This is a genomic window from Pseudomonas sp. NPDC096917, assembly GCF_044762555.1.
Lineage (GTDB): Bacteria > Pseudomonadota > Gammaproteobacteria > Pseudomonadales > Pseudomonadaceae > Aquipseudomonas.
This window is the reverse complement of the sequence record NZ_JBIWEO010000001.1, coordinates 56,116-170,479: the sequence shown is the minus strand read 5'-3', so window position 1 is coordinate 170,479 and position 114,364 is coordinate 56,116. Positions and strand designations below refer to the sequence as shown.

106 protein-coding genes, 2 tRNA genes, 1 other RNA gene and 2 pseudogenes (2 of these 111 running past the window's edge) are annotated in these 114,364 nt (G+C 57.4%); 65 read left to right on the top strand and 46 right to left on the bottom strand.

Features of this window, described 5'->3' with window-relative positions:
* The 3 genes in view from secB to ACIQYF_RS00825 are tightly spaced (at most 41 nt apart) and all read right to left on the bottom strand, a layout consistent with a single transcriptional unit that may run on beyond the window.
* Positions 1-232, bottom strand: partial view of a protein-export chaperone SecB gene (gene secB, locus ACIQYF_RS00835; protein WP_402855457.1) — the 5' end (the start) only. The gene continues 254 nt to the left of window position 1, outside the view; the window shows 232 of its 486 coding nt (coding positions 1-232); its start codon is at positions 230-232; the stop codon falls past the left edge of the window.
* A 41-nt stretch (positions 233-273) separates the two neighbouring features.
* Positions 274-528, bottom strand: a complete 255-nt coding sequence (gene grxC / locus ACIQYF_RS00830; RefSeq protein WP_402855454.1) for a glutaredoxin 3 — start codon at positions 526-528, stop codon at positions 274-276.
* A 2-nt stretch (positions 529-530) separates the two neighbouring features.
* Complete coding sequence (locus ACIQYF_RS00825; RefSeq protein ID WP_402855451.1) at positions 531-944, bottom strand: rhodanese-like domain-containing protein; 414 nt, start codon at positions 942-944, stop codon at positions 531-533.
* 148 nt (positions 945-1,092) lie between these two features.
* Here ACIQYF_RS00825 and gpmI point away from each other — a divergent pair, with 148 nt between their 5' ends.
* From gpmI to ACIQYF_RS00805, 4 genes are all read left to right on the top strand, one after another.
* Positions 1,093-2,628: a 2,3-bisphosphoglycerate-independent phosphoglycerate mutase gene (gpmI, locus tag ACIQYF_RS00820; RefSeq protein WP_402855449.1), complete on the top strand. Its 1,536-nt coding sequence runs from the start codon at positions 1,093-1,095 to the stop codon at positions 2,626-2,628.
* A gap of 211 nt (positions 2,629-2,839) precedes the next feature.
* Positions 2,840-4,126: a murein hydrolase activator EnvC family protein gene (locus ACIQYF_RS00815; protein ID WP_402855446.1), complete on the top strand. Its 1,287-nt coding sequence runs from the start codon at positions 2,840-2,842 to the stop codon at positions 4,124-4,126.
* A gap of 35 nt (positions 4,127-4,161) precedes the next feature.
* The gene (locus tag ACIQYF_RS00810) at positions 4,162-5,475 is read left to right on the top strand and encodes a S41 family peptidase (RefSeq protein WP_402855443.1); all 1,314 of its coding nucleotides are present in this window, start codon (positions 4,162-4,164) and stop codon (positions 5,473-5,475) included.
* A 1-nt stretch (position 5,476) separates the two neighbouring features.
* Positions 5,477-6,259 (top strand): divergent polysaccharide deacetylase family protein, encoded by a 783-nt coding sequence (locus tag ACIQYF_RS00805; RefSeq protein WP_402855440.1) that lies wholly within the window; start codon positions 5,477-5,479, stop codon positions 6,257-6,259.
* Between the two features lie 72 nt (positions 6,260-6,331).
* On the opposite strand, the gene ACIQYF_RS00800 is transcribed toward ACIQYF_RS00805, so the two are convergent.
* The 7 genes from ACIQYF_RS00800 to ACIQYF_RS00770 all read right to left on the bottom strand — a co-directional run bounded on the left by ACIQYF_RS00800 (position 6,332) and on the right by ACIQYF_RS00770 (position 12,249).
* Positions 6,332-7,087 (bottom strand): substrate-binding periplasmic protein, encoded by a 756-nt coding sequence (locus ACIQYF_RS00800; RefSeq protein ID WP_402855437.1) that lies wholly within the window; start codon positions 7,085-7,087, stop codon positions 6,332-6,334.
* A gap of 136 nt (positions 7,088-7,223) precedes the next feature.
* The gene (gene hisF / locus ACIQYF_RS00795) at positions 7,224-7,994 is read right to left on the bottom strand and encodes an imidazole glycerol phosphate synthase subunit HisF (protein ID WP_153378139.1); all 771 of its coding nucleotides are present in this window, start codon (positions 7,992-7,994) and stop codon (positions 7,224-7,226) included.
* Between the two features lie 10 nt (positions 7,995-8,004).
* On the bottom strand, positions 8,005-8,742 hold the full coding sequence (hisA, locus tag ACIQYF_RS00790) for a 1-(5-phosphoribosyl)-5-[(5-phosphoribosylamino)methylideneamino]imidazole-4-carboxamide isomerase (protein WP_402855433.1): 738 nt from the start codon (positions 8,740-8,742) through the stop codon (positions 8,005-8,007).
* A 110-nt stretch (positions 8,743-8,852) separates the two neighbouring features.
* Positions 8,853-9,110: a DUF2164 domain-containing protein gene (locus tag ACIQYF_RS00785; protein ID WP_402855430.1), complete on the bottom strand. Its 258-nt coding sequence runs from the start codon at positions 9,108-9,110 to the stop codon at positions 8,853-8,855.
* Positions 9,110-9,748 (bottom strand): imidazole glycerol phosphate synthase subunit HisH, encoded by a 639-nt coding sequence (gene hisH, locus ACIQYF_RS00780; RefSeq protein ID WP_402855427.1) that lies wholly within the window; start codon positions 9,746-9,748, stop codon positions 9,110-9,112. The genes ACIQYF_RS00785 and hisH overlap by 1 nt, the downstream gene beginning before the upstream one ends.
* On the bottom strand, positions 9,748-10,341 hold the full coding sequence (gene hisB, locus ACIQYF_RS00775) for an imidazoleglycerol-phosphate dehydratase HisB (RefSeq protein WP_047272898.1): 594 nt from the start codon (positions 10,339-10,341) through the stop codon (positions 9,748-9,750). Before hisB ends, hisH begins: the two co-directional genes overlap by 1 nt.
* 246 nt (positions 10,342-10,587) lie before the next feature.
* Entirely contained in the window at positions 10,588-12,249 is a 1,662-nt protein-coding gene (locus ACIQYF_RS00770; protein ID WP_402855423.1) for an OFA family MFS transporter, read from the bottom strand.
* Between the two features lie 294 nt (positions 12,250-12,543).
* Here ACIQYF_RS00770 and ACIQYF_RS00765 point away from each other — a divergent pair, with 294 nt between their 5' ends.
* The 6 genes from ACIQYF_RS00765 (at position 12,544) to ACIQYF_RS00740 (ending at position 17,829) form a co-directional block, all read left to right on the top strand.
* A complete protein-coding gene (locus ACIQYF_RS00765) occupies positions 12,544-14,760 on the top strand; it encodes an AsmA family protein (protein ID WP_402855420.1) in 2,217 nt (738 codons plus the stop codon).
* Complete coding sequence (gene mutY / locus ACIQYF_RS00760) at positions 14,757-15,824, top strand: A/G-specific adenine glycosylase (RefSeq protein WP_402855417.1); 1,068 nt, start codon at positions 14,757-14,759, stop codon at positions 15,822-15,824. Before ACIQYF_RS00765 ends, mutY begins: the two co-directional genes overlap by 4 nt.
* Positions 15,821-16,093, top strand: a complete 273-nt coding sequence (locus ACIQYF_RS00755) for an oxidative damage protection protein (protein ID WP_322235999.1) — start codon at positions 15,821-15,823, stop codon at positions 16,091-16,093. The genes mutY and ACIQYF_RS00755 overlap by 4 nt, the downstream gene beginning before the upstream one ends.
* 104 nt (positions 16,094-16,197) lie before the next feature.
* A tRNA-Phe gene (locus ACIQYF_RS00750) sits at positions 16,198-16,273 on the top strand.
* A gap of 165 nt (positions 16,274-16,438) precedes the next feature.
* On the top strand, positions 16,439-16,909 hold the full coding sequence (locus tag ACIQYF_RS00745; protein ID WP_402855412.1) for a hypothetical protein: 471 nt from the start codon (positions 16,439-16,441) through the stop codon (positions 16,907-16,909).
* Complete coding sequence (locus ACIQYF_RS00740) at positions 16,906-17,829, top strand: alpha/beta fold hydrolase (protein ID WP_402856163.1); 924 nt, start codon at positions 16,906-16,908, stop codon at positions 17,827-17,829. The genes ACIQYF_RS00745 and ACIQYF_RS00740 overlap by 4 nt, the downstream gene beginning before the upstream one ends.
* Positions 17,830-17,925: 96 nt before the next feature.
* Here ACIQYF_RS00740 and ACIQYF_RS00735 read toward each other — a convergent pair whose 3' ends face one another.
* Positions 17,926-18,171 carry a DUF1272 domain-containing protein gene (locus ACIQYF_RS00735; RefSeq protein ID WP_402855409.1) on the bottom strand — a complete coding sequence of 82 codons (246 nt, stop codon included), beginning with the start codon at positions 18,169-18,171 and terminating at the stop codon, positions 17,926-17,928.
* A gap of 171 nt (positions 18,172-18,342) precedes the next feature.
* On the opposite strand from ACIQYF_RS00735, the gene ACIQYF_RS00730 reads away from it, so the two are divergent.
* Together ACIQYF_RS00730 and ACIQYF_RS00725 are read left to right on the top strand one after the other, a co-directional pair.
* Positions 18,343-18,948, top strand: coding sequence for a biliverdin-producing heme oxygenase (locus ACIQYF_RS00730; RefSeq protein WP_402855407.1), 606 nt, complete (start codon positions 18,343-18,345; stop codon positions 18,946-18,948).
* The gene (locus ACIQYF_RS00725) at positions 18,945-21,182 is read left to right on the top strand and encodes an ATP-binding protein (RefSeq protein ID WP_402855404.1); all 2,238 of its coding nucleotides are present in this window, start codon (positions 18,945-18,947) and stop codon (positions 21,180-21,182) included. Before ACIQYF_RS00730 ends, ACIQYF_RS00725 begins: the two co-directional genes overlap by 4 nt.
* 91 nt (positions 21,183-21,273) lie before the next feature.
* Here the strand turns inward: ACIQYF_RS00725 and gabP are convergent, their stop codons facing one another.
* The gene (gabP, locus tag ACIQYF_RS00720; RefSeq protein ID WP_402855401.1) at positions 21,274-22,665 is read right to left on the bottom strand and encodes a GABA permease; all 1,392 of its coding nucleotides are present in this window, start codon (positions 22,663-22,665) and stop codon (positions 21,274-21,276) included.
* Positions 22,666-23,214: 549 nt separating this feature from the next.
* Between gabP and ACIQYF_RS00715 the strand changes: the two genes are divergently transcribed.
* Genes ACIQYF_RS00715 through ACIQYF_RS00695 form a run of 5 tightly spaced genes read left to right on the top strand, consistent with a single transcriptional unit; the run spans position 23,215 to position 27,395 of the window.
* Positions 23,215-23,988, top strand: a complete 774-nt coding sequence (locus ACIQYF_RS00715; protein WP_402855399.1) for an ABC transporter ATP-binding protein — start codon at positions 23,215-23,217, stop codon at positions 23,986-23,988.
* Positions 23,989-24,001: 13 nt separating this feature from the next.
* A complete protein-coding gene (locus tag ACIQYF_RS00710; protein ID WP_402855396.1) occupies positions 24,002-24,751 on the top strand; it encodes a transporter substrate-binding domain-containing protein in 750 nt (249 codons plus the stop codon).
* 58 nt (positions 24,752-24,809) lie between these two features.
* Complete coding sequence (locus tag ACIQYF_RS00705; protein WP_402855393.1) at positions 24,810-25,502, top strand: ABC transporter permease; 693 nt, start codon at positions 24,810-24,812, stop codon at positions 25,500-25,502.
* On the top strand, positions 25,502-26,191 hold the full coding sequence (locus tag ACIQYF_RS00700) for an ABC transporter permease (protein WP_402855390.1): 690 nt from the start codon (positions 25,502-25,504) through the stop codon (positions 26,189-26,191). Before ACIQYF_RS00705 ends, ACIQYF_RS00700 begins: the two co-directional genes overlap by 1 nt.
* A complete protein-coding gene (locus ACIQYF_RS00695; protein ID WP_402855387.1) occupies positions 26,172-27,395 on the top strand; it encodes a methyltransferase in 1,224 nt (407 codons plus the stop codon). Before ACIQYF_RS00700 ends, ACIQYF_RS00695 begins: the two co-directional genes overlap by 20 nt.
* An 8-nt stretch (positions 27,396-27,403) precedes the next feature.
* On the opposite strand, the gene uraH is transcribed toward ACIQYF_RS00695, so the two are convergent.
* The gene (uraH, locus tag ACIQYF_RS00690) at positions 27,404-27,814 is read right to left on the bottom strand and encodes a hydroxyisourate hydrolase (RefSeq protein ID WP_402855384.1); all 411 of its coding nucleotides are present in this window, start codon (positions 27,812-27,814) and stop codon (positions 27,404-27,406) included.
* Positions 27,815-27,830: 16 nt separating this feature from the next.
* Positions 27,831-28,313, bottom strand: coding sequence for a heme-binding protein (locus tag ACIQYF_RS00685; RefSeq protein ID WP_402855382.1), 483 nt, complete (start codon positions 28,311-28,313; stop codon positions 27,831-27,833).
* A 135-nt stretch (positions 28,314-28,448) separates the two neighbouring features.
* Between ACIQYF_RS00685 and ACIQYF_RS00680 the strand changes: the two genes are divergently transcribed.
* Positions 28,449-29,123, top strand: a complete 675-nt coding sequence (locus tag ACIQYF_RS00680; RefSeq protein WP_402855380.1) for a heavy metal response regulator transcription factor — start codon at positions 28,449-28,451, stop codon at positions 29,121-29,123.
* Entirely contained in the window at positions 29,116-30,486 is a 1,371-nt protein-coding gene (locus ACIQYF_RS00675) for a heavy metal sensor histidine kinase (RefSeq protein WP_402855377.1), read from the top strand. Before ACIQYF_RS00680 ends, ACIQYF_RS00675 begins: the two co-directional genes overlap by 8 nt.
* Before the next feature lie 13 nt (positions 30,487-30,499).
* On the opposite strand, the gene ACIQYF_RS00670 is transcribed toward ACIQYF_RS00675, so the two are convergent.
* The 6 genes from ACIQYF_RS00670 to ACIQYF_RS00645 all read right to left on the bottom strand — a co-directional run bounded on the left by ACIQYF_RS00670 (position 30,500) and on the right by ACIQYF_RS00645 (position 38,514).
* Complete coding sequence (locus ACIQYF_RS00670; RefSeq protein WP_402855374.1) at positions 30,500-31,573, bottom strand: PAS domain-containing protein; 1,074 nt, start codon at positions 31,571-31,573, stop codon at positions 30,500-30,502.
* 85 nt (positions 31,574-31,658) lie between these two features.
* The gene (locus ACIQYF_RS00665; protein ID WP_402855371.1) at positions 31,659-32,627 is read right to left on the bottom strand and encodes a PDR/VanB family oxidoreductase; all 969 of its coding nucleotides are present in this window, start codon (positions 32,625-32,627) and stop codon (positions 31,659-31,661) included.
* A 69-nt stretch (positions 32,628-32,696) separates the two neighbouring features.
* Complete coding sequence (locus ACIQYF_RS00660) at positions 32,697-34,145, bottom strand: NAD-dependent succinate-semialdehyde dehydrogenase (RefSeq protein ID WP_402855369.1); 1,449 nt, start codon at positions 34,143-34,145, stop codon at positions 32,697-32,699.
* Between the two features lie 58 nt (positions 34,146-34,203).
* A complete protein-coding gene (locus tag ACIQYF_RS00655; protein WP_402855367.1) occupies positions 34,204-35,325 on the bottom strand; it encodes an aromatic ring-hydroxylating dioxygenase subunit alpha in 1,122 nt (373 codons plus the stop codon).
* A 174-nt stretch (positions 35,326-35,499) separates the two neighbouring features.
* The gene (locus ACIQYF_RS00650) at positions 35,500-37,131 is read right to left on the bottom strand and encodes a BCCT family transporter (protein ID WP_402855364.1); all 1,632 of its coding nucleotides are present in this window, start codon (positions 37,129-37,131) and stop codon (positions 35,500-35,502) included.
* Positions 37,132-37,431: 300 nt separating this feature from the next.
* The gene (locus ACIQYF_RS00645; protein ID WP_402855361.1) at positions 37,432-38,514 is read right to left on the bottom strand and encodes a tartrate dehydrogenase; all 1,083 of its coding nucleotides are present in this window, start codon (positions 38,512-38,514) and stop codon (positions 37,432-37,434) included.
* Positions 38,515-38,590: 76 nt separating this feature from the next.
* Between ACIQYF_RS00645 and ACIQYF_RS00640 the strand changes: the two genes are divergently transcribed.
* From ACIQYF_RS00640 to ACIQYF_RS00620, 5 genes are all read left to right on the top strand, one after another.
* A complete protein-coding gene (locus ACIQYF_RS00640; RefSeq protein WP_402855358.1) occupies positions 38,591-39,526 on the top strand; it encodes a LysR substrate-binding domain-containing protein in 936 nt (311 codons plus the stop codon).
* Between the two features lie 73 nt (positions 39,527-39,599).
* Positions 39,600-39,675, top strand: a tRNA-Thr gene (locus ACIQYF_RS00635).
* A gap of 172 nt (positions 39,676-39,847) precedes the next feature.
* The gene (locus tag ACIQYF_RS00630) at positions 39,848-41,170 is read left to right on the top strand and encodes a tyrosine-type recombinase/integrase (RefSeq protein ID WP_402855355.1); all 1,323 of its coding nucleotides are present in this window, start codon (positions 39,848-39,850) and stop codon (positions 41,168-41,170) included.
* Between the two features lie 911 nt (positions 41,171-42,081).
* The gene (locus ACIQYF_RS00625; protein ID WP_402855352.1) at positions 42,082-43,062 is read left to right on the top strand and encodes an integrase domain-containing protein; all 981 of its coding nucleotides are present in this window, start codon (positions 42,082-42,084) and stop codon (positions 43,060-43,062) included.
* Positions 43,059-43,331 (top strand): hypothetical protein, encoded by a 273-nt coding sequence (locus ACIQYF_RS00620; protein WP_402855349.1) that lies wholly within the window; start codon positions 43,059-43,061, stop codon positions 43,329-43,331. Before ACIQYF_RS00625 ends, ACIQYF_RS00620 begins: the two co-directional genes overlap by 4 nt.
* A 134-nt stretch (positions 43,332-43,465) precedes the next feature.
* Here ACIQYF_RS00620 and ACIQYF_RS00615 read toward each other — a convergent pair whose 3' ends face one another.
* The 8 genes from ACIQYF_RS00615 to ACIQYF_RS00580 all read right to left on the bottom strand — a co-directional run bounded on the left by ACIQYF_RS00615 (position 43,466) and on the right by ACIQYF_RS00580 (position 52,469).
* Positions 43,466-43,780, bottom strand: a complete 315-nt coding sequence (locus tag ACIQYF_RS00615) for a hypothetical protein (RefSeq protein ID WP_402855346.1) — start codon at positions 43,778-43,780, stop codon at positions 43,466-43,468.
* A 322-nt stretch (positions 43,781-44,102) separates the two neighbouring features.
* The gene (locus tag ACIQYF_RS00610) at positions 44,103-44,477 is read right to left on the bottom strand and encodes a DUF6527 family protein (RefSeq protein WP_402856160.1); all 375 of its coding nucleotides are present in this window, start codon (positions 44,475-44,477) and stop codon (positions 44,103-44,105) included.
* Positions 44,478-44,554: 77 nt separating this feature from the next.
* On the bottom strand, positions 44,555-45,724 hold the full coding sequence (locus ACIQYF_RS00605) for a ThiF family adenylyltransferase (protein WP_402855343.1): 1,170 nt from the start codon (positions 45,722-45,724) through the stop codon (positions 44,555-44,557).
* Positions 45,699-46,454, bottom strand: coding sequence for a multiubiquitin domain-containing protein (locus tag ACIQYF_RS00600; RefSeq protein ID WP_402855340.1), 756 nt, complete (start codon positions 46,452-46,454; stop codon positions 45,699-45,701). Before ACIQYF_RS00600 ends, ACIQYF_RS00605 begins: the two co-directional genes overlap by 26 nt.
* Before the next feature lie 84 nt (positions 46,455-46,538).
* Positions 46,539-49,940: a UvrD-helicase domain-containing protein gene (locus ACIQYF_RS00595; RefSeq protein ID WP_402855337.1), complete on the bottom strand. Its 3,402-nt coding sequence runs from the start codon at positions 49,938-49,940 to the stop codon at positions 46,539-46,541.
* A gap of 1 nt (position 49,941) precedes the next feature.
* Entirely contained in the window at positions 49,942-50,520 is a 579-nt protein-coding gene (locus ACIQYF_RS00590) for a hypothetical protein (RefSeq protein ID WP_402855334.1), read from the bottom strand.
* Entirely contained in the window at positions 50,520-51,302 is a 783-nt protein-coding gene (locus ACIQYF_RS00585) for a DNA-binding response regulator (protein ID WP_402855331.1), read from the bottom strand. The genes ACIQYF_RS00590 and ACIQYF_RS00585 overlap by 1 nt, the downstream gene beginning before the upstream one ends.
* A gap of 501 nt (positions 51,303-51,803) precedes the next feature.
* Positions 51,804-52,469 carry a GntR family transcriptional regulator gene (locus ACIQYF_RS00580; RefSeq protein ID WP_402855328.1) on the bottom strand — a complete coding sequence of 222 codons (666 nt, stop codon included), beginning with the start codon at positions 52,467-52,469 and terminating at the stop codon, positions 51,804-51,806.
* A gap of 255 nt (positions 52,470-52,724) precedes the next feature.
* Here ACIQYF_RS00580 and ACIQYF_RS00575 point away from each other — a divergent pair, with 255 nt between their 5' ends.
* From ACIQYF_RS00575 to ACIQYF_RS00540, 8 genes and pseudogenes are all read left to right on the top strand, one after another.
* On the top strand, positions 52,725-53,957 hold the full coding sequence (locus ACIQYF_RS00575; protein WP_402855325.1) for an NRAMP family divalent metal transporter: 1,233 nt from the start codon (positions 52,725-52,727) through the stop codon (positions 53,955-53,957).
* 27 nt (positions 53,958-53,984) lie between these two features.
* Positions 53,985-54,755 carry a LamB/YcsF family protein gene (locus tag ACIQYF_RS00570; protein ID WP_402855322.1) on the top strand — a complete coding sequence of 257 codons (771 nt, stop codon included), beginning with the start codon at positions 53,985-53,987 and terminating at the stop codon, positions 54,753-54,755.
* Positions 54,752-55,558 carry a putative hydro-lyase gene (locus tag ACIQYF_RS00565; protein WP_402855319.1) on the top strand — a complete coding sequence of 269 codons (807 nt, stop codon included), beginning with the start codon at positions 54,752-54,754 and terminating at the stop codon, positions 55,556-55,558. The genes ACIQYF_RS00570 and ACIQYF_RS00565 overlap by 4 nt, the downstream gene beginning before the upstream one ends.
* Before the next feature lie 9 nt (positions 55,559-55,567).
* On the top strand, positions 55,568-57,187 hold the full coding sequence (locus ACIQYF_RS00560; RefSeq protein WP_402855316.1) for a 5-oxoprolinase/urea amidolyase family protein: 1,620 nt from the start codon (positions 55,568-55,570) through the stop codon (positions 57,185-57,187).
* Positions 57,184-58,923, top strand: coding sequence for a biotin carboxylase N-terminal domain-containing protein (locus tag ACIQYF_RS00555; protein ID WP_402855313.1), 1,740 nt, complete (start codon positions 57,184-57,186; stop codon positions 58,921-58,923). Before ACIQYF_RS00560 ends, ACIQYF_RS00555 begins: the two co-directional genes overlap by 4 nt.
* A gap of 152 nt (positions 58,924-59,075) precedes the next feature.
* Positions 59,076-60,317, top strand: coding sequence for an OprD family porin (locus ACIQYF_RS00550; RefSeq protein ID WP_402855310.1), 1,242 nt, complete (start codon positions 59,076-59,078; stop codon positions 60,315-60,317).
* 184 nt (positions 60,318-60,501) lie between these two features.
* Positions 60,502-60,684, top strand: a pseudogene (locus tag ACIQYF_RS00545) (colicin E3/pyocin S6 family cytotoxin); the annotation flags it as partial.
* Between the two features lie 8 nt (positions 60,685-60,692).
* Positions 60,693-60,932: a pyocin S6 family toxin immunity protein gene (locus tag ACIQYF_RS00540; protein ID WP_402855307.1), complete on the top strand. Its 240-nt coding sequence runs from the start codon at positions 60,693-60,695 to the stop codon at positions 60,930-60,932.
* 102 nt (positions 60,933-61,034) lie between these two features.
* On the opposite strand, the pseudogene ACIQYF_RS00535 reads toward ACIQYF_RS00540, so the two are convergent.
* Positions 61,035-61,443: pseudogene (locus tag ACIQYF_RS00535) on the bottom strand (type II toxin-antitoxin system HicB family antitoxin).
* A 231-nt stretch (positions 61,444-61,674) separates the two neighbouring features.
* On the opposite strand from ACIQYF_RS00535, the gene ACIQYF_RS00530 reads away from it, so the two are divergent.
* From ACIQYF_RS00530 to dsdC, 3 genes are all read left to right on the top strand, one after another.
* Entirely contained in the window at positions 61,675-63,015 is a 1,341-nt protein-coding gene (locus ACIQYF_RS00530; protein ID WP_402855304.1) for a gluconate:H+ symporter, read from the top strand.
* Between the two features lie 43 nt (positions 63,016-63,058).
* A complete protein-coding gene (gene dsdA, locus ACIQYF_RS00525) occupies positions 63,059-64,411 on the top strand; it encodes a D-serine ammonia-lyase (protein WP_402855301.1) in 1,353 nt (450 codons plus the stop codon).
* Positions 64,412-64,484: 73 nt separating this feature from the next.
* Positions 64,485-65,429, top strand: a complete 945-nt coding sequence (gene dsdC, locus ACIQYF_RS00520) for a DNA-binding transcriptional regulator DsdC (RefSeq protein ID WP_402855298.1) — start codon at positions 64,485-64,487, stop codon at positions 65,427-65,429.
* 108 nt (positions 65,430-65,537) lie between these two features.
* On the opposite strand, the gene ACIQYF_RS00515 is transcribed toward dsdC, so the two are convergent.
* Entirely contained in the window at positions 65,538-66,821 is a 1,284-nt protein-coding gene (locus tag ACIQYF_RS00515) for an OprD family porin (RefSeq protein ID WP_402855295.1), read from the bottom strand.
* 395 nt (positions 66,822-67,216) lie between these two features.
* The gene (aguA, locus tag ACIQYF_RS00510) at positions 67,217-68,323 is read right to left on the bottom strand and encodes an agmatine deiminase (protein ID WP_402855292.1); all 1,107 of its coding nucleotides are present in this window, start codon (positions 68,321-68,323) and stop codon (positions 67,217-67,219) included.
* Between the two features lie 310 nt (positions 68,324-68,633).
* On the opposite strand from aguA, the gene rfbB reads away from it, so the two are divergent.
* The 10 genes from rfbB (at position 68,634) to ACIQYF_RS00460 (ending at position 81,607) form a co-directional block, all read left to right on the top strand.
* Positions 68,634-69,716, top strand: coding sequence for a dTDP-glucose 4,6-dehydratase (rfbB, locus tag ACIQYF_RS00505; protein ID WP_402855289.1), 1,083 nt, complete (start codon positions 68,634-68,636; stop codon positions 69,714-69,716).
* A gap of 17 nt (positions 69,717-69,733) precedes the next feature.
* A complete protein-coding gene (rfbD, locus tag ACIQYF_RS00500) occupies positions 69,734-70,603 on the top strand; it encodes a dTDP-4-dehydrorhamnose reductase (protein WP_402856157.1) in 870 nt (289 codons plus the stop codon).
* Positions 70,604-70,889: 286 nt separating this feature from the next.
* Positions 70,890-74,234: a toxin VasX gene (locus ACIQYF_RS00495; RefSeq protein ID WP_402855286.1), complete on the top strand. Its 3,345-nt coding sequence runs from the start codon at positions 70,890-70,892 to the stop codon at positions 74,232-74,234.
* Positions 74,231-75,178, top strand: a complete 948-nt coding sequence (locus tag ACIQYF_RS00490) for a hypothetical protein (RefSeq protein ID WP_402855283.1) — start codon at positions 74,231-74,233, stop codon at positions 75,176-75,178. The genes ACIQYF_RS00495 and ACIQYF_RS00490 overlap by 4 nt, the downstream gene beginning before the upstream one ends.
* Positions 75,168-75,743 carry a hypothetical protein gene (locus ACIQYF_RS00485; RefSeq protein WP_402855280.1) on the top strand — a complete coding sequence of 192 codons (576 nt, stop codon included), beginning with the start codon at positions 75,168-75,170 and terminating at the stop codon, positions 75,741-75,743. The genes ACIQYF_RS00490 and ACIQYF_RS00485 overlap by 11 nt, the downstream gene beginning before the upstream one ends.
* Positions 75,740-76,675, top strand: a complete 936-nt coding sequence (locus ACIQYF_RS00480; RefSeq protein ID WP_402855277.1) for a hypothetical protein — start codon at positions 75,740-75,742, stop codon at positions 76,673-76,675. The genes ACIQYF_RS00485 and ACIQYF_RS00480 overlap by 4 nt, the downstream gene beginning before the upstream one ends.
* Before the next feature lie 114 nt (positions 76,676-76,789).
* Positions 76,790-77,725 (top strand): hypothetical protein, encoded by a 936-nt coding sequence (locus ACIQYF_RS00475; protein ID WP_402855274.1) that lies wholly within the window; start codon positions 76,790-76,792, stop codon positions 77,723-77,725.
* Between the two features lie 201 nt (positions 77,726-77,926).
* A complete protein-coding gene (locus ACIQYF_RS00470; RefSeq protein WP_402855271.1) occupies positions 77,927-79,741 on the top strand; it encodes an ATP-binding protein in 1,815 nt (604 codons plus the stop codon).
* Positions 79,738-81,132 (top strand): sigma-54-dependent transcriptional regulator, encoded by a 1,395-nt coding sequence (locus tag ACIQYF_RS00465; RefSeq protein WP_402855268.1) that lies wholly within the window; start codon positions 79,738-79,740, stop codon positions 81,130-81,132. The genes ACIQYF_RS00470 and ACIQYF_RS00465 overlap by 4 nt, the downstream gene beginning before the upstream one ends.
* 19 nt (positions 81,133-81,151) lie before the next feature.
* Positions 81,152-81,607 (top strand): thioesterase domain-containing protein, encoded by a 456-nt coding sequence (locus tag ACIQYF_RS00460; protein WP_402855265.1) that lies wholly within the window; start codon positions 81,152-81,154, stop codon positions 81,605-81,607.
* 83 nt (positions 81,608-81,690) lie between these two features.
* Here ACIQYF_RS00460 and cysQ read toward each other — a convergent pair whose 3' ends face one another.
* Both cysQ and nudE read right to left on the bottom strand, forming a co-directional pair.
* On the bottom strand, positions 81,691-82,515 hold the full coding sequence (cysQ, locus tag ACIQYF_RS00455) for a 3'(2'),5'-bisphosphate nucleotidase CysQ (RefSeq protein ID WP_402855262.1): 825 nt from the start codon (positions 82,513-82,515) through the stop codon (positions 81,691-81,693).
* Entirely contained in the window at positions 82,512-83,078 is a 567-nt protein-coding gene (gene nudE / locus ACIQYF_RS00450; RefSeq protein ID WP_402855259.1) for an ADP compounds hydrolase NudE, read from the bottom strand. The genes cysQ and nudE overlap by 4 nt, the downstream gene beginning before the upstream one ends.
* A gap of 88 nt (positions 83,079-83,166) precedes the next feature.
* Here nudE and yrfG point away from each other — a divergent pair, with 88 nt between their 5' ends.
* Complete coding sequence (gene yrfG / locus ACIQYF_RS00445) at positions 83,167-83,829, top strand: GMP/IMP nucleotidase (protein ID WP_402855256.1); 663 nt, start codon at positions 83,167-83,169, stop codon at positions 83,827-83,829.
* A gap of 119 nt (positions 83,830-83,948) precedes the next feature.
* Here the strand turns inward: yrfG and lysM are convergent, their stop codons facing one another.
* A complete protein-coding gene (gene lysM, locus ACIQYF_RS00440) occupies positions 83,949-84,389 on the bottom strand; it encodes a peptidoglycan-binding protein LysM (protein ID WP_402855253.1) in 441 nt (146 codons plus the stop codon).
* Between the two features lie 65 nt (positions 84,390-84,454).
* On the opposite strand from lysM, the gene ACIQYF_RS00435 reads away from it, so the two are divergent.
* From ACIQYF_RS00435 to ACIQYF_RS00415, 5 genes are all read left to right on the top strand, one after another.
* Complete coding sequence (locus ACIQYF_RS00435) at positions 84,455-85,342, top strand: LysR family transcriptional regulator (protein WP_402855250.1); 888 nt, start codon at positions 84,455-84,457, stop codon at positions 85,340-85,342.
* A 94-nt stretch (positions 85,343-85,436) separates the two neighbouring features.
* The gene (gene fdhD, locus ACIQYF_RS00430; RefSeq protein ID WP_402855247.1) at positions 85,437-86,276 is read left to right on the top strand and encodes a formate dehydrogenase accessory sulfurtransferase FdhD; all 840 of its coding nucleotides are present in this window, start codon (positions 85,437-85,439) and stop codon (positions 86,274-86,276) included.
* On the top strand, positions 86,273-88,621 hold the full coding sequence (locus ACIQYF_RS00425) for an FdhF/YdeP family oxidoreductase (RefSeq protein ID WP_402855244.1): 2,349 nt from the start codon (positions 86,273-86,275) through the stop codon (positions 88,619-88,621). Before fdhD ends, ACIQYF_RS00425 begins: the two co-directional genes overlap by 4 nt.
* A 247-nt stretch (positions 88,622-88,868) precedes the next feature.
* On the top strand, positions 88,869-89,342 hold the full coding sequence (locus tag ACIQYF_RS00420) for a glycine zipper domain-containing protein (RefSeq protein ID WP_402855241.1): 474 nt from the start codon (positions 88,869-88,871) through the stop codon (positions 89,340-89,342).
* A gap of 249 nt (positions 89,343-89,591) precedes the next feature.
* A complete protein-coding gene (locus ACIQYF_RS00415; protein ID WP_402855239.1) occupies positions 89,592-90,518 on the top strand; it encodes a hypothetical protein in 927 nt (308 codons plus the stop codon).
* Positions 90,519-90,665: 147 nt separating this feature from the next.
* On the opposite strand, the gene ACIQYF_RS00410 is transcribed toward ACIQYF_RS00415, so the two are convergent.
* Positions 90,666-91,130 (bottom strand): Lrp/AsnC family transcriptional regulator, encoded by a 465-nt coding sequence (locus tag ACIQYF_RS00410; RefSeq protein ID WP_402855236.1) that lies wholly within the window; start codon positions 91,128-91,130, stop codon positions 90,666-90,668.
* 240 nt (positions 91,131-91,370) lie between these two features.
* Here ACIQYF_RS00410 and ACIQYF_RS00405 point away from each other — a divergent pair, with 240 nt between their 5' ends.
* The 6 genes from ACIQYF_RS00405 to ACIQYF_RS00380 all read left to right on the top strand — a co-directional run bounded on the left by ACIQYF_RS00405 (position 91,371) and on the right by ACIQYF_RS00380 (position 96,722).
* Positions 91,371-91,625, top strand: coding sequence for a hypothetical protein (locus tag ACIQYF_RS00405; RefSeq protein ID WP_402855233.1), 255 nt, complete (start codon positions 91,371-91,373; stop codon positions 91,623-91,625).
* A 115-nt stretch (positions 91,626-91,740) separates the two neighbouring features.
* Complete coding sequence (locus ACIQYF_RS00400; RefSeq protein ID WP_402855230.1) at positions 91,741-93,507, top strand: GspE/PulE family protein; 1,767 nt, start codon at positions 91,741-91,743, stop codon at positions 93,505-93,507.
* 101 nt (positions 93,508-93,608) lie between these two features.
* Positions 93,609-94,529: an SPFH domain-containing protein gene (locus tag ACIQYF_RS00395; RefSeq protein ID WP_019408394.1), complete on the top strand. Its 921-nt coding sequence runs from the start codon at positions 93,609-93,611 to the stop codon at positions 94,527-94,529.
* A gap of 3 nt (positions 94,530-94,532) precedes the next feature.
* Positions 94,533-94,982 carry an NfeD family protein gene (locus ACIQYF_RS00390; RefSeq protein WP_402855227.1) on the top strand — a complete coding sequence of 150 codons (450 nt, stop codon included), beginning with the start codon at positions 94,533-94,535 and terminating at the stop codon, positions 94,980-94,982.
* 65 nt (positions 94,983-95,047) lie between these two features.
* Positions 95,048-95,362: a DUF2388 domain-containing protein gene (locus ACIQYF_RS00385; protein WP_402855224.1), complete on the top strand. Its 315-nt coding sequence runs from the start codon at positions 95,048-95,050 to the stop codon at positions 95,360-95,362.
* 217 nt (positions 95,363-95,579) lie between these two features.
* Complete coding sequence (locus ACIQYF_RS00380) at positions 95,580-96,722, top strand: DegT/DnrJ/EryC1/StrS family aminotransferase (RefSeq protein ID WP_402855222.1); 1,143 nt, start codon at positions 95,580-95,582, stop codon at positions 96,720-96,722.
* A gap of 108 nt (positions 96,723-96,830) precedes the next feature.
* Here ACIQYF_RS00380 and gcvH read toward each other — a convergent pair whose 3' ends face one another.
* The 8 genes from gcvH to ACIQYF_RS00340 form a co-directional block, all read right to left on the bottom strand.
* Positions 96,831-97,214, bottom strand: a complete 384-nt coding sequence (gene gcvH / locus ACIQYF_RS00375; protein WP_402855219.1) for a glycine cleavage system protein GcvH — start codon at positions 97,212-97,214, stop codon at positions 96,831-96,833.
* Positions 97,215-97,275: 61 nt separating this feature from the next.
* Positions 97,276-98,358 (bottom strand): glycine cleavage system aminomethyltransferase GcvT, encoded by a 1,083-nt coding sequence (gene gcvT, locus ACIQYF_RS00370; RefSeq protein ID WP_402855216.1) that lies wholly within the window; start codon positions 98,356-98,358, stop codon positions 97,276-97,278.
* A gap of 156 nt (positions 98,359-98,514) precedes the next feature.
* Positions 98,515-100,131 (bottom strand): ABC transporter permease, encoded by a 1,617-nt coding sequence (locus ACIQYF_RS00365; RefSeq protein WP_402855213.1) that lies wholly within the window; start codon positions 100,129-100,131, stop codon positions 98,515-98,517.
* 162 nt (positions 100,132-100,293) lie between these two features.
* A complete protein-coding gene (locus tag ACIQYF_RS00360; RefSeq protein ID WP_402855210.1) occupies positions 100,294-101,295 on the bottom strand; it encodes an extracellular solute-binding protein in 1,002 nt (333 codons plus the stop codon).
* Positions 101,296-101,446: 151 nt separating this feature from the next.
* Positions 101,447-102,664 carry a 2-octaprenyl-3-methyl-6-methoxy-1,4-benzoquinol hydroxylase gene (locus tag ACIQYF_RS00355; protein ID WP_402856154.1) on the bottom strand — a complete coding sequence of 406 codons (1,218 nt, stop codon included), beginning with the start codon at positions 102,662-102,664 and terminating at the stop codon, positions 101,447-101,449.
* 87 nt (positions 102,665-102,751) lie between these two features.
* Positions 102,752-103,939, bottom strand: a complete 1,188-nt coding sequence (ubiH, locus tag ACIQYF_RS00350; RefSeq protein ID WP_402855208.1) for a 2-octaprenyl-6-methoxyphenyl hydroxylase — start codon at positions 103,937-103,939, stop codon at positions 102,752-102,754.
* Complete coding sequence (gene pepP, locus ACIQYF_RS00345) at positions 103,936-105,270, bottom strand: Xaa-Pro aminopeptidase (RefSeq protein WP_402855205.1); 1,335 nt, start codon at positions 105,268-105,270, stop codon at positions 103,936-103,938. The genes ubiH and pepP overlap by 4 nt, the downstream gene beginning before the upstream one ends.
* 29 nt (positions 105,271-105,299) lie before the next feature.
* The gene (locus ACIQYF_RS00340) at positions 105,300-105,863 is read right to left on the bottom strand and encodes a YecA family protein (RefSeq protein ID WP_402855202.1); all 564 of its coding nucleotides are present in this window, start codon (positions 105,861-105,863) and stop codon (positions 105,300-105,302) included.
* A 134-nt stretch (positions 105,864-105,997) separates the two neighbouring features.
* Between ACIQYF_RS00340 and ACIQYF_RS00335 the strand changes: the two genes are divergently transcribed.
* The 4 genes from ACIQYF_RS00335 (at position 105,998) to ACIQYF_RS00320 (ending at position 107,428) form a co-directional block, all read left to right on the top strand.
* Positions 105,998-106,207: a TIGR02449 family protein gene (locus ACIQYF_RS00335; RefSeq protein WP_019408406.1), complete on the top strand. Its 210-nt coding sequence runs from the start codon at positions 105,998-106,000 to the stop codon at positions 106,205-106,207.
* Positions 106,204-106,521: a cell division protein ZapA gene (locus tag ACIQYF_RS00330; RefSeq protein ID WP_402855197.1), complete on the top strand. Its 318-nt coding sequence runs from the start codon at positions 106,204-106,206 to the stop codon at positions 106,519-106,521. Before ACIQYF_RS00335 ends, ACIQYF_RS00330 begins: the two co-directional genes overlap by 4 nt.
* A 31-nt stretch (positions 106,522-106,552) precedes the next feature.
* Positions 106,553-106,730, top strand: a non-coding RNA gene (gene ssrS / locus ACIQYF_RS00325) — 6S RNA.
* A gap of 92 nt (positions 106,731-106,822) precedes the next feature.
* The gene (locus ACIQYF_RS00320; protein ID WP_402855194.1) at positions 106,823-107,428 is read left to right on the top strand and encodes a 5-formyltetrahydrofolate cyclo-ligase; all 606 of its coding nucleotides are present in this window, start codon (positions 106,823-106,825) and stop codon (positions 107,426-107,428) included.
* 45 nt (positions 107,429-107,473) lie between these two features.
* On the opposite strand, the gene ACIQYF_RS00315 is transcribed toward ACIQYF_RS00320, so the two are convergent.
* Positions 107,474-107,623: a hypothetical protein gene (locus ACIQYF_RS00315; RefSeq protein ID WP_322236117.1), complete on the bottom strand. Its 150-nt coding sequence runs from the start codon at positions 107,621-107,623 to the stop codon at positions 107,474-107,476.
* Between the two features lie 197 nt (positions 107,624-107,820).
* On the opposite strand from ACIQYF_RS00315, the gene ACIQYF_RS00310 reads away from it, so the two are divergent.
* The 4 genes from ACIQYF_RS00310 to ACIQYF_RS00295 all read left to right on the top strand — a co-directional run bounded on the left by ACIQYF_RS00310 (position 107,821) and on the right by ACIQYF_RS00295 (position 113,286).
* A complete protein-coding gene (locus ACIQYF_RS00310) occupies positions 107,821-108,270 on the top strand; it encodes an EVE domain-containing protein (RefSeq protein WP_402855190.1) in 450 nt (149 codons plus the stop codon).
* Between the two features lie 209 nt (positions 108,271-108,479).
* The gene (locus ACIQYF_RS00305; RefSeq protein WP_402855187.1) at positions 108,480-109,445 is read left to right on the top strand and encodes an HlyD family secretion protein; all 966 of its coding nucleotides are present in this window, start codon (positions 108,480-108,482) and stop codon (positions 109,443-109,445) included.
* Entirely contained in the window at positions 109,442-112,168 is a 2,727-nt protein-coding gene (gene rbbA, locus ACIQYF_RS00300; RefSeq protein ID WP_402855184.1) for a ribosome-associated ATPase/putative transporter RbbA, read from the top strand. Before ACIQYF_RS00305 ends, rbbA begins: the two co-directional genes overlap by 4 nt.
* Complete coding sequence (locus tag ACIQYF_RS00295; protein ID WP_402855182.1) at positions 112,168-113,286, top strand: ABC transporter permease; 1,119 nt, start codon at positions 112,168-112,170, stop codon at positions 113,284-113,286. Before rbbA ends, ACIQYF_RS00295 begins: the two co-directional genes overlap by 1 nt.
* A gap of 52 nt (positions 113,287-113,338) precedes the next feature.
* On the opposite strand, the gene ACIQYF_RS00290 is transcribed toward ACIQYF_RS00295, so the two are convergent.
* Together ACIQYF_RS00290 and ACIQYF_RS00285 are read right to left on the bottom strand one after the other, a co-directional pair.
* Entirely contained in the window at positions 113,339-113,743 is a 405-nt protein-coding gene (locus tag ACIQYF_RS00290; RefSeq protein WP_402855179.1) for a flagellar basal body-associated protein FliL, read from the bottom strand.
* 101 nt (positions 113,744-113,844) lie between these two features.
* A protein-coding gene (locus ACIQYF_RS00285) for a gamma-glutamylcyclotransferase (RefSeq protein WP_402855176.1) crosses the window boundary here: on the bottom strand, positions 113,845-114,364 show its 3' portion. Its footprint extends 137 nt past the window's final position; only the last 520 of its 657 coding nucleotides appear in the window; its start codon lies off the right edge, out of view; its stop codon occupies positions 113,845-113,847.

Sequence of the window (114,364 nt, the reverse complement as noted above, 5' to 3'; positions counted from 1 at the left end):
CCGCGTTTTTAACCGTCACAGACAAGGTCAGCACCACTTCATGGAAGTCGCCTTCCAGTGGTTTTTGACGGGTGTTCAGGTCCAGAGCAACACTCGGCTCCCACTGCTGACGGAAGATGGCCGGGCTTTTCGGCGCTTCAAACGACAGGTCGCGTACGTAGATACGCTGCAGGGAGAATTGTGGAGCAGTGTCATCATCGCTAACGGCAGCGGTGTTCTGTTGGTCAGTCATCACAGATCCTTGTTAATCATGGGGCTTTTAGAGAATGAGAGTCAGACGTTCAGAAGCGCATCCAATTTACCTGCGCGCTCCAGAGCAAACAGGTCATCGCATCCACCGACATGCTTATCGCCGATCCAGATCTGCGGAACCGAAGTACGCCCAGCTTTCTGGGCCATCTGGGCACGCACCTGTGGCTTGCCGTCGACCTTGATTTCTTCGAAGGCAACGCCCTTTTTCTCAAGCAGAGCCTTGGCTCGCATGCAGTAAGGGCAGTAGTCGCTGGAGTAAACGATGACCTTGGGCATAGTTACTTCACCACTGGCAGGTTGTCTGCGCGCCAGGTGGCGATACCACCCGACAGCTTGGCTGCGTTGAAGCCGGCTTTGAGCAGCTCACGCGCGTGAGTACCGGAGTGCTGGCCAGCAGCATCGACCAGAATAATGGTCTTGGCCTTGTGCTTCTCCAGCTCGGCAATGCGCGCCATCAGTTTGTCTTGCGGGATGTTCAAGGCACCCACGATGTGGCCGGCAGCAAAGTCTTTGGCCGGGCGAATATCAATCACCACACCTTCGTCGCGATTGACCAGGCCGGTCAGTTCGCCGGTGCTGATGCTACGACCGCCTCGGCTCACCTCATGGGCGATCAACAACGCCAACAGGATGACAAACGCGCCAACAAGCAGATAGTGAGAAGTGGCAAATGCAATCAGGTGATCAACCATCAGAAGGTTCCAGGGCGGTAAAATGTGGGCCAGTATACACAGCCACCTTGGTCGGCCAAACCCCGCCCGGCGGTGACGTCACATGAAGTTCGCTTTAAACTGCGCGTCTTCTTAATACCTTCTATTAAACCAGCCACGAGTGGGATCTATGACTACCACGCCTAAACCTTTGGTCCTGATCATCCTGGATGGCTTCGGTCACAGTGAAAGCCACGAATACAACGCCGTTTATTCGGCCAAGAAACCGGTGCTCGATCGTCTCACCGCGAGCATGCCGAACGGCCTGATCTCAGGTTCGGGTATGGATGTCGGGCTGCCGGACGGCCAAATGGGCAATTCCGAGGTCGGCCACATGAACCTGGGCGCCGGCCGCGTGGTGTATCAGGATTTCACCCGCGTCACCAAGTCGATCCGTGATGGCGAGTTCTTCGAGAACCCGACCCTTTGCGCCGCTGTCGACAAAGCTGTCGGCGCGGGCAAGGCCGTGCACATCATGGGCCTACTGTCTGATGGCGGCGTTCACAGCCACCAGGACCATTTGATCGCCATGGCTGAGCTGGCGTTTAAACGCGGCGCTGAAAAAATCTACCTGCACGCCTTCCTAGATGGTCGCGACACACCGCCAAAAAGTGCCGCCTCGTCGATTGAATTGCTCGACGAAGCCTTTAAAGACCTCGGTAAAGGCCGGATCGCCAGCCTGATCGGCCGTTATTTCGCCATGGACCGCGACAACCGCTGGGACCGCGTAGCCCAAGCCTACAACCTGATCGTCGATGGCAAAGGCGAGTTCAACGCCGCCACCGCTCAGGAAGGCCTGGAAGCCGCTTATGCGCGTGGCGAAAGCGACGAATTCGTCAAAGCCACCACCCTCGGTGAGCCCGTGAAGGTTGAAGACGGCGACGCTGTAGTCTTCATGAACTTCCGCGCCGACCGTGCCCGCGAACTGACCCGCGTTTTTGTGGAAGATGACTTCAACGCATTCGAACGCGCTCGCCAGCCAAAACTGGCCGGTTTCGTGATGCTGACCCAATACGCCGCCAGCATCCCGGCCCCAAGCGCATTCGCGCCCGGCAGCCTGGAAAACGTGCTCGGCGATTACCTGGCTAAAAACGGCAAAACCCAGCTGCGTATTGCCGAAACCGAAAAGTACGCCCACGTGACGTTCTTCTTCTCGGGCGGCCGCGAAGAACCGTTCCCGGGTGAAGAGCGCATTTTGGTGCCGTCACCGAAGGTCGCCACTTACGACCTGCAGCCGGAAATGAGCGCTCCCGAAGTCACCGACAAAATCGTCGATGCCATTGAGCACCAGCGTTACGACGTGATCGTGGTCAACTACGCCAACGGCGACATGGTCGGCCACAGCGGCGTGTTCGACGCCGCCGTTAAAGCGGTGGAATGTCTGGACCTGTGCGTAGGGCGTATCGTTGAAGCCCTGGACAAGGTCGGCGGCGAAGCCCTGATCACAGCTGACCACGGCAACGTTGAGCAGATGGAAGACGAGTCCACAGGCCAAGCGCACACCGCCCACACCTGCGAACCCGTACCGTTCATCTATGTCGGCAAGCGCCCGCTCAAGGTCCGCGAAGGCGGTGTGTTGGCTGACGTTGCACCGACTATGCTCAAGCTGCTGGGCCTGCCACAGCCTCAAGAGATGACCGGCAAGACCCTCCTGGTCGACGCGTAAGGCTGGTATAGCCGCTGCCGCCGGCTGCGATGGGGCGCTTAGCGGCCCTGCTTTATTGAAGGGCCTTTGGCCCTTATCGCAGCCGGCGCCAGCGGCTACACAGTTCTGAGCGCAGCGGATCCACAGCCACAATTTCACCTTCATCCATTTCTTATAGGCAACGATGGCGGGCATACTAGGCCGTCTCGTTCCCCCAGGTGTCGCCCGCCCCATGCTCCGCGCCCTTATAGCCCTAGCCCTCACATGCCTGCTGCAACCGGCGTTTGCCGACGAGCGCGCGCAAACTCAACAACAGCTGGACGCCACGCGTCAGGACATCAGTGAGCTGAAGAAGCTCCTCGGTAAGCTCCAGGAAGAAAAAACCGGCGTCCAAAAAGACCTGCGCAGCACCGAAACTGAAATCGGCAAGCTGGAAAAACAGGTGGAGGACCTGCAAAAAGAACTAAAAAAGAGTGAAGGCGAGCTGCTGCGCCTAGATAGCGAGAAGAAAAAACTCCACAGCGCAAAAATTGAACAACAGCGTCTGATCGCCATTCAGGCCCGTGCCGCGTATCAGGGCGGCCGCCAGGAATACCTCAAGCTGTTACTCAATCAGCAAAACCCCGAGAAGTTCGCCCGAACCCTCACCTATTACGATTACCTCAGCAAAGCCCGCCTGACCCAGCTCAAGGGGTTTAACGAAACCCTGCGCCAATTGGCCAACGTGGAAGCTGATATCAATCTGCAACAAGCGCAACTGCTGACACAAAAAAGCAGCCTGGACGCCCAGCGCGCCGAGCTCGACAAAGTACGCGCCCAACGCCAGCAAGTGCTGGCCAAACTCAACAACGACGTCAAAGACCGCGATCAGAAACTCCAAGCGCGCGAGCAAGATCAGGCAGATCTGGCTAAAGTCCTCAAGACGATTGAAGAAACCCTCGCCCGTCAGGCCCGCGAAGCCGAAGAGGCACGGCAAAAAGCGCTGATCGCACAGCAAGAAGCCGAGAAAAAACGCCAGCGCGAGGCTGAGTCGGTTGCCACCGACGCCCCGCGCAAACCGGTTAAATCAACACCGGGTGCCTTGGTTTCAAGTGCGGGCGTCTCTTATGGCGGACCTTTTTCTCAGGCGCGAGGCAAACTTCCTTGGCCTGTTGATGGTCGATTGCTTGCGCGCTTCGGAGAAAGCCGTGGCGACGATGCCCGTACCAAGTGGGACGGGGTGATGATCAGCGCCAATGCGGGCACCCAGGTGCACGCGGTGCATGGAGGTCGCGTGGTGTTTGCCGACTGGCTGCGCGGCGCAGGCCAACTGGTCATTCTGGACCACGGTAATGGTTACTTAAGCTTGTATGGCCACAACCAGACGTTGCTGAAGGCCGCCGGAGACGTTGTTAAAGCTGGCGATGTGATTTCCACCGTGGGCAACAGCGGTGGGCAAGCCACACCAGCGCTGTATTTTGCTATTCGTCAGCAGGGCCGCCCCAGCGACCCTGCACAATGGTGTCGCACTCAAGGATGAGTCCATCACCTTTAATACGTAGGAGTTCGTTCAACATGCCGCACTTGTCCCGCCTCAACTCGCTGGCCCTGACGATCGCTCTGGTGATTGGCTCGCCACTGGCACTGGCTGCCCAGCCAGTCGCTCAGCCTGCGGCCGCCGTCAGCACCAAGGCTCCGCTGCCGCTGGAAGAGCTGCGTACATTTGCCGAGGTCATGGACCGCATCAAGGCGGCGTATGTTGAACCCGTAGACGACAAGACCCTGCTGGAGAACGCCATCAAAGGCATGCTCAGCAACCTTGACCCGCACTCAGCGTATCTGGGGCCAGAAGATTTCGCAGAACTGCAAGAAAGCACCAGCGGTGAATTCGGCGGGCTGGGCATCGAAGTCGGCTCTGAAGACGGCAATATCAAAATTGTCTCGCCCATCGACGACACCCCGGCCAGCAAGGCCGGGATTCAGGCGGGCGACTTCATCGTCAAGATCAATGGTCAGCCCACGCGTGGCCTGAGCATGACCGAAGCGGTGGACAAGATGCGCGGCAAGATCGGGCAGAAAATCACCCTGACCCTGGTGCGCAATGGTGGCGCACCGTTCGACGTGACCCTGACCCGCGCCAACATTCAGGTTAAAAGCGTCAAAGCCCAACTGCTTGAAGACGGCTACGGCTACATCCGCATTACCCAGTTCCAGGTCAAGACGGGGGAGGAAGTCGCCGCGGCGCTGGCCAAGTTGCGTAAGGAGAACGGCAACAAGAAGCTCAAGGGCATCATCCTTGACCTGCGTAACAACCCTGGCGGCGTGCTGCAATCGGCCGTTGAAGTGGTTGACCACTTCATCACCAAAGGCCTGATTGTCTACACCAAAGGCCGCATCGCCAACTCCGAACTGCGTTTCTCGGCCACCGGCAAAGACCTCAGCGAAGGTGTGCCGCTGGTGGTATTGATCAACGGCGGCAGCGCCTCGGCTTCGGAGATCGTCGCCGGTGCTCTGCAAGATCAAAAACGTGGCGTGGTGATGGGCACCACCAGCTTCGGCAAAGGCTCGGTGCAAACCGTGCTGCCGCTGAACAACGATCGTGCGCTGAAAATCACCACTGCGCTGTACTTCACCCCCAACGGGCGCTCAATTCAGGCTCAGGGCATCGTGCCGGACATCGAAGTAAACCGCGCCAAGATCACCCGCGAGCAAGACACCGAGTACTACAAAGAGGCCGACCTGCAAGGTCACCTCGGCAACGGCAACGGTGGTGCAGACAAACCTAGCGGTTCCGACCCGAAAGCCAAGGCCATGCCGCAAGACGATGACTACCAATTGAGCCAGGCCCTGAGCCTGCTTAAAGGTCTGAGCATCACTCGCGGCAATTAAAGTGCGTTTCTGGTCTGTCATCGCCCTGCTCTGTTGCCTGTCCGGTGCCGCTCATGCGGCACCGGCAAGCAACACAGACGTTCCCCGCAAGGCATATCTAAGCCTGATCATCGACGATCTGGGGCAAAACCTGCCGCGTGATCGGCGCGTGCTCGCCTTCCCCGGCCCCGTCACTACCGCCGTCATGCCAGACACCCCACACGCTGCCGAATTTGCCCGCGAAGCGCACAAGGCCGGCAAAATCGTGATCCTGCACATGCCAATGGACCCCGCTACCGGGCCATTTGCCTGGCACCCCGACTTGCCCCTTGAAGAGCTGGCCAAACGCCTGGATGCCGCATTCAAGGCTGTGCCCTACACCAGTGGTATCAACAACCATGAAGGCAGCCGCATGACTGCCCAGCCGCAGGCAATGGCCTGGTTGATGGGCGAGTTGCAACAGCGGCACAAATTCTTCGTCGACAGCCGAACCAGCGCGAACACGGTCGCGGCGGCCCAGGCGCAAAAAATAGGTCTGGCCAGTGTTTCGCGGGACGTATTCCTCGATAACGTACGCACCGAAGAAGCCATCACCCAGCAGCTCAACATCGCGATCAAACACGCGCGCAGCCACGGCTCGGTGGTCATGATCGGCCATCCTTACCCGCAAACTCTCGCCGTTTTGGAGCGCGAGCTGCCCAAACTCAAGGCGCAGGGCGTCGACTGGATTGATATCAAGCAGATGATCGGCGTACGCAGCAACCAGGCGATGGATGCGCATGGCACGAATGGGGTTTATCGCTGAATGACCTCTGTTGGAGCGAGCTTTTAAGATCAAAAGATCGCGCGCAAGCTCGCTCCTACAAAGGTATGCGGTTTAGAGGTAGCGGGCGCGGATTTTGTCCAGCTCGCCTTCGGCCTTGAGCTGATCCAGCGCGGCCTGCAATTTGCTGACCACGGCGTCAGGCACTTGCTTGTTCAACGCCAGAAACAGCTCAGCCTGATTAAAACGCAGCACCGTCTTGAACCCTGAAATACCCACCTGCCGGGCCAAGAACTGCCCCGCCGGATCACCCGTGGCCCACAGGTCGATCTGACCGGCCTGCAGCTTCCTGGCGTTGTCCTGGTCACGTAACACAATGACCGGCGCATACCCCTGCTTCTCCAGGAACATGGCGATCACATCATCCTTATAAGCACCTATTCGATAGGGCCGCGCTTGCTCAAGCGATGTCAGCTCAATGGGGCTATTGGTCCGCGCCAGCAGCACCCAGTCGTCCGGGCCAAGCGGGCCGACCCACTTGAACAGATCTTCACGCTCAGGCACCCGCGCAGTCACAAACACCCCGTAGTCGGGGTTATCCAGCGCCAGGTTGTAGATACGCTGCCAAGGGAAGCGCAAGGTCATGCTGTAGTCGACGCCTGCGCGCTTGAACGTTTCACGCAGAATATCGACGGCAATGCCTTCGAGGTTCTGGTTCTGCGCAAAGTTCTTACCGTTTTTGGCCATGTTGTAAGGCGGGAAATTTTCAGTCAGCAGCACCAGCGATGGCCGCTCGGCCGGGACCGCAAACACGCTGCTCACCAGCAACATCGTGCAACTGGCAAGCAAGAGACAAAGACGCTTAAACATAATGTTTACCCAAATCCATGGTGTGCAAAGAGTGCCGTGGGCTTGCCATGCTGTCCAGTAGCCTTTGGACGTATGGCCGGGTTGGGTCAAACGATAAAGCATCAGCGCCCATTGCGGGCGCTGAAAGGCCAGGCTATTAGCGCACCACAATCCCGCGCTCAGCCATGTAAGCCTTGGCTTGTGGCACGGTGTATTCGCCAAAGTGGAAAATACTCGCCGCCAGCACCGCGCTGGCGTGGCCTTCGAGGATGCCATCAGCCAAATGCTGAAGGTTGCCCACCCCCCCCGAAGCGATCACCGGAATGCCCAGCGCATCGCTGATCGCACGGGTCACGCCCAGGTCGAAGCCGCTTTTCATGCCATCCTGATCCATGCTGGTCAGCAAGATCTCGCCGGCGCCCAGGCCTTCCATCTTCATGGCCCACTCAACGGCGTCGAGTCCGGTTGGCTTGCGCCCGCCGTGGGTGAAGATTTCCCAGCGCGGGGTTTCGCCCGGCAACGAGACCTTTTTGGCATCAATCGCGACCACGATGCACTGCGAGCCGAAATGCTGCGCCGCCTCGCCGACAAACTCCGGGTTAAACACCGCAGCGGTGTTGATCGACACCTTGTCGGCGCCCGCATTAAGCAGGTTTCGGATGTCTTGAATGCACCGCACGCCGCCGCCCACGGTCAGCGGGATAAACACCTGACTGGCCATGCGCTCGACGGTATGCAGCGTGGTGTCGCGGCCATCGACGCTGGCGGTAATGTCGAGAAAGGTGATCTCGTCAGCACCTTGCTCGTCATAGCGACGGGCGATTTCTACCGGGTCGCCCGCGTCGCGGATGTTCTCGAACTTGACGCCCTTCACGACCCGGCCGTTATCCACGTCCAGGCAAGGGATGATGCGTTTGGCCAGCGCCATGCGGTTCTCCTCAGGCCTTGTAGCTGTCGCAGAAGGCCTGAGCCTCAGCCACATCCAGCGTGCCCTCATAAATCGCGCGGCCAGTGATTGCGCCCACGATGCCCGGCGCCTTGGCGTCCAGCAGGGCTTTGATATCGCCCAGGTTATGAATACCGCCCGACGCGATGACCGGAATACGGGTGGCCGCTGCCAATGCTGCGGTGAACTCCACGTTGCAGCCCTGCATCATGCCGTCTTTGGCGATGTCGGTATAAACGATGGCCGAGACGCCGTCCGCTTCAAAACGCTTAGCCAGATCAATGACTTGCACGGTGCTGACTTCAGCCCAGCCGTCAGTGGCCACGAAACCATCCTGTGCGTCCATGCCGACAATGATTTTGCCGGGGAAGGCACGGCACGCTTGTGCCACGAACTCTGGGTTTTTCACCGCTTTGGTGCCCAGAATCACGTAGCTCACACCCGCCTTGACGTAGTGTTCGATGGTTTCCAGCGAGCGGATCCCGCCACCAATCTGGATCGGCAAATGCGGGTAACGCTTGGCAATGGCCGTGACCACGTCGCCATTGACCGGCTGGCCTTCAAAGGCGCCGTTCAGGTCAACCAGGTGCAGACGACGGCAACCGCCTTCTACCCATTTGGCAGCCATGCTCACCGGGTCATCGGAGAACACCGTGGAATCTTCCATACGGCCCTGGCGCAGACGTACACAGGCACCGTCTTTAAGATCGATAGCGGGAATAATCAGCATGCTTTTTCCTTCGTCAAAAGAGCGGCACGTTCTAGCTTCAAGCGGCAAGTTAACAGCGTGATCGCAATCCGTTTTTTCTTGTCGCTCGAAGCTTGAAACTTGCCGCTGACCTAATTCTTTTCAAGCGCCCACACATCGCTTTCGATGCTTTCGAACCTCTCTTTGAGGTGCGCCTGCACATCGAAAATCGCGCGATTGTAGTAATGCGGCGCGATTTCGCGGGTGAACAGCTCAAGGATTTCAGCCGCTTCGAACGAACCCAGGTCCAAGTCGAAACGGTCTTGCATAAAGCGTTTGATCTTGCTGTTGGCCTCGTTCTCTTGCTCGGGGGTGAGCGTGAGAATCGGCGGCTTTTTACGGGGCGCCATTACCAGCGCCCGTCCCAGGCCACGAAGTTTTCCAGCAACTGCAAGCCGTGGGTATGGCTCTTCTCGGGGTGAAACTGCACCGCGAAACGCGATCCTTCGGCCAGTGCGGCGGCGAAGTCGACGCCGTAATGCCCGCCACCCACCACTTGGCGGGGGTTGCCCGCCGCGATGTAGTAGCTGTGCACAAAGTAGAAGCGGGCCAAATCAGGGATGCTGTGCCACAGCGGGTGATCGACCTTCTGTTGCACTTCGTTCCAGCCCATGTGCGGCACTTTCAGATGCTCGCCGGCTTCATGCAGGTCTTTGCCGAAGAACTTCACCTGGCCCGGGAACAGACCGATGCAATCAACGCCGCCGTTCTCTTCGCTGCTGTCGAGCAAGGCTTGCATGCCGACGCAGATCCCGAGAAACGGGCGATCCTGGCTGACTTCACGCACCAGCGAGTCAAAACCCAAACGACGGATCTCAGCCATGCAATCGCGAATCGCGCCAACCCCTGGAAACACCACGCGGTCAGCTTCGCGAATCACGTTAGCGTCACTGGTGATCAGCACCCGACCGGCACCGACGTGTTCGAGCGCCTTGGCCACCGAGTGCAAGTTACCCATGCCGTAGTCGATAACCGCCACTGTCTGCATCAGAGCACGCCCTTGGTCGATGGCATTTGCCCTGCCATGCGCTCATCGAGCGTAATCGCCATGCGCAGCGCGCGGCCAAAAGCCTTGAACACGGTTTCGATCTGGTGGTGAGTATTGGTGCCACGCAGGTTGTCGATGTGCAGCGTCACGTTGGCGTGGTTCACGAAGCCCTGAAAGAACTCCTGAAACAGGTCAACGTCAAAGCCGCCGACGGTAGCGCGGGTATACGGAATGTGCATTTGCAGGCCTGGACGGCCGGAGAAATCGATCACGACACGCGACAACGCTTCATCCAGCGGGACATAAGCGTGCCCGTAGCGGGTCATGCCTTTTTTATCGCCGACCGCTTGGCTGAAGGCTTTACCGAGGGTAATCCCCACGTCCTCGACGGTATGGTGATCGTCGATATGCAGGTCGCCTTTGCACTCGATGTCCAGGTCGATCAGCCCGTGCCGGGCGATCTGGTCGAGCATGTGCTCAAGAAAAGGCACACCGATATCAAATCGGGCCTTACCGGTACCATCCAAGTTGATCGAGGCTTTGATCTGGGTTTCCAGAGTATCGCGCTCGACTGACGCCTTACGTTCGGCCATCACCAGCTCCGCAAAATCATTGGGCGAAAAAGGTGGCCATTATAGGCACGGGTCAGGCAAACAGAAACATTAAGGGTGATGTGACTGACAGAGTGAATGCAGCGATAGTCATGTAGTCGCTGCCAGAAGGCTGCAATAAGGGTCAAAGGTCCTGACCGCCACCACGAAAATACGACCCCTTCGGGCTCGATCGCAGCCTTTGCCAGCGACTACAAGGGCACCGCAACAAGCGCGGTGCCCTTTGGATCAATGAAACAACACCGCCGTTTTCTGCACCGTCACCCAAACGCCCCACAACAGGGGAATGCCCACTGCCAGCCAGGCGGCAATAACCAACGGCATACTGCCCGGCGCGGCGCTCCACTCCAGCGAAGTCGTGGCATCGGCGCCTTTGTCATGCCCCAGCGCCTGCTCGGCCGCGAGCTGAGCATCGGTCATGAAGTATTTGTCGGCCACCGGACGCACCAGCAAGTTGCACAGGAAGCCCAGCACCAGCAGGCCCGCCAGGATGTACAACGTGATGTCGTAGGCCGCCGCCCGTGGAACGCCGATGCTCAACTGATATTCACGCAGATAGTTGACCAGCACCGGGCCCAACACGCCCGCCGCCGCCCACGCGGTCAATAGACGGCCATGAATGGCCCCGACCATTTGCGTACCGAACAAGTCCGCCAGATAAGCCGGCACCGTGGCAAAACCGCCGCCGTACATCGACAAGATGATGCAAAACGCCGCCACAAACAGTGACACGTTGCCCAAATGGCCCAGGTTAGGAATCATCGCGTATAACGCAAAACCCAGCGCAAAGAACACAAAGTAGGTGTTTTTACGCCCCAGATAGTCGGAGAACGACGCCCAGAAGAACCGCCCGCCGATGTTGAACAAGCTCAACAAGCCCGTGAAGCCTGCGGCAATCGCGGCGATTTGCGCCAGTTGCGCGGCATCCAACTGACTGAACGTCAGGCCGTTACCCAACAACTTACCCGCGAACACTTCCTGCAACAGCGGCGAAGCCATGCCCAAAATGCCGATACCGGCGGAAACGTTCAGGCACAGCACCAGCCACACCAGGGCAAACTGCGGCGTTTTCCAGGCCACACTCACGTGCACATGGCGCTGAGTGATCATCGCGTTAGCCGTTTTTTTCGCAGGGGCGGTCCAGCCCTCTGGCTTCCAGCCAGTCGGCGGCACGCGGTACGACAAAGCCCCACCGATCATGAACACGAAGTAAATCGCCGCCATCGCCACAAAGCTTTGCCACACGCCCACGCCATCCGGCCCGGCAAAATGGTTCATCAGCGCCGCAGCCAACGGCGCGCCCACCATGGCCCCGCCACCGAAGCCCATGATCGCCATGCCCGTGGCCATGCCGCGTTTGTCCGGGAACCATTTGATCAGCGTCGACACCGGCGAGATGTAACCCAAGCCCAGGCCGATCCCGCCAATCACCCCTGAGCCCAGCCACATCAGCCAGATCTGGTGGGTATAAATGCCCAGAGCCGAGATCAGCAAACCGCCGCACCAGCACAGTGCCGATACCACACCGGCCTTGCGTGGCCCCGCATGCTCAAGCCAGCCGCCCCACACGGCCGCCGAGCAACCCAGGAAAATGAAGAACAGGGTGTAGATCCAGCCGAGCATCGAAATCGGCCAGTCGCATTGCGACGAGAACACTTGCGCGATAAAACTCATGTCGGGTGCACAGGCAACCGGTGCGGTCACACCCACTGCCTTGGACAATGGCAGCCAGAACACGGAAAAACCGTAGGCCATGCCGATACACAAGTGAATGGCCAACGCCGCTGGCGGAACCAGCCAACGGTTGAAGCCGGATTTAGCGATGATGCGCTCTTTGGACAAGAACGCAGGCTGTGAGGCAAGGCTGCCCGCAGCGGTGCTGTTTGTCATGATTGTCTCCCCCCATGGATGAAGTGTTTTTCCAGACACGCTAAACCCCCGACTTTGACGCTTTGCAGCGCGAGTCATTTTGTTGGGCTCAGTTCATGGCGCGAAAATGCGCGGCTGAAGGTGTGGAAAACAGACGAAGATTACCATTTCAGCGTAGGTCAAAGCCCCAACTGATGCGTTGATAAATAACCAAACTGATCCGGCACGATCCACCGCCCAGTCGGTTGGCGCGTGGGGCTATACTCTGCGGCTAAATTTCAAACTCCCATCACACAGACTTACAAGGACTCGCCCATGAAAGCGTTCGGCAAAATCCTGGGTCTGGTGCTTCTCGGATTGTTGCTGATCATCGTGGCGCTGGGCTTTGCCCTGAGCCATCTGTTCGACCCCAACGATTACAAAAACGAGATCCGCCAGATAGCCCGTGACAAAGCTCACATTGAGCTGACTCTCAATGGCGACATCGGCTGGAGCCTCTTCCCCTGGCTCGGCCTGGAGCTGCACGACGCCAGTGTGGCGACCCTTGCAACCCCGACCCAACCTTTTGCCGACCTGCAAATGCTGGGCCTGTCTGTGCGCGTACTGCCGCTGCTGCGCAAAGAAATACAAATGAGCGATGTGCGGGTCGAAGGCCTGAACCTGCGCCTGACCCGCAACAAAGATGGGCGCGGCAATTGGGAAGACATTGGCAAACCTGCGCCCGCCGCAGTTGGCACCGAAACCGCGGCGCCCGACAGCACCCAGCCTGCGCCTGTCACGCCAGAAACCGCCAGCCAACCGCTCAAACTCGATATCGACAGCCTGACCGTGAACAATGCCCGCGTTGAATACAACGACGAGCAAAGCGGCCAGCAGCTCAGTGCCGAGAGCATCCAGATGAGCACCGGCCCCATTCACGAGGCCACCAGCACCCCGGTCAAACTGACGGCTTTCCTGGGCACCAACAAACCCGTGATGCGGGTCAAGACTGAACTCGCCGGCAAGCTGCGCTTTGACCGCGTGCTTAAGCGCTATCAATTCGAAGACATGAAGGTGGTGGGCGAAGCTTCTGGCGAGCCGCTGCAAGGCAAAACCGTGAACTTCTCCGCTTCCGGCCAGCTTTTGGTTGATCTTGCTGCGAACGTCGCAGAATGGAGCAGCTTGAAGATTTCGGCCAACCAACTGCGCGCCATTGGCGAACTCAAGGCCAACAGCCTGGACACCACCCCACAGGTCAGCGGTGGCCTGTCGATTGCCCAGCTTGACCTGGCCAAGTTCCTCGACAGCGTTGGCCAGCCCTTGCCTGCCATGGCGCCGGGCAGCCTGAGCAAATTCGAATTGGTCACCCGCCTGTCCGGCACGCCCACCAGCGTGAGCTTTGACGACCTGAAGTTGAATGTCGATGACAGCACCTTCACCGGGCACATCGCCGTTGAAGACTTCGCCAAACAAGCCCTGCGTATTCAGCTCAAAGGCGACACGTTCGACGCTGATCGCTACCTGCCACCCAAATCGGCGCAAGCCAACGGCGCCGCCGCTCGCCAGGCCGAAGTGCAAGGCAGCGAAGCCAGCGCGCTGACTGCATCAGGCGACAGCCCGCTGCCAGAAGCCCCGACCAAAAGCGGCTGGAGCACGGCCAACATCATCCCCGTGGCTCGCCTCAAAACCCTGGACCTGAATGCTGACATCAGCTTTGGCCAACTGACCCTCAGCAAGCTGCCGATCCAGAATGCAGCGCTTAAAGCCAACAGCAAAGACGGCGTGCTGACCCTCGAAAACCTGAGCGGCGGCCTCTACAAAGGCACTTTCGCAACCAACGGCAGCTTGGACGTACAACCCATCCAGCCGCTGGTAAAACTGCAAACCCGCATCACCAATGTTCCCGTGGAAAAGATCCTACAGAGCCAGGGCCAAAAACCACCCGTGACCGGCCTGCTGACCCTCAACAGCAACGTGACCGGCAGCGGCAACAGTCAGAGCGCCTTGATTCAAAGCCTCAATGGCACCGCCAGTTTTGCGCTCAACAACGGCGTGCTGCTCAATGCCAACATTGAACAGCAACTGTGCAAGGGCATCTCCATTCTTAACCGCAAAACCCTGAGCGGCGCCCCGCTGGCCAAAGACACCCCGTTCAAGGAGCTCAAGGGCAGCCTGGTGTTCCGTCATGGCGTGGCCAGCAATCCGGACCTGATCGTGCGTATTCCCGGCCTGAGCGTAAAAGGCAACGGCGACATCGACCTGCGCGTGCTGGGCATGGATTACCGCATCGGCATCACCCTGGAAGGCGACACCAACCCGATCCCCGACCCGGCGTGCCAGGTGGGCAAAAACTTTGTCGGCCTCGAACTCCCATTGCTCTGCCGTGGCCCGCTGGAACTGGGCGCCAAGGCGTGCCGTCTGGACAAGGACGGCCTGGGCAGAGTCGCCGCCAAAGCAGCGGGCAACAAACTGAGCGAGAAACTTGAAGAGAAACTCGGCGACAAAGTCAGTCCAGAACTCAAAAACGCGCTCAAAGGGCTGTTCAACCGATGAGAGATGAGCAATTCGCAAGCGCCGTGCTGGACTGGTATGACCATCACGGCCGCCATGATTTGCCCTGGCAACAGGGCATCACTCCCTACCGGGTGTGGGTCTCGGAAATCATGTTGCAACAGACGCAAGTCAGCACCGTGCTCAACTATTTCGACCGGTTCATGGCTTCTCTGCCCACCGTCCAGGCGCTGGCTGAGGCCCCCGAAGACGAAGTGCTGCACCTGTGGACAGGGCTGGGCTACTACACCCGCGCCCGCAACTTGCAGAAAACCGCGAAAATCGTCGTCGAGCAATACGGCGGCGAATTCCCGCGTGACGTCGAAAAACTGGTCGAGCTGCCTGGCATTGGCCTATCCACTGCCGGTGCGATTGCCAGCCTGAGCATGGGCCTGCGTGCGCCGATCCTCGACGGCAACGTCAAACGGGTGCTGGCACGCTATACCGCGCAAGAGGGCTACCCCGGCGAACCCAAAATCGCCAAACAGCTGTGGGCCACCGCAGAACGCTTCACGCCCCATGACCGGGTCAACGCCTACACCCAGGCAATGATGGACATGGGCGCCACGCTCTGCACCCGCAGCAAACCCAGCTGCCTGCTGTGCCCGCTGCAAACCAGCTGCGAAGCACACATGCTCGGCCTGGAAACGCGCTACCCGATCCCCAAGCCGCGCAAGACCATCCCGCAAAAGCGCACGCTGATGCCAATGCTGGCCAATGCCGAGGGTGCAATTTTGCTGTACCGCCGCCCCTCGACCGGTTTGTGGGGCGGACTGTGGAGCCTGCCCGAGCTGGACGACCTCAACGACATCGAGCACCTGGCGCTGCAACACGCGCTGACCCTGGGCGCACAGCATGAACTGCCCGGCCTGACACACACCTTCAGCCACTTCCAACTGGCCATCGAACCCTGGCTGATCCACGTCAAGGCGTCGGGTCATCACGTGGCCGAGGCCGATTGGCTCTGGTATAACCTCGCCACCCCGCCGCGCCTGGGCCTTGCTGCCCCGGTCAAGAAGCTGCTCAAACGAGCCGCCGACCTATTACACGCAGGAGAGACCTCATGACCCGTACCGTTATGTGCCGCAAGTACAAAGAAGAACTGCCCGCCCTTGAGCGCGCTCCATTCCCGGGCACCAAAGGTCAGGACATTTTTGACCACGTCTCGGCAAAAGCCTGGGCTGACTGGCAAAAACACCAGACATTGCTGATCAACGAAAAGCGCTTGAACATGATGAACGCCGAAGATCGAAAATATTTGCAGGGCGAGATGGATAAGTTCTTCAGCGGCGAAGAATACGCCCAAGCAGAAGGCTACGTTCCGCCGAGCGAATAAACCCCGGTTTTAAAGGGTTTGACCCGTAAGCGACGGTAATAATTAAAATTTTTTGAAAAAAGTGTTTGACGGGTCATCGAAAAAAGCTTCTAATGCGCCCCGTTGCCCAGATAGCTCAGTCGGTAGAGCAGGGGATTGAAAATCCCCGTGTCGGCGGTTCGATTCCGTCTCTGGGCACCACATTCAGTTTTGAGGTGGTGTCAACACCACCTCAAAGCACACAAAAAACCCGCCTAGTGCGGGTTTTTTGTTGGGCGCGATTTATACCCGGCGGCGCCACCTCTCTTGGCGATTGCAAAGAGATGGGGTTCAATCCTCTCTTCAGCCTGCAAAGGACACACGTTCATGTCATCGCCCAAAAAACAGCAAAAGAATGCGCAGCGGGCCAAGTCCAAAGCCAAGCAGAATCGTGCTGGCAAACCGGCCAAAGCATCGGCCGCGACCTTGATCGACAACCCGTTCGATGACGTCAAAATCGACCTCAGCACCTTTAACTTTCAGGACATACTCGACAACGGCTTTGACCCGGCCGATTACGACGACTTGTTCCAGGTCATGAAAGCCGCCGAAGCCATCAACCTGCAAACGATGTGCACGGTGTTCCTGCAATACCCGGTGCTGGAGCTGGTGATCTCAGAAGAGGAAGAAGAGCCAGCCACTGACTTCTTGATGGGTCTGTTGATCGAATACCGCATCGCCATCCATGGCGACGACGAAGACAGCGCCGTGGCCTGGATAGAAACGCCGGCCTTCCAGAAAGCCTACGTCGAAGCCTCCCGCGTGTTGCAAGAGCGCAATACACGGAGCGGGCACTGACCGCAGCCCTGACTCAACCCGTCAGCCGGGCATTCACTGAGCCCGCTGCTGACGGTTATGTGTTGGGCGGGTTTGAATGGCGCCACCCTGATCACGATCCAACCCGCGCCGTGGTCATCATCAACGCGGCCACCTCCGTGCGCTGCACCTACTACTCGCGCTTTGCCGATTACCTGTTCAGCCATGGGCTGGACGTGATGCTGTTCGACTACCGAGGCATCGGCGCCTCACGTACCGGCTCGCTGCGCGGCTTTGACGCCTCATGGTCGGATTGGGGCGCACTCGACTTTGAAGCCCTGCTCAAGCGCGCACAGCGCCACTGCCCCGGCCAGCCGATTGATGTGGTCGGCCACAGCTTTGGCGGCTGCGCAGCAGGGCTGGCAGCGTCGGGGCCGGTGATTCGTCACGTGGTGACCGTAGGCGCGCAATTTGCCCACTGGCGCGACTACGCCTGCGCCCAGCGCTGGCACATGCTCGCCAAATGGCACGGCGTGATGCCACTGCTGACGCGCGTGTGCGGCTACTTTCCAGGCAAACGCCTGGGTTGGCTCGAAGACACCCCGGCAGGCGTGGTCAAAGACTGGTGCAACCTGAGCACACGCTATGAGCGCCTCCCTAGCGCACGCAAGTTGGCCGCCCTGCCCTTTTCATCCATCACCGCCAAAACTCTCGCTATCAGCCTTAGCGACGATCCTTTCGGCACCGTGGCGGCCATCGAGCGCTTGCTGAGTTACTTCAGCGCCAGCCCGCGTACGCATTTGCGCATAACCCCCCAGGAAATCGACGAAGAAGCCATCGGTCATTTCGCGTTTTTCCATAGCCGTTTTGAAAGCACCTTGTGGCCGATTGCTTTGCAATGGTTGCGACACGGGGAATTGGCGGCGGGTATGCCAGGGCGCGTGATCAGCCGCCAGCCCTGAAAAATACGCGTGTGTGGGGGCTGGCGAAGGAGTCCATCAGGATCACCTGGCGATCAAGCAAGAAACCTCACTTAAGCGAAAACGGCCCATTGATCTTCAGCGGGTCGCGCACCCTTGGGGGTTGTGCACCCGCGTGCTGGACGGTGGGTTCTTCGCCAGTTTGTTCGCAGGTCGACGCGGGCGCGGCAGTAATTCGCCACCGCAGTTAGGGCACAGTCCGCCTAGTTTCTGCTCTACGCAAGTCGCGCAAAAGGTGCACTCAAATGAGCAAATCCGCGCCTGAGCGGACTCTGGCGGCAGTTCGCAATCACAACATTCGCAATTGGGGCGTAATTCGAGCATGAGCACCTCATCGTCATCAGAAAAACTTTCCTCTTTGCATTTAAGACGCTTCCTGCAAAAAGCCAACCGCTAATTACCCATGGCAAATTAATTGCACTTTTTCGATCCTGTGAATTCAGATGCTTATGAGCGCTGACTCAAAAGCGCACACAGAGAGCCCTGTAACATTGCATGCCACATGAACTTAATAACCCTTGCGCCCCTTCGGTTCTTGCCGAGCTGCGTGCGGGTACTCATTCCCTGCATGTTGCCCTTGAGAAACGTCTGCCATTTTTCTCGGACCGCCTTGATCTGCCGCTCTACAGGCGCCTGCTGGCAGCTTATTTCGGGTTCTATCAGGCGATAGAGCACTCACTGCAATGCAGTGCTTGGGTCCCGCCAGGCTTTGATCTTCACGCTCGGCTCAAGACCCCCGCACTGGAGCAAGACCTGCAGGCCCTAAACATCAATCCTCAGACGCTCGCGCTGTGCCCATCGCTGCCGGCATTGCACAGCCAAGCCAGCGTACTCGGGGTTTTATATGTACTGGAAGGCGCCACCCTGGGTGGCAATGTCTTGCGTAAACAGGTGGCTGAACACCTCGCGCTGGATGCCCACAACGGATGCGCCTTTCTTTACGTTTATGGCGAAGCCACCGGCCGCAACTGGAAGTCATTTCTGGACTTTCTAAACGCAGTGCCGCTGGACGCCCAGGCACGCACTCAAGCGGTTGAAGCTGCCTGTTCCACGTTTAGCTGTTTCGAGCAGTGGCTCGAACGCCAGGAGGTGCTGTTATGAATCCACTCGACACCCAAGCATTCGAAACCTTGTTGGCCAATTGTGCCGACGAGCCGATTCGCTTTCCGGGCGCCATTCAGCCCCATGGACTGCTGCTGACCTTGTCTGAACCGGACCTGCGCATCCAGCAAATCAGCGCCAACGTAGAAACACTGTTCGGTCTGTCGCCTGCCGCCTTACTCAATCAGCCATTGTCGATGTTGACTGGCCCGCAAGCCGAAGCCGTCGTGCAGCTGGCCGCGGATTTTGTCGAGCACGTCGATGCGCCGCCTTTAGAGCTGAGCCTGCAAGGCATTGACTACGAAGGGTTGCTGCACAGAGACAAAGGCATTTTGATTCTGGAGCTTGAGTTAAAACCCGATGACGCTGAACGGATGGGCACGATGGCCAAGGTGCGCAACCTGAGCCGCGTTTTACAACGCCTGCAAGCCGCCAAAACACTGCCCGCACTGTACGACATCTGCGTCGCCGAGATTCAGGCGCTGACCGGTTACGACCGGGTCTTGATCTATCGTTTTCAAGAAGAGGGCCACGGTCAGGTCATCGCTGAGGCATCGGCGCCGTCGATGGAGCTGTTCAACGGGATGTTCTTCCCGGCCTCTGACATTCCGGAGCAGGCGCGCGAGCTGTATCGCACGCACTGGTTGCGCATCATCCCCAATGCTGACTATCTGCCGGTTGAACTGGTGCCCACCCTGCGCCCCGACACGCAGCAACCGCTGGACCTCAGCGCAGCAACGTTACGCAGCGTGTCGCCAATTCACTGCCAGTACATGAAAAACATGGGCGTGTTGTCGTCCATGAGTATTTCGTTGATGGATGGCGAGCGGCTGTGGGGGCTGATCAGTTGCGGTCATCGCACCCCGCTGCACGTGTCGCACGAGTTGCGCATGGCCTGCCAAACCATCGGCCAAGTGCTTTCACTGCAGATCAGTGCCTTGCAAACCCTGGAAATCAACCGCCAGCGCGAAGCCAAAGTGGACGCCTTGGTGCGCCTGAACGGCGCCATGGTGCAGAGCCCGGAAAACGTGTTTGACGGCCTGGCGCAAGAACACAAGCTGTTGATGGAACTGACCCAGGCCAGTGGCGTGGCTATTCTCGAAGGCAACGTGTTGCACCGGTATGGCCAATGCCCGCAACCTGATCAGATTCGCGACCTGTACCAATGGCTCAAACACGACCACGCTGCGGTGTTTTCCACCCACAGCTTGTCGACGCTGTATGCGCCAGCGGCCGTGTACAAAGACATTGCCAGCGGTCTGTTGGCCATGAGCCTGCCCAAGCCTGTGGATAACGCTGTGCTGTGGTTTCGTACCGAGGTCAAAGCAAGCATCCCCTGGAGCGGCGACCCGAAAAAACCGATCACCCTGGAGCCGAGCGCTAAAGGCTTGCGCTTGAGTCCACGCACGTCGTTCGAGTTATGGAAGGTCGAAATGGACGGCATCTCCAATCAATGGAGCCACGGCGATCTCTTTGCGGCCAACGATCTGCGACGTTCGGCGCTGGAAAATGACCTGGCGCGTCAGGTTTATCGCGAGCAGCAAGCGGTGCGCGCTCGGGACGAACTGGTGGCGGTGGTGTCCCACGACTTGCGCAACCCCATGACGATCATCTCGATGCTCTGCGGGATGATGCAAAAAACCTTCAGCAGTGACGGCTCGCATGCCTCAAGGCGCATCACCACGGCCATCGACACCATGCAACAGGCCAGCAGCCGCATGAATATTCTGCTGGAAGACTTGCTCGACACCTCCAAGATCGAAGCGGGCCGCTACACGATCTCTGCGCAATCGCTGGACGTGACGCAGATCTTTGAAGAGGCGCTGTCATTACTCACGCCCCTCGCGACCGAAAAGTCGGTTGAGCTGAGCTTCCACACCGAACCCGACCTGCGCATCAACGCCGACCCGGAGCGACTGTTTCAAGTGCTGTCCAACCTGATCAGCAATGCAATCAAGTTCACCCCGGCGGACGGCAAAATCGTGGTGGCTGCCATGCCCCATGGCAGTGACATTGTGTTTAGCGTGCGTGACTCCGGAAAAGGGATTCCCGCAGAGCAATTACCCCACATCTTCGAGCGCTACTGGACGGCAAAAGAAGGCAACGCCTCTGGCACGGGCCTTGGGCTGTATATCTCGCAAGGCATCATCAAGGCCCATGGCGGCCAGATGCTAGCCGAGAGTACCCCGGGCGAAGGCAGTGAGTTCCGTTTTACCGTACCCAGAGTCGAGTAAGGGTGCCGTGATCCATGCCGACAAAAAAGGCCGCCCTCTCGAGAGAGGGCGGCCTTTAGGTTGGACTCAACATTGAGGGGCCTTCCTGGCCTCAGTTAAGTACCGTTGCCCCCGCGTTCTCGATACGACGACGACGGGCCACCAATAGGCCCGCCGCCACCACCAGAATGCTCAACAAACCAGTGGCCATGATTTCAGCCTGATGCTGTGGCTGGAACAGCATGATGGTCAAAATAGCCACGATAAACACGATCACAGCCCACGTCAGACCTGGGAACAACCACATTTTGAATTCGATTTTCTCGCCTGTGGCCACGCGTTTTTTACGCATACGCAGTTGCGAAACAGCGATCACTAGGTACACCAACAGGGCGATGGCGCCGGAGCTGGCGAGCAGGAATTCGAACACAGCGGCAGGTGCCACGTAGTTGGCGAACACGGCCACAAAAGCTGCGCCCGTAGACATCATCACCGCCCAGTAAGGCGTGCCGCTGGCGTTTGTGCGCTTGGCAGCCGCCGGTGCGTCACCGCGCTTGCTCAGGGAGAAGAGCATCCGCGAGGCGGTGTAGAGCGCCGAGTTCAGGCAGCTGGTCACCGCGATCAAGACCACGATGTCGACGATCAGTTTGGCATTCGGGATGCCCATGCTGACGAGCGCGGTCTGGTAAGAACCGACTTGCGCCAGACCCGCGTCGTTCCAAGGCACCAGCGCCACAACGATGAAGATCGACACTAGATAGAACAAGCCAATGCGCCAGATCACCGAGTTGGTGGCCTTGGTGATTTGCTTGCTTGGGTCTTTGGATTCCGCCGCCGCGATGGTGACGATTTCAGTGCCCATAAACGAGAACATGGTAGTCAGCATGGCGGCCAGTACGGCGCCCATGCCATTGGGCATAAAGCCGATGGTGTCGACCAGATGCGAGACGCCACTGACTTGACTGGTTGGCAGCACGCCGAAGATGGCCAGCGCACCCAGAACAATAAAGCCCACAATCGCCAGCACCTTGACCAGGGCGAACCAGAACTCAAACTCGCCGTAGTTCTTGACGCTGAACAGGTTGGTCACGGTCAGTAACAAGGTGATGACCAGGGTAAATACCCAAATCGCAGTACCCGGAAACCAAGCATGCAGGATGGTGCCGGCAGCGACGGCTTCGAGCGGGATGACCAATACCCAGAACCACCAGTACAGCCAGCCGATGGTAAAACCGGCCCAATGCCCGATGGCACGGTCGGCATAAGTGGAGAATGAACCGGTGTCCGGCGAGGCGACGGCCATTTCGGCCAGCATGCGCATCACCAGCACCACTAACGTGCCAGCTGCGGCGTAGGCCAGCAGCACAGCGGGGCCCGCCTGGGCAATCGCGTGCCCTGAGCCGACAAACAAGCCGGCACCGATGACGCCGGCGATTGACAACATGGTCACATGTCGCGGCTTAAGCCCTTGCTCCAGACCGTTAGAGGTTTGTGTATTGCTCATTGGGACTACCTTTGCAATGAAAGCCATTCCGAGCGCCGCGCTTGATTACCCTCTCGTAAAAAGTAACCAACGGGGCGTTTAGAATTATTTACGCAATAAATGAGCCAAAATGTGACACACGCACGGTTTACGCGGGCTGCAACGCATCAAGGCTCGATTGGCAACCTATTGAGAGTAATGGCTTTTTGCCAATTTGTTACCGTAACACTCAGTTACAGGATGTCACGCGCACCAAAAAAAACCAAAAATTCCCATATAGCCCAAAACCAGTGCACATGTTTGACCTTTAGTAGGTTCGTGCTTCCAACACCGGGCTAAAACTGGCACCATCGCGACCTTTTTTACGCGACACCTGTCTGGCCGCACGGCAAAACACAGGGTCGGTTGTTGTCGGCGCGACAGTCAGCTGTAGCGATGCGACAAACGACCACTCTTCTGCCTTTGCGCCTATGGGGCGGCTGGTTGCCTTGGCGACCCTATGCTAGCTTGGCCATCGCCAGGAAGGCCCCCCAATAGCAGGATCGCACCCGAACACAATGAGGACCGCACATGGCTTTGGCCACGCCCGCGCTTGAAATCCGCAACTTGCATAAACGCTACGGAGAGCTTGAGGTGCTAAAAGGTATCTCGCTGACCGCACGCGACGGCGACGTGATCTCGATCCTGGGCTCCTCCGGTTCCGGCAAGTCCACTCTGCTGCGTTGTATCAACCTGTTGGAAAATCCGCACGATGGCCAGATCCTGGTCGCCGGAGAAGAGCTCAAGCTCAAGAAAGCCAAAAATGGCGAACTGGTTGCCGCCGATGGCAAACAGATCAACCGCATGCGCAGCGAACTGGGTTTTGTGTTTCAAAACTTTAACCTGTGGCCGCACATGACCATCCTCGACAACGTGATCGAGGCACCGCGACGCGTGCTGGGTCAGAGCAAGGCCGAGGCCATCGAAGTGGCCGAAGCGCTGCTGGCCAAGGTAGGCATCGCTGACAAGCGTCATGCCTACCCTTCTGAATTGTCTGGCGGCCAGCAACAACGCGCCGCAATCGCTCGCACCTTGGCCATGCAACCGAAGGTCATCCTGTTTGATGAACCCACATCAGCGCTTGACCCAGAAATGGTCCAGGAAGTACTAAGTGTGATCCGCGCGCTCGCCGAAGAAGGTCGCACTATGCTACTGGTCACCCACGAAATGGGCTTTGCCCGTCAGGTGTCCACTGAAGTCGTGTTTTTGCACCAAGGCCTGATCGAAGAGCAAGGATCGCCTGAACAGGTTTTCGATAACCCGGTTTCAGCGCGCTGCAAACAATTCATGTCCAGCAATCGCTAACGGAGCAATACGAATGCAGAACTATAAAAAACTTCTCCTGGCTGCTGCCGCCACCTTGGTGTTCAGTGCTAATGCCTTGGCTGTTGAAAAACTGAAAATGGGTATCGAAGCGGCCTACCCGCCGTTTAACGGCAAAGACGCCAGCGGTGCCGTTGTAGGCTTCGACAAAGACATCGGCGACGCGCTGTGCGCCAAGATGAAAGTTGAATGCGTGGTCGCTGTTTCAGACTGGGACGGCATCATCCCTGCGCTTAACGCCAATAAATCCGACTTTATTATTTCCTCGTTGTCGGTGACTGATGAGCGCAAGCAAGCGGTCGACTTTACTGATCGTTATTACTCGAACATGCAGCAATTCATTGCCCCGAAAAACGTCGATTTCAAATATGACAAAGCCTCGTTGAAAGGCAAAACCATCGGTACGCAGCGCGCCACCCAAGCCGCAACTTGGCTGGAAGAAACCTATGGCGATGACATCACCGTCAATTTGTATGACACCCAAGAAAACGCCTATCTGGAACTGACCTCGGGTCGTGTCGATGCAATCCTTGCCGATAAGTACGCCAACTATGAGTGGCTGAAAAGCAAAGAAGGCCAAGACTACGAGTTTAAAGGTGAGCCCGTTCAAAAAGACGAAGTGGCCATCGCTGTGCGCAAAGGCGATCCTCTGCGCACCAAGCTGAACCTCGCCCTCAAGGAAATCATTGAGGACGGCACGTACAAGAAGATCAACGACAAGTATTTCCCGTTCAGCATCTACTGACCTGCCTGACCGGTGCTGCCTTGCGCAGCGCCGGTCCCTAGCAAAGCCTGCCTAACCCATGACTATCGACTTATACGGATTCGGCCCGCTGCTGGCTGCTGGCGCGCTGATGACCGTCAAACTGGCACTCAGTGCGCTGTGCCTGGGCCTGGTGCTCGGGTTGCTCGGTGCACTGGCCAAAACATCGCCTTACAAGCCACTCAAATGGCTCGGTGGCGCTTATTCAACGTTGGTTCGCGGCGTGCCGGAACTGCTCTGGGTGTTGCTGATTTACTTCGGTAGCGTCAATGCGGTACGTGGCCTCGGCGAACTGATCGGCATGCCCGAACTCACTCTCAGCGCCTTCGCTGCCGGTGTTATCGCTTTGGGCCTGTGCTTTGGCGCGTATGCGACCGAAGTGTTTCGTGGCGCCATTGTGGCCATTCCTAAAGGCCACCGCGAAGCGGGCATGGCACTGGGACTGTCCAAGCCGCGGATTTTCACCAAGCTGGTGCTGCCACAAATGTGGCGTATCGCGCTGCCCGGTCTGGGCAACCTGTTCATGATTTTGATGAAAGACACCGCGCTGGTCTCGGTGATCGGCCTGGAAGAAATCATGCGCCAAGCGCAAAACGCGGTGACCTTCACCAAACAACCCTTCACCTTCTACATGGTGGCGGCCGTGATGTACCTGGGCCTGACCATTTTGGCCATGGGCACTCTGTACGTGCTTGAAAAACGCGCAGCGCGCGGCTTCGCGAGGAGAACGTAATGGTGTGGGAGCTTTTCCTCAAGTGGCTGCCCAAGCTGATCCAGGGTGCCACCCTGACACTGGAGCTGACCGCCCTTTCCGTCATCGCCGGTTTGATTCTGGCGATTCCGCTGGGCATCGCCCGCTCCTCAAAGCTGTGGTACGTCCGCTCGCTGCCTTACGGGTACATCTTTTTCTTTCGTGGCACACCGCTGCTGATTCAGCTCTTTTTGGTCTATTACGGCCTGGGGCAGTTTGAGGTGGTACGCGAAAGCGTCTTGTGGCCATACCTGCGCAGCCCGTTCTGGTGTGCGGTGCTGACCATGACCCTGCACACCGCCGCTTATATCGCAGAAATTCTGCGGGGCGCCATTCAGGCCATTCCACCGGGTGAAATCGAAGCCGCGCGTGCCCTGGGCATGTCACGTTTCAAAACCCTGGTGCACATCATGCTGCCGCGTGCTGCGCGCATCGGCCTGCCTGCGTACAGCAACGAAGTGATCCTGATGCTCAAGGCCAGCTCCCTGGCGAGTACCGTGACCTTGCTGGAACTGACCGGCATGACCCGTACCATCATTGCCCGCAACTACCAGACGGTGGATATGTTCTTGATCGCCGGGGTGATCTACCTGGTCATGTCGTTTGTACTGATTCAGGGTTTTAAGCTGCTGGAGCGCTGGTTGCGCGTCGATGCCTGCCAAGGTCGTTAAGCCTCGGGGCGAGCCATTGCTCGCCCGCTTTGAGGCGTTGGACACGTTCTTGCGTGAGCACCAGCACCTGTGGCGCCCACGGCCCTTCACCCAACTGAAGATGCCGTGGGAAGCCCAACACCCCGAGCTCTCTGAGTGGTTGCGCCAGCGTTCGTTGCAAGACGCTGAAGACAGCCACAACCAGCCCCACGCTTTGGACGCACCTGCGCCCTTTCCAGAACTGGCGGCCACCTCGTTTGCCCTCTGCGCCATTGACCGTTTACCCGTCCACGCCTTGTCGCCAGCCGCACCGCGCTTGCAGGTGGATGTGCCCGGCCGCAAATGGCAGCAAATCGAAGCCTTTGCCCAGAGCCTGAGCTTTAAACAGGCGCCCACTCACTGGCTGGACTGGTGTTCGGGCAAAGGCCACTTGGGGCGACGCCTGCTCAATGCCGAGCAACAACTGACGTGTCTTGAATACGACCCCGCATTGATCGAGGCAGGCCAGGCGCTGAGTCAACGTCATTCGTTGAACGCCCGGCATGTGCAGCAAGACGTGCTCGCTGCCGACGCCCCGTTGCAAGTGCAACCCGGCATGACCCCGGTGGCTTTACATGCGTGTGGTGACTTGCACGTGCGCTTGCTGCAACTGGCCAGCGCAGCAGGCTGTGCACAACTGGCGATCTCGCCGTGCTGCTACAACCGTATCGGCAGCGCGCAGTATCAGCCGTTATCCACAGCAGCCAAAGCGTCACCGTTGCAGTTGTCGCGCGAAGACCTGAGCCTGCCGATGAGCGAAACCGTGACCGCGGGCAGCCGCGTACGGCGCCAGCGCGATGAGTCAATGGCGCGGCGCTTGGGGTTTGATGGGCTGCAACGGCAGTTGCGCCAGCGTGATGAATACTTATCCACACCCTCGTTGCCCGGCACGTGGTTGAATAAGACGTTTGCGCAATATTGCGAGGACTTGGCGGCGCTGAAAAACTTATCCACAACCGGTCAGGAAGAGTGGGCAGCCCTTGAGGCCGCGGGCTGGGAGCGGCTGGCTCAAGTGCGCAATCTGGAGTTGGTACGTGGCCTGTTTCGTCGCCCGCTGGAGCTGTGGCTGGTGCTGGATCGGGCGTTGTATCTGCGCGAGGAGGGTTATGACGTGCAGGTGGGCGAGTTTTGCGACAGCCACCTCACGCCGCGCAATCTGATGGTGATTGCGCAGCGCTGTGGATAACGTGTGACCTACGACCCGCGGTACGTCGAGAAGCCGTAAGGGCTGAGCAGCAACGGGATATGGTAGTGCTGGTCCGCATTCTTCACTTCAAAAATCACCGGGATTTCCGGGAAGAATGTCTCGTGTCCGGTTTTCTTGAAATACTCGCCGGTTTTAAACACGACCCGATACTCACCGGCTTCAAACGCTTGCTTGGCCGGGAACAATTCGCCAATGCGACCTTGCTCGTTGGTGACGCCCTGCGCCAGCGGCTGCCAGTTCTGGCCTACGTGTTTTTCCAGGGTCACGTTGACGCCCGGTGACGGCAAGCCGTTTTCCAGGTTCAGCACGTGCACGCTCAACGGGTTACCTGCTGCCAGCGCGATACTCGAAATAGCACTCAGGCTCAGGGCTGCCAGGGTGGTTCGTAACATATTCATCAGTCATCCTCTGGGGTTAATTACGTTGTGTGGCCAAGCCAATTTGTTGAGCTGCGCTAATGGCGCAGCCTTCGTCTTGCTCAGCGCCGCCCGCACCGGCCACGCCGATAGCGCCCACCAATTCACCGTCAGCAAACAACGGCACGCCGCCGCCCAGCAGCAATAACTCTGCGATGGAGTTGAGGTTGGAGGCTTCGGGGTTGTTGCGGGCGCGTTCGGCAAACTGCCGGGTTGCTGTCTTGGTCGAGAGTGCGGTGTAGGCCTTGCGCTGGCTGGCCAGCAGGTTGTGCGGCCCCACCCCTTCCGGGCGCATCGCAACCAAGACGTTGGCGCCACGATCCAGCACGCTCAGCGCGCCGGTGCAATGCTTAAGCGTGGCGTCGGCCAATTGACGGGCCGTGGCCAAGTCCAGATCGGCATGGCGCGGTAAATTGGGCGCTGCCTGAGCGGCGCCGGCAACGCCAACCGCAGTCCACAACAGCAAGGTTTTCAGCATCATGGGCAAGCTCCTGTTCGAAGGACACCACCTTAACCAGCTACCTCCGTCAGAACCCCGTCAGTTGAATTACAAGTTTGTAATAGGCAACTTCACAGAAGACGCCTAGCCTGTGAGCACGATTGATCGAGGTGTGCGATGCGTTTGTTAGTGGTTGAAGATGAAGCCAAGACGGCTGAATTCCTGGCCAAAGGCCTGAAAGAGTCAGGTTTTGCGGTGGATGTGGCGCTGAACGGGCTGGACGGGCGCTATTTCATTGAGCAGCAGGAATACGACCTGATCATCCTGGATGTGATGCTGCCGGGGCTCAATGGCTGGCAACTGCTGCAACTGATTCGCCAGCGCGGGGCCACGCCGGTGCTGTTTTTAACCGCCAAAGACGCTATTGAAGACCGCGTACGCGGCCTTGAACTGGGCGCTGATGATTACCTGCTCAAGCCCTTTGCGTTTGCCGAACTGCTGGCCCGCGTGCGCACGTTGCTGCGCCGTGGCCCAATGCGCGAGGCCGAGTCGTACAGCATTGCCGACCTTGAGATCGACGTCCTGCGCCGCCGCGTCAGCCGGGGCGGTCAGCGCATTAGTCTGACCAACAAGGAGTTTGCGCTGCTGCACTTGCTGGCCAGCCGCCAGGGTGAGGTGCTGTCACGCACCTTGATCGCCTCCCAGGTGTGGAACCTCAATTTCGACAGCGATACCAACATGGTCGAAGTCGCCGTACGCCGCCTGCGCGCCAAGGTCGACGATCCGTACATGCCCAAACTTATCCACACCGTGCGCGGAGTCGGCTATCAGTTGGACGCGCCCGATGAGTAAATCCATCGCCTGGCGCCTGGCCCTGGCAATTGCCTTGACCTGCGCGCTGGTGCTCAGCGCTGTCGGCGTATTTCTGTACCGCTCGCTGGCCTCGGAGCTGACCTTTCGTGACGATATGGCGCTCCTCGGGCGCCTTGAGCAAGTGCGTGCCCTGCTGCACGACAGCGGCAGCCTCGAAGCCCTGCAAGAGCGCCCGCGCCTGTATCAAAACATGCTCGGCAATTTGGACAGCGTACTGCTGGTCAAGCGCGGGGATGGCAGCCCGGTGATCACCATCAACCCGCGCCAGCTCGCCTTGCCCACCCTGGAGCCTGTGGCTCAAGCACGTTTGCCCAAGCGTGCCGATGTTCAGACGCTGGGCAACATCGCTCTGCTGACCGGCACTGCTCAAGGGCCTGCGGGAGAACGCCTGAGCGTGACGGTGGGCAAATTGCTTGAAGAGCGCGAGCAGATGCTCGCCAGTTACCGCCTGCGCTTGTACATGGCCGTCGGGTGTGGCGCCTTACTCGCGTTTGGCTTTGGTCTGTTGCTGTTGCGGCGCGGCCTCAAACCGCTGCGTGAACTGGCGCAGGCCATGCGTGGCATAAACCCGCGCAGCCTTGATCAACGCATGCCCGTCGACCACGTGCCCACGGAATTGAAAGAGCCGGTACAGGCGCTCAATGCCATGCTTGCGCGCCTTGAAGACAACTTTGCGCGGCTGTCTCAGTTCTCGGCCGACCTGGCCCATGAAATCCGCACCCCACTGCATAACTTGCTGGGCAGTAACAGCCTGGCGCTGAGCCAACCGCGCAGCCCAGTTGAATACCAGGAAGTATTGGCGTCCAACATTGAGGAATACGAGCGGCTCAATCGCATGGCTGAAAGCCTGATGTTTCTGGCGCGGGCCGAACATGGGCAACGGCCCTTGCAGCTGCAAACACTGGATTTGCAGCGCGTTGGCGATGAACTCTGCGATTACTTCGAAGCCCTCGCGGATGACCGCGAACTGCGGCTCGACAACCAGCTCAGCGGCACGCTGAACGTTGATCAACACTTGCTGCAACGGGCACTGGGTAACTTGCTGGCCAATGCCGTGCGCCATGCAGAGCCGGGAACCCGCTTGAGCCTGCGGCGTCGCGATGACGCCGAATATTGCTGGGTGGGCGTGCATAACGTGGGTTCGCCGATAGAGGCGCAGCATGTGGATAAGTTATTTGACCGGTTTTACCGGGTCGACCCGTCGCGCGCACAACCCGGGGATTCGGGTGGGCTGGGGCTGGCGATTGTGAAGTCGATCATGCAGCTGCATGGCGGTGAAGTGCGGGTCCAAAGCGATGCTGACGGAACCCTGTTCGAGCTGGGGTTCGCCCGGCACCTCTAACGGGGGTAGCGGGCTATGCGTTGTTTTCTAACTCGGCAATACGCGCCAGCAAGGCTTGGCGTTCAGCGCGCTCTTGGGTGATGTCGTCGATCACGCTGATCAAGTGCTCGGGACTGTTGTCGTGTGAGTTGCGCTGCAACGAGGTGCGCACGTGGGCCCAGATGTAGCGCCCGTCTTTGCACAGCAGGCGTTTTTCGAGGTCGTAGTTGCTGATGTCCCCGTCAAGCAAGCGCTGGAGCTGCTCCAGGTTGGTTTGCAGGTCGTCGGGGTGAGTGATGTCTTGAAACGTCAGCGCCCGCAGCTCTTGCTCGCTGTAACCGAGCAACTGGCACAGGCTGTCGTTGACGCGCCGCCAGCTACCGTCCAGATCGACGTAGGCGATGGCGCCACACGCGAGTTCAAACAATGCACGAAACGCTTCTTCACTTTTGCGCAGCGATTGCTCGGCGGTTTTGCGGGCGGTGTTGTCCATGCTGATGCCGATCATTTTTACCGGGCGCCCGGCGTTATCGTTCAGTGGCATGGCTCGCGATGAGATCCAGCGCATCTCGCCATCCGGGCGAAAAATACGGAAGTCATATTCGTAAGGCGTGTTGTTGGCGAAGCATTCGCGGTACAGCTCGTTCATGACCACTTCGTCTTCGGGCAATACGTGCGGCCAGAAGTCTGCGTTGCTGTTGACCTGCCAGCCATACACCCGCTCAACGTTGGCCGAATAGAAGACTTCGTCGGTGATGAGGTTCCATTCCCACGTCACGATCCCGGCGTTCTCTTGGGCCAGGGTCATGCGTGCTTCGCTTTCCATGATGTCGGCGATGTATTTGCGCCGCACATCGGTCATCGGCAGTTCTACCGATGTCGCCCCCTGAAGGTCTTGCACCGCCTGCTCGCCATAGCGCAGCCACACCCAGTTGACCTTGAACAGGTCAGCCAGCTTACGCAGGTTGCTGTAGTCGATTTCACCACCACGGGTCCATTTGTGCACCGCTGTGCGGGAGATGCCCAAGGCTGTCCCGACCGCTTGCAGGGTCATTTTGTGGTGTTCGAGCAGCTCCTTCAGGCGAAAGGCAAAGCTATCTTCGGTCATGACATTTCCGTGATCATGGGAGTCGCAGGGCGGTCGCGATTATACACACACGCCTGCGACCCTCGGTCCGATCACGGAATACGGCTTACAAATCCAGAACCAGACGCTCGCCACGGGCACGTGACACGCAAATCATCATGGTTTGCTGGGAGGCTTTTTCTTCGTCGCTCAGGTATTGGTCGTTGTGCTCGGCTTCGCCTTCAAGGATGCGCGTTTCACAGGTGCCGCATACGCCTTCACGACACAGGCATTCCACGTCGACCTTAGCTTTTTCGATGGCCTTGAGGATGCTCATGCCTTCTTCGACGTGCAGTTCCTGACCGGATTTAGCCAGCACCAGGGTGAAGGCGCCGCCGGTGATTGGCGCAGCCGCGAACTGCTCCCAATGCACGCGCTCATCCGCCAGGCCCAACTTTTTACCGGTCGCGATAACGGCATCGATCAACGGCTTGGGGCCACACACATACACATGCGCGTCGCTGTCGAGGCTGCCCATCAACTCGGCCAGATTCAGCGATTGGCCCAGGCTGTCGACGTAGGTGCGCGTGCGGTCGGCATGCGGACCAGCACGGAGTTCGTCGTGAAACGCACCGTGCTCCGGGCTGCGGAAGGCGTAGTGCAGTTGGTAATCGGCGCCCGCGTCACGCAGTTCGTGCAGTTGCGACAGGAACGGCGTAATGCCAATCCCGCCCGCGATCAGCACGTGTTTGCCCGCCTTCGGGTCGATGGCGAACAGGTTATTGGGGGTCGAAATCATCAGCTCGGTGCCGACGTCGACGTGTTGGTGCATAAAGGCCGAGCCGCCTTTGGATTGCTCTTCCAGGCGCACGCCAATCTGATAACTGGCGGTCTGGCGCGGGTCGCTCATCAACGAATAGGCGTTGCTGTGCTGACGGCCGTCGGCGTCTTTCATCTGCACGATGATGTGGCTACCGCCGGTGAAGTCCGGCAGCGCTTTGCCGTCCTGACGTACCAGGGTGAAACGTTTGATCAGCGGCGTCACCTGCTCAACACCGATGACACGGGCGGCAAGCATTAGGTATGAGTTGGCCATCGCAAAACCTCTACTGCGGTAAAGGGCGGCACGCGCGTGCCGCCTGATTCAAAACCCGGTGCTGACGGCTCAGACCGCCAGGCACAGGTATTTCAGTTGCAGGTAATCCTCGATCCCGTACTTGGAGCCTTCGCGCCCCAGACCGGATTGCTTGACCCCGCCAAACGGCGCCACTTCGTTGGAAATCAGCCCGGTGTTTACGCCGACCATGCCGTACTCCAGCTTCTCGGCGATCTGCCAGACATGACCAATGTCGCGGCTGTAGAAATACGCGGCCAAGCCGTACAGCGTATCGTTGGCCAGGGCCACGACCTCTGCGTCGCAGTGGAAGCGCACCAGCGGTGCAACCGGGCCAAAGATTTCTTCGTCCAGCAGCAACATGCCTTTCTGGATGTCACCCAGCACGGTCGGCTCGAAGAACTGCTCGCCCAGCGCATGCACCTGCCCGCCCAGCAGCAAGGTCGCGCCTTTACTGAGCGCGTCGTCGATCAACAAGCGGACTTTTTCCACCGCCTTGACGGTAATCAGCGGGCCGATTTGGGTGTCGGCGGCATCACCGTGTCCAACTTTCAGTTCAGCCACTTTGGCAGCGAACTTGCTGGCGAACTGGTCATAGACCGCGTCGTGCACATAGAAGCGGTTAACGCAGACGCAGGTCTGGCCCGCGTTGCGGTATTTGGCAGCAATGGCACCTTCAACGGCGGCATCAATGTCGGCATCGGCAAACACGATAAACGGCGCGTTGCCGCCCAACTCCAGCGAGACTTTTTTGATGCTTTCGGCGCACTGGCTCATCAGCAAACGGCCGACCGGGGTCGAACCGGTGAAGCTGAATTTGCGCACCAGCGGGTGGCCGGTGAGTTGTGCGCCAATGGCAGGCGCGTCGCCGGTGACGATGTTCAACACCCCCGCCGGTATACCTGCACGCTGCGCCAGTTCAGCCAGCGCCAGCGCCGAAAACGGCGTTTCGTTGGCGGGCTTGACCACGATGGTGCAACCAGCGGCCAGCGCAGGCGCGACTTTGCGCGTGATCATCGCCGCCGGGAAATTCCACGGTGTGACGGCGGCGCAAACACCGATGCCTTGCTTGACCACCAACAGGCGCTTGTCAGTGGACGGCGAAGGAATCACGTCGCCATAAATGCGTTTGCCCTCTTCGGCGAACCACTCGATAAACGAAGCTGCGTAGCGAATTTCGCCAACGGCTTCGTGCAGTGGTTTGCCCTGCTCCAGGGTCATGATCCGGGCCAGGTCGTCTTCGTGTTGCAGCATCAGTTCAAACCAACGACGCAGGATCTGCGCGCGGTCTTTGGCTGTGCGTTCACGCCAGGCAGGCAATGCCGCGTCCGCAGCTTCGATGGCACGAATCGCTTCTGTGCCGCCCATCAGCGGCACATGGCCCAGCAGTTGGCCTTGGGCCGGGTTGGTCACGTCGACCGTTTGGCGATTGTCGGCATCCGACCAAACGCCAGCGATGAACGCTTGTTGGCGAAACAATTGGGGGTCTTTGAGCTGCACGCAGGACACTCCTCTTAATGGGCTAAGCCGCCGCAACCAGGCTGCGGCGGCATCGGGATCAGTCGTCCAGGTGGGCCACGGCGATCAGGTTGTGGAAGTGCGCAATGCCGTGTTCGCTCATGCCGCTGCGCTGACGGTCAGCCATGATGCGGCCCTGGCCGCGATAGCCACGCGATTGCAGGCCGCGCTGCACGCTTTCAACCAGCCGCAGGTCTTCTGGGCGGAACACGTCGCGGTACCACTCGATCAGCGATTGCTGTTCTGGGGTGATCTCTTTGTTGAGGAAGTAGATGTCGTAGTGCTGCATGGTCACGCCAGCGCTGACCGGAAACTCGTAGATCACGGTCATGAAATTGCCACCCGGTGGCGCGTTGAACATGGTGCACGGCCAGACCCAGAAGCCGCTGAAGGACGGATCTTTGATCGATTCGTCGAACTTGAAGGATTTCTCCGACGACTTGGCGTGACCAAACTGCAGCGACCAGTTGCCGTGCAGGGTGTGCCAGTACTCGTCCACGCTGACCGAATCGGCAAAGCCTGGGTGAGCCGGTGCGCAGTGGTAGCACTCCAGGTAGTTATCGACGATGGACTTCCAGTTGGCCGGGGTGTCGCTGACAAAACGCGCCGCCAGGTGCAGGTCATCCACGACTGGGCAGGCTTCACGCAGACGTGCTTGAAGGCCCGGCAGTTGGTCTTCAACCGTGCCGGCTTGGTTGTTCATGTTGATGTAGATAAAGCCCGCGTACTCTTCAACGCGCAGCGAGACCAGGCTGGAGTTTTCTTTGTCGAAGTTGACCACGTTGTCGCAGTTGCGCGCATGTGCCAGTTCGCCGTCGAGCTTGAAGGTCCAGGCGTGGTACGGGCAGGTAATCACATTTTTGGCTTTGCCACTGCCGCTCAGCAACTGGTGGCCACGGTGCGGGCAAACGTTGTAGAACGCCCGCAGCACAGCGTCACGACCTCGTACAACGATGATGCTTTCGCCGATCACTTCGCGGGTGATGTAGTCGTTGCTGTTGGCAACTTCGCTGCGGTGGCCGACACAAATCCAGGTGTTGGCGAAGATCTTTTCTTTTTCCTGCTCGAACACGTTCTGGCTGGTGTAGTAGGACGCCGGAATGGTGTGAGCTTCATCCGCGTTGGAGCAGAAGTCAGCAGGCAATTTCACGATTGTGTTCATCTTGTCTCTCTCAAGCAATTAAGAGGGCTGTGCATGACGCCCTGTATCAGGCTGTTCTTATGTAACCAATGAATAACAAGAAACCAATGGTTAACAGCTCGCGCAAAAAAAATCGCTCAGGTCCCGGCACCGTGGTGCCGGAGCCTGCGCGTGGTTCACTCAACAGCCATTAACTCAGGCTGCGGGTACCGCCTTGGCTTTAGGCTTGATAGCCGGCACTGGCGTCGCGGTTTCAAACGAGGCGACGTAATCCAGGTTATCGCCACGGGCCACGGCCTCTTCCTCGATCAAGTACGCCGGCATGGCGCCGTAGTCCTTGAACATCCAGGTCAGGAAGCCATAGATCTTGGTCAGCAGAATGACCAGGAACGGAATGGCGGTCAGTACCACCGCGGTTTTCATGGTCGACAACGAGACCTTGGCAAACAGCATGGCCAGCGGCACCAGCGTCAAGGCGATGCACCAGAACAGACGGTGCGTGGGCGACGGGTCCTGGCCTTCCTGCATATTGCGGGTGCTGGTGGCCGCCACGGCGTAGGCCGCTGCGTCCATGTGCGAGGCACAGAACACCGCCATGATGAACAGGTAAACGCCGAGGAAGATCTGACCGAACGGCAAGGCATTGAGCAGCATTTCTACCGCCGTTTCACCGCCCTGCTCCGTCAGGATGCGCGGCACATCGATAGCCCCGGTGATGAACTGGTGCATGCTGTAGCTTTCCAGCGTGCCGAAGAAGAACCAGCAGCCAAAACTGCCGCCCATCAACATCGCCGCGACCACTTCTTTCATCTTGCGGCCCTTGGACACACGGGTCACAAACATCGCAACACCCGGCGCGTAGGACACCCACCACAACCAGTAGAAAACCGTCCAGTTGCGGGTGAAGGCACCGTCACCTTGCGGGTCGGTAAACAGGCTCATGTGCACGTAGTTCTGCATCATCAGGCCAACAGAATTGGCAGTGTTGTTGATGATGAACTGCGTTGGGCCAACGACCAGCACCACGGCGGCGAACACCAGTGCGCCAATACACACCATCTTCGACAGACGCTGCATGCCACTGGCAATGCCGATGTAGGAACTGAGTGAGAACACAATCGCCACGATGCCAATCACGATCAATTGCGTGGTGAAGGTGTCAGGCATGCCAGTGAGTGCCGACAGGCCACGGGTCAACGTGGAGGCCGTGAGCACCAGCGATACGGTCAAGGCGCCAAACATGGTTAGCAGGAACACCAGGTCGACGATACGGCCGACTGGGCCTTGCGCTTTGAAGCCGGTCACCGCCTCGACGATCGAAGACAGGCTGAGGCCGCTCTTCTTACGCACGTGGAAGTGATAAGCCATCGCCAACGACGACAAGGCATACAACGACCAGGCACTGATACCCCAATGGAAGAACGAGTAGCTGACGCTGTAATCCAGCGCTTCACGCGAACCTGCAGCAATGTTCAGACCAGGCGTCTGGTAGTAATACGCCCACTCCATCACACCCCAGTAGAGCGTCGACGACCCCATACCTGCGCAGATGAACATGAACACCCACGTGACGGTCGGGTATTCAGCTTTGCCGTTGCCCAAACGGATGTTGCCGTACTTGCTGAACGCGATGTACAGCACCACCAGGGCGCAGCAGAAAACAAACACTTGCACCGAAGTGCCAAACGTACGAGAAGCCAATTCAAACAGCATATTGGCGGTGATCTCGGCTTGTTGCGGGTAAACGGCAAGGCCTACAACAGTGACCAGTACAGCAATCAGGCTAGTCGATATCAAAAAGACATCTTTTTTATTGTTATTGGACATTTAAGTCTCCAGAGAGAGAGTTTTTTCTCTTACTGCATGGCTCTACGTCAGCATTTACAGCTGCTATGGACTCCTTTCACATCGTCGAACCAGAACCGTTAACCATAGGTTTACACATATCTTGCGGTTAACAATATGCGATGAAATGTAAGGCTTTGCAACTGAATTTGTTGTTATTTCCGATACATTAAACAGCGGATTTCACACGCCAAATAGCCCGCGAAAGCCCCCGTTTTCAGAGGGTTTCGCAGGCATGTGAAGCGTCTATTTCGCGGCGTTTATGCGCGCTGTGCGATCAGCTCACGCCAAGGCAGCCGCGATGGCCTCACCGACTTGTTGAGTCGATGCCTTGCCACCCAGATCCGGTGTTTTCGGACCACTGGCAATCACGTCCTCGATGGCCCGCAGAATTCCATCGTGAGCGGCTTGATAGCGCTCATCACCTTTACCCAAAAATTCCAGCATCAGCGCGCCCGACCAGATCATGGCAATCGGGTTGGCAATGTTTTGCCCGTAAATATCCGGCGCCGAGCCGTGAACCGGTTCGAACAGCGACGGGAAATTACGCTCCGGGTTGAGGTTGGCCGACGGCGCGATGCCGATAGTGCCTGCGCACGCCGGGCCCAGGTCCGACAGAATGTCGCCAAACAGGTTGGACGCCACCACCACGTCAAAACGGTTGGGTTGCAGCACGAAACGCGCGCACAGAATATCGATGTGCTGCTTGTCCCAGCTGACCTGTGGATAGTTCGCCGCCATGGCTTCGGTGCGTTCGTCCCAGTACGGCATGCTGATGGAAATACCGTTGGACTTGGTCGCCGAGGTCACGTGTTTGCGCGGACGCTCTTGGGCCACTTCGAAAGCGTACTTGAGAATGCGGTCCACACCGCGTCGGGTGAATACCGACTCTTGCAGAACAAATTCGTTTTCGGTGCCTTCAAACATGCGCCCGCCGACCGAGGAATATTCGCCTTCGGTGTTTTCGCGGATCACCACAAAATCGATATCACCCGGCTCGCGACCGGCCAGCGGGCACGGCACACCCGGGAACAGACGCACAGGGCGGATGTTTACGTACTGATCAAAATCGCGACGGAACTTGAGCAGCGACCCCCACAGCGAAATGTGATCCGGCACTTTGTCGGGCCAGCCCACCGCACCGAAGTAAATCGCATCAAAGCCCTTGAGCGTCTCAAACCAGTCGTCCGGCATCATCTGGCCGTGACGCTCGTAGTAATCGCAACTGGCCCACTCGATGATTTCAATCGACAGATCGAGGTTCCACTTTTTGGCCGCCGCTTCCACAACGCGCAGGCCTTCTGGCAGTACTTCGTTACCAATACCGTCACCGGCAATGGCGGCAATTTTGAATGTCTTGCTCATGGGGGCGAACTCTTGAAGAGGGAAAGTGAGCCCATGGTATAAAGCCGCCAAAGAAAGATAATCAGGCGAACTGATGATGGATAAGACACGTTTTGTGAATAATCTGCCTAACCTTGAAGACCTGCGTGTCTTTGTCATCGTGGCCCGGCGTTCAAGCTTTGCAGCAGCAGCCAGCGAACTGGGCGCATCACCCGCCTACGTCAGCAAACGCATTCAACTGCTGGAACAAAACATCGGCGTGCGCCTGCTGCACCGCACCACCCGTCGCGTGGCCGTGACCGACGACGGCGAGCGGGTCTATCGCTGGGCGCTGCACATATTCGATGCCGTTGAGCAAATGAGCGACGAAGTCTCGGCATTGCACCAAGAGCCGCGCGGGCAATTACAAATCATCAGTAGCTTCGGCTTGGGGCGTCGCCATGTCGGCCCCGCGCTCTCAGAACTTTCGCAGCGCTACCCTGCGTTGGACATCCGCTTTGACATGTTCGACCGCCTGGTGGACCTGATCGAAGAAGGCTTCGACCTCGACATCCGCATTGGCGACAACATCGCCCCCAACCTCATCGCCAAACTGCTGGCCACCAACGCCCGCGTCCTGTGCGCCAGCCCCGACTACCTGCAACGCCACGGAGAACCGCGCACCCTGGCCGAACTCGCGGGCCATGAATGCCTGGTCATCAAAGAACGCGACCACCCCTTCGGCCTGTGGCGCCTGCAAGGACCGGAAGGCGAAGAAAGCGTCAAAGTGACCGGCGCCCTGTCGGCCAACCACGGCGAAGTCGTCCACCAATGGGCGATTGATGGACGAGGCATCCTGCTGCGCTCCTATTGGGACGTACGCGACAGCCTGGAAAGCGGTAAATTGGTGCACATCCTCCAAGACTACCGACAGCAGGCAAACATCTGGGCCGTGTACACCGCCCCGCTGGCAAACTCCGCCAAAATCCGCGTCACCGTCGAGTATTTGCGCCAGTACTTCAGCGAGCGCCATCCGGCTACACCCCTGCGTTAACGCGGATCGTGAAAATAGTCTGTTATCAGGGGTTTACAAGCTAGAACATCCGGGTATACTCGTCGCCCATAACGCCGGTATAGCTCAGTTGGTAGAGCAACTGACTTGTAATCAGTAGGTCCCGAGTTCGACTCTTGGTGCCGGCACCATACAAGGTTCCATAGAAAGCTTTCAAAATCTCTGGAACCTCCGAAAAACCCGCCTTCTGGCGGGTTTTTTCGTTTTGGCGTTCCGTCAGATTCCGTCAAAATCTGTTGGATTCCGACCGTTTTAGGGATAGATATAGGGGTAAGGTCATTCGATAAAGGGAGGAGTACCCTTATGTCGCGCACCACTGCACCACTCTCCGATTCGGCTTGCCGCGCAGCCAAGCCCACCGACCGCGCCTACAAGCTTTTCGACGGCGACGGCCTCTACCTACTAGTCCAACCCAATGGCCGTAAAGGCTGGCGTCTCAGGTATGTAAAACCTGATGGACGCGAAGGACTGACTTCGTTCGGCAACTACCCGGTGGTCGGTCTCGCCGATGCGCGCCACAAGCGCCTGGAGCTCAAGCGGATGTTGGCGGAAGGCGTCGACCCCATTGAGTCCAAACACCAAGCCAAGACGCAGGCCGCAATCCAAGGCCGAACCTTTGAAAGCGCGGCCCTGGACTGGCACAAAGCGATGTCTGCCAAATGGGCACCGGGCCATGCCAAGACGGTTCTGAGCCGCCTCAAAACCCATGTCTTTCCACTGATCGGCGCTCGCTCTATTGTCGATTTGGATACCCATGACCTGATGCAACCTTTGGAAGCGATCCAGGAGCGCGGCACAATTGACGTAGCTTTAAGGGTACAAAACTACCTGCAAAGCATCATGCGCGAGGCGAAGCGTGCTCGACAGATCGCGGCAAACCCTGCCTCCGACCTTGAAGGTTTGATCAAAGCCCCGAGGGTTGTTCACCGCCCAGCGTTACCCTTATCGCGTCTGCCTGAATTGCAGGAGCGCATTGAGGGTTATAACGGCCGCGTACTTACCCGGCTGACGGCCATGCTCTCGCTGCATGTGTTTGTCCGCTCCAGTGAACTGCGCTTTGCCCGCTGGAACGAATTCGACCTCAAGCGCGGCACCTGGGAGATTCCCGACACTCGTCCCGCGTTGGACGGCGTCCCCTTTTCCACAAGGGGTACAAAAATGGCCGGGGATATCCATCTTGTACCCTTATCGCCGAAAGCCGTGGCCCTGCTTGAACAGATCCACTTCCTCACCGGTAAATTCGACCTGGTGTTTGCAGGTGATACCAAGCCCTGGAAACCCATGTCTGAAAACACGGTGAACAGCGCGCTTCGAAAGATGGGCTACGACACCAAAACCGAAATCTGCGGCCATGGGTTTCGTTCGATGGCCTGCAGCGCACTGATCGAGTCAGGATTGTGGTCGGAGACAGCCATTGAACGGCAGATGAGCCACAAGGAGCGCAACAACGTCCGCGCCGCTTACATCCACAAGGCCGAGTTCATCGAGGAGCGCAGGCTGATCATGAACTGGTGGAGCCGGTACCTGGAGGCCAACCGGCAGGAGCATGTCACTCCACACGAATTCGCCAATCAGACCGGAACGAACGTCACTCGCCTAAAAGCAAAACGTGGCGCAATTGAGTAAGCGCCCAGTCTTCATATCTCAGTGATCCGCTTGTCCACGCGGGTCCATCCAAGCGGGGCTGCAAAGCCGCCCTGCTTGGATGGACCTCACTTAAAAAATCTAAAGCCCACGCAACTGTCTGTGGAAAACCACTGATTTCCACCGGTGGATAATTTCATCCACAGCCGCAGAACTCTCTAAAAATCGAGCCTTGACCCTGCCTATCGTCGAGCGTAGAAAAGATCGTGCAAGCGCTGTCGTTGACAGCAACCCAGGTAGCCAGAACCTTTAAGGCTACGCCACACCGTGGTGGTTCTCCCCCAAGTGCGATTAGCGTCCGGCGGTTCGCACGGTCACGACGATGTGATGGATGCCTACTTTTACCAGTGTGCCCACTGCGGCAACTCATCCTCTTTCATAGCTGCCCTGCAGCAACCTATCCGCTTGGCCATTTCCTTGCGCCAGCCTGCGCCCGTCTCTTTCTCCCGGAAAGAGACGGGCGTTCCTACCGCTGCTGCAGCCCAACTCGTACAAGGCTTTGCGGCATTCCCCCTAGTGACAATCGGCGTGACAAACACCGAAGTCGCCAGCAATAGCGATGCAGATGATGGTGCCGCAGCCCACGGAATGGACTGCACCTGACTGACAGTCAGGCATGCCCCGGTCATCGCTTCACTGCCTTCACCCGACTCAGGATCTCGCGGCGCCGGTCTCGTCAGCCAGTGCAGCCTCCACCCGCCCACTTCCTCGGAAGTGTTCAGGAGGCCAGATCATGAGATGCCCAAGCTCCCGGTCGTAAGGAGCCGCCAGTCCCGCGTTAGTGGACAACCCTCACAGGTCGCAGGGGCCTTGATCCCTGATAACACTCAACATCCGTGGCGGGATGACGTGGGGAAGGTTTTAAAAGTTTTGGCTTCGAGAGGAGTTCGATCATGGCACTGGTAGGTAAACGCGACGGGCGCAATTTTGGCTATGGCCGGCAACTCAGTTATGCCGGTCCACAAGCATTGCGCGATCTGTTTGGCGGCGGGCACTACGGCACGGTCAAGGCACACAGTGATCGCTGGCAGGCGTTTGTACGCTGGTGTCGGTCGGAGGATGGGCCAGGGTTAAACGATGCGCGGCAGATTGATCGGCAGACATTGTTGGACTATGCCGGACATCTGCGCCAGCAAGTTGAACAAGGTGAGCTCGCCATCGCCACCGCGCAAAACCGATTGTCCAGCGTGAACCGAACCATGGCCGCGCTTCGCGGTGATCAGAATGTGAAAGTGCCAAGTCCGAGCAAGACGCTGGGAATGCGGCGGACCAGTATTCGTCGCTCGGTGCCGCAAGGCCAAGACCGCGCACACGTGAAGCGGATCGTCGACGTGCTCTGCGAACACCAAATGCCGCGCGCAGCAGCCATTGCTCAGTTGGCGCGAGCCACCGGCATGCGCTTGCGCGAGGCCATTTTGGCGGACCTTCCGCGCCTGCAACGCGAAGCTGAGCAACTTGGCAAGATCAACATTCAAGACGGTACCAAAGGTGGTCGCTCGGGCGCATCGGCGCATCGTTGGGTTACGGTGGATAATCACACCCGTGACGCGCTGGCATTTGCCCTCCAGGTCTCACCTGACGGTAGCCACAACCTGCTAGCACCGGACGAAAACTACCTCGACTTCCAACAGCGAATCGTCCGTCCTGCACGGGTCATCCTCCATCAGCACAACCTCAAAGGATTTCACGAACTGCGGGCAGCCTATGCGTGTAATCGCTATGAGCAAATCACCCTTCATCTCGCCCCCATCAACGGTGGCAGTTGCTACCAACTAGACCGACACCTTGATCGCGAGGCCAGAGTACAAATCAGCTACGAACTGGGGCACGGCCGTATCGACGTGGCCTCGACTTACATCGGTAGCCGAGCATGAGCAAGGGATTCGATATGGAATTGTTCCTGGCAGGCGTGATGACCGGCTCGCCCGCTACCCGTCAACGTCACCTTCGTCAAGCGATGGCCATCCAAACCGCAATCGCTGCTCGCTGGCAACGAAATAATCCGTGGACCTGGAAGCGAAAACATCTTGTATGGTTCTTAAATCACTCGCTAAACCTCAAAACCGAAGCGACTCGTTATTATTATAGGCTAACAGTGAAGTTGATCGCAGAACGGCTCAAAAAATCATGGCTCGAGTCATAAGTATGTAGTACGAAGATGCTGGACATACCTTTAATTTCACTCCAATAAATGAACCAGGCCTCTCAGCTTGAGGTGAAAAATAGAACTAACAAAACACACAAGTAACAATCAGCTCTACTGGTTCGAGATTCTGATCAAAGTCCCAATTCCTCCGAGAAGAAACTCCCCCTCACAGAAAGCGAGCCATCATTCAGAGTCATCCGCTTGACGTCGAACTCAAGCCGGCAAAGCAGTGATTCGCTTTCAATGGTGAAGGTATCACCTGATTGGGTAGCTATGCCCAACTGACGGAGAGCATCCAGCGGCGCCACGAGGCTACTTTCTTTAGCTTTTACAACATGGGCCACATCCTTCTTTACATTTTCGTAATTAGACACTAGCCGCTTCACTATCATTGGCAACTCCGCACCATACACTTGTTCCGCATATTTCCAAATTGTATTATCCATAATCCCTCTACATCTTGACTACCCAATGAAACCCACCAACTCAATACCGTTACCAAGTAGAGTATCGAAAAGCACGCACACTATCACCAATGAACTTCGGCTAAAATAAAACACCACAGACAAAACTAGCCAACTAACAAGAATTAATCCATGAAAGCATCAGACACTCATCTTAAATCATATGAATCAACTGATACCAGAGCCCTCATGCGTTTAACACCGCCTCAGGCTCGTCTTCTTTGATCATATCTCCGGAGCAGACGGTCCGCCCACTGCAATTGCATTGATTAATTTTCATATCAGAAAAATGGATGCGTTATGGTTAGCGGAACCAATCTAGCAATTTCCCCCATACGCCTTTCTCTACTTCGTGCGGTGCAGACTCAACCGGCTCTTGCATTTCTTTTTGTGGGAGCGTCACCAACTCTGCAGACTTACCATAAAACTGAGCCTTGGCTGATTTGTCGCGTCTTTGCTCCGCTTCGATCTTAGCTTTATCCCAAGATCCTGCTTCTATAACGCGGTTACCCTTAATCACATAGTGCGACCGGCACGGTAGATTCCAGTTACCTACAGAAGGCCAAAGAGAAATGGTTTCACCATCAAAAGTTAACTTCCAATCTGTAGGCGTCAGCGGTGTCACTACCTCTTGACCACAGCCGCAACAGCAACTATGGACCACGGTTCCGTACTCCATCGACACATACAGGATCCCGGGATCTAACGCCCTAGGGACGCTCTTCACGAAGAGAGGTGTAAGTTGCCTATGACGCATCATACAAAATCTCCGTTTAGAAGCATGTTCCCGTCGGTTGTGTACGAACAGTGGTGTTCCTTGTCTAGATCGCGGTAAAAACCGCGTAGTTTTTTCCACTTAATGACGGCTAGTGCAGCGTTCAGCATGTTCAGGTCGGCTACCTGAATGTTGGACGCATACACGTTCTCACCCCCCCCGCCCTCGAAAGATACACGCTCCCGAATATGGGAACGCATATCCGGCGTACTGGCTGTCACCCGCAAGATTCCTCCTAACGAACCGTTGACGAGCTCAAGTCCCATTCCTACGTCTACAAAGGACACTCCCATTTCTTCCAGTTTCTGCATTGCCAAGCGCTTAGGCTCGCCTGCGTCCATGCAGAGAAAAGCAAAGGTGACTCCCTCTAAGAGATGTACAGTACCTGCATCGATTTGCACCGCATGCGGCACAATCTGGCGGTGCATTCTTGAGTAGATCTCAGCAAAGTAATCTACCTTCTTTGGAGCCTCTCGCAGTGTCTCGATCGACGGGGCGCCAGGTGCGCGGAATGCGTTGTGTTGCAGAAAGTCATCGCTGTCGATGAGCCGGATCTCACGAACCGGCGTCTTCGCTACTTGGTCTAGGACATAAGACCCGGTGCCTCCCACTCCAATGATCGCTAAGCACTCACCTTCGAGGCGCGCCGTCAGAGCCCCTATACCCACACGGTCTGACGCAGTTTCCACGTAATTAAATGGACTGTCCTCATCAGTGTCTGGCTGCCTGAACACACGCGATGTAGTGCCGGGTTTGAGAACCGCAGCGGGCCCAGCGATGATCGCCGCGTAGGTCGCCATTTTCTGATAATAGTCTTGGTAACCCTCCGGGCCAGGTTTGCTGGACAGCATGTACTGGGCAGTAAGCGTCGGGGCCGCAGGGACAGCTCCGGCAGAGATACCCTCGATGGTGGTTCCATCAGCATTGCAAGGGAACTCACCTTCGAAATGCACCGTGTGCGGTTCTGGCTTTTGGGTGACGTCCCCAGAAAGACACAGAGTGGAAATGATTGTGCCCATTTTCACCTCCCGCATTGAAGTAACGTATGGCACTTCCCGCATTACAAGAAGCCCACCTGTAATTTGTACAAAGTACCCATCCTCGCGCAGGCGTTGAAGGTCTTGATTAAGATTGAATAGTGCGGCCGACATTGAAAATGCTCCCGTTCTTGATCTCGACAAAGCCGCCAGCGGCCAGTTCACCGCTGTGGGGCTTGGAAGCCACTTTGCGATAGGTAATTGAATACTTGATATTCGGCGCTGGGGCTTCGCCTGGATAAGCAATTGTCACGAGTTGTTCGAAGCTCAGGCTAGTGTCCGTAACTTCGACCTCGTGGCCGTTGACCACAATCTCAAATTTCGGTTTGCGCTTAGGCGCGGTAACAAAGTGCTCCACGCCAGGCACCGTGAGATCCACGGCCTCGCCTACTTCAATCTGACGGTCTTCACCACCACGGATGACTAGAAACACAGCTTCGGAATCTCCGGGGTTCGCTAGCGTGTATAGCGCGGCGCCGGAAATAGCTGGCTTGCCCCAAGAAACCTGGCTATCGTTGACTGTGAGTTTGAAATCACGATCGGTCTGGAAAGCCACGAAGCGCTCTGCGCCATGGCCCCGCAGGTCGAAGGGCTCGTCGAGCCGCAAATCTTCAAAATCCCCTGCCTCTAGAATGGCGAACAAACTGTAATCGTCTCGAGCGCTTAACCCGGCAGCAGCCAAAATTTGACGGCCAAGTGGTATCGGGTCGCTTACATCCAACGCGCGAAAGTTGAGATTCTCTTCCGCAAAAAGGATGCGGTAGGCGCGAGCCGGGTACAGGCCACGACCTTCGCGAATAGCCTCGCCTAAATCGTCAAACTCTAGAATATTATCGGTTTTCATTTTGCTGACCTTTACGGTTCAGCCAGACCCAGTGTCCGGCTTTACCTAGTCATCGGTGTAACAAAAACAAACCGGTAAATTATTTTAGAATTTTTTGTGAAGTGGTCCTGGAGGGGTAGGGCCACACACAAAAAAAGCAGGGCAGGCGGGGCACACTCGCGATGATGGCTCAGCACGAAACACTCCGGTGCGGATGGTTTCGAATGAAGCCGCAAGCTTGGAACCACCTCCTTCCAGTTGCTTGGGCGTGAAGACTACTGGATGGACAGCTCCATCGGACAGATACACATACTCCACCTTGGCATGCGGATAGCTCTGTCGTGCGGCCAACAGAAATGCTATTGCCCCAATACCGGTCAAGTCACTCGTTCTGGAGTGGCCGGTACGTATTCGCCGAAACGTAAGGCTCTTATCAAGCCCCACTAAGACGTCGTCGGGAAAGACAACAATTTGCTCTCCTCCAACAGTTAAACTCATACCAGCCGGGGGCTGGATAGCATATCCCTCTCGGATCGAAGCGAAAAAGCTCATCATCCCTTTGGCCAGCTCAAGATAGTCCCCCACATACCCATGCTCCGCGAGCCCAGAGGAGGAGAAGATCTGAGTCAGATAATTGGCAATAGATTCGGGGGATGGGTCGCGTCCCTGGACTATAGACTTGACCGCAGTACGCATCGCATCGTGCATTTGCATGAACGGCGTAGGGGCACGCTTGCCACCCACCTGTAACACATAGGTATAGAAGAATCGACGCTGGCATGAGTGGTATAGCGAGATCTCATGGTCGGCTAGGCTCAGACCGCCATCCACCACCAACTCAATTGCCGCGTCCTCAGACGTTTTAGGCACTGTCCGTGAAAGCTTGGCGCCACCTATATCAACGTCAGTACCCAGCCGACTGATGAACTTCGACAATGCTCTCTTATGGCCAATGGAGTTTCGAGTGGCTGCGTACATGAAAATCCGATCTCTGGCTCGTGACAGCGCAACGTAAAAAAGGCATTCCTGCTCTTTTTCATGCTCCCGCCGATGCTCCTCTCCGGCTTCGACACCAGCACCTTCGATCATATTCGACGGAGGCGGACAGCTAAGGGGGGGGACCGCTCTAGGCAGCGTGCCGGCGTTCAATCCTGGCAGATGTACCACGGGAAACTCTAAGCCTTTGGCCCCATGGATCGTCATCAGCCGCACCGCGTCGACGCTTTGCGCCGCTGCGGGTAGCTGTCGAAGATCTCTATCGTCGCCCAGCCTAACCAGACGCCGAATACGATCCAGCAATCGCGAAATCGGGAACCCCTTGCCGGCGGGCTGTACTTTGACGAAGTTCATCAGCTGCCACGTTGCAATACCTCGCGCCCAATCGGCAGCTTTGGACGATTCCGCTAAGTTTGCTGCTATCCGGGTTCGGTCCAACAACACTGTGGCCATAACGTCCCATGGCGATGCACTTTCATCAAAGCCTTCAAGCGCGGTGGCAACCTTGTCTAATCCAAACTTACTTTCAGGGGAAAGACTATCAAGCGTTCCTCCCAGTGATCGCCAACTCCCAGCAGCTAGGTCGTGCTCCCTCAAGTGGCCTATCACCGCAGCCACGTCCCCTAAAGTCATCTCAAACTCCGGAAGACAGGCTGTCCGCACAAGTCCCATTGCCCGGCGGTCCACCAATAGCGAGACGAGAGACAGAAGATCTTTAACCTCAGGCCTCTCAAATAGGCTCCCTAAAAATAGGACTGGTATGTTGAGCCTCTCAAGCTTCTGCCCGATCTCGGAAAGCTTTTCGTTACCAGTACATAGGACTGCCTGGTCACGGTAGCTGTAGCCTTTGGCGAGCATTTCTGCGATAGCGTCCGCAATGGCCACTACCTGTTGGTCGCCCTGATCCACCTGACGCAATTGCGTAGGGTAGCCGCTCTTCCCCCTATTGGATTCCAGCCCGCTTGCGGCATCACCGACGGCCATACCGACCGCAAAATTGGAGAACGCCGTCACGACCTCGTCCGCAGATCGATAGTTCATCTTCAACCGGCCACGTTCACCGCCCGCGAAGTCTTCAGTCCCGAACCGTTCCATGTTGAAGCTAGAAGCGCCGCGGAAGCGATAGATTGACTGTTTCGCATCCCCTACGACCCACAAACTTTTCCCGTCGCCGCACAGCGCGGACAATAGCCTAACACTGCTCCGATTAACGTCTTGGTACTCATCAACTAAAATATGGTCGTAAGTGCCTCGAATGATGCTCCTTACCTCTGTATTATTTTCTAGCAACTGAACCGGCAGGCAGACCAGATCACCGAAGTCGATAGCCCGTGCCTGATGTTTCAGTTGCTCATACACTTCATAGACCTTGGCGACTTCTAGTGCTTTCTCGGCCGCTAACTTGTCCTCGTCGCTGAGCGCCGATGCAAGCATGGACTCGGCAAGGGATTGGTAATCCTTAGCCCCTACAACCTCATCTTTGGCTCGCGAAACAGCCGAAAGGATATCAACGATGATGTTGGTGGGATGGTAGATGTCCCGGTAATGATTGAGTCGGAGTCTGGGGAACTCATTCTCTAGTAACTCGACCGCCTCTGTGCGATCAAGCAAACGAGGGTCTGGGGGAAGTCCAAATTCCGTATGAAAACGCCTGAGAAAGTCCAAACCGAAGGCGTGAAAAGTACCTGTCCACATAGCCGCTGCGGCTGCCTTGTCGACGCAAGCGATACGTTCTGCGATTTCACCTGCCGCCTTATTCGAGAATGTCAGCACCAAGATGCGGCGCGGGTCGACGTTATCTGCTAAAAGCCTCTCAAGACGGGCAATCAGAGTTTGAGTCTTTCCTGTACCCGGCCCGGCCTCCAGCAAGTACGCGCTTCCCCTATGACTCGCTGCTATCTCCTGCAACTCGTTGAGTTCGCGTTCTTGATGCTCGCCAGACATGGCTGAGATAGCGGGAAGCAGTAGTGAATCGAGCAACTGCTGAGCCACTACATCGAAGGGGGCACCTAACCTTGCGGCGATTTCTGAAGCTGTCATGCCACTTTCAAGGTGCAATCTCCGGACTACCGACCTGGGTAACAAGAAGTCGCGAGCAAATAGATCCATCTGAACCTCTCTGCGCTGTCGCCTCCCGTAGTCCACCACTCGCTCAATCCCAACAGGTGACGCCTCTGCAGTCCGAGCTGGCTCAATGCTGTACGGCGTAGAGTCTTTGCTGTCCTCGACATCGTCCCCAAGTTCTATGTGACCTATTTCGTGAGCAACGAGAAAAGCCATTTCAAACTCGCTTTCACCCCGTTCATAAAGGATGAGGCCTTCGTCGCGCACAAAGGTCGCCCGGCCACCATTGAGGACAGCTGCGCCTTTGCTCGTAGACTCAGCATCCAGATTGCGGCGCTTTACCTCAGCCAATGCAAACGTCAGTGGCTTCCAAGGATCATCGCCAGCCACTACCGCCTGGTTGTGTAGGACTTCGGCAACCTTGCGGGCGATTTCTATACTGTCCATCTCAGACGTCGTCCGCTAAAAGCAACTCGATTTGCTCATCCGACTGACCGGCGTCACGCAGCAATTGCTCGAACGTCACTCGAGCGGCCTCTGAAGGTTTACCGTCAGCCTTGTAGCTTCTCGCCTGTGCTTGCGGAGGTAGGGAAAGTGAGCCCTGTAAGTCCTGCACGCTGCTTCCCAGTAAACCAGCGAGTTTAGTCAGAAAACGCGTCGGGATGGACGCGACAATTACGGCTCGCTCACGAAATGCAGTGATTACCTGTCGAGGCACATCGAGCGTTTGAGCAACTTCGCGCAATTTTGGCACCGACAGATCAGCAAACAAGTCGGTTACGGCCTTGGTCGGAGCGCTTTGGATACGAGACCACGCTGTGTCGATCCGCATATGGTCTTCCATCGACAAAGGGCTTTCATCCTGAATGTCGAACCGGAATATTTCCTGGGAGAGATCTACCAGCTGCGGCGCGTATTCGGGGTATTCTTGCAGATACCGCCGCAATGTCTGCCCGTCAGCATCATGCTCCATTGCGAACGATTCGAGCACTTGATCAAGGGATAGCTTGGGGAGATGAGTGGACATTATTTCTCTCCTCGGGTGATAAGCATCCGTATCCGGGAAAAAGCCATGTCACGGTGATTCCGAATGGTTTTCTCTGATTTCCCGAGCGACTTAGAGATGGTCACCGTGCCAGGATCATTTGAGTCGATCTGAACTCCTTGGCGCAACATTTCGATAATCCTCTGCTGCAATGGTGGTAACCCATCCATCGCTGCATCCAAGCGAGAGCGGTAAATATAGTCGTCAAGGACCGTTGTATCGAAGGGATCATAAGAGCCTACGGCCTGCTGGACCTTGACGTCGAGCTCTCCGCTTTCCTCCTCAACCCCCAATTCCGTGTTGCGATTGTCCTCCTTCCAAGCCTTGTCCTGAGCATCAAGCTTCAACCGTGCAAGGCCACCATTGAAGTTAATTTCGAAAAAATCCAAACGCTCCACGTACTCGGCGCGCTCTTGAAGCAGCAGAGTCACGAGTTTGTCGTAGACTTGTTCAAAAATCTGGCTCCTGACAAGGGAAAGCGATCCATCCGGATTTTCTACTCTTGGCATTACCCGTCGTACTCGCTCGGCGAGCACCTTAAAAAGCTGCTCAAAAAGCGCTTGGTCATTGATCCGACAGCTTCTTCGCACAAAGTGCAAAATGCACTCAGTGGGAACGTAACTTGGTTCGCCTTTCGGTAGCCGCGTCCGACTTACGAGATCCGCAGCCGGAATGTCGTCGAGCTCGCCCAAAGCTCTTTCAATGTCAGGAAACCGCGTGTAGAGGCTTCCGTCAGGCTTCTGTTTGCACAAAGGAACAATCAAAACAAACTCCCTTTAAATTTTGGTGCTCGCCGAAGCAGCCAACCTCGCAGCCACCACGCTAGGCCTAGCCCTAGGATGTCACAATAGCATCACCGCTTGACAGTCCTGCCCCTTCGCCAAGTTCATCAGGGTTCACCACAGACAAACGAAGGGCGAGAGGCCTTTCCTCATCTAGAGGGTAGCTTTAGAGGTAGAAACGAATATTCACCTTCATAAAAATCATTGCCGGCAAATAGTTAAAGATAAATTCGACTCCTGGTGCCGCACCATACAAGGTTCCATAGACAGCTAGTACAGTCTTTGAAACCCCCGAAAAACCCGCCTTCTGGCGGGTTTTTTCGTTTTAGGGTCTGCCGGATTCTGCTAACCCCCCCTCTATCGCGCACCACAGTTGCGCTCTGCGACGCAGCTTGCCACTTGGCAAAACCTACAGACCGCGCACGGCGATGAGTTCTACCCTATCCAGTCCAATCCCATGGCCGCGTCGGTGCATCAAGGCAACTACCGTTTCATGCTGCGCTCGTAAGCTGCCAGGACAGTTCGCTCAGATTGCACCAGGTAGGCATCCAGCATGGTAGTCGCGTCGCCTGCTCGGCCCTCTTCAACGCATCTAAGTATCGATGCGTTCATATCGAGGAACGGCAAGTGCAGAAATTGGGGGTCGTTGAGAACCCCAAAGGCCAGCCGCAATTCAGCCGAAATCTGCCCATAAAACACCTGTAGGCGCGGGCTGTCTGCCAGTTCGACAATTGATTTGTGAAAACTCATGTTGGCGGTGCCGACCGCTACCCAGTCTTTCGATTCCCGCGCACGCTCGCCTAATTCGACAGCCTCACGCATGTGCAGGGTGCCTGGGTGCTGGGGGTAGGCTTGGGCGATGGCCTTGCACTCGATGAAGCGGCGCACCCGGTAGATGTCGATGATCGAGGCCATGTCAGGTTCTGCAACCGTAACGCCGCGGTTAGGTTCGTGTTTGAGCAGGCCTTCGCGCGTCAGCACCCGGAATGCCTCTCTCAATGTGTTGCGCGAAATGTCGAGGCTTTCTGCCAGTGCGGCTTCTGAAAGGCGTTGGCCGGGCACGAGTTCGCCCTCGACCAGCATTCTGCGTATTTCTTGAGTGATGGTTTCTCCCAGTGTTCGGGGAAGGGTGGGAGAGGCGTCGTTCATAAGAGATCCAGGATGAGGAAAACCACAGGGTTATTCCATCAGAGCTTAGTGCGCGGCACAAGGATGCAGCATGCACCGTGCTTCATTAAGTAGCACTGCAAGCACTTGAGGTAACAATTTCGTGCTTTTACATCAGTCATCAACTGAGGATTGTTCAACAATAAATCCTTTATCCACCTACATTGCAGTGGTGATCCTTGAGTTTTGGCATGCTCATTGCTCAGTCGAGTTATCTCTCACCGTAGGAATGATGCCGTGACAACGACCACTCTAGAGTTCACAAAGACGCGGCGGGCGTCTTTAGTCGCCGCCATCTTTATGATGGCAACCTCCGCTATCGGGCCGGGGTTCATCACTCAGACCGCTACGTTTACGGCGAAGATGGGTTCTGCATTCGCGTTCGGCATCCTGGCGTCGATCCTGATCGACTTCGTTGTGCAGATGAATATCTGGCGAATCGTCACCCTGACCCGCATGCGCGCCGCAGAACTGGCCAACAAAGCGATCCCTGGCAGTGGTTACCTGCTGGCGGTACTGGTGATTTTCGGGGGCCTGGTGTTCAACGTCGGCAACATTGCCGGTGCCGGGCTTGGTCTGAACGCGTTGCTCGGCCTTGACCCTAAGTGGGGCGGCGGTTTGAGCGCACTGCTGGCCATCGGAATATTTTCCTCCCACCGCGCCGGTCTTGCCGTTGACCGTATGGTTGTTTGGCTAGGCGTGATGATGATTGGCCTGACCGTTTTTGTTGCCTTCGCCTCGAACCCGCCGTTGGGTGAAGCGCTCTATCAGACCGTACTCCCTGACCAGATCAATTTCGCCACTATCACAACGATTGTCGGCGGCACTGTGGGTGGCTACATCACCTACGCTGGGGCACACCGCCTGCTGGACCGGGGCACCACCGGCGAAGAAAACCTTGCGGTAGTTACCAAAGCAGCTTTGAGTGGCATCTTCGTCACCGGCATCATGCGTTATGTGCTGTTTCTGGCAGTCCTCGGTGTGGTTGCAAGTGGTGTGATCATCGACACGTCGGGTCAAGGTGCCAATCCAGCAGCCCAGGCCTTCCAGGCGGCGGCTGGCCAGTTCGGCCTGCGAGCCTTTGGACTAATACTCTGGGCCGCAGCCATCACCAGTGTGATCGGTGCCGCTTACACTTCCATGTCCTTTATCTCGGTATTCAAGCCGAACATCTCCGAACGAGGGCGTAACCGCGCCACGACGATATTTATTGCCGTATCGCTGCTGATCTACCTGATGATGGGTACTGCGCCAGCCGCACTTCTGCTGTTCGCAGGCGGTTTCAACGGCCTGATCCTGCCAATCGGACTGAGCCTCTTTATCTACGTAGGCTGGTGCCGGTCCGACATGATGGGCGGTTACCATTACCCGCGCTGGCTGCTGGTCCTCGGAGCCCTGACCTGCCTGCTTACCTGGTATATGGCGATCAAGTCCATTGGTCCGATCTTCGCATTCCTGAATGTGGTCTGAGCCAGATAGAATCCGAGGAGTCAAAAAATGCCAAATATAGATATCAATAGCGACCTGGGTGAAAGCTTCGGCGCCTGGAACATGGGCGACGATGCAGCGATGCTCGACATCGTGACCAGCGCCAATGTCGCCTGTGGTTTTCACGCCGGCGACCCGGCGGGCATCCTGCGGACACTCAAAGCCGCTGCCGCAAAGAACGTCATGATTGGCGCTCACGTTTCCTACCCGGACAAGGTTGGCTTTGGCCGCCGCAACATGGACGTGGCCAGCGACGAACTGACCGCCGACGTGATTTATCAGATCGGTTCGCTGCAGGCCCTGGCCAAGGCTGCTGGGACCTCGGTGCGCTACGTCAAACCTCACGGAGCCTTGTACAACACTATCGCTCACGACCGCAGACAGGCGATGGCGGTGATTGAGGCGATCCGCGCCATTGATCCTACGCTGGTGCTTGTCGCTCTGGCGGGCTCCCCCCTGATTGAGCTGGCCCGTAGCGAAGGTTTGCAGTGCGTCGCCGAGGCCTTTGCTGATCGGGCGTATACGCCACAGGGCACTCTGGTTTCGCGGCGCGAGCCCGGGGCCGTTCTTCACGATCCCGAGCTCGTGGCCCAGCGCATGCTGCGTCTGGTTCAGTCAGGCTCCATCGAAGCCATTGATGGCAGCCTCGTCAGGATAGAGGCCGACTCAATTTGTGTGCATGGCGACAGCCCCGCCGCCGTAGAGATGGCCCGCGAGCTGCGCCGCGTACTGGAACAAGCCAATACCTCTTTGCAACCCTTTGTCGGGGAACGCCCATGAATGCCTTTGATCGAGCCCGTCAGAATGCCATCGCCGCAGCCCGCGAGGCGCGAGGCACTTACCGCAACGGTCTGGTTACCCCCACGGCAGGTGTTGCACCAGGCATGACCCAAGCCAACCTGATCGCCTTGCCCCGCGATTGGGCCTACGACTTCCTGCTCTACGCGCAGCGCAATCCCAAAGCCTGCCCGGTTTTGGATGTCAGCGACGCCGGCAGCACGACCACCTTCCTGGCTGAAGGCGCAGACCTGCGAACCGACATCCCGAAGTACCGCATCTGGCGCGATGGCAAGTTGGCAGAAGAAGTCAGCGACGCCACCCAAGCCTGGGCTGAACACGACGACATGGTCGCGTTTCTGATCGGCTGCAGCTTTACCTTTGAAACCCCGCTGCAAGAAGCAGGCATCGAAGTGCGACATATCACCGATGGCTGCAATGTGCCGATGTACCGCACCAACCGCGCCTGCCGTCCGGCCGGGCGGTTACATGGCGAAATGGTGGTTTCCATGCGTCCGATTCCGGCTGATCGCGTGGCCGAGGCCAGCAGTATCTCCGGGCGCTACCCCTCGGTACATGGCGCGCCAGTCCATATCGGCGAGCCAGGGCGACTGGGTATCAACGACCTGAGTCGACCCGATTTCGGCGATGCCGTAAGCATCAAGCCGGGGGAAGTTCCGGTTTTCTGGGCCTGCGGTGTCACCCCTCAGGCAGCAGTCATGGCATCAGGCGTACCCTTCGCCATTACCCATTCGCCGGGCTATATGTTCATCACCGACGTGCCTGACAGCACTTACCACGTCTAGGAGTTCCCTGTGCGCTTTCTACCGGTCAACCTGGACGTCCTGCTCGTCGAATTGAAAGATCTGGACGAAACCCTGGCCTTGTTCGACGCCCTGACGGCGGAGCCAATTGCGGGTGTGGAGGAGATCGTTCCTGCCGCACGCACGCTATTGATCCAGTTCCGCCCCAGCACCATCGAGCGTCAGGCGCTGGTCAACCGCATCGCTGGCCAAGACCTCAGCCAGCGCCGCGAGGGCGAACACCGTCGGGTGGAAATCCCGGTGCATTACAACGGCGAAGACCTCGACGAAGTCGCGACTCTGCTGAACATCAGTCGTGCAGAAGTCATCCAGCGTCACACCGCTCATGACTACAGCGTGGCGTTCTGCGGTTTTGCGCCGGGCTTCGCGTACCTGACGGGCGGCGCCGGGTTCCAGGTGCCTCGTCGGCAAACGCCGCGCACTCGCATCCCTGCCGGTGCCGTGGCGTTGGCGGGCGACTTCAGCGGTGTCTATCCCAAAGCCAGCCCTGGTGGGTGGCAGATCATCGGCGTCACGCCGTTGCAGATGTGGGACCTGAACCGCGCCGAGCCTGCCCTGCTGCGCCCAGGCTATAAAGTACGCTTCACCGACGCCGGTCCATTGCCTGCCAGTGGCCTGCCGCTACCTTCGACGCCAGCACGTATCGGCGCCACAACAGGAACGTATCTGGAGATCACCAGCCCAGGCCTGCATAGCGTCTTGCAGGACATGGGCCGCCCCGGCCAGACCGGCCAGGGCGTATCCCGCTCCGGCGCGCTGGACCTGGGTGCTCTGCGCTCGGCCAACCGCGTCGTCGGCAACCCTTCGGACATGGCCTGCGTGGAATCGGTACTTGGAGGCCTGAGCTTCATTTGCCATGGCAGTGCCTTGATCGCCATCACCGGCGCGCACACCCCGGTCACCATCACCAACGCCAGCGGCCTGCAATGGCAAGCCAGCAACTATCAGCCCATCGAGCTGGAAGCGGGCGACCGCGTGAGCCTGGGTTCGCCCAAGGCTGGGTTGCGCAGTTATCTGGCAATCCGTGGGGGTTTCGACGTCACGCCGGTGCTCGGCAGTCTGTCCACCGATACCCTGGCGCAGCTAGGTCCTGCAGCTCTGGCAGTTGGCGACCGACTGGGCTTTACCGCCCCGGTCACCGGCACCAGCGTATCCCTGAACGAAGCTCCAGCCTTTGAGCTGCCGACCACCGCCAGTATTGTCACCCTCGATGTGGTGATGGGGCCGCGCACCGACTGGTTTACCGAAGACGCCATCCAGCGTCTGAGCACCCAGCTGTGGCGCGTCACCTCGCAATCCAACCGGGTCGGTATCCGTCTGGCCGGCGATACACCACTGGAGCGCAGTCATCATCAGGAGTTGCCCAGCGAAGGCACTTCTGTTGGCGCGATCCAGGTTCCAGCCAGCGGCCAACCGGTGCTGTTCCTGGCAGACCACCCACTGACCGGTGGTTATCCGGTGATTGCCTCCGTTGCCAGTCACCATTTGGATTTGGCAGGACAGATACCAGTCAATGCACAGATTCGCTTCAACCCGCTGGATGTGTTTGAAGATATGCAGCCCAGCACCGAAGCCTCTTTTTCAACTGCCGATGCGAAGAACCATTCATGAAAAAATTATTGATCGCCAACCGTGGTGAAATCGCCGTCCGCATCGCTCGCGCTTGCCGCGACTACGGTGTGCAGTCGGTTGCCGTCTATGCCGACGCAGACATTGACGCGCTGCACGTGCGCCAGGCTGACGAAGCTTATTCTCTGAATGGCCAACGCCCTGCCGAGACCTACCTGGACATCGAAAAGCTCCTGGCTGTCGCCAAACGCAGCGGAGCCGACGCCGTGCACCCAGGCTATGGCTTTCTGTCTGAGCGGGCCGACTTCGCCCGCGCGGTGATCAACGCCGGGCTGATCTGGGTTGGCCCCAACCCCGAGACCATTGATGTGTTGGGCGACAAGGTCGAGGCGCGCAAGCTCGCTCAGCAGGTCGGTGCGCCCCTGGTGGCCGGTACGCCTGGGCCGGTCGAAAGTGCAGCCCAAGTGCTGGCCTTTGCCGAGCAACATGGCCTGCCAATTGCCATCAAGGCCGCCTTCGGTGGCGGCGGACGCGGCATGAAAGTGGCCTGGCGCCTGGACGAGGTCGCCGAGCTGTTTGCCTCGGCGGTGCGCGAAGCCGAAGCAGCGTTTGGCCGTGGCGAATGTTTCGTTGAGCAATTCCTCGACCGCCCTCGGCACATTGAAGCGCAAATAATGGCCGACAAACACGGCAAGGTGGTGGTGGTCGGCACGCGTGATTGCTCGCTGCAACGACGCAACCAAAAGCTGGTGGAAGAAGCGCCCGCGCCGTTTATCAGCGACGCACAGCGTCAGCGTATTCATCAATCGGCCCAGGATATTTGCGCCAAGGCCGGCTACGTCGGCGCCGGCACCGTGGAGTTCCTGCTCAGCCAGGACGGTACCCTGTCGTTCCTCGAGGTCAACACACGCTTGCAGGTCGAGCACCCGGTGACCGAAGAAACCACCGGTGTCGACCTCGTGATTGAGCAACTGCGTATCGCCGACGGCCTGCCGTTGTCGTTCAGCGAAACGCCGACCCCGCGCGGCCACAGCTTTGAATTTCGCATCAACGCCGAAGACGCAGGCAAAGGCTTTTTGTCCACCCCCGGGCAAATCACAGCGTTTCTGCCGCCCTCTGGCCCCGGCGTACGCCTGGACAGCGGCGTGGTCAGCGGCTCCAGCGTGCCGAGCTCCTTCGATTCGATGATGGCCAAGCTGATTGTCACAGGTGCAACTCGTGAACAGGCGATAACCCGCGCCCGTCGCGCCCTGGCGGAATTCAACATCGAAGGCATCGCCTCAGTGCTGCCGTTCCACCGGGCCGTGATGGACCATGCCGACTTCACCAGCGCTGACCGATTCGACGTGCACACCCGCTGGATCGAGACCGACTTCGCCGAACAGATCACCATCGCCCCACGCAACGCCCCGTCGGGGAACCCAGACGTACTGCGCACCTTCGTCGAAATTGACGGCAAGCGCCACGAACTGGGCCTGCCCGCAGCATTGTTACGCGGCATGAGCCTGAACGCAGCGGGTCCTGCCAGCGAAAGCGCGAGCCCAGGCGATGCAGTTGATCCACAGGCGGTACTGACGCCGGTAGCGGGTAACCTGCATACCTGGGTCGTCGAGGACGGTGAGGCGGTCAGCGCCGGGCAAGTTATCGCCGTGGTAGAAGCGATGAAAATGGAAACTTCGGTTCTGGCCCCCTGTGCTGGCGACGTTCAAGTTACCCAACAATCGGGCCCATACTTTGAAGCCGGCTCGCTGATCGGCCGTATCAAAACAGCTCGTTGATTTAAACGCTTCTTTTTGCAGGCTAAACGCGCAACGGGTTAATAACCCGGTTGCCGCGTGCTGCCCGCAGAAAACTGTAGATGACACTGTGCACTCACAATAACGATAAAACTCAACCCATAAATCTGCCGTTATCTGGAGCATTTAAGAGCATGTTAATCAACAAGGTTTTTACCCTTGCGGGTACCTGCGCGCTGGTTTTACCACTCACGGCATCTGCCGACTTTATTGCCGACAGCAAAGCCAGCGTAGAACTGCGTAACTTCTACTTTAACCGTGACTTTCGTAACGGCCCGCCCACCGCTCAGCGTGATGCAGCGGCAGAGTGGGCGCAGGGCCTCATGTTGCGCTTCGAGTCGGGTTATACCGCTGGCACTCTGGGTCTGGGCGTCGACGCCGTTGGCATGCTCGGTCTCAAACTCGATGGCGGTGACGGCTCCGGTGGCACAGGCTTGCTGCCGGCAGACCTGAGTTCAAAGAACGGCCGCGGCTCGCAGGACGAGTATTCAAAACTTGAGCTAACGGCCAAGGCCAAGGTCTCGGAAACCGTACTGAAGGTCGGCTCGCTGGCCTTTCGCACCCCCGTGGTCTCGAGTAATGACACGCGCCTGTTGCCGGCGACGTTCGAAGGCGCACTGCTCACCTCAAAAGATATTGATAAGTTAGTGCTGCAAGGCGGCAAGCTAGAGCAAATCAAGTTCAACAGCTCCTCAAACTATCAAGACTTCACGGGCAACCGCATCGGCGGCGTCAGCGATGATTTTCGCTTTGCCGGCGGCACCTACAGCTTCAACAAGGCCCTGAGTACAAGCCTTTACTACGGCAACCTGGAAAACGTCTATCGGCAGTACTTTGGCGGCGTGGTCTATGAGATCCCCCTTGCCGCGCAACAGTCGCTGAAGTTCGACCTACGCTATTCGAAAAGCACCGAGGACGGTAACTTCCGCGCCCTAGACAACCGCGCAGCCAACGGCATGGCGTCTTATACCCTGGGCAGCAACGTGTTCTCGGCGGCCTATCAGCGCATGAGCGGTGATGACCCGTTTCCATACATCGCCAATACCGACCCCTACTTGGTCAACTTCGTCCAGATCAATGACTTTGCCAACGCTCAGGAAAAATCCTGGCAACTGCGCTACGACTACAACTTCGTGGCGCTGGGCCTGCCGGGGCTGACCTTCATGAGCCGTTATGTCAGCGGCGACAATGCCTTGGTCGCAGGCAGCAACAGCGGTAAAGAGTGGGAGCGCGATACCGATATCGGCTATGTCATACAAAGTGGCTCTCTGAAAAACCTCGGCATGAAAGTCCGAAATGCAACGGTCCGTTCAAACTTCGGTAACGACTTGGACGAAACACGCCTAATCGTGAGTTATACATTGCCACTGTGGTAACAGCGATATAAAGCGATGCGGCTCAGCCATCACTCAATACTTTATCCAACGAATAAGCGGCACAGATACATGTACCGGGGCCTGGAACAATGCATTTCAAGCCCCGGGCCCATCACCTGCAACGTTGATACAGGTTTACCGATCAATAATCGAATAAAGTCCGGGATTAGTTGACCACTACAGGGTCCAAGGCGGTGGGGCAGTTCGTAGACGCTGGAAAGATAAAAAAGGCCGTATTTACGAATGGGATAGCCAACACGGAGCGGTTGAAATGTATGACAAACAAGGCAAGCATCTAGGTGAGTTTGACCCTATTACGGGCGAACAAACCAAACCAGCCAACCCCGGCCGAAAAGTAGAAAAATAGGAGTGTTTATGTATCTGTGTATCAGTGGATTCCTACCGGATAATCCCGAAGATGACTCACTTAAGTTTGAGCTTGATCTGAATAGTTCCTTTAACGATCAAATCGCACAACTCCTAGGCCATAGAAGCCTTGACGCGATGGCAGAAGGGGAATGGCTACTCACGGACGGGCAAATAGCACAAATATCAGAGCTCACCAGACAATCACTCCCAACCAATTTGAAGTTGTTTATTGGCCTTGAAACCTGAGCGGCAACGGATATGGCCTATATCAGGAGGGCTGGGTAAGAGGGGGCCAGATTCTGAGGGATTTCCCAGTCGCTCAACCAGCGCTTCAGCGCCGCGCACCAATCACCGTCTAAACCCCAAACTCACGCAAACAGCTGTCGCCAGAAACCCCGAGCGCGACGCGTAACGGTGATCCTTGCTGACGCGCTCATCAAAGCGCAGCAACAGATTTTCGGGTAGGGATGCGTTAAATCGGACCGACTTCCCAAGGTAAAGGGGGTCAGATCGAAGCCAACCACCGCCCAAATCCCGCCGACATAATCTGGATTATCCAAATGTGCATCCACATCCTTAGCCTGTGAAAGCCCACGGCCGTCCGCAACAACAGCTTCCAAATGCAAAGCCAGCACCTCCAGCACGTTTTCAGGGCTTGTGAAAAAGTGCAGCCAGCAGAGAAGCAACCTGGGACATCAGGCACCGTGCCGCTGAATTCGAAATCTGCATCTTTGTATATAACAACTGGAAATTTCACGATCGGAATTCTCCATTGAGACCTGCGGATTTGAGAATGACGAGACAAGCTCGCGCCTACAAAAGCGATGCGTCTTAAAAGGTGTTAATCCCCTCCACAGATGACCTCACGTCATCTACCCCCTGAAAATCCATCCTTTGTCAGCCCCCTGTGCCGTGCCCTCTAATTGTTGAAAGCCAAGTGACTCGATCACTGATTTCAACAATAAAAGCGCTTCCCGGAGATCCTCCTATGCACAGCGGTCCCACTCTGTTGCTGGTGTTGTTTTGCGCCATCGCATTGATCGTTTTTCTGATCGTCAAAGTGCGCGTCCATGCCTTTTTAGCCCTGACAGCCGCCAGCTTTGTAGTGGGAATTGGCTCCGGTATGCCGCTGGTGAACATTGTTTCGGCGTACGAAGCCGGTGTCGGTGGAACCCTTGGGTTTCTGGCAACAATCATTGGCCTGGGTGGGATTCTGGGCAAGATGCTGGAGGAATCCGGCGGTGCAGAGCGAATCGCTCACACGCTGTTGAACGCTCTGGGTAAAGAGCGCGCCTCGTGGGCGATGATGCTGGTGGGCTTCATTGCCGGCATCCCGGTGTTCTTTGAAGTGGGTTTTGTGCTGCTGATTCCACTGATTTATGTGGTCGCTAAAGAGACCAAAATCAACCTGCTGTACCTCGGTGTGCCGCTCGCCGTGTCGCTGATGGCGGTGCATTGCATGTTGCCGCCGCATCCGGCTGCGATGGCGATTACCGGGATGCTCGGAGCCGATGTCGGCAAGGTGATTATGTACGGCCTGATCGTTGCGCTGCCGACGTCGATTATTGCCGGGCCGCTGTGGGTCAAGTGGGTGTGCAAGACGCAAGCACCTGCCGCTCAGGAAGCGTTTCTGGAAGAGCATTGCGAAGATCGCAAGACCCGCGAATTGCCAGGCCTTGGTGTGACGCTGCTGACCATTTTGCTGCCGTTGATTCTGATGGTCGGCAAAAGCCTCGCAGCAGGGCGGCCTCATGAATCTGCGGCCTTTAACGTTATTTCATTCTTGGGCACGCCGCTGATCGCGCTGTCGATTGCCGTGGTGTTCGCTTACTGGGCGCTGGGTCTGCGTCGCGGCTTGTCAATGCCCGCATTGCTCGCACTGACGCAAAAAAGCTTTCCGCCACTGGCGAGCATTTTGTTGATCATCGGCGCCGGTGGCGCGTTCAACGGCATTCTGGTCGACAGCGGCGTGGGCAACGCACTGTCCGGCTCACTGACGCAATTGAACATGAACCCTATCGTATTAGCGTGGCTGGTGGCCGGCTTGATGCACTTCGCGGTGGGTTCGGCCACGGTGGCCATGATCAGTGCTGCGGGCATGGTATTGCCTATGCTGGGGGCTCACCCCACGGTGAGCAAAGAGATTATCTGTATTGCTATCGGGGCGGGCGCCATCGGCTGGACTCACGTCACCGACTCGGCCTTTTGGGTGGTCAAGGAGTACCTGGGCGTGTCGCTCATCGACGCCTTGAAGAAGTTCACCCTGGCCACGGTACTGGCTTCGCTGATCGCACTGGGGCTGACCCTGCTGCTGTCGCACTTTGTTTGATTTAACCCGCATTTTGCGCCTGATCGTTTAAAAGGGACCCGCCATGATTTTGGGAAGAACACTTGAGAGCTGGTACACCCGTTACCCGCTGATTCGCCAACTGGTGGCGCTGCAACCTACCACGTGGTTTAACCCCGGCGTGGCGCCGGTCGCACAGGCCATAGGTGACGTGGGGCTCACTGCCGCTGACGTTGCCGATGCCAGCGCTCGGCTGAGCCGTTTCGCGGCTTACCTGCAACGTGCGTTTCCCCAAACGGCGGTCAGCAACGGCATTATCGAGTCGGACATCGTGCCGATACCGCACCTGCAATATGAGCTGAGCAAGCGCTATGACCAGCCCTTGCCCGGTGCGATGTGGCTCAAGCGTGATAGCCATTTGCCGATTTCAGGCTCGATCAAAGCCCGTGGCGGGATCTACGAAGTGCTCAAGCACGCCGAAGACCTAGCGCTGGCCGCCGGGTTGCTAACCCTCGATGACGACTACGCGTTGCTCGACAGCGATAAAGCACGGGCCTTTTTTGGGCAGTACAAAATTGCCGTCGGCTCAACGGGCAACCTCGGCATGTCGATCGGCATCATGGGCGCCGCATTGGGCTTTCAGGTGACGGTGCACATGTCGGCCGATGCGCGGCAATGGAAAAAAGACACGCTGCGTGCGCATGGCGTGACGGTCATTGAATACGCCTCTGATTACAGCGTGGCCGTTGCTCAGGGCCGCCAACAGGCAGAGGCCGATCCGACCTGCCATTTCGTCGATGATGAAAACTCGGTCAACCTGTTCCTCGGTTACTCGGTGGCCGCCGAGCGTCTGAAAACGCAGTTGGCGACAGCCAACATCCCCGTAGACGCGCAACATCCCTTGTTCGTGTACCTGCCTTGCGGAGTGGGCGGTGCGCCGGGGGGCGTGGCGTTCGGCCTAAAGCTCGCGTTCGGTGATGCCGTGCACTGCATCTTCGCAGAGCCGACTCACTCACCGTGCATGCTGCTGGGTGTCTACACCGGGCTGCATGACGAAGTCAGCGTGCAAGACTTCGGCATTGATAACGTGACGGCGGCTGATGGCCTGGCCGTGGGTCGTGCGTCAGGCTTTGTCGGCAAAGCCATGCAACGTTTGCTGGATGGTTTTTACACGGTCAGCGATGAAGAAATGTACAGCCTCTTGGCCTTGATGGAGCGCACCGAAGGGTTGCGTCTTGAGCCTTCGGCGCTGGCGGGCGTACCTGGTATTGCCAGGGTGCTGGCTGACCAGCAAGACTATTGGCAGCGCGCAGGTCTTAACCGTCAGAACATGGCGCAGGCCACGCATCTGGTGTGGGCGACCGGCGGCAACAAAGTGCCTGGCGACGAGATGGACGCGTATCTGGCCAAGGGCCGTGAGTTGCTGGGCAAGGGTTGATTCAAGCGCACAACCGGATGTGGCAAGATGCACGTCTTGCCACTTGCGGAATGTTTAGCTAGGGAAAACTGCCGTGCTCAACCTTCCTCCGCGTATCAGCTCCAGGCTCAACAGCAGCCAATTTGCCAACCTGCACACCTTTCTGGTCGCCGCCCGGCACCTGAGCTTTGCCCGCGCCGCACAAGAACTGTGCTTAACCGCCAGCGCCGTGAGCCACCGCATCAGTCGACTGGAAACGGCGCTGTCGATGAAGTTGTTTCAGCGCCTGACCCGACAGGTCAACCTGACTGACGAAGGCGAGCGCATTTTCGAGATTCTGCAAAGCGCGATGGGCGAGCTGTCCGAAGCGCTAGAGCAGTCATCACAGGCCGAAATTGCCGGGTCCATCGCGCTGTATGTCAGGCCTTCGATTGCTCAATGCTGGCTGGTGCCCCGGCTGGCGGATTTCGTCGACCGTTACCCATTGGTTTCACTCGACCTGCGGGTCGGCAACGACAACGTCGATTTTCGCACCCGCAAAATCGACTTGGCTCTGTACTACGCCAATGGCGAATTCCCCGGCCTCACCAGCTACCGCTTGATGCAAGAGCGACTGGCTCCGGTGTGCAGCCCTGAATACGCGCAACGTCATCGCCTGCAAGAAAACCCGGACAACCTGCGGCACTGCACCACCCTGCACGACTCGCTGGCCTGGGACCACGCCGCCTTTGATGCCGAGTGGTCATTGTGGGCCGAGCAACACCACATGCTCGCGGCCTTGCCCAAACGAACCTTGACCTTCGACCGCTCCGACCTGAGTGTCACCGCTGCCATGAACCATGCTGGCATTGCCATCGGGCGTCAGCAATTGGTGCAAAAACGTGTAGATCGCGGCGAACTGGTGTTGCCTTTAGGCGGTTTCAGCCAGTGCGGCCATTACGACTATTACTTGGTACACCCGCCACTGAACGCCATTCCAAAACGCTTGCAGGTGTTTATGAATTGGTTGCGTCAATGTGCGCAAGAAACAGCCTTATAGGCTGCGATCTGTTGATTTCTGCAGCGCTGTAAATTTCGCACAAAAAAAAACGCCCCAGTCGGGGCGTTTTTTATTCAGATGTCCGGCCTGTCTGTCAGGCCAGTCGCATCAGAAAATGCTGATTGGGTAATCAACAAATACACGTACTTCGTTGCCGCCGACGTTGTAGTCGCTGGCGTTGTTGGAAACACGCAACCACGAACCACGCAGACGCACGCTCAGGTCTTTGACCGGACCGCTTTGTACAACGTACTTAGCCTGGTTGAAGATTTCACGCTCAGTACCACGGCCACGGTCGGAACCGTCGTCGATGTTGCTGCCGCGGACGTAGGCGATGTTGTAGGTCAGACCCGGAATGCCAACAGCACCGAAGTCGAAGCCATAACCCAACTGCCACGAACGCTCGTCTTTAGCGTTGAAGTCGGACCAGTAGGAGTTGGCCAGCAGGATGGTGTTGCCGCCATCGCCCACGCCGCCTGCATTGCGGTAGCCGCCGTACGGGTAGCCGATTTCGCCGGTGCTGCTCTGGTAAGCCAGAATCAACGAGTGAGCGCCGAAAGCGTAGGTGGTTGCCAGGCTCCAGATTTTGTTGTCTGTGCCGTCAACCTGCAGCACGTCACGTGCGTAGTCAGAGTCGACGTGGGTGCGGTAGCCGTTGAAGTCAAACGTCAGGGACTGTTTGTCTTGCAGCGGAAGCACGTAGGTCATGCCCAGGTATTGCTTGCGCAGTACGTCTTCCATCTCGGAGCCGTACAACGAGGCCGAGAAGTTGTCGGTGAACTTGTAGCTGGCGCCGAACACGTTGATGCTTTTCAGGTCGCCACTGTCACGGCTTTCAGCGCTCTTGCGCGATTCAGCAGTGAAACGACCCACGTTGATTTCCAGACCGTCGATCTCTTTGGAGGTCAACAGCGTGCCGGTGTAGCTTTCTGGCATCAGACGCGAGTTATCGTACATCAGTACCGGCAGAGCCGGCATTTGATCGCCGTACTTCAGCACGGTGTTCGACACGCGCAACTTCACGGCAGCGCCGGCTTTGGCGATGTCGCTAGCGGCTTTGCCGTCAGCGTCTTGCTTGAAGAAGTCGATGCCGCCTGCGCCGCTACGACCCTTGCCGCCGTCCAGACGCAGTGCGTAGATGCCGAAAGCATCCACACCCACGCCAACGGTGCCTTGGGTGAAGCCCGAGGTGAACGTGCCGAGGAAGCCTTGGCCCCATTCAGCTTTGTCTTGCTTGTGGTCTTTGTAGTCACGGCTGATGTAGGCGTTGCGCGCCAATACATTGAGGTGGCTGTCTTCTACAAAGCCTTTTGCGTCAGCTTGATCGTTAGCCATGGCTTGGGTAGCACTGAGTACGCCCAGAGCGAGTAGACCTATCCGTTTGTTCAACATTTTATTTTCCTTATTACTGAATAGAGGCGCGCTGTGGGTATCAAGCTGAAACATTGAGTGGTGGTTGCTTCACATAAACAAAAAAATACCCTTACGAGACTCCGCAAGGGTCTTTTCAAAAAGTTGGTGCATGGCTTATCGCCACAGGCGTTGGTGCGGATCCTAGCCGCCGTTAAGGCAAAGTGTCAATTTCGTGAAAATTTTGTTAAGTACGCTCATTTTTCCAACCGTTGATCAACGTGTCAGCCTTTACTCCCCGCCCCCCTCCAGGCCGCAAGCGGAAGCTGAATCAGTTGGGCTTTGAGTGGGTTGCGTGAATCGGGCAAATAGACCGTGAAAACGCTGCTTTTGTGGGTGCGGGCAAGCCCGCTCCCACAAGGCAGTTTGGCGTCAGATCACGCCTTGTGCGGCGCAGGTTGCTGCTGGGTCAGACAGTGGATGTTGCCACCGCCCAGCAGTAATTCACGGCCCGGCACCATCACCACTTCGTGTTGCGGGAAGATGTTTTGCAGGATGACTTTGGCTTGTGCGTCCATCGGATCGTCAAAACTTGGGGCAATGATGCCGCCGTTGACGATCAGGAAGTTCACGTAAGACCCGGCCAAACGCTCCGACGGATTGCGATCCTGGCTACCGGCGACTTTGTCCACGCCATCGCACTCTTCCTGGGTGGCATACATCGGCCCCGGAATCGGCATTTTATGCACCACAAAAGGACGGCCCTTGGCATCGGTGCTGGCGGCCAGGACTTTCATCGCTTCATGGCAACGCACGTAGTTCGGGTCGCGCTCGTCGTCGGTCCAGGCCAGCAACACTTCGCCCGGTGCGACGTAGCAGCAGAAGTTATCCACATGGCCGTCGGTTTCATCGTTGAACAGGCCGTCCGGCAGCCAGATGATCTTATCCACAGCCAGTTGCGCGCGCAGAACGCCTTCGATCTCTTCGCGAGACAGGTGAGGGTTGCGGTTGCGGTTCATCAGGCATTCAGCCGTGGTGATCAGCGTGCCTTCGCCATCGACGTGGATCGAACCGCCTTCAAGCACAAAACCTTCGGTGTAGTAACGCGCAGAACGTTCGATTTCGAGGATCTTGCTAGCCACTTGCTGATCGCGATTCCAGGGGAAGTACAGACCGCCATCAAAGCCCCCCCACGCGTTGAAGTCCCAGTTAACCCCTCTCACTTCGCCGCTGTCGTTGATCACGAATGTCGGGCCGCTGTCACGCACCCAAGCGTCATCGCTGGAGATCTCGACCACACGAATATTCGGTACATCCAGTTGCGCACGGGCATTTTCGTATTGCGCGGCCGATACGCCAACGGTGACCGGCTCAAAACGGGCGATGGCCTTGGCCACGGCTACGTGCGCAGCCTGCGCGGGCTTGCCGCCGAGCCGCCAGTTGTCCGGGCGCTCAGGCCAGATCATCCAGACCTGGGTTTGTGGAGCCCATTCAGCCGGCATGTGGAAGCCGTCAGCGCGGGGGGTGCTGTGCAAAGTAGTCATAACCGTCAGGACTCCAGGGAACCGTCGAAAAGGGGGATGGCAGCAGAAAGAAGACAGACCGCAAACTGTGGACGCTGGTCTGTATTGCGTCAACGCAGAGCGTCTTTATATCCGATAAATATCTACAATAAAATCCATTCATCGAATAAAACCCGCTAGGAATCGTTTTTAAAACAGATATAAATCGATATAAAAACCAAGGCTCCTCAATTTCCTACCGTTTAAGCAGCCGCTACCCGACCGCCCCCACTTGCGCCTCATTGAAGAGCGCCACATGATCTAGGGCCGTCAGGACATAAGGAGTATCCATATGCGCATTCTAGTCACCGGCGGAGCCGGTTTTATTGGTTCAGCGCTGATCCGTCACCTGATCAAGAACACCGCGCACGAAGTGCTCAACCTCGACAAGTTGACCTACGCCGGCAACCTTGAGTCGCTGCAAAGCATCGCAACGGATACCCGCTACGAATTCGTCCAGGCAGACATCGTCGACCAAGCCGCTGTCAGCGCCATTATCGAGCGCTTTGAACCGCAGGCGATCATGCACCTGGCGGCCGAGTCGCACGTCGACCGTTCCATCGATGACCCGTCAGATTTCATCCAGACCAACATCGTCGGCACTTACAGCCTGCTGGAAGCCGCCCGCGCCTATTGGTCGAAGCTGCCAGAACCCGCCAAGGGCGCCTTTCGCTTCCATCACATTTCGACTGACGAAGTGTATGGCGACCTGCACGGCGTCGATGATCTGTTCACGGAAACCACGCCCTACGCGCCAAGTTCACCGTACTCGGCCAGTAAGGCGGCGTCTGACCACCTGGTCCGTGCCTGGAACCGCACCTATGGTTTGCCGGTGCTGCTGACCAACTGCTCGAACAACTACGGGCCGTTCCACTTCCCTGAAAAACTGATTCCGCTGGTGATCCTCAACGCCCTGGCGGGCAAACCGCTGCCGGTGTATGGCAATGGCTTGCAAGTGCGTGACTGGCTGTTTGTTGAAGACCACGCCCGCGCCCTGCTTAAGGTCGTGACCGAAGGCGTGGTCGGCGAGACCTACAACATCGGCGGCCACAACGCACAGAAAAACATCGACGTGGTGCGTGGCATCTGCGCACTGCTCGAAGAGCTGGCGCCTGAGCATCCGCCTGGGGTCGCGCAGTTTGCTGACCTGATCACCTTTGTTGAAGACCGCCCAGGCCACGACCAGCGCTATGCGATCGACGCCAGCAAAATCGAGCGTGAGCTGGGCTGGGTGCCTGAAGAAACCTTCGAAACCGGCCTGCGCAAAACCGTGCAGTGGTACCTGAACAACCTGGAGTGGTGCAAACGCGTTCAGGACGGCAGCTACCAAGGCCAGCGCCTGGGCTTCACCGACACCAAAGACCTGATCGCATGAGCCAGCCCTCGGCACCTTTGAAAATCCTGATCAGCGGTAAAACTGGCCAGGTGGCCATCGAACTGCAAAAGCATCTTGCCGGGTTGGGCGAGTTGATTGTGCTGGGGCGCGACGCGCTGGATCTGAGCCAACCCGAGCAGATCCGTGCTCAGGTACGCGCGCACAAGCCTGACTTGATCATTAACGCAGGCGCACACACCGCGGTGGATCGGGCTGAAAGCGAGCCAGACCTCGCGTTTGCCATCAATGGCACGGCGCCGGGCGTGTTGGCCGAAGAGGCGAAAGCCCTGGGCATTCCGCTGATCCACTACTCCACCGACTACGTGTTCGACGGCAGCAAACCCGCGCCTTACACCGAAAACGATCAACCCAACCCGCTGGGCGTGTACGGCAAAAGTAAACTGGCGGGCGAGCAAGCCATCGCAGCAGTAGGCGGACAGCATTTGATCCTGCGCACCAGCTGGGTGTACTCCACCCACGGCAAAAACTTCCTGCTGACCATGCAGCGTTTGCTGCCGGAAAAACCGGTGCTGCGCGTGGTGGCTGACCAGATCGGCGCACCAACCTGGGCGGGCACCCTCGCGCAAAGCACTCGGGCCTTGATCGAACGCTGGCAAGCCGGTGAGGCCGGGGCCTGGGGTGTTTACCACCTGACCGCTCAGGGCGAAACCTCATGGTTTGGCTTTACCCAAGCCATTGCCGAGCACCTCGCCGCCCAAGGCAAACCGTGCGCAACGCTGGAGCCTATTGCGGCCAGCGCCTACCCGACACCAGCGGTCCGCCCGAAAAACTCGCGCCTTGATTGCAGCCGTCTAGCGCGCGAATGGCACGTCAGCCAGCCAGACTGGCGCGTTGCACTCGACAAATGCGTGGCCGAGCAACGCTGAGACACACACCTCGTGGGAGCTGCCGAAGGCGGCGATCTTGTGATTTTCAAGATCAAGAGCTCGCTCCTACAACTGGCAGTAAGGCCCCTTTCTGCCAATAGTTAGAGATGCGTCCTACATCCACCAGCGCGTTCAACCTTTAGCGTTCATCCCTTTGTGCTGAGGCTGCTTTCTTTGAAGTGAGCCCTTACGTCAGAGGAGTCATGGATATGACCGCACTTACCCGCGTGATTGAACACCTAGTGGACGATTTAAATGCGCAATTTACGCCCAGAGCGCGCGCGGTATGAGCTTCGATAAAAGTCTTGCCACAGTGGTCAATCTGGCTGAAGCCAGACGCGCAGCCAACGCCCGCGAACACGTCGACATCAACAGCACCGTGCAGCAATGTCCGGCCAGCCAGCCGCACATCTTCGTGGTCCCCGTGCGCTACGCCCTCAGCGAAGAGCCTGCCAGCCACTCGGCCTGTCAGCCCGGGGTCGAGCCCAAAAGCCACCCCATGGCAGCCCGTCTTTTGCGCACGGGATTTATCTATGTGTGGCAAGGCAACGGCCCGCTTCAGCGTTATGCGATGGCTGAAAACCACCTGCTGCGCGAACAAGAACTGGAGGACGATGACACCGTCATCAATGTCGGCACCCACAGCGGTATCGCGTTGGACAAGCACCAGGAAGCCTGGATGCTCTACAGCGAAATCCCGCTGAACTCGACCTCCTGCGCGCACCTCAGCGAACCCGAAAATCGCGCCAAGCGCATGCGCCGCCTCGACCTGCGGCAAGTCGCCAACACCCTGCAAGCGCCGCATTGCGTGCCGTTGACAGAAGCCAACACGCTCATGGCCGAGCTGATTCCGAGCACCTATGACTTGGCGCTGGCGATCGACTATCAACGTAACCAACCCGCCCGGCACAAACAGGCAGAGCAGTTGGGCAAAGAAGCTATCAACGATCCGACACCCAGCACGATCAAAGACTACACCGACACCCAGCGTTGGCTCAGTGAGCGAGCCAAAGTTGCTGCGCAGTACCCCCCGGTTCCCGATGACATCCCTGCGCCGGGTGAATGGAGCGCCGTGCCATGGGCACCGACCACGACCCAAAGCCTGATGGAAACCGCCCACACCCAATCACGCGGCTTGTACACCGTACTGGCTTGCCTGGACGATGACCTCGGCGTATTACGCGACATCAACCACGAACAAGAACTCGTCGAATCTCGGCATGAACAGTGGCAAGCCGACAACAACCTGCGGCTGAGTATTGGTGGGTTTGTGCGCAGCTTGATTACAGAAGATCCCGACGAAGTTATCGGAATGCTGATTTACCGCTACCGCGAGCAGGACATCGAACTGACGCGTGAGCAGGCGCAAATGCTGCTTAATGCGCGAACCCGGCTGGAACAACTGGCGAGAGAGCGCTACACCGCCAACATCCGACGCGGCACCACCCACAGCAACGTAGAAGCCGACACCCGCCTGGCTGAAATACACCTGCGCGAACAAGCGGCAGTGGCGCCGATACGTAGCTTTATCCCGCTTCAATTTCACGACGAAGTGCTGCAAGTGGTGCGTGACTACCAGGAAAGCAAAGTCAACAACCTCAGAAATACGCAGACCAGCGATAAGGTCGAGCAATACATCGACCTGCCCGCCATGAACCGGTGGCTAGACCACACCGCCCCGACACACTTTGATCACCTGCAGCAACGACACGAAGCTCTTTATGCCGATCGTGGCACGTACTTGCTGCGACATCACAGTGGCACCTGGTTTGTTGATTTCCACGATAACGAGCACCTTCAATGGCTTGATGAACTGGCCTTGGCCTGCCTTAGTGCTCAATGCTTACGCAAAGTCGGAGCCGAGCAATATGCAGAGTACGTGCGCAGTGCGGATGACGGGGCGTTGCGGCAACTGTTTTCAGGGTGGAGCCCGAGCCTTGATGCCGCGGTAGTGACCGTCAGTCGTTCAGTAGAGTTGGTTGCTGCGCTGAGTATTGAGAATCAGGCGAATGCAGAGCAAGCACTGATCAAAATACTGGGCCCGCAGGGCATGAATATTTTGTCGAACCTCAGAGGTCGGGCCAAAGATGCCACGGACCTCTGGAATATGTTGATCAAGCGATTAGGCGCGTCCTTGCTGTTGCTCGGCAGTGAACCAGGAACACCACTTAAAGGTCCGTGGCTCACTGTCATGATCGCCGCGCGAGTTGGTAGTCAAGTGGGTCTGCGGGTAATCAATGAAAGGGGGCGACAGGTATTCCAGCTGTTCGGTAAAGGCGCCGAAGAACTAACGCAATGGGCCAATAGAACGGGTAAAGCGATTGGTGCAGGCCGCGTGGCGGATATTGTGAACGCACCTGCCGTGCAACAAAGCGGTGGAGTTATCGCCTTGGCGGCGTTGCTGATCAACACTTGGAACGCAAATAAATATTTAAGCCAGGCCGGTGTATTGGAAGGAATGGATGCGCAGCGCCGATACGATACGGCTTCGGCAACGCTGTATGCCGGGGCGGCATTGATGGCGGTGATTGACGTTCAGGTTCGGAAGGGATTTTGGAATAAACAAGGTATTGGCGTTGATAAGATTAAATGGGGTTCTGGGTCTGTTTCGACTCTTACAAGTTTTGGTGGACTAATTGGATCGCTATCATTTGGAGCTGCATTATCGGAGTATTTTTCCTTACAGAAACAGATAGATAGTGCAGTAGGCCATATAGATCCATGGATAAAATTGCAACAAAAGGTTGTTGGCGGGCAAGCAATTATCACAGGCACGCAGGCCCTCCTCGGATACACTTACACCCTAAGAAGTATTGCACCTTTATTTGGGTGGAGCGTGGCGAATTTTCGCTACTTAATCTTCATGGGGCCTGTTAACAATCTGCTGTTAATTTCAGGGGCGCTGTATATGGCTGTCTGGTATATGCGTCAAACACCAATGCAGAATTTTCTCAATTATTGTTGTTGGTCAAAGAAGCGAGCCCACGATTTGTCGCATATATCATCTGACGCACAAGACGAGGAGTTGGACCGCCTATATGAAATTCTCTATTCGCCAAGGGTCAGTCTTGAAAGTGATACACGTACGCGTCCAACGCTAGATCGTCAGGGATTTGCCTATGTAGGGGAAGTGAGTTCACTTACCATCGACTTACCTGGTGCTGAGCCCTCAAGTGTTTATTTGGAGTTAGCCATTATTGGCGACCCGGTGGACACCCTCGCGTGGCGAGAAAAAATAAAAAACAATACGTCTTCTGAAAGAGTTATTCCGCCACAGCCGCAGCAAGATATAGGTGAACATTGGATACGCAGCAGCCATTGTCAATGGATTCCCTATCAAGAAGGCCAAGGTTTAAGGCTCAGTGGGTTGTTCGACATCGTCCCAAATTTGCTGGGTTCAAAGCCCAGAAAAGTGTCGCTACGTTTGCGCTATCGAACGCCCATAACGGCTTTGCTTGGCGCGCAAAATTTTATCGGCGGCAAGGATGGCCTAGCATTCACCTTCACTCCTGACGAAGGCTTAATCGCGCTACGCGACGATCCAACCCCTGTGTTGGATAAAGCTAAAACCCACCGTTTAAGTGCTGAAAAAAACAGCCAATTTTTCCAGCCAAAGAGTAATAAAAAATGAGTCATCCGTCGGCTGGCTCAAGCAAAAAAGGATTGCTCTCGCAGGTGGACTATCTGGCTCCACTACCTATACCTACCGGTGAAGCCCCCACGGATATTCTTAACAATATATGGCGTAAAAATAGCGTTTATATGGATGTTGGGAGTTATGCTATTGGCTCGGCAGTGATGGTTTTGTGGCCAGGCATTTTATTGTTTTTAGGGATGGCATATTATTTTTATGAGACTTTGCCCAATCTGAGTTTTTATATTTCTATCGGGGGCGGGGTCATTGTAGGAATTCCAGTTTTAATGTTGATTCAAGCACTGTTTCAGCCAACACCCTTGCCCGCACGTTTTAATCGTCAGCGCCGTGAGGTTTGCATTCCTGTCAGCGCTACTGATTATTGGATTGTTCCTTGGGAAACTGTCATAGCTAAAGCAACCGAACAGCAATCGATTAGCCAAGCTGGTAGACACACCTCAGGCATATTGGAGGTGACGTTTGAAAACCCTGATCCGCACGCATTAAGCAGCCTTAAATTCTGTACATTCTGCTTTGCTTGCGGTGGGGGAAAGCCTGCAATGGCAGTTTGGGAATGCATGCGCAGTTACATGGAAATAGGCCCCGAAGCAGTAGCCGATGAAACGGCAAGATTTAATCGACCACAAGGCGTGTTGGCTACTTATAAAAAGGTGATAGTCGACGCTGCCAATAAAAGAGGTTGGTTTCTAGCAATTTTATGGGAAGGTTTTTTTGGAATATTCATATTTAATATATTGTTGGTTGAAGTGCTGGAACGACTAAAATTAAACCCGCCACCCGATCTCACATATCCAGACATCATCGAATGGTCCAAACCCCTCCCGCCCGAACAATGGGCCAAGCGCTCCCCAGAGTTAGAACTCGCCATCGCCCAGCGTGAAGCTGAGCTAGCAGCGAGGGCGACGAAATATGACACATAGCTTCAATGTTATGAGCGGTTATTGGGATGAGAATCATGAACAGAAAATTGCCTCTGCTGAAGAAGTACACTCATTGACCATCGACTTGCCTGGTGCTAAGCCTTCAAGTGTTTATTTGGAGTTAGCCATTATTGGCGACCCGGTGGACACTCTCGCGTGGCGAGAAAAGATAAAAAATAACACTTCCTCTGAAAGAGTTATTCCCCCACAGCCGCGGCAAGATATAGGTGAACGTTGGATACGCAGCAGCCATTGTCAATGGATTCCCTATCAAGAAGGCCAAGGTTTAAGGCTCAGTGGGTTGTTCGACATCGTCCCAAATTTGCTGGGTTCAAAGCCCAGTAAAGTTTCGCTACGTTTACGCTATCGAACCCCCATAACGGCTTTGCTTGGCGCGCAAAATTTTATCGGTGGAACCAACGGCCTAGCATTCACCTTCACTCTTGACAAAGGTTTAATCGCGCTACGCGACGATCCAACCCATGTATTGGATAAAGCTAAAATCCACCGTTTAAGTGCTGAAAAAAACAGCCAATATTTCCAGCCAAAGAGTAATAAGAAATGAGTCATTCGTCGGCTGGCACAAGCAAAAAAGGATTGCTCTCGCAGGAAGACTATCTGGCGCCACTACCGATTCCTACGGGTGAATCCCCCTCGGACATGCTTAATATCATCTGGCGTAAAAATGACGCTTATATAGATATAGGAAATTATTCTATAGGCTCCGCAGTAATGTTGATATGGCCGTTGGTTATGCTGACTCTAGCACTGGCATGCTTTTTTCGGGAAATCTTGCCTGACTTCAGTATCTCGATTTTAGTAATAGGAGGAATAATTACGGGCATTCCTACATTAACACTAATTCACGGCCTATTCCTTCCAACTCCCCTGCCTGTACGTTTCAATCGACAACGCCGTGAAGTCTGTGTGCCCATAAGCGAGGGTGAGTACTGGATCGTGCCATGGGAAACCGTTATAGCTATGGGGACAGAGACTTCATCGATCAACCAGGCAGGTAAGCAAACGATGGGGCTGTTGTTGATCGGATTTGATAATCCCGACCCGCAAGCAAGCGTCAATAAAAAACATTACTCAATGGGGTTTAACTGTGGTGGTGGAGCTTCCGCGATGGCGTTATGGGAATGCATGCGCAGTTACATGGAAATAGGCCCCGAAGCAGTAGCCGATGAAACCGCAAGATTCAATCGACCACAAGGCGTGTTGGCTACTTATAAAAAGGTGATAGTCGACGCTGCCAATAAAAGAGGTTGGTTTCTAGCGATTTTATGGGAAGGTTTTTTTGGAATATTCATATTTAACATGTTGTTGGTTGAAGTGCTGGAACGACTAAAATTAAACCCGCCACCCGATCTCACATACCCCGATATCATCGAATGGTCAAAACCCCTCCCGCCCGAACAATGGGCCAAGCGCTCCCCAGAGTTAGAACTCGCCATCGCCCAACGTGAAGCCGAACTAGCAGCGAGGATGGCGTAGTATGATTTTTAATGTTCACCTGATTAGCGGTGAATTATTTTCCTGTGATGACCAAGTATTTGATTATGAGTTCTGCGCAAGATACTCGGTCGGTTTGCAGCCAGGTATCAAACGATGAGTATGCCAGCCGCCGGCACGAGTAAAAAAAACTTGTTTTCGCAGGTGGACTATCTGGCTCCACTACCTATCCCTACCGGTGAAGCCCCCACGGATATTCTTAACAATATATGGCGTAAAAATAGCGTTTATATGGATGTTGGGAGTTATGCTATTGGCTCGGCAGTGATGGTTTTGTGGCCAGGCATTTTATTGTTTTTAGGGATGGCATATTATTTTTATGAGACTTTGCCCAATCTGAGTTTTTATATTTCTATCGGGGGCGGGGTCATTGTAGGAATTCCAGTTTTAATGTTGATTCAAGCACTGTTTCAGCCAACACCCTTGCCCGCACGTTTCAATCGTCAGCGCCGTGAGGTTTGCATTCCTGTCAGTGCTACTGATTATTGGATTGTTCCTTGGGAAACTGTCATAGCTAAAGCAACCGAACAGCAATCGATTAGCCAAGCTGGTAGACACACCTCAGGCATATTGGAGGTGACGTTTGAAAACCCTGATCCGCACGCATTAAGCAGCCTTAAATTCTGTACCTTCTGCTTTGCTTGCGGTGGGGGAAAGCCTGCAATGGCAGTTTGGGAATGCATGCGCAGTTACATGGAAATAGGCCCCGAAGCAGTAGCCGATGAAACCGCAAGATTCAATCGACCACAAGGCGTGTTGGCTACTTATAAAAAGGTGATAGTCGACGCTGCCAATAAAAGAGGTTGGTTTCTAGCGATTTTATGGGAAGGTTTTTTTGGAATATTCATATTTAACATGTTGTTGGTTGAAGTGCTGGAACGACTAAAATTAAACCCGCCACCCGATCTCACATATCCAGACATCATCGAATGGTCCAAACCCCTCCCGCCCGAACAATGGGCCAAGCGCTCCCCAGAGTTAGAACTCGCCATCGCCCAGCGTGAAGCTGAGCTAGCAGCAAGAGCCGCGTGAGAAGGGCTTTCTCTTCGATGTTATGAGTGGCGAATCAGCTTTGCGTGACGATCAGGCAGTCGCGTTTGAATGCAGAGGGCAATGCGCGAGTTATTGGCAGCCCGCGACTACGCGTTATTGATCCATCGGAGTGTCGTCGGCGGAATTTATCCCGTTGAGAGAGCGCTCCTACACCGTTTCGGCGTAGGTATACTGCGCCGTATGATCACGACCCCTTCAGTTCCTCGCAGACCCCGCTGGCGCAGCCTGGCCTTACTGGCGCTGTGCCTGGCACCTTTGTTGTGGCCATTGCAACACTTGGCCGAACGCTATTACCGCAGTGAGCTGGCCGGGCAAAACCGTCAAACCCTCGATCTTTACGTCGCCAACTTGCTGGGTACGCTGCACCGCTATGAGGTGCTGCCGCAAATCCTTGGCGAATTGCCCGCGCTGCGCAATTTGCTCGTCGAGCCGCAAGACCCTCAAGCGCTGGCCACAGCCAATCAGTTGCTCGCAGAAATCAGTAACCAGACCGGTGCTGAAGTCATGTACCTGATCGATGCCGACGGCAATACGCTGGCGACGTCGAACTGGGACAAAGCCGACAGTTTTGTCGGGCGCAACTTCGCTTTTCGTCCGTATTTCAGTGAAGCGATGGCTGGCAAGTTGGGGCGTTTCTTCGGTCTGGGCACCACGTCCGGCAAGCGCGGTTATTACTTTGCCGCGCCGGTGATTGAAAACGGCAAGACAATGGGCGTGCTGGTGGTCAAGGTCGACCTTGATCACACCGAACGCTTGTGGGGCAAAACCCCGGAGCAATTGCTGACAACGGACAACCATGGCGTGGTCATTTTGACCTCGCGTCCCGATTGGCGCTTCAAAGCCACGCGAGCACTGTCGCCGCAAGAGCGTCAGGATATTTTTGCCATCCTGCCGTATCCGACTCGCGACTTGCAGCCACTGAACCTCGACATGAATGCCTGGCTGGTGCAGACCCAGATCATCGACGAGACCGGCTGGAGCGTGAACATTCTGGCGCCCCGGACCTTGGTCGATCGCCCCGTACGCACGGTACTGGCCATTGGTGGCGCCACGTTGCTGGTGGTCATGCTGTTGATCAGTTTGATGATGCAGCGCCGTCGTCACTATCTGGATCGCATTGCTTTCGAAGCCAAGGCCCGCCGCGAACTCGAAGGCCGTGTGGTCGAACGCACCCGCGATCTTGAAGGCCTCAACCAGCGCCTGCGCAAGGAGGTGCTGGAGCGCGAGCACGCGCAGCAAGAACTGGTGCGCGCTCAGGATGATCTGGTGCAAGCGGGCAAACTGTCTGCGCTGGGCACCATGTCGGCCAGCATCAGCCACGAACTCAACCAACCGCTGGCGGCTATCCGCAGCTATGCCGAGAACGCCGAAGTGTTGCTCGATCATCAGCGCATCGACGACGCTCGCGGCAATCTCAAACTGATCAACGAATTGACCGGGCGCATGTCCTCGATCATTGCCCACCTGCGCGCCTTCGCCCGGCGTGATCGGCACGCGCCGGAGAGTGTTGCTCTACAGCCCGCGCTGGACGATGCGCTGGCCTTGCTGGCCAAGCGTCGGCGCAGCATGGAGGTCGAGCTGATCCGCGACCTGCCCGCCGCTACGCTGTGGGTTGAGGCCGGGGAAACACGTTTGCGCCAGGTCTTGGGCAATCTGCTGGCAAACGCCCTTGATGCACTTACAGAGAAAGGGCCGCCACGGCGACTGTGGCTAAGTGCCCAATCCACGGCGGAGGGCGTCACTGTGTACATTCGTGACAATGGCCCGGGCTTTTGCATGGAAGCCCTGGGCCGCGCCGGTGAGCCGTTCTACACCACCAAAACCCGCACTCAGGGGCTGGGCTTGGGGCTGGCCATTTGTGACACGCTGATTCGTGCGTTCGGCGGCGAATTGTTATTCGCCAACCACAAAGAAGGCGGCGCCCTCATTACCCTCCGACTGCGCGCCGGTGCGCCAGGCGTGAGTTTGCAAGCTTGCGAGGACTCTCGATCATGAGCCAATCCATTGATCCGCGCGTTCAGGTCATCTTGATCGATGATGACCCGCACCTGCGCCAAGCACTCTATCAAACCCTGGATCTGGCCGGGCTTAAGGTCTTGCCACTGGCCGAAGCAACGGGCCTTGCCGAGCGTATTCAGCGTGACTGGGCAGGCGTGGTGGTCAGTGACATCCGCATGCCGGGCATGGATGGCCTTGAGCTGTTGGCTCAACTGCACGCCCAAGACCCGGAGCTGCCCGTGTTGCTGATCACCGGCCATGGCGATGTGCCGTTGGCCGTGCAAGCCATGCGCGCAGGGGCCTACGACTTTCTGGAAAAACCCTTTGCCAGCGACGCGCTGCTCGACAGCGTGCGCCGGGGGCTGGCCCTGCGCGCGTTGGTGCTGGATAACCGCAGCCTGCGCTTGGCGCTGAGTGATCGCCAGCAACTGAGCACCCGCTTGATCGGGCACTCCTCGGCCATGCTGCGTCTGCGTGAGCAAATCGGCGCGTTGGCCGCGACCAAAGCCGACGTGCTGATTTTGGGCGAAACCGGCTCTGGCAAAGAAGTCGTCGCACGCGCGCTGCATGACCTGTCGAGTCGGCGCAGCGGGCCGTTTGTGGCGATCAATGCCGGCGCGCTGGCCGAGTCGGTGGTCGAAAGCGAGCTGTTCGGCCATGAACCCGGCGCCTTTACCGGTGCGCAAAAGCGTCGCATCGGCAAGTTCGAATTCGCCAATGGCGGCACGTTGTTCCTGGACGAAATCGAAAGCATGAGCATGGATGTGCAGGTCAAACTGCTGCGCATGCTGCAAGAACGCGTGGTTGAGCGCTTGGGCGGTAATCAGCTGATCCCGCTGGATATTCGGGTCATCGCCGCGACCAAGGAAGACCTGCGCCAGGCCGCCGATCAAGGCCGGTTCCGCGCCGACTTGTACTACCGACTGAACGTCGCCCCCCTGCGTATTGCGCCGTTGCGTGAGCGGGGTGAAGACGCATTGATGCTGTTTCAACACTTCGCCGACGAAGCCAGTGCTCGCCACGGCCTGACGCCCAACGTGTTGCAGCCGGTGCAACGTACGTTGTTACTGCGTCACCGTTGGCCGGGCAATGTGCGCGAACTGCAAAACGTCGCAGAGCGCTTCGCCCTGGGCCTGGAATTGTCTCTGGACAATGGCTCGGACGAGGGCGCCCAGCCGTCGGACCTTGAAGTCTCGGGCAGCTTGAGCGAGCAGGTAGAGCACTTTGAGAAAAGCCTGATCGCCGCTGAACTCGAGCGCTCGCATAGCTCGATGCGCAGCCTGGCTGAAGCGCTGGGCGTACCGCGCAAGACCCTGCATGACAAATTGCGCAAACACGGCCTGAACTTCGAGAGCGGCAGTCACCCCCACACTGATGAACTTGATTGACCTGAACAGGATGCCCCGCATGAATCGCGACAGTCGTTATCTGGAATCCATCCTTCATCACGACATCCCGCTCACACGTGAAATGGGTCTTAAGGTGATTGCCTGGCACGACAAGCAGCTGCGTTTACAACTGCCGCTAGAGGCCAACATCAACCATAAAAGCACCATGTTTGGCGGCAGTCTGTACTGCGGCGCGGTACTGGCCGGTTGGGGCTGGCTGCACCTGAGCCTGCGGGAAGCCGGGATCGAAGACGGCCACATCGTGATTCAGGAAGGCCACATCAGCTACCCGCTGCCTGTGACCCAAGACGCCATTGCGCTGTGCGATGCGCCGGCAGAGGCTGCGTGGAACAAATTCTTGGCCATGTATAAACGCCATGGCCGCGCACGCCTGACCCTGGAAACGCGGATGATCAATGTGCACGGTGGGGACGATGCGGTGCGGTTTAGCGGGCAATACGTGCTGCATCGTTAGCAGCGACTCACCGTGAGAGCTGCCGCAGGCTGCGATCTTTTAACGCTCAACAGATCGCAGCCTGCGCCTGCCCCACAAATAAATCAGCTCTGCGCCAAGGCTAACAAACGCTCACGCCATGGCGCCTTTGCAGGCAAGGCCAAAAACCAGTCATTAAGCAACGATTCGCGCGCCGGGTAGGTGAACGGCTCACCATTGAGTTGCAGCACCACGCCACCCGCACCTTCGAGCACGCCTTGAGCGGCGGCCGTGTCCCATTGCGAGGTCGGCGCCAGACGCGGATAACAATCGGCCGCACCTTCAGCCAACAGGCAGAACTTCAACGAGCTGCCAATGTTGGCCATTTCTAACGAACCAACAGCCGCTTCCAGCCCTGCCAGCAAGCGCTCTTGCTCAGGGCTTGAATGTCGACGGCTGGCAACCACGATCAAGGCCTCACCGGCAGGCGGCGTGTTGCGCACGCTGATGGCCGAAGTCTCGCCAGCCTCTTCACGCCACGCGCCCAAACCCGCGCCGCCGTAGTAGCAACGACCACTGGTGGGCATCGAGACCACACCAAACACCACGCGCCCCTGTTCGATCAGCGCAATGTTGACGGTGAACTCCTCGCTGCCCGCGATAAATTCCTTGGTGCCATCCAGCGGGTCAACCAGCCACCAACGCGTCCAGCTTGCGCGAACGCTTTGCGCGATGTTGGCGTCTTCCTCCGAGAGCACCGGGATGCTCGGGTCCAGCGCAGTCAGGCCGTCGAGCAAGATGTGGTGGGCCGCCATATCGGCCGCCGTGACCGGCGAATCATCATCCTTGGCGGTCACCGCTACATCCATGCGCCAGAACGGCAGAATCGCGTCGCCCGCACGGTGCGCGAGTTCGATGACGGGGGCCAGCAAGGGATGCGCAACACTCACGACTGGAACACTGCGCGCTGGGTCAGCAGATCACGCACCAGGTAAAGCGCGGCCAATGCACGGCCTTCGCTGAACTGCGGGTTTTGCACCAGGTTCGACAAGTCGCGCAAGTTAACCCGATCAACCCGCATCGGTTCAGGCTCATCGCCTTCCAACCGCTCTTCATACAAATCAGTGGCCAATACCACCTGAATTTTTTGGCTCATGTAACCCGGAGACAACGACAGTTCGGTCAAATGCTCAAGCTGACGGGCGCCGTAGCCCGCTTCTTCTTTGAGCTCACGCTCAGCGGCAGCCAGCACGTCTTCGCCCGGCTCGATCAGGCCTTTGGGCAACGAGAGCTCATATTCGTCAGTCCCGCCGCAATATTCTTCGACCAGGATGGCGTGTTCGTCGTCGATCATCGCCACGATCATGACTGCGCCATAACCGTTGCCACGCCCCACCAACCGTTCGTAAGTACGCTCAACGCCATTGGAAAAGCGCAACTGCACTTCTTCGACCCGAAACAATCGGCTACTGGCAACAATTTCACGGGCAAGTACGGTGGGTTTTTGGCGCATAGCGGCTCCTCAATATGAACGGGTTACTATACCCCGGCTTTTCCGATTGTCTGAGTCGGATGTTTTTCTACTGCGGGAGAAGTTTTGCATGACAGCGTTACCTTGGCGCGACATTGATACCGTTCTGCTGGACATGGACGGTACGCTGCTCGACTTGCACTACGACAACCACTTTTGGCTGGAGCACCTGCCGCAGCGCTATGCCGAACTGCATGGCATCAGCCGCGCCATGGCGGATCTGGAGCTGACGCCGCTGTTTGAAAACAATGCGGGCCAGTTGAAGTGGTACTGCCTTGACTTCTGGAGCCGCGAGCTGGCTATCCCGGTGCGCGAGCTCAAGCTGGAAACGGCGCACCTGATTGCCCTGCGCACCGATGCCGATACCTTTTTAGCGGCGATCAAACAGGCTGGCAAGCGGGTGATTATGATCACCAACGCGCACCGTGATTCGTTGTCGCTGAAACTGGAGCGCATCGAACTGGCGCCGTATTTTGAGCGCCTGATCAGCTCCCACGATTACGGCTTCCCCAAGGAAAGCCCGGCGTTTTGGGATGCCTTGCAAGCCGACATTGGCTTCGACCCAAGCCGCAGCCTGTTTATCGACGACACCTTGCCGATTCTGCGCAGCGCCCGCGAATTTGGGGTAGGCCATTTGTTGGCCGTCAAACAGCCCGACAGCAAAAAAGCCCCCAAAGACACTGAAGAGTTTGAGGCATTGGAGGATTATCGCGAATTGCTGGAAGGCCTTTGAACACCACGGCACCACCAATCTTGGAAGTGGGCTGGCTGGCGATAGCATCGACGCGGTTGTTGTGACAAACCGCATGGCCTGCATCGCGAGCAAGCCCGCTCCCACAAGCGTGCGTGGGTTTACTCAGGAATACGCAGCGTTTGCCCTGGGTAGATTTTGTTCACATCCTTGAGCAGCGGTTTGTTGGCTTCAAAAATCTTGTTGTACAGGTTGGCATTACCGTACACCCGAAGCGAAATCGCACTGAGGGTGTCGCCTTTCTCTACCACCACAAATCTGGAGGCCACTACCACCGGGCCGGTGACGGTGATGTTGTCTTCAACACTGGCCACACCCGCAATGTTGCCCGCCGCCAGGATGATTTTTTCTTTCTCTTCTTGAGAGGCTACCTCGCCGCTTACCGTTATCTTGTCGCCGTTCACTTCGGCTTTGATATTAGGATTACCCAGCCCCACCTGTTCCACGTGCTTTTTAAGCTCGTCACTGGCATTGGCATTACCCGGTGTCAGCAGGTCGATCAATTTTTCGCCAGCTTCTTTCACAAAGCTAAAAATACTCATCAGTCACGCTCCTAGGGTTGAGATATCCAGATCCGTAAGCGTAGACCAACATTCGCGGAGCCACGATGGACATCAAGCAGCTGAAATTCCTGATTGCCCTCGATGAAACCCGGCATTTCGGTCAGGCCGCTGCCCGCTGCCATATTACTCAGCCGACCTTGTCGATGCGCTTGCGCAGCCTTGAGCAGGAACTTGACCTGCAATTGGTCAATCGCGGTCAGCGCTTCGAAAGCTTTACCGCCCCCGGAGAGCGCGTGCTGGCCTGGGCCCGGACGGTGTTGGCCGCCTACGATGGCCTGCAAGCCGAAGCCGCCGCCTGGCGGGGCAATCTGATTGGCACATTGCGTCTGGGTGTGGTGCCGCTGTCGAGCTTTGATCCGCTGCCTCTATTGCAGCGCCTGCATCAGGAACATCCTGAATTGCGCTTTGAGTTATCCGCACTCAGTTCCGAGCAGATCCTTGAACAGTTGGCCAGCAACCAGCTGGACGTGGGTGTGTCATACCTGGACCGCCTCGACCATGAGCGCTTCGACTCCCAGGCGCTGGGTGAAACCCGCATGGGGCTGCTTTACGACCAACGGCACTTCGACTTTGGTGAGCAACCCTTGAGCTGGGAGGCATTGATTGAACTGCCACTGGGCCTGCTCAGCGGCAGCATGCACTTTCGTCAGTCCATCGATCACAACTTTCACAGCCGAGGCCTGACGCCGCATCCGTTGTTACAAACCGATGCCGTTCATCAACTTCTGCAAGCGGTGCACGGCGGCTTTTGCTGTGCGGTGATGCCCTTGGACGGCGGGCTGCAAGCACTCACGGACGACTTGCGCCTGCACCCCATCGAAGACGCTAAAACCTTGGCACGGCTGGGCTTAATCATGCGCCGCGAGGCCCCGCGTTCGGCATTGGCCGAGGCCTGTTTCGCGCTGTACCAGCAATCACTAAACCCCTCTTGATCGACAGCATCTATCAATAGATCAACGCTAGCGATTAGACGCGACAGAGTGTCGCGCCTAGGCTTAGGGTCAGATCACCCGTTGGTAATGCCCTATGAACGCCAAGCGCCCCCTGTGCGCGGCGCCCGCCACAACAACGCCCGCGCCATCTGCCAGCCAGACGTATCACTACGTCACGCTCGACCACAGCTGCGTTGCTGAAACAGCCTTGGCGGAAGAAGTCGCCCTTGCGATTGCCTATAACGGCATCAGTCAGGCCGTGATGCTGGTCACCCCCACCGACCTTGAAGACTTTATTGTCGGGTTCAGCCTGGGCAGCGGGATCATTCATCACGCCAGCGAAATCTACGATCTCAAGCTCACGAGTTCAGGCTCGGCGCAGTATGCACACGTCGAAATCGCCAGCCGGGCGTTCTGGAACCTCAAACAACAACGCCGACAACTCGCGGGCACCAGCGGCTGCGGTTTGTGTGGCGTCGAAGCGGTCGAGCAGGCGCTGCCCGACCTTGACGTACTGCCCGGCGCTGCGTTGCCGCCCGCTCAATGGCTCGACGGCTTGCGCCAGCGCATCAGCGCGTTTCAGCCGCTGGGCCAACACTGCGGCGCCGTGCATGCGGCTGTTTATATGGATGGCAAAGGCGCATTGCTGATGGGCCGCGAAGACATTGGCCGACACAACGCCCTCGATAAATTGATTGGTGCATTGGTGCGCCAGAACATCGATCTGACCGGCGGTGCAGCCATTGTCACCAGCCGTTGCAGCCTTGAACTGATTCAAAAAGTGCTGCGTGCCGGGATTCAAACCCTGATCAGCCTGTCCTCGCCTACTGGCCTGGCACTGCAATGGGCCCGTCGCCATAACCTCAACCTTATTCATCTGCCGCAAAAAAGCGCGCCACGGGTTTACAGCCCGGTGCAGGAGATTCAACCATGAGCACTCATCATCAAGCCGACAAACCCCCAACGCCGCGCTATAAGCCCTATACCGGCCCGGCGGGTGGCTGGGGTGCGCTGATCAGTGTGGCTCAAGCGTGGTTGACCAGTGACAACGCGCTGAAAAACCTGCGCATGATGCTCAAGACCAACCAGAACGGCGGCTTCGACTGCCCCGGCTGCGCATGGGGCGATTCGCCGGAAAGCGGCCTGGTCAAATTCTGCGAGAACGGCGCCAAGGCGGTGAACTGGGAAGCAACCAAGCGCCGCGTGGATGCTGCCTTCTTCGCCAAACACAGCGTGAGTGCGTTGCTGGAGCAAAGCGATTACTGGCTCGAATATCAGGGCCGCCTGACCGAGCCGATGCGCTACAACGCCGAGACCGACCATTACACGCCGATCAGCTGGGATGCCGCCTACGCCCTGATCGCCAAGCATTTGCTGAACCTGTCGAGCCCCAACGAGGCCGAGTTCTACACCTCGGGGCGCGCCAGCAACGAAGCGGCTTATCTGTATCAGTTGTTTGTGCGCGCGTTCGGCACCAACAACTTCCCGGACTGTTCGAACATGTGCCACGAGGCCAGCGGCGTGGCGTTGGCACAAAGTATCGGGGTCGGTAAAGGCACCGTGACCTTCGACGACTTTGAACATGCCGACGCTATTTTCGTGCTCGGTCAGAACCCCGGCACTAACCATCCGCGCATGCTCGAACCGTTGCGCGAGGCCGTTAAGCGCGGCGCTCAAGTGGTGTGCGTCAACCCACTCAAAGAACGCGGGCTCGAACGCTTCCAGCACCCGCAGCACCCGCTGGAAATGCTGACCAACGGCGATCGCCCGACCAACACTGCTTACCTGCGCCCGGCCCTGGGCGGCGATATGGCGCTGTTGCGCGGCATGGCCAAGTTCCTGCTGCAATGGGAGCGCGACGCACAGGCCGCAGGCGAGCCGGCCGTGTTTGATCACGCCTTTTTGAATGAGCACACCTCTGGCGTGCTCGATTACATCTCCAGCCTGGACGCCACAACCTGGGAGCACATCGTCGAGCAATCAGGACTCACCCTGGTCGACGTCGAACGCGCCGCCCGCATGTACCTCAAAGGTAAAAACGTGATCATGTGCTGGGCGATGGGCATCACCCAGCATCGCCATTCGGTACAAACCATTCAGGAAATCGCCAACCTGATGCTGCTGCGCGGCAATATTGGCCGCCCTGGCGCAGGTTTGTGCCCGGTACGCGGCCACAGTAACGTGCAAGGCGACCGCACAATGGGCATCAACGAACGCCCTCCCGTGGCCTTCCTTGACTCGCTGGAGCGCCGCTTCAAATTCAAAGTCCCGCGTGATAACGGCCACAACGTGGTTGAAGCGATTCACGCCATGCTTGAAGGCCGGGCCAAAGTGTTTATCGGCCTGGGTGGCAACTTTGCCCAAGCCACGCCAGACAGCCCGCGCACGGCCCAGGCGCTGCGCAATTGCGACCTGACCGTTCAAATCAGCACCAAGCTCAACCGCAGCCACCTGATGCATGGCAAAGAGGCGCTGATTTTGCCGTGCCTGGGCCGTACCGACATCGACATACAGGCCGAAGGTCCGCAGGCGGTGACCGTTGAAGACTCGTTCAGCATGGTCCACGCCTCTAATGGCCAACTGAAAGCGCTGTCGCCTAACATGCACTCAGAGCCTGCAATCATTGCCGGGATTGCGGCTGCCACACTGGGCACGCATCCGATTGACTGGAACTGGGTGGTAGCCGACTACGGGCGCATTCGTGACTTGATCGCCGATACCATTCCCGGCTTCAAGGACTTCAACACCCGTGTCCAAAACCCGGGCGGTTTCTACCTGGGCAACTCTGCGGGTGCTCGGCAGTGGAACACCCCGACCCAGCGCGCCAACTTCCGGATCAACGAATTGCCGCAAGACCTGGTGGATGCCCGCACGCGTGCCACTGGGCAATTGCCTGACCTGATCCTGCAATCGATGCGCTCGCACGACCAGTACAACACCACCATTTATGGACTCGACGACCGTTATCGCGGGGTCAAGGGCCAACGTGACGTGCTGTTCGTCAACGAAGCCGACATCATCCGCCTAGGCTTCAAGCCGGGGCAGAAAGTCGACATCGTTTCGATCTGGGATGACAAGCATGAGCGCCGGGTGAAGAACTTCACCTTGCTGGCGTTTGACATTCCCGCAGGTCAGGCAGCGGCCTATTACCCGGAGGTCAACCCGCTGGTGCCGCTGGAAAGCACGGGGGATGGCAGCCATACGCCAACGTCCAAGTTCGTGGCGATCTGCCTTGAAGCGGCGAGCCCTTCGAAGCTGATTATGGCGAAGGCGAGTTGAAAAAAAGTGCCCTCGCAGTGAGGGCACATGGTTTGACACCCGCTGCCCGCGTGTAGGAGCGAGCTGGCTCCTACAGCGCAAAAGTGGTCTATCCGAATAGCTAACAGACACTCTAAAAGTTATTAAGTTCCCTATAAAAAACAATATGTTAGATAATTGTGTACAACTCGTGTTACTCGTCGGATTCCGATTGTAAGCAAACCTCTCCAGCCTCAGGATCACGCCGTCATCCTTTTAAGGCTCACCTATGAAACTCACCTCGATTCTTTTGTTGTCCCTTGGCCTGGTCAGTGGCGTAGCCTCGGCCGGTGGCACCACCGAAGCCGGTGTAGGCGGCGCATTAGGCGGGGTGCTTGGCGCCGTAGTCGGGCAACAACTTGGCGGTTCCACAGGCTCAACCATTGGCGCAGGCGTCGGCGGCGCGGCAGGCAGTGCTGTGGGTGCAGATAAACGCAGCCGTGGCGAAGCCGCCATTGGTGGCGCACTGGGCGCAGCTGGCGGCAACGTGCTGGGTCGCGGTGTCGGCGGCAGCACCGGCGCACTGGTCGGCTCAGCCGCTGGCGGGGGCGCCGGGGGCGCGTTAGGTAATTACATGGGCAATAAAAGCGATGCCGACGATCGCCGCTCCAGTCAGCGCGATAACCGACGCTACTCCCGCGACGATCACCGGGGCCGTGGTCATGCCTATGGCCATCACAAAAGAAAGCATCACCGCGATTGATGCCATCAAACGGGAGACCTCAGGTCTCCCGTTTTTATTTGTGCACAACCACCCCGCCCATCAAATTGTTTCAGTGCATTACGCCCGCCTGTTTCAGCCTGAATCATGCACGCTGCATGACTGCGCTTATTGCTCGAAAACCTAACTCATTGAAAGTTATTACTTTTATGACAAATTAATAGTTGGCACAGCCCCTGCAATTTCCTGAGCGAAGGTTGCACTACATACCACTTCAGGAGCACAACAATAATGATCGGGACTTCAGAGCACTATCTCGCAGCCCAGCAAGATTCCTCTAGCCACTCAGGTGTTTCCTGGGCCGCTATCTTTGCTGGCGCCGCAGCCGCTGCCTCACTTTCTCTCCTGCTGATCATGCTGGGAGCTGGCTTGGGGTTTTCTGCCGTATCGCCGTGGGCAGGCGAAGGTATTGGCGCCAAAGGCTTAGGCCTGACCGCAATTATCTGGCTGGCCGTCACCCAGATCATTGCCTCGGGCATGGGCGGCTACTTGGCAGGTCGTTTGCGGGTCAAATGGTCCAACATGCATGGCGATGAAGTGTACTTTCGCGACACTGCACACGGCTTTTTGTCATGGGCAGTCGCCACGCTTGTCACAGCAACTTTGATTGCAGGCTCTATAAGCAGCGTTATCGGCAGCGGCGTGCAAGCCACCGCCAACGTTGCCTCGGGCGCTGTGACCGCTGCGAGCAGCGCCGCCGGTGCACACGCCAAAAATGGTGCAGGCGACAGCTCAGACTATTTCATCGACACGCTGTTTCGCGATGATCGCGGCACCGCAGTCAGCGAAGACGCCGCCCACGGTATTGTGACCCGTATCTTTGTACGCAGCCTGAGCAACGACGGCCAACTGAGCACCGAAGACCGCTCCTACCTGGCTCAAATCGTTGCGCAACGGACCAATCTGACCCAGCCAGAAGCTGAGCAACGGGTTGATCAGGTCTACGCCAAGGCACACCAGGCCGTTGAAGACGCCAAGGTTAAGGCTAAAGAGGCTGCCGACACCGCCGCCAAAGTGGCTGCCTGGACCACCCTGTGGATGTTTATCACGCTGTTGCTGGGTGCATTCTTTGCCAGCCTGTTCGCCACCTTCGGCGGTCGTCGCCGTGATGCTGTGACCTACCTTGATCGCCCAATCACCCCCTCAGTTGATCGTTAATTCTGGAGAATAAAAATGCGCTCACTTCTGCTGTTTTTCCTGGGTATCCCAATCCCGATCATCATTTTGATTGCGCTGTTTGTTCACTGACAGCCAGGTGTAATCCCTGATAACGGCCTCCCCAGTGGAGGCCGTTTTGCTTTCGGATCAAACCGGCAAACACGTGGTGGACTTGATCTCGGATAGCGCAACAATTGAGTTCACTTCCTGAATTCCCGGCACCATTGACAGTTTTTCAAAGAAGAAGCGCTCATAGGCTTCAATGTCTGCGGTAACGATACGCAGCAAAAAATCCACCGACCCCATCAGCACATAACATTCCAGCACCTCGGGAAAACCACGAATGGCATCGGTGAACTCGGTGAAGTTTGAGCGCCCGTGGGCGTTGAGTTTGATCTCGGCAAATATCTGCGTGTTGAGGCCGATTTTCTTGCGGTCCAGCAAGGTGACTTGCCCACGAATAATCCCTTCATCCTTCATTCGCTGAATGCGCCGCCAGCACGGTGATTGCGACAAACCCACCTGTTCGGCGATCTGTGCACTGGACAGCGAGGCGTCCTCTTGCAGCAGTGCCAGGATGCGCCGGTCGAAAGTGTCTAGCTCGCCCTGCATAAAAATACCTTCAAATAAATAAGTGACGACTTAATCAAGTCTTTTAACCGCTTAATAAATGCATCTTAGATAAGAAATACCCAGCACGGCGTGTAAACATTTCTGCAGCCTAATCAGGAGTCATCGAATGCCGCCTCTGGAAGCCGTCCACACCTCAACCCGCCCCGACGTTTGGGCCAGCCATGCGGCGCCGTGCGCGGTGCTGTTTCGGATTCAGGCCGAGGCAGACGCCGATGTGCTGTGCTGTTTCGGATTCAGGCCGAGGCAGACGCCGATGTGCTGTGCCGGGTACTTAATCTATTCGCCTTGCAGCAGTTGATCCCTCAGCAAATCGCTGTAGTGCGCGATCACGACAGCTTCAGCATCGAAATTCTCAGTGATGAGCAAAGCTGGCACCGTGCCCAAGTGATTGGCGAAAAGTTGCGCAATCTGATCAGTGTGTTCGACATGACGCTGCAACCGGCTCAGCCCGCCATGACCGCACTCACCGGGTAACAGTTCGCAACCATTGAGCAACCCAAGACCTGTTCTGGGTGACTAGGCTTCAAGCTTCACGGTGCAGATACGCATACATCCGCGCCGGTATTTGAAGCCGTCCCCTGGAGCATTTATGCGCAACGCCTCGCCCCATGATCAGTGGCTAAGCCTGAAACAACTGCTGCCCGCCCTGCTCGCCCAAGGCCGCCTGAGCCAAGGCTGCGCTGAACAGGCATTGATCGCCAGCCGAGAAACGCTCAACAGCCACCTTCACCCGCTGGTATTTCTGGCCAATCAACACCTCGATGACCCCAGCCGCCCCGGCAAAACCCTCGACATCGAAACGCTGACCGCGTGGCTTGCTGTGCAGTACAAGCAGCCCTATCTGCGCATCGATCCACTGAAGATCGATGTCGCGACGGTCACCGGGCTGATGTCTTTTGCCTTCGCCCAACGGCATAAAATCCTCGCTGTGGCAGCGGATGAAGAGGCCATCACCATCGCCAGCGCTCAACCCTGGGTCAGCAGTTGGGAAGTCGACCTCAAGCATGTGCTCAAACGCCCCATCAAGCGCGTAATTGCCAACCCCCTGGAGATCGAGCGCCTGAGCGTGGAGTTCTTCCAACTGGCTAAGTCGGTCACGGGGGCGGCACTCAATAATCAAAAAACCAGCACCCCGTCCAACCTTGAGCAATTGCTCACCCTCGGTACCAGCAGTCAGGAGCCCGATGCCAACGACGCGCACATTGTGAATATCGTCGACTGGCTGTTTCAGTACGCCTTTGAGCAACGCGCCAGCGATATTCATATAGAGCCGCGTCGCGAGCAGGGCTGTGTGCGCTTTCGCATCGACGGGATGCTGCACAACGTCTACCAGTTTCCGCCTCAGGTCACGATGGCCATCATCAGCCGCCTCAAAAGCCTGGGCCGGATGAATGTCGCCGAAAAGCGCAAACCCCAGGACGGCCGAATCAAAACCAAAACCCCGGCAGGCGCGCAAGTAGAACTGCGACTCGCTACCCTGCCGACCGCCTTTGGCGAAAAAATGGTGATGCGTATTTTCGACCCGCAGGTGCTGCTCAAAAACTTCGACCAGTTGGGGTTCAGCGCCGAAGACTTGCAACGCTGGGAACACATGATCCACCAGCCCAATGGCATCATCCTGATCACAGGCCCGACCGGCTCGGGTAAAACCAGCACGCTCTATGCAACGCTCAAGCAACTGGCCACCCCGCAAATCAACCTGTGCACCCTGGAAGACCCGATCGAGATGATTGAGCCCGCCTTTAACCAGATGCAGGTGCAACCCAATATCGACCTGACCTTCGCCAACGGCGTGCGGGCGCTGCTGCGACAAGACCCGGACATCATCATGCTCGGCGAGATACGCGACCTGGAAACCGCCGAAGTCGCCATTCAGGCCGCGTTGACCGGGCATCTGGTGCTTTCGACCCTGCACACCAACGACGCACCGAGCGCTATCAGCCGCCTGCAAGAGCTGGGCGTCGCCCCCTACTTGATCAAAGCCACGTTGCTGGGCGTCATGGCCCAACGGCTGGTGCGCACCCTGTGCCCGGAGTGCAAGACCGAGCAACCCATACTGCCAGGCGACTGGCAAAGCCTAGCTCCGACCTGGGCCAATCCCCCGCCGACTCATACGTGCCGGGCCAATGGCTGCTTGGAATGCCGGGACACCGGCTACAGCGGACGCGCCGGAGTGTACGAAATCATGCAGATGAGCGACCGCCTTAATGCCCTGATCGGCCCACAGACAGACATCAACACCCTGCGCCTTGAAGCGTGTGCCGAAGGCATGCGCCCACTGAGAATCGCCGCAGCCCATAAAGTGACCAACGGCATGACCACTCTGGAGGAAGCATTACGCGTAACCCCGGCGTAGTTGAGTTATGTTGACTAAAATTTAAACAGTTGAGCTGTTTGCATGCAGGCACTCTGCGCCGAGGGCTTCCCTCGTCGATACATCACAAACAAGGAATGGTTATGCAAGTAGGTACTGTGGTTCTGTTATTTGTCGCGCTGGCGATCGCCGTGCTCTTTATGGGGTTCAAGGTCGTGCCGCAAGGTTACCAATGGACCGTTGAGCGCTTTGGCCGCTACACCAATACCCTTAAACCCGGCCTGAACATCATCATCCCGGTCATGGACCGCATCGGGCGCAAAATCAACGTGATGGAAAGCGTGCTGGACATCCCGCCGCAAGAGGTCATCACCGCCGACAACGCGACCGTGCAAATTGACGCTGTGTGTTTTTTCCAGGTAGTCAACACGGCCCAGGCCGCCTACGAGGTCAACAACCTCGAACACGCCATTCGCAACCTGCTACAGACCAACATCCGTACCGTGCTTGGTTCGATGGAACTGGACGCGATGCTCAGCCAGCGTGACGGGATCAATGAAAAACTGCTGCGTACCGTCGATGAGGCCACCGCGCCTTGGGGCATCAAGATCACCCGTATCGAGATCAAAGACATCAGCCCGCCGGCAGATCTGATGGCCGCGATGAGTGGTCAGATGAAAGCCGAACGGATCAAGCGCGCGCAAATTCTGGAAGCCGAAGGCCTGCGAGCCTCAGCGATTTTGACGGCCGAAGGTAAAAAGCAGGCTCAGATTCTTGAAGCCGAGGGTGGTCGCCAGGCAGCCTTCCTTGAATCCGAAGCCCGCGAGCGCCAGGCCGAAGCAGAAGCCCGGGCAACGCAGGTGGTTTCCGAAGCCATTGCCACCGGCAACGTGCAGGCGATCAATTACTTTGTGGCCCAAAAATACATCGATGCACTGGGCAAACTGGCATCGGCCAACAACAGTAAAGTCATCCTCATGCCGCTGGAAGCCAGCCAGGTCATCGGCGCAGTAGGCGGCATCGGCGAAATCGTCAAAGCCACCTTTGACAACAAAAAGGCCTGATACATGTGGGAGTTCCTGCAAAACCTGAGCTACTGGGACTGGCTGGCACTGGGTACCGTCCTATTGATTCTGGAAGTGTTCGGCGCCGGTGGGTATCTGCTGTGGGTGGGGCTTGCCGGGATCATCGTCGGAGCAGTGACCTTTCTGATACCCACGCTGTCCTGGGCGCTGCAACTCCCGCTGTTTGGCGTGCTGGCTATCCTTACGGCGGTGTTCTGGTGGAAGCGCCAACGCAACACCATCGCCCACAGCGATCAGCCCGAACTCAACAGCCGTGGCCACGAATTGATTGGCCGTACGTTTGTCGTGCAGCAAGCGATTGTAGACGGACGAGGCAAAATCAAAGTCGGAGATGGGGTCTGGATGGCTGTAGGACCTGACGCCGAAGTCGGAACGCCCGTGCGCGTCATAGCGCAAAACGGCACGGTGCTAAGCGTAGAAATTGCGACATAACATTACGGAACTCCGGGTCGTTAACTACAATCAAACAGGTAGCTAATCTATTCGGAGTTACCGTCATGCGCCTTAAATATGCTGTTGCTGCTATTGCCCTGTTGTCCCTCCCTGTTGGCTCTGCCATGGCCGACACTTTCTGGCGTAACGTCTTGTCCTCTGGGGCGACCACCGGTTCCACCTACCTGACGTTCAAGAAAGACCGCAAAGTGATTGCCGCTCAAGATGATGCAGGCAGCTTTGTGGCCAGCAACGGCGAAATTCGTGGCCCCTACCTTGAATCGGCCATGCAGCAAGTGCGCGCCGACAACCCGAATCTGAAAGTCAGCGACATGGACCTGGCTAACGCGATTCTGGTTAAAAACGCCACGGCCGAGTAAAGACGCACAACACCTGTAGCTGCTGCCGCAGGCTGCGATACGGTCCGCAGGCGCTTCGCTTTGGGGCTGCTGCGCAGCCCATCGCAGCCTGCGGCAGAGGCTACAGGTGAGGGCTTTATACTTTTCTATTCAGCTCCTATACAGAAAATTCACCTGATGTGAGCCATGCTCTGGGTATGCTTTACTCACCCAAAATCACATCGGACGTCTAGCCTCTATGAGCTCTCTGCCTTTCCTGCCGTTTTCCAAACCCACTATTGATGAAGCCACCATTGCTGCCGTGGGCGACGTGTTGCGCTCGGGCTGGATCACCAGCGGGCCAAAGGTTCAGGCGTTCGAAGCGCAATTGTCCGAGTATTTCGGCGGGCGCCCGGTGCGTACCTTCAACTCCGGTACCTGCACCATGGAAATCGCCCTGCGCATTGCGGGCGTCGGTGCTGGCGATGAAGTCATCACCACGCCTATTTCGTGGGTAGCCACGGCCAACGTGATCATTGAAGTCGGCGCCACGCCGGTGTTTGCCGATATTGACCCGGTCACCCGCAATATTGATCTGGCCAAGCTCGAGGCCGCGATCACACCTCGCACCAAGGCCATTATTCCGGTGTACCTGTCGGGCTTGCCGGTGGACATGGATGCGCTCTACGCGCTGGCTAAAAAGCACAACCTGCGCGTGGTTGAAGACGCCGCTCAAGCCCTGGGGTCGAGCTGGCAAGGGCAGCGCATCGGCGCTCGCGGTGATTTTGTTTCCTTCAGTTTTCAGGCCAACAAGAACGTTACCTCGTCTGAGGGCGGTTGCCTGGTGCTGAACAATGAAGAAGAGGCGCGCCTGGCCGAGAAGTATCGCCTACAAGGCGTTACCCGCACTGGCTTTGACGGGCTGGATGTCGACGTGCTGGGTGGCAAGTTCAACATGACCGACATTGCCGCTGCCATTGGCCTGGGCCAGTTTGCGCATATTGAAGCGATTACTGCCCATCGGCGGGAGTTGGCTCACTATTATTTCGAGTGCTTCGGCCCGGACTTCGAAGCCCAATACGGCGCGCAATTGCCTGTGGCGGACTTCAACAACACCAACTGGCATTTGTTCCAACTGGTACTGCCAGAGCGCAAAGACGGCGAGCCTGCCCGTGCAACCTTTATGAAAGAGATGCAGGCGCTGGGCGTCGGTGTGGGTTATCACTACCCGCCGATTCACTTGCTGAGCTTGTACCGCGCGCGGGGCTTCAAGGAAGGGATGTTTCCGGTTGCCGAACGTGTCGGACGTTTAATCGTGTCGCTGCCAATGTTCACGGCAATGACCAAGGCCGATGTAGAGCGCTCTGTGGCGGCGGTTAAAGCGGTGCTGAAAGACGCTTAACCCTTTGCAGCCGCTGTCGAAGGCTGCGTAGCGGCACCAAGGACCGAAAAAGCGAAGGTCCTTCGGCCCTTATCGCAGCCCGCGCCAGCGGCTACATGTTCCGAGAGGTTACTCGCCGATGGCGGCTTTGTAGCCAGCAGCATCCAGCAGTTTTTCCAGCTCTGCGGTGTTGCCTGGCTTGAGCTTGAAAATCCAGCTGTCATACGGTTTTTCGTTCAGGTCTTCCGGGCTGTCACCCAGCGCTTCATTGACCGCAATCACTTCGCCCGATACCGGCGAGTAAATATCCGAAGCCGCTTTTACCGACTCAACCACGCCTGCCGCATCGCCAGCAGCGAACACTTTGCCAACCTCTGGCAGTTCAACAAACACCACGTCTCCCAGTGCTTCTTGAGCGTGATCGCTGATACCTACGGTAATCGTGCCATCCGCATCCAGACGTGCCCACTCGTGACTTTCAGCAAAGCGCAACTCAGCAGGGATCAGGCTCATATTCAGTGTCCTCAGAAGAAAAGTCAGCGGCTCACACCGTGTGCGAGCCTGCCAGTAAACGTTAGATCAAGGCTTTGCCAAGACGAACAAAAGTCGGTTTAACCACGCGAACCGGGTACCACTTGCCACGAATTTCAACCTCGGCACGGTCAGCCGTGGCCATTGGAACTCGCGCCAAAGCAATCGATTTGCTTAGCGTAGGAGAGAAACTACCACTGGTTATCTCTCCTTCGCCAACATCAGCTATACGAACGACCTGATGAGCACGTAGGACGCCTCGCTCTTCGAGCACCAAACCCACCAGTTTGAGCCGCGAACCATTGGCTTTTTCGGCCTCAAGTGCTTCACGCCCAATGAACTTGCGCGAGGCAGGTTCCCAGGCAATGGTCCAGGCCATGTTGGCTGAAAGTGGCGAGACTGACAGGTGAATATCCTGCCCGTAGAGATTCATGCCGGCTTCCAGGCGCAAGGTATCGCGCGCGCCCAAACCGATAGGGGAAATACCGGCGCCGACCAGATCGTTAAAGAACCCAGGGGCTTGATCGGCCGGGAGCAGAATTTCCAGGCCATCTTCACCGGTGTAGCCGGTGCGGGCGATAAACCAGTCACCGCTGGTCTGCCCTTCAAAGGGCTTGAGTTGCTGAATAAGCTGGCTGCGCGCATGGCTCACCAACTCAGCCACTTTTTGTCGTGCCTGCGGGCCTTGAATGGCCAGCAGTGCCAACTCGGGGCGCTCTTGCAACTGCACGGCATAACCTTGCATCTGGGCGTTCATCCAGGCCAGATCCTGGTCACGGGTGGCAGCATTGACGACCAGCCGATAACCCGTCGGCATCAGATAGACGATCATGTCGTCGACCACACCGCCGTTTTCGTTGAGCATCGCGCTGTAAAGTGCACGGCCGGGAGTGTTCAGACGGTCGACATCGTTAGCCAATAAATGCTGTAGCCATTCCTTGGCTTGATCCCCGGTGACATCTATCACGGTCATATGCGAGACATCAAAAACCCCACAGTCGCGGCGCACCTCATGGTGTTCCTCAACTTGCGATCCGTAATGCAAGGGCATATCCCAACCGCCAAAATCGACCATTTTCGCGCCTAGGGCGAGATGCAGGTCGTACAGAGGCGTACGCTGTCCCATGGGTTTCTCCTTCCGGGCTTGGCGAAGGTGCGGACAGGCTTGTGCAACACTTCAGACCATTAAAAGAGGTCTTGCTGTGTTTAACAAAAAACCTGGCCTGACAGACAGTCCGCACCGAATGCCGCGCATTGTAGCCGTATGCAGGAGGACTGACACCTAGCTGTTGCGATAGGCCGAGCGACGAATCAAGCCGATGACCGGTAGCAAGCCGACCAGAACCAAGGTCAATGCAGGCAGGGAAGCTCGCGCCCATTCACCTTCACTGGTCATTTCAAAGATCCGTACCGCCAGCGTATCCCAGCCGAAAGGCCGCATCAGCAGCGTAGCGGGCATCTCTTTGAGCACATCGACAAACACCAGCAGCGCTGCGCTCAATGTGCCCGGCAGTAATAACGGCAGATACACTTTGAAAAACAGTCGCGGCCCACTCACACCCAAACTGCGCGCCGCCTCAGGCAAGGAAGGCCGAATGCGCGCCAGGCTATTTTCCAATGGGCCGTAAGCCACTGCGATAAAGCGCACCAAATACGCCAGCAACAGGGCTGACAAGCTACCCAGCAAAAGCGGCTTGCCCGCACCACCCAACCAACCCGACAAGGGGATCACCAGTTCGCGGTCCAGATAGCTGAAAGCCAGCATGATCGACACCGCCAACACCGAGCCCGGCAAGGCGTAGCCGAGGTTGGCCAGGCTGACCCCGGCGCGGATCGCTGGCGTCGGCGCCTGACGTCGAGCAAACGCCAGCACCAGCGCCACACACACGGTGATCAGCGCGGCCATGCTGCCCAAATACAGGGTGTGCAGAATTAACCCGGCGTAACGCTCATCCAGATCAAAACGCCCACGCTGCCAGAACCACACCACCAGTTGCAGCATCGGAATAACGAACGCACAGGCAAACACCAGCAGGCACCAGCCGCTGGCCAGCCACGCCTGGGGGCCACGCAAGTGATACAAGGCCTTGACTCGCGGCCGCTCGTTGCTGGCACGGCTGGCACCGCGGGCCCGACGCTCGCCGTAGAGCACGAGCATCACCACCAGCAACAACAAGCTCGCTAACTGAGCGGCAGTCGACAGGCTGAAAAAGCCGTACCAGGTTTTGTAGATCGCGGTGGTGAAGGTGTCGAAGTTGAACACCGACACGGCGCCAAAATCAGCCAGTGTTTCCATGAGTGCCAGTGCAACACCGGCGCCGATGGCCGGGCGGGCCATGGGCAATGCGACACGCCAAAAAGCCTGCCACGGGCTTTGACCCAGCACGCGGGCAGCTTCCATCAGGCCTTTGCCTTGCGCCAAAAAGGCGGTGCGCGCCAGCAAGTACACGTAGGGGTAAAACACCAGAATCAGCACGATGATCACGCCGCCAGTCGAGCGTACGCGCGGCAGTCGCAGGCCCATACCAAGCCATTCCCGCAGCAGGGTTTGCACCGGCCCGGCAAAGTCCAGCAGGCCAACAAAAACAAACGCCAGCACATAGGCTGGAATCGCAAACGGTAGCATCAGCGCCCAATCCAGCCAGCGCCTGCCGGGGAATTCGCAAAGGCTGGTGAGCCACGCCAGACTGACCCCGAGCAGTGTCACACCGACGCCGACGCCGACGATCAGCGTCAGTGTATTGCCCAGCAGACGGGGCATCTGCGTGTCCCACAGGTGACTCCATATCTGGGCATCGATACTTTGCCAGGACAGCAGCAAAACGCTCAGCGGCAACAGCACCAGAGCGGCAATGACAAAGACCAGCGGATACCAGCGGCGTTGGGCAGGATGGGCCACGAAAAACTCTCGGAAAGCGGGTGCAGTGATACAGAAACTATGTAGCCGCTGGCGCAGGCTGCGATGGGTTGCGCAGCGGCCCCGCTCTTTCAAGCACAAAGGTCCTGCGGCCCTTATCGCAATCTGCGGCAGCGGCTAAAAAAGCAATGCGTGGTGTTTTTATCAGTTCCAGCCGGCACGGTCCATCATGCGGATCGCTTCAGCCTGGCGCTTGCCTGCGACTTCAACCGGCAATTCGTCGGCTTTGAAGTCACCCCAACTGGCCACTTCGGCAGACGGCGCAACGCTTGGGTTGGCCGGAAACTCTTGGTTAGTGCCGGCAAAAATCGCCTGGGCTTCAGGGGTGGTCATCCACTCCACCAGCGCTTTGGCGGCTTCAGGGTGCGGGGCGTATTGGGTCAGGCCGATGCCCGACAAGTTGACGTGAACACCACGATCGGCCTGGTTCGGCCAGAACAGTTTGACTGCCAGATCCGGCTTCTGCTTGTGCAGGCGGCCGTAGTAGTAGGTGTTGACGATGCCCACGTCACACTGCCCGGCATTGATCGCTTCAAGCACCGCGATGTCATCGGAGAACACGTCAGTGGACAGGTTGTTCACCCAGCCCTTGAGAATTTCTTCGGTTTTTTGCGGGCCATTCACTTCGATCATGGTGGCGGTCAGCGACTGGTTGTAGACCTTCTTCGCCGTGCGCAGGCACAAGCGGCCTTCCCACTTCTTGTCAGCCAGCGCTTCGTAGGTCGACAACTCGTCTGGCTTAACGCGGTCAGTGGCGTACGCAATGGTACGTGCGCGCAGGCTCAGGCCTGTCCACTCGTGGGAAGAGGAGCGGTATTGCGGCGGGATGTTTTTATCGATCACATCAGACTTGAGCGGCTGCAAGATGCCCATTTGCTCGGCTTGCCACAGGTTCCCCGCATCCACGGTCAGCAACAGGTCGGCTGTGGCGTTTTGCCCTTCCGCCTTGATGCGCTGCATGAGCGGCGCTTCCTTGTCGGTGATGAACTTGACCTTAACCCCGGTTTTAGCGGTATAGGCGTCAAAAACCGGCTTGATCAGTTCGTCGATACGCGAGGAATAAACCACCACTTCATCGGCAGCAAAAACGCTGCTCCCGAACAGGGTAAGGGCCAGGGCAGTCAGTAGACGCTTGGGTACCAGCATGGAGGGCGGTCTCTCTAATGCGAATCGGGCGTAAATGGTAGTGAATCACATTTGCCATCTCAACCGAACTCGCCCCGGAGGCGTTACCAGATGTTGCAGGTTACGAAAAAATAAACCTGTCGCCGCTGCCATAGGCTGCGGCTACAGATATTCAAGCCTTGGCCAGCGGCGGCAGATCGCCGGTGAGGCCCAGCGCCTGGCGCACAAACAGCGCTTTGGCTTCGGGCATTTGGTTGACCCATTTCAAGCCGGTGTTGCGCACCCATCGCGCTGTCAGCGAGTCGGACTGGAACAATCGCTCAAAGCCCTCCATTGCCGCCATCAGCGCCAGGTTATGGGGCATGCGGCGCCGTTCAAAACGGCTCAGTACCCGCACATCGGCCAAGCGCTCGCCGCGGTCAGTCGCGTGCAGCAACACATCGGCCAACACCGCCGCATCGAGCAAGCCCAGGTTCACACCCTGCCCCGCCAACGGGTGAATGGTGTGCGCCGCATCGCCGATCAATGCCAGACCTTCAGCCACGTAACGTTTGGCGTGACGTTGACGCAGTGGCACGCGCACGCGAGGGTCGGCACTGAGCACGTCGCCCAAACGGCCTTCAAAGGCGAATTCCAGCTCGCGGCAAAATGCCTCGTCATCCAGCGCCATCAACTTCTCAGCTTGCTCCGGAGTGGTCGACCAGACGATGGAACACCAGTCTTGCTGCCCTTCACGCTCCAGCGGTAGAAACGCCAGCGGCCCGTGATCGGTAAAACGCTGCCAGGCGGTCTGCAGATGCGCCTGCGCGCAACGCACGCTCGTGACGATGGCATGATGCTGATAATCCCACTCGCGGGTCTCACAGCCGGTCAGGCGGCGCACTGCTGAGTTGGCGCCGTCGGCTGCAATCACCAGCGGTGCACGCAACGTACGGCCATCCGCCAGGGTCAGCAGCCAGTCGTCACCCGAGCGGCGCATTTGTTCCAGACGCGCGTTGGCCAGCATCTGGGTATCGGTGCCTTGCAAGCACTCCAGCAAGGCGTCCTGCACCACGCGATTTTCAACGATGTGACCCAGCACTTCGGCATGCACGCTGGCCGCCGAGAAATGGATGTGCCCGGTGCCGCTGCCGTCCCACACGTGCATGTGCGAATACGGGCTGATACGCCGCGAACGGATGCCGTCCCAAGCGCCGAGGCGTTGCAGAATACGTTGGCTGGCGGCCGACAAGGCGCTGACCCGAGGTTCAAACGGATCCTGGACGGTAAAGGGTTTGACACTGAGCGGGCTGCCGTCGAGCAGCAGAATGTTCAGCCCACTGTCTTTGAGCGCCAGCGCCAAGGCGCTTCCGACCATTCCGGCCCCGACAACCAATAGATCTGCGCGCATTTCCATGCTTTAAGCCTGTCTCGCTAGCGGCCAGGGCCGCATTTAAAAAATGGATCGACACGGGACGACAATACGTCCCGGCCGCTATCAGCTGTCTGCGCGCGTGCCCAGGCCCATGGCCTGACGGGCAAACCAGCGCTTGGCCGCAGGCAATAAATCGAGGCCCAGCAAGCCCACGTTGCGGCCAAACGAAATCAACGTTTGATCACTGCCAAAGAGCCGGGTCACTTGATCCGAAAAACCAATCGTCAGGTGTTGATCCACTTGCTGACGCTGTTGATAACTGAGCAGCGTGGCCAGATCGCCGGGCTTTTTGTTGCTCGAGAGCAAGGCATCGGCCAAGGCTTGGGCGTCACGCAGGGACAGGTTGAAACCCTGACCGGCAATCGGGTGCAAGCTGTGCGCCGCGTTCCCCAACACCACCAGATGCGGGCGTACCTGCTCTTGGGCTTCAATCAACGTAAGTGGGTACAAGTGCCGAGCGCCCACCTGCTTGAAGGTACCGAGGCGATAGCCGAACACGCCCTGCAACTCGCTGAGAAAGCTGCGTTCATCCAAAGCCGCAAGACGCTGGGCGTCCATGCCGAGGCGAGTCCAGACCAGCGCACAACGGTTATCAGGCAGCGGCAACAAAGCCATCGGCCCTTCGTCGGTAAAGCGCTCGAAGGCCATGCCGTCATGGGCCTGGCTGGTGGTGACATTGGCGATTAATGCGCTTTGATCGTAAGGCCGTTTGCTCACATGGATGCCCAACTGCTCGCGCAATCCGGAGCGTCCGCCATCGGCCAATATCGCCAGGTCGCAATCGAGCGTGGTTTCATCATTGAGGGTCAGGCGATAACCCGCCTCAATCGGCTGCATGTGGATAACTTCAGCCGGGCAACGCCAGCTGATCACATCCGGGTCCAGACCTTTCCACAGGCATTGCCCAAGCCAGGCGTTTTCGACCACATAACCCAGTGCGGGCACGCCCTCCTCGCTGGCCGACAATCGTGCCGTGGAGAAACGCCCACGGTCGGACACGTGAATGTCCTTGATCGGCTCGCCCCGCTCGGCAATCGCTTGCCACACACCCAGACGCTCATAAATAAGCCGGGCGCCATAGCTCAGTGCCGACGAACGAGCATCGTAGCTCGGCTGATAGGTGTTGCCGGGCGCAAAAGGTTCGATCAGGACGATCTTCCACCCCCGCGCCTTGGCACCGGCCTGTAATGCCAGCGCCAGGCTCGCGCCGACCAGACCGCCACCGATGATCGCCAGATTGATTCGACTCATGCCGCGTTCGCTCGTGCTGCTGCCATCAAGGCTTCAATGTCGGCGACCGTTTTCGGCACGTCGCCGGTCAAAATCTCACAACCGTTCTTGGTGACCAGCACATCGTCCTCAATGCGCACGCCAATACCGCGCCATTTTTTAGCGACGTGCAGGTTGTTCGGGCTGATGTAGATGCCGGGCTCGACGGTCAGCGTCATGCCAGGTTCCAGCACGCGCCACTCACCGCCGACTTTGTATTCACCAACGTCATGCACATCCAGCCCCAGCCAATGGCCAGCACGGTGCATGTAGAAGGGTTTATAGGCTTCGCTGGCGATCAGTTCGTCGACGTCACCCTGCAGCAGCCCCAGCTCAACCAGCCCGGCAGTGATCACCTGAACGGTGATTTCGTGAGCCTGGTTCCAGTGTTTATTGGGCGCGATTTCGGTAAAAGCGGCTTCTTGCGCCGCCAGCACCAATTCGTAAATGGCTTTTTGCTCTGAGGAGAACTTGCCGCTCACGGGGAAGGTACGGCTGATGTCACTGGCATAGCAGTCTATTTCACACCCCGCATCAATCAAGACCAGATCGCCGTCTTTGAGCACGGCGTCGTTTTCCTGATAGTGCAGAATGCAGCTGTTATCACCCGAGGCGACGATTGAGCCATAGGCAGGCATTTTGGCCCCGCTTTTGCGAAATTCGTAATCCAGTTCGGCCTCCAGGCTGTATTCGTGCAGCCCGGCGTGGCTGGCCTGCATCGCACGGATATGCGCACGCGCTGATATTTGCGCCGCGTGGCGCATGACCTTGATCTCTGCCGCCGATTTATACAGGCGCATGTCATGCAGCAGATGATCAAGAGCAACGAATTCGTTTGGCGGCTGGGCGCCGAGGCTGGCCTTGGAACGAATGGTGTTGATCCACTCCATGAGATGACGGTCGAACTCAGGGTTGTTGCCCATCGCCGAGTACACCCGGTCACGGCCTTCAATCAGCCCCGGCAGGATGTCGTCGATGTCGGTAATCGGGAAGGCATCGTCTGCACCAAAGTCGCAGATCGCGCCTTCTTGCCCGGCACGCAAGCCATCCCAGAGCTCACGCTCGGCATTGCGTTCACGACAAAACAGCACGTACTCACCATGCACACGGCCGGGGATCAAGACGATCACCGCCTGCGGCTCGGGAAAACCGCTCAGGTACTGAAAGTTGCTGTCCTGGCGGTACACATATTCGACGTCGCGATTGCGAATGGCCACTGCGGCTGCAGGCAGGATCGCAATGCTGTTGGGCTCCATCTGCGCCATGAGTGCCTTGCGGCGACGTGTGTATTCCGCTTTCGGGATATGGATCATGGGCAGACGGGTTCCTTCTTGAGGGTCAATCAGTGCAACGAAGGCTTGGCAGGTGCTGGTTCAACAGGTTTTTTTGTTTCTGTGAACAACAACAGCGGCGCAACGCGCAGGTATTCCATCACTTCCATGTAGTCACTTTCACCATCATCGGACTCTTCCAAGGCGTCTTGCACCTGGGAAATCGCCGCCAGGTCTTGCAGGACTTCTTTGCCTTCAGTGCTCAAGGCATTGTCGCGATAGTTCAGGCCAAAACCGGCCAGAAAGCCCTGGCACCATTGGCCCAGCGCAATGGCACGCTCGGTCAGCGGCGCGTCATCGGTTGGCAACAGCAGCACGACCGTCATGTCATCGCCGGTCAGCTCGCCTTTGACCATTTCTTGCAAACCGATCAAGGCATTGCGTACGTTGTCGCTGATTTCATTTTCGCTTTGGAACAGCTCGGCCGCGTCAGCTAACCAGCCATCGTGGTCGAAGCCAGCGCCAGCAGCGCTGCGGCCCAACAACAGGCCATGCAATTCTGCAGGCGAAACATGATGGCCGCTGGTAGTCAGCAGGGTGGCAAAGGCTTGATACGGAGAGTTCTGAATAGGCATGGTCAGCTAGGCGCCAAGCGGCGCTATGTCTAGAATGGAGGCCTTGTATCCTAGCATCGGCAGACGGGCTAGACCATCGAGGCGTCAACTCGGTTGACAGTCGCCATCCATCAGAAAATACACAGTAGGACACAATGGAAGACACCGACCTGCATGCACTGATGGCTAGACTCGAGTTGCTGATTACGCGAGTCGAGCAACTTAAACGTCAAAACGGACTCTTAGTAGCTCAGGAAAAGACTTGGCGCGAGGAACGCGCGCACCTCATTGAAAAAAACGAAATCGCCCGGCACAAGGTGGAATCGATGATTTCGCGTCTCAAAGCCCTGGAGCAAGACTCATGAGTACAAGCAGTAGCGTCACCGTACACATCCTCGATAAAGAGTATTCGATCATGTGTCCCCAGGAAGAACGCGCCAACCTGGTGAGCGCCGCCCGTTATCTGGACGGCAAAATGCGCGAAATTCGCAGCAGCGGCAAAGTGATTGGTGCCGACCGCATCGCCGTGATGGCTGCCCTAAACATTACCCACGACCTGCTGCACAAGCAGGAAGTGCCTGAGGTACAGACCAGCAACGCGACGCGCGAACAAGTGCGCGACCTGCTGGATCGAGTCGATTTGGTGCTCGCCACTGATCCGAACGAACGTCAAAGCTGATTCAAAACGTTTCTTTGGGGTATACTCGCGCCACTCCCTGGAGTATTCGCCAGTTAGCGATGTCCCTGAGCCGATTCGCACTACCCTGGAGCTTGCACGTTGGACCGGTGTGCATGTCCGCTAGACGGAAAGCCTTAAGGTCTACTGCAACTTCCACCTTGAACTTTCGGGTTCAAGGGCCAAGCCGACAGCGGTACGTCGGGGAGCCTGATTTTCTAGCGCAATGCCAGTCTCTTTCTGCTGGCATTGGCTTTCTACGAGCCAACCGCCCGGTGAGCTCGATCTCGAACAGCATGCCATCATGACCGAACCTGCGACGCCTACCCGCCCGCAACTTCGCCGACTGCTGCGCAAGGCCCGCCGCGAATTGTCGCCCAGCGAGCAACGCCAGGCAGCTCGTGGCCTGTATCGCCAATTAGCGCAACACCCGCTGTTTCGCCGCGCCAAGCACATTTCGTTGTATCTGCCCACGGACGGTGAAATCGATCCGCGCCTGCTGCTGCGTGAAGCTCAGCGTAGGGGCAAGATCACCTACCTGCCGGTGCTCAGTGCCTGGCCCAGAACCAAGATGGTGTTCCAGCGTATTGCCCCGGGCGAAAAGCTGATCCCCAACCGCTTCCGTATTCTTGAGCCACGCATCAACCGCGCGCGTCAACGCAAGGTCTGGGCACTCGACCTGGTGTTGTTGCCGTTGGTGGGATTTGATGCGACCGGTGGCCGGCTTGGTATGGGCGGCGGCTTTTATGACCGCAGTCTGGCGTATCAGGCGCGGCGCCAAAGCTGGCGCAAACCGACGCTGCTGGGGCTGGCCCATGAATGTCAAAAAGTCGAGAGTCTGGCGCAAGCCAGTTGGGATGTTGGGTTACACGGCACGGTCTCGGACAAACAGTGGTACGTCGCCCACTGAGTACCAAGGCATCACTGTTGAAGCGATGCCTGAGTTCATAAACACTTAGCGTTTAAAGGGTTGTACTTGCTGTTGTGCCAGTTCAATCGGCGCATCGCTGGAGTTTGACCAGAGGCTTTGCGCATAACCCGTTGTAACCACGCCCAAACCGAACAAAATAACCAAAACCCACAGTAAATCCGGTTTGCGTTTCATCGATTGCCCCCCTTCAAGCAAATCAACACGATGACAGCAACGGTTTTTGTTATAGGCCGTGCAGCAGCGTCAAGCTTAAAAGCCCGGCATTCTGAGGCAACACGAACGGACACGCAAACGCTGGTTTCAACCGACTGTCGGTTTATCAAAATGTTGCCCGACAAAATAACCACGTCATGTTTCAGGAGTAAAAAAAAATGGCCTATTGGTTGATGAAATCCGAGCCTGACGAGTTCTCGATCAAGGATTTGCAGAAGGTGGGCGAAGCGCGCTGGGACGGTGTTCGCAACTATCAGGCGCGCAACTTCATGCGTGCCATGGCGGTGGGCGATGAGTTCTTCTTTTATCACTCCAGTTGCCCCCAGCCGGGCATTGCCGGGGTTGGCCGCATCATTCAGGCCGCCTACCCGGACCCGACCGCGCTCGACCCTGAAAGCCATTATTTCGACCCCAAGGCCAGCGCCGAGAAAAATCCGTGGAGTGCACTGCAAGTGGCGCACGTGCAAACCTTTCCCACCGTCATCAAGCTCGACTACCTGAAACAACAAAGCGCATTGGCTCAAATGCCGCTGGTGCAAAAAGGCAGTCGCTTGTCAGTCATGCCCGTGACCGCTGAAGAATGGGCGGTGGTGATGGGTTTGCTATAAGCCTGCCTGTAGCCGCTGCCGCTGGCTGCGTTAAGGACCGAAGGGCCTTCAAAATCTTAAGGCTGCTACGCACTCCATCGCAGCCTGCGGCAGCGGCTACAGGCAACATTCAGTATTAGCGTCTACGCTCTGGTCTTCCTTTGACTGGTATCAAGTGCCCTGCGCCTTGAAACGGTCAAGATAGAGTGCTCTGTGACCAGGATGTCGGCATGTCGAAGAACCATCGCATTTCCCATTATTTCGTTATCCCGTTGGCTATCCTGCTGGTCGCGGCAGGCGGATTTGGTTACTGGAAATCCCAGCATGACCGTCTCCCCGAAGGGATCAGTATGGGTAATGGTCGACTTGAGTCCACAGAAGTCCAGATCGCCGCCAAGATCCCTGGCCGCCTGGCCGAGGTGCTGGTCGACGAAGGCGATCGCGTGACCAAGGGCCAACTCTTGGCCCGCATGGACACCCGCACCCTGGAAGCCAGCCGCGCCCAAGCAGAAGCTGAAGTGCAACGCGCCCGCCAGGCGATGGCCGCCAACGAGGCGAATGTGCAATTGCGCCAAAGTGAAAAACTGCTGGCCAGCCAAGAGCTAAAACGCACCCGCCAACTGTCACAGCGCGGTTTTGCCAGCGGCCAGCAAGTCGATCAGCAACAGGCACAATTCGACACCCGCAATGCAGCCGTGACCGCAGCTCAGGCACAAGTGGCTGCCGCCAAAGCGGCCATTGTTTCCAGCCAGGCACAGGTCGCGCAACTCACCAGCGAAATCGAAGACAGCAGCCTGCGAGCACCTATCAACGGGATCATACAACTGCGCTTGGCTGAGCCGGGTGAAGTGCTGGGCTCTGGTGGCCGGGTCTTTATGATGATCGACCCCGGCGACCAATACATGAACCTGTACTTGCCTGCCTCAGTGGTTGGCAAACTGACGGTCGGTGCGCAGGCGCGCATCGTGCTCGACGCCCTGCCCGATACACCACTGCCGGCAAAAATCTCATTTGTTGCGGCCAAATCGCAGTTCACTCCCAAAGAAGTAGAAACCCGTGACGAGCGGCAAAAGTTGGTGTTTCGCGTCAAGCTGCGCCTGACCGACCCGGCGGCTGTGCCACAAGCCAAGCCGGGGATGCCGGGAGCCGGTTATGTGCGAACCGCCGATGTGGACTGGCCGGCTAATCTGCAATGAGCGATCTGGCGCTCAACGCCAGTGGCATCAGCCACCGGTATGGCAAACAACTGGCGCTGATCGACATTGCGTTCAGCCTGCCCAAAGGTACGCGCTGCGGCTTGATTGGTCCGGATGGCGCCGGAAAGTCAAGCCTGCTCGGGCTGATTGCCGGGGTCAAAAAACTTCAACAAGGCACGCTTGAAGTGCTCGGCGGCCCGATTGATAACCGCCACCATCGCAACACGCTGTACCCGCTGATTGCCTTTATGCCCCAAGGCTTGGGCGGCAACCTCTACCCCGAATTGTCGATCAGCGAAAACATCCGGTTTTTCGGCACCCTGTTCGGTCTGTCCAAAGCCGACTGCGAACAGCGTATGGAGCAGTTGCTCAAGGCCACCGACCTGGAGCGTTTCGCGCAGCGCCCGGCGGGCAAGCTGTCGGGCGGCATGAAGCAAAAGCTTGGGCTGTGTTGTGCGCTGATCCACGAACCTGACTTGCTGATTCTCGACGAGCCCACCACCGGCGTTGACCCGCTGTCACGGCGGCGCTTCTGGGAGCTGGTGGACGACGTCCGCAGCCAGCGCCCGCAACTGACGCTGCTGGTGGCCACGGCCTACATGGAAGAGGCCGAGCAATTTGAACACTGCCTGATGCTCGACCGCGGCAAGTTGATTGCTGCCGGGTTAAGCCAGGAACTGGCCGCCGTCACTCCCAACGGCAAGCTGGATGAAGCCTTTACCCACTTTCAGGGCGACACCGGCCACAGTAACGAGCCGCTGGTGATCCCGCCCCGCACCAGCGATAACAGCGACATCGCCATTGAAGCCCACGACCTGACACTTAAATTTGGCGATTTCACGGCCGTGAACAAGGTCAGCTTTGCCATTGGCCGGGGCGAGATTTTCGGCTTTTTGGGCTCCAACGGCTGCGGCAAAACCACCACCATGAAAGTGCTGACCGGTTTGATGCCAGCCACCGAGGGCAGCGCCACACTGCTGGGCAACCCGGTGAACGCCAAAGACCTGGCCACCCGCAAACGCGTCGGCTTTATGTCGCAAAGCTTCTCGCTGTACGGCGAGTTAAGCGTTCGGCAAAACCTGGTATTGCACGCGCAATTATTTGACCTGCCCAAAGAGGACAGCCAGGCGCGTATCGAGGAGCTGATCAAGCGCTTTGACCTGGGTGACGTGGCCGAGCAGCAGTCCGGTGAATTGCCGCTGGGCTTGCGCCAGCGCTTGTCATTGGCGGTGGCAGTGCTGCATCGCCCCGAAGTGCTGATCCTCGACGAACCCACTTCGGGCGTCGACCCGGCGGCGCGCGATGACTTTTGGCGGCTGTTGATCGAACTGTCGCGGGACCAAGGGGTGACGATCTTTCTGTCGACCCACTTCATGAACGAAGCCCAGCGCTGCGACCGCATCTCGCTGATGCACGCGGGCAAAGTCTTGGCCTGCGACACGCCCGATGCGCTGCAACAACAATTCAAGGGCGACACGCTGGAGGCGGCGTTCGTGACCTGTCTGGAGCAGGCGCAAAACGATCAGGGCGCCCCCCCTTCTCCTGAAACCGTCGCCACACCGGTAGCAAACGCCCCACCGCCGCCAAGTAAAAGCGGTTTTAGTCTGTCTCGATTGATCGCGGTGGCCAGCCGTGAATCCAAAGAGCTGTTACGCGACAAGGTGCGCATGGCCTTCGCCCTTTTAGGCGCAGTGTTCATGATGATTATTTTTGGCTACGGCATTTCTCTGGATGTCGAAAATCTCGCCTTTGCCGTGTACGACCAAGACCAAAGCCCGCAAAGCCGGGCCTACCTTGAAGCCTTTCGCAGTTCACGTTACTTCGAAGAGCACGCGCCGATCCAAAGCGCCGATGAATTACACAAACGCCTGCAGCGTTCTGAAATCAAAATCGCACTGGAGATCCCCCCGGGCTTTGGCCGTGATTTGTATGCCGGACGTCAGCCCACCGTCGCGGCCTGGCTTGATGGCGGCATGCCATTTCGCGCAGAGACCAGCCGCAGCTATGTGCAGGCCGTGCATCAAGCCAACCTTGAGCAGTTGAGTGCCCTGAGCAGCCTGGCACAGAACAAACAAGCCGCCGCCAAGCTCGAAACCCGCTTTCGCTACAACCAGGACGTGATCAGCGTGAATGCCATCGGCCCCGGCGTGATGGCGCTGATTCTCGCGTTTATCCCGGCGATGCTCACCGCCCTAGGCATCGTGCGTGAAAAGGAGTTGGGGTCGATCACCAACTTCTACGCCACCCCGCTGACCCGGCTGGAATTTTTACTGGGCAAACAGGCACCCTATCTGGCTGTCAGCCTGGTCAACCTGGCTTTGCTGGTGGCCATGAACCGCTGGCTGTTTGGCGTGCCGTTCAAAGGCAGCGGCCTCACGCTGGCATTGGGGGGCGTGCTGTATGTGCTGTCGACCACCAGCATGGGCCTGCTGATTTCCGCGTTCACCCGCACCCAGATCGCGGCCATTTTGGGCACCATGATCATCACCAGCCTGCCGACCATTCAGTTCTCGGGGCTGATTGTTCCGCGCTCATCGCTCGAAGGCTCTGCGGCATTGATGGGCATGCTGTTCCCGGCCGGGCACTTCCTCGACATTGCCGTGGGCACCTTCACCAAAGCGTTGGACCTGCGCCAGTTGTGGCCACAATGCCTGGCGCTGTTCGGATTCTTCATCGCCTTCACTGGCCTGAGCCTGATCATGCTCAAGAAGCAGGAGGTCTGATGCATAAGCTCTCGCACATCCTGCGTCTGGGTCTCAAAGAGCTCACCAGCTTGCGCCACGACAGCGTGCTGCTGCTGTTTTTGCTGTACGCCTTTACGGTGGCGATTTACATGCCAGCGGCGGGCTCCATCATTGGCGTGCACAATGCCAGCGTCGCCATCATTGATGAAGACCACAGCGCCCTGTCGCGCAAACTCAGCGAATCACTGCTGCCGCCGGAGTTTAAAACCCCGCAAACCTTGCCCTATGACCAACTGGATCAGGCCATGGACAACGGCGAGTACACGTTCGTGATCAACGTGCCGGCTAATTTCCAGGCTGACTTACTGGCAGGACGCGAACCCGCTGTGCAGGTCAACGTCGACGCCACCGCCATGAGCCAGGCTTTTATGGGGGCGGGGTATATCGGGCAGATTTTCCAGCGTGAATTGCTCGATTATGCCGGGCAAGGCGGCGCAGCTGCAAAAGCGCCAGCACTGGTCAGCAGCCGAGCGCTGTTCAACCCGAACCTGGAAGGCGGCTGGTTTTTGGCGGTGATCCAGATCGTCAACAACATCACCATTTTGGCCATCGTGCTGACGGGGACCGCACTGCTGCGTGAACGCGAGCACGGCACCCTCGACCACTTGTTGGTCCTGCCGCTCACGGCACTGGAAATCATGCTCGCGAAAATCTGGAGCAACATGCTGGTGGTCGTGCTGTGCACCTGGGTATCGCTGGAAGTCATCGTCAAATGGGCGCTCGGCGTACCGCTGGCCGGTTCCTTGACGCTGTTTTTGATGGTCACCGCCCTGTACTTGTTTGCCAGTACGGCGCTGGGGATCTTCCTCGCGACGCTGGCACGCTCAACGCCGCAGTTTGGCCTGTTGGCGATTCCGGTGATCATTCCGATGCTCTTACTCTCAGGCGGCAGCACACCGCTGGACAGCATGCCCGAATGGCTGCAATGGGTAATGCAATGCTCGCCCTCAACTCACTTTGTAAGCTTGAGCGCGGCCATTCTATTTAGGGGTGCAGGGGTTGAAGTGGTGTGGCCGGACTTGTTGGCACTGGCGGCCATCGGGCTGGTGTTCTTTACCGTCGCGCTGGCGCGGTTCCGCAAGAGTTTGGCATCGTAAACCACACCCTGCGAAACCCAGTAGACGCTGCCGAGGCACGAAGGCTGTGTGTTTACTGAACAATCAAATTGTTGAACAGCACGTCTTCCACCATCGGCTTGCCAGTCTCGTCGTTCATCACTTGCTGGACTTGCTTCAGGGCTTCTTGGCGCAGCTTTTCTTTGGCCTCGACGCTGCCCAGGCTTTCGCTGGTTTGCTGGGTAAACAAGCTCACCAATTGGTTACGGATCAACGCATCATTGGCTTTAACGGCTTTGACCGCTTCGGCTCCCGTCACACGCAATGAAATATCCGCCTTGTAGACTTTGAGCTTCGCGCTGCCGTCCAGGCCATAATTACCCACAAACGGTGGGCTCAAGGTGATGTAGCTGACCTTTGCCGCGCTATCTTCGGCTTCTTCAGCCGTCGCCATCATTGGCATGGCCAGAGCCAGCATCAATACGATCCACGCTTTCACAATTCGCTCCTTTGTCCGGTTTGGCGGCAAGCATACGGGGCAGCTCGCGCGTCTCTCTACCGTTATCGGCCAGCGTGTGAAAAGCCGTAGGTCTGCCGGCTTTACTGACTCGATGCGCAGCGCTTGAGCCGCGCTTCCAGGTTGCGGTCTGGCATGGCGTGGTTTCGCAGGGCGCTGACGGTCTGTTCGACGTAATCACGGGTGGTCCCGTAACGCCCGCTGGCGCTGGCCAACACCTGGCTGAGTACGCCGTCGGGCAGGTTGCCCGCATAGCTGGGCAGATGCCTTTCCAGTACAAAACCCAACGCTTGAACCTGGCTACCGTCTTCGAGTCGGCAAGTCAGCCAGTGCGGCCGATAGGAGGGGACGGGCATTTCACGCAGCCACAAAGCATTGAGCGCTGCTTCAAGGTTGTCTTCGGGCAGGCGATACGCAAAGCCGCTGCACGAACCACCCCGATCAAGTCCAAATACCAGACCCGGCAATTGCGGGGTGCCGCGGTGCTCGTGGGACCACAAATACAGCCCGCGATGATAGCCATAGACCCGACCACGCACGCGCTCAACCGCTGAACACTCAGGGCGCCAAATCAACGAGCCATAAGCGAACAACCAGACTGGG

Excerpts from the sequence above, each read along its gene's own strand:
- grxC (WP_402855454.1), bottom strand. The coding sequence starts at position 528 with ATGCCCAAGGTCATCGTTTACTCCAGCGACTACTGCCCTTACTGCATG.
- ACIQYF_RS00825 (WP_402855451.1), bottom strand. The coding sequence starts at position 944 with ATGGTTGATCACCTGATTGCATTTGCCACTTCTCACTATCTGCTTGTT.
- gpmI (WP_402855449.1), top strand. The coding sequence starts at position 1,093 with ATGACTACCACGCCTAAACCTTTGGTCCTGATCATCCTGGATGGCTTC.
- ACIQYF_RS00815 (WP_402855446.1), top strand. The coding sequence starts at position 2,840 with ATGCTCCGCGCCCTTATAGCCCTAGCCCTCACATGCCTGCTGCAACCG.
- ACIQYF_RS00810 (WP_402855443.1), top strand. The coding sequence starts at position 4,162 with ATGCCGCACTTGTCCCGCCTCAACTCGCTGGCCCTGACGATCGCTCTG.
- ACIQYF_RS00800 (WP_402855437.1), bottom strand. The coding sequence starts at position 7,087 with ATGTTTAAGCGTCTTTGTCTCTTGCTTGCCAGTTGCACGATGTTGCTG.
- hisF (WP_153378139.1), bottom strand. The coding sequence starts at position 7,994 with ATGGCGCTGGCCAAACGCATCATCCCTTGCCTGGACGTGGATAACGGC.
- hisA (WP_402855433.1), bottom strand. The coding sequence starts at position 8,742 with ATGCTGATTATTCCCGCTATCGATCTTAAAGACGGTGCCTGTGTACGT.
- ACIQYF_RS00785 (WP_402855430.1), bottom strand. The coding sequence starts at position 9,110 with ATGGCGCCCCGTAAAAAGCCGCCGATTCTCACGCTCACCCCCGAGCAA.
- hisH (WP_402855427.1), bottom strand. The coding sequence starts at position 9,748 with ATGCAGACAGTGGCGGTTATCGACTACGGCATGGGTAACTTGCACTCG.
- hisB (WP_047272898.1), bottom strand. The coding sequence starts at position 10,341 with ATGGCCGAACGTAAGGCGTCAGTCGAGCGCGATACTCTGGAAACCCAG.
- ACIQYF_RS00770 (WP_402855423.1), bottom strand. The coding sequence starts at position 12,249 with ATGACAAACAGCACCGCTGCGGGCAGCCTTGCCTCACAGCCTGCGTTC.
- ACIQYF_RS00765 (WP_402855420.1), top strand. The coding sequence starts at position 12,544 with ATGAAAGCGTTCGGCAAAATCCTGGGTCTGGTGCTTCTCGGATTGTTG.
- mutY (WP_402855417.1), top strand. The coding sequence starts at position 14,757 with ATGAGAGATGAGCAATTCGCAAGCGCCGTGCTGGACTGGTATGACCAT.
- ACIQYF_RS00755 (WP_322235999.1), top strand. The coding sequence starts at position 15,821 with ATGACCCGTACCGTTATGTGCCGCAAGTACAAAGAAGAACTGCCCGCC.
- ACIQYF_RS00745 (WP_402855412.1), top strand. The coding sequence starts at position 16,439 with ATGTCATCGCCCAAAAAACAGCAAAAGAATGCGCAGCGGGCCAAGTCC.
- ACIQYF_RS00735 (WP_402855409.1), bottom strand. The coding sequence starts at position 18,171 with ATGCTCGAATTACGCCCCAATTGCGAATGTTGTGATTGCGAACTGCCG.
- ACIQYF_RS00730 (WP_402855407.1), top strand. The coding sequence starts at position 18,343 with ATGCCACATGAACTTAATAACCCTTGCGCCCCTTCGGTTCTTGCCGAG.
- ACIQYF_RS00725 (WP_402855404.1), top strand. The coding sequence starts at position 18,945 with ATGAATCCACTCGACACCCAAGCATTCGAAACCTTGTTGGCCAATTGT.
- gabP (WP_402855401.1), bottom strand. The coding sequence starts at position 22,665 with ATGAGCAATACACAAACCTCTAACGGTCTGGAGCAAGGGCTTAAGCCG.
- ACIQYF_RS00715 (WP_402855399.1), top strand. The coding sequence starts at position 23,215 with ATGGCTTTGGCCACGCCCGCGCTTGAAATCCGCAACTTGCATAAACGC.
- ACIQYF_RS00710 (WP_402855396.1), top strand. The coding sequence starts at position 24,002 with ATGCAGAACTATAAAAAACTTCTCCTGGCTGCTGCCGCCACCTTGGTG.
- ACIQYF_RS00705 (WP_402855393.1), top strand. The coding sequence starts at position 24,810 with ATGACTATCGACTTATACGGATTCGGCCCGCTGCTGGCTGCTGGCGCG.
- ACIQYF_RS00700 (WP_402855390.1), top strand. The coding sequence starts at position 25,502 with ATGGTGTGGGAGCTTTTCCTCAAGTGGCTGCCCAAGCTGATCCAGGGT.
- ACIQYF_RS00695 (WP_402855387.1), top strand. The coding sequence starts at position 26,172 with ATGCCTGCCAAGGTCGTTAAGCCTCGGGGCGAGCCATTGCTCGCCCGC.
- uraH (WP_402855384.1), bottom strand. The coding sequence starts at position 27,814 with ATGAATATGTTACGAACCACCCTGGCAGCCCTGAGCCTGAGTGCTATT.
- ACIQYF_RS00685 (WP_402855382.1), bottom strand. The coding sequence starts at position 28,313 with ATGATGCTGAAAACCTTGCTGTTGTGGACTGCGGTTGGCGTTGCCGGC.
- ACIQYF_RS00680 (WP_402855380.1), top strand. The coding sequence starts at position 28,449 with ATGCGTTTGTTAGTGGTTGAAGATGAAGCCAAGACGGCTGAATTCCTG.
- ACIQYF_RS00675 (WP_402855377.1), top strand. The coding sequence starts at position 29,116 with ATGAGTAAATCCATCGCCTGGCGCCTGGCCCTGGCAATTGCCTTGACC.
- ACIQYF_RS00670 (WP_402855374.1), bottom strand. The coding sequence starts at position 31,573 with ATGACCGAAGATAGCTTTGCCTTTCGCCTGAAGGAGCTGCTCGAACAC.
- ACIQYF_RS00665 (WP_402855371.1), bottom strand. The coding sequence starts at position 32,627 with ATGGCCAACTCATACCTAATGCTTGCCGCCCGTGTCATCGGTGTTGAG.
- ACIQYF_RS00655 (WP_402855367.1), bottom strand. The coding sequence starts at position 35,325 with ATGAACACAATCGTGAAATTGCCTGCTGACTTCTGCTCCAACGCGGAT.
- ACIQYF_RS00650 (WP_402855364.1), bottom strand. The coding sequence starts at position 37,131 with ATGTCCAATAACAATAAAAAAGATGTCTTTTTGATATCGACTAGCCTG.
- ACIQYF_RS00645 (WP_402855361.1), bottom strand. The coding sequence starts at position 38,514 with ATGAGCAAGACATTCAAAATTGCCGCCATTGCCGGTGACGGTATTGGT.
- ACIQYF_RS00640 (WP_402855358.1), top strand. The coding sequence starts at position 38,591 with ATGGATAAGACACGTTTTGTGAATAATCTGCCTAACCTTGAAGACCTG.
- ACIQYF_RS00630 (WP_402855355.1), top strand. The coding sequence starts at position 39,848 with ATGTCGCGCACCACTGCACCACTCTCCGATTCGGCTTGCCGCGCAGCC.
- ACIQYF_RS00625 (WP_402855352.1), top strand. The coding sequence starts at position 42,082 with ATGGCACTGGTAGGTAAACGCGACGGGCGCAATTTTGGCTATGGCCGG.
- ACIQYF_RS00620 (WP_402855349.1), top strand. The coding sequence starts at position 43,059 with ATGAGCAAGGGATTCGATATGGAATTGTTCCTGGCAGGCGTGATGACC.
- ACIQYF_RS00615 (WP_402855346.1), bottom strand. The coding sequence starts at position 43,780 with ATGGATAATACAATTTGGAAATATGCGGAACAAGTGTATGGTGCGGAG.
- ACIQYF_RS00610 (WP_402856160.1), bottom strand. The coding sequence starts at position 44,477 with ATGGAGTACGGAACCGTGGTCCATAGTTGCTGTTGCGGCTGTGGTCAA.
- ACIQYF_RS00605 (WP_402855343.1), bottom strand. The coding sequence starts at position 45,724 with ATGTCGGCCGCACTATTCAATCTTAATCAAGACCTTCAACGCCTGCGC.
- ACIQYF_RS00600 (WP_402855340.1), bottom strand. The coding sequence starts at position 46,454 with ATGAAAACCGATAATATTCTAGAGTTTGACGATTTAGGCGAGGCTATT.
- ACIQYF_RS00595 (WP_402855337.1), bottom strand. The coding sequence starts at position 49,940 with ATGGACAGTATAGAAATCGCCCGCAAGGTTGCCGAAGTCCTACACAAC.
- ACIQYF_RS00590 (WP_402855334.1), bottom strand. The coding sequence starts at position 50,520 with ATGTCCACTCATCTCCCCAAGCTATCCCTTGATCAAGTGCTCGAATCG.
- ACIQYF_RS00580 (WP_402855328.1), bottom strand. The coding sequence starts at position 52,469 with ATGAACGACGCCTCTCCCACCCTTCCCCGAACACTGGGAGAAACCATC.
- ACIQYF_RS00570 (WP_402855322.1), top strand. The coding sequence starts at position 53,985 with ATGCCAAATATAGATATCAATAGCGACCTGGGTGAAAGCTTCGGCGCC.
- ACIQYF_RS00565 (WP_402855319.1), top strand. The coding sequence starts at position 54,752 with ATGAATGCCTTTGATCGAGCCCGTCAGAATGCCATCGCCGCAGCCCGC.
- ACIQYF_RS00555 (WP_402855313.1), top strand. The coding sequence starts at position 57,184 with ATGAAAAAATTATTGATCGCCAACCGTGGTGAAATCGCCGTCCGCATC.
- ACIQYF_RS00550 (WP_402855310.1), top strand. The coding sequence starts at position 59,076 with ATGTTAATCAACAAGGTTTTTACCCTTGCGGGTACCTGCGCGCTGGTT.
- ACIQYF_RS00540 (WP_402855307.1), top strand. The coding sequence starts at position 60,693 with ATGTATCTGTGTATCAGTGGATTCCTACCGGATAATCCCGAAGATGAC.
- ACIQYF_RS00530 (WP_402855304.1), top strand. The coding sequence starts at position 61,675 with ATGCACAGCGGTCCCACTCTGTTGCTGGTGTTGTTTTGCGCCATCGCA.
- dsdA (WP_402855301.1), top strand. The coding sequence starts at position 63,059 with ATGATTTTGGGAAGAACACTTGAGAGCTGGTACACCCGTTACCCGCTG.
- ACIQYF_RS00515 (WP_402855295.1), bottom strand. The coding sequence starts at position 66,821 with ATGTTGAACAAACGGATAGGTCTACTCGCTCTGGGCGTACTCAGTGCT.
- aguA (WP_402855292.1), bottom strand. The coding sequence starts at position 68,323 with ATGACTACTTTGCACAGCACCCCCCGCGCTGACGGCTTCCACATGCCG.
- rfbB (WP_402855289.1), top strand. The coding sequence starts at position 68,634 with ATGCGCATTCTAGTCACCGGCGGAGCCGGTTTTATTGGTTCAGCGCTG.
- ACIQYF_RS00495 (WP_402855286.1), top strand. The coding sequence starts at position 70,890 with ATGAGCTTCGATAAAAGTCTTGCCACAGTGGTCAATCTGGCTGAAGCC.
- ACIQYF_RS00490 (WP_402855283.1), top strand. The coding sequence starts at position 74,231 with ATGAGTCATCCGTCGGCTGGCTCAAGCAAAAAAGGATTGCTCTCGCAG.
- ACIQYF_RS00485 (WP_402855280.1), top strand. The coding sequence starts at position 75,168 with ATGACACATAGCTTCAATGTTATGAGCGGTTATTGGGATGAGAATCAT.
- ACIQYF_RS00480 (WP_402855277.1), top strand. The coding sequence starts at position 75,740 with ATGAGTCATTCGTCGGCTGGCACAAGCAAAAAAGGATTGCTCTCGCAG.
- ACIQYF_RS00475 (WP_402855274.1), top strand. The coding sequence starts at position 76,790 with ATGAGTATGCCAGCCGCCGGCACGAGTAAAAAAAACTTGTTTTCGCAG.
- ACIQYF_RS00470 (WP_402855271.1), top strand. The coding sequence starts at position 77,927 with ATGATCACGACCCCTTCAGTTCCTCGCAGACCCCGCTGGCGCAGCCTG.
- ACIQYF_RS00465 (WP_402855268.1), top strand. The coding sequence starts at position 79,738 with ATGAGCCAATCCATTGATCCGCGCGTTCAGGTCATCTTGATCGATGAT.
- ACIQYF_RS00460 (WP_402855265.1), top strand. The coding sequence starts at position 81,152 with ATGAATCGCGACAGTCGTTATCTGGAATCCATCCTTCATCACGACATC.
- nudE (WP_402855259.1), bottom strand. The coding sequence starts at position 83,078 with ATGCGCCAAAAACCCACCGTACTTGCCCGTGAAATTGTTGCCAGTAGC.
- yrfG (WP_402855256.1), top strand. The coding sequence starts at position 83,167 with ATGACAGCGTTACCTTGGCGCGACATTGATACCGTTCTGCTGGACATG.
- lysM (WP_402855253.1), bottom strand. The coding sequence starts at position 84,389 with ATGAGTATTTTTAGCTTTGTGAAAGAAGCTGGCGAAAAATTGATCGAC.
- ACIQYF_RS00435 (WP_402855250.1), top strand. The coding sequence starts at position 84,455 with ATGGACATCAAGCAGCTGAAATTCCTGATTGCCCTCGATGAAACCCGG.
- fdhD (WP_402855247.1), top strand. The coding sequence starts at position 85,437 with ATGAACGCCAAGCGCCCCCTGTGCGCGGCGCCCGCCACAACAACGCCC.
- ACIQYF_RS00425 (WP_402855244.1), top strand. The coding sequence starts at position 86,273 with ATGAGCACTCATCATCAAGCCGACAAACCCCCAACGCCGCGCTATAAG.
- ACIQYF_RS00420 (WP_402855241.1), top strand. The coding sequence starts at position 88,869 with ATGAAACTCACCTCGATTCTTTTGTTGTCCCTTGGCCTGGTCAGTGGC.
- ACIQYF_RS00415 (WP_402855239.1), top strand. The coding sequence starts at position 89,592 with ATGATCGGGACTTCAGAGCACTATCTCGCAGCCCAGCAAGATTCCTCT.
- ACIQYF_RS00410 (WP_402855236.1), bottom strand. The coding sequence starts at position 91,130 with ATGCAGGGCGAGCTAGACACTTTCGACCGGCGCATCCTGGCACTGCTG.
- ACIQYF_RS00400 (WP_402855230.1), top strand. The coding sequence starts at position 91,741 with ATGCGCAACGCCTCGCCCCATGATCAGTGGCTAAGCCTGAAACAACTG.
- ACIQYF_RS00395 (WP_019408394.1), top strand. The coding sequence starts at position 93,609 with ATGCAAGTAGGTACTGTGGTTCTGTTATTTGTCGCGCTGGCGATCGCC.
- ACIQYF_RS00390 (WP_402855227.1), top strand. The coding sequence starts at position 94,533 with ATGTGGGAGTTCCTGCAAAACCTGAGCTACTGGGACTGGCTGGCACTG.
- ACIQYF_RS00385 (WP_402855224.1), top strand. The coding sequence starts at position 95,048 with ATGCGCCTTAAATATGCTGTTGCTGCTATTGCCCTGTTGTCCCTCCCT.
- ACIQYF_RS00380 (WP_402855222.1), top strand. The coding sequence starts at position 95,580 with ATGAGCTCTCTGCCTTTCCTGCCGTTTTCCAAACCCACTATTGATGAA.
- gcvH (WP_402855219.1), bottom strand. The coding sequence starts at position 97,214 with ATGAGCCTGATCCCTGCTGAGTTGCGCTTTGCTGAAAGTCACGAGTGG.
- gcvT (WP_402855216.1), bottom strand. The coding sequence starts at position 98,358 with ATGGGACAGCGTACGCCTCTGTACGACCTGCATCTCGCCCTAGGCGCG.
- ACIQYF_RS00360 (WP_402855210.1), bottom strand. The coding sequence starts at position 101,295 with ATGCTGGTACCCAAGCGTCTACTGACTGCCCTGGCCCTTACCCTGTTC.
- ACIQYF_RS00355 (WP_402856154.1), bottom strand. The coding sequence starts at position 102,664 with ATGCGCGCAGATCTATTGGTTGTCGGGGCCGGAATGGTCGGAAGCGCC.
- ubiH (WP_402855208.1), bottom strand. The coding sequence starts at position 103,939 with ATGAGTCGAATCAATCTGGCGATCATCGGTGGCGGTCTGGTCGGCGCG.
- pepP (WP_402855205.1), bottom strand. The coding sequence starts at position 105,270 with ATGATCCATATCCCGAAAGCGGAATACACACGTCGCCGCAAGGCACTC.
- ACIQYF_RS00340 (WP_402855202.1), bottom strand. The coding sequence starts at position 105,863 with ATGCCTATTCAGAACTCTCCGTATCAAGCCTTTGCCACCCTGCTGACT.
- ACIQYF_RS00335 (WP_019408406.1), top strand. The coding sequence starts at position 105,998 with ATGGAAGACACCGACCTGCATGCACTGATGGCTAGACTCGAGTTGCTG.
- ACIQYF_RS00330 (WP_402855197.1), top strand. The coding sequence starts at position 106,204 with ATGAGTACAAGCAGTAGCGTCACCGTACACATCCTCGATAAAGAGTAT.
- ACIQYF_RS00320 (WP_402855194.1), top strand. The coding sequence starts at position 106,823 with ATGACCGAACCTGCGACGCCTACCCGCCCGCAACTTCGCCGACTGCTG.
- ACIQYF_RS00315 (WP_322236117.1), bottom strand. The coding sequence starts at position 107,623 with ATGAAACGCAAACCGGATTTACTGTGGGTTTTGGTTATTTTGTTCGGT.
- ACIQYF_RS00310 (WP_402855190.1), top strand. The coding sequence starts at position 107,821 with ATGGCCTATTGGTTGATGAAATCCGAGCCTGACGAGTTCTCGATCAAG.
- ACIQYF_RS00305 (WP_402855187.1), top strand. The coding sequence starts at position 108,480 with ATGTCGAAGAACCATCGCATTTCCCATTATTTCGTTATCCCGTTGGCT.
- rbbA (WP_402855184.1), top strand. The coding sequence starts at position 109,442 with ATGAGCGATCTGGCGCTCAACGCCAGTGGCATCAGCCACCGGTATGGC.
- ACIQYF_RS00295 (WP_402855182.1), top strand. The coding sequence starts at position 112,168 with ATGCATAAGCTCTCGCACATCCTGCGTCTGGGTCTCAAAGAGCTCACC.